At 52.2% G+C, this 115033-nt stretch carries 105 protein-coding genes, 3 tRNA genes and 1 riboswitch (2 of these 109 only partly in view); of the genes, 56 read left to right on the plus strand and 52 right to left on the minus strand.

The genetic code is table 11. The annotated features are described in order from the left end of the window. Window positions 1–1089, plus strand: partial view of a GMC family oxidoreductase gene (locus GS535_RS07480; RefSeq protein WP_237442238.1) — the 3' portion only. 456 nt of this gene lie to the left of the window's left edge; the window shows 1089 of its 1545 coding nt (coding positions 457–1545); its start codon lies off the left edge, out of view; its stop codon occupies window positions 1087–1089. A 269-nt stretch (window positions 1090–1358) separates the two neighbouring features. Continuing rightward, a complete protein-coding gene (gene rho / locus GS535_RS07485; protein ID WP_160791785.1) occupies window positions 1359–2660 on the plus strand; it encodes a transcription termination factor Rho in 1302 nt (433 codons plus the stop codon). Between the two features lie 48 nt (window positions 2661–2708). Here rho and GS535_RS07490 read toward each other — a convergent pair whose 3' ends face one another. Then, window positions 2709–3155, minus strand: a complete 447-nt coding sequence (locus GS535_RS07490) for a methylated-DNA--[protein]-cysteine S-methyltransferase (RefSeq protein ID WP_160791786.1) — start codon at window positions 3153–3155, stop codon at window positions 2709–2711. 88 nt (window positions 3156–3243) lie between these two features. On the opposite strand from GS535_RS07490, the gene mnmE reads away from it, so the two are divergent. The 8 genes from mnmE (at window position 3244) to GS535_RS11035 (ending at window position 10678) form a co-directional block, all read left to right on the plus strand. Continuing rightward, entirely contained in the window at window positions 3244–4527 is a 1284-nt protein-coding gene (gene mnmE, locus GS535_RS07495; protein WP_160799192.1) for a tRNA uridine-5-carboxymethylaminomethyl(34) synthesis GTPase MnmE, read from the plus strand. 6 nt (window positions 4528–4533) lie between these two features. Continuing rightward, window positions 4534–6393: a tRNA uridine-5-carboxymethylaminomethyl(34) synthesis enzyme MnmG gene (gene mnmG / locus GS535_RS07500; protein ID WP_160791787.1), complete on the plus strand. Its 1860-nt coding sequence runs from the start codon at window positions 4534–4536 to the stop codon at window positions 6391–6393. Beyond that, window positions 6390–6968: a 16S rRNA (guanine(527)-N(7))-methyltransferase RsmG gene (rsmG, locus tag GS535_RS07505; RefSeq protein WP_160791788.1), complete on the plus strand. Its 579-nt coding sequence runs from the start codon at window positions 6390–6392 to the stop codon at window positions 6966–6968. The genes mnmG and rsmG overlap by 4 nt, the downstream gene beginning before the upstream one ends. Beyond that, on the plus strand, window positions 6961–7749 hold the full coding sequence (locus GS535_RS07510) for an AAA family ATPase (protein WP_160791789.1): 789 nt from the start codon (window positions 6961–6963) through the stop codon (window positions 7747–7749). Before rsmG ends, GS535_RS07510 begins: the two co-directional genes overlap by 8 nt. A 4-nt stretch (window positions 7750–7753) precedes the next feature. Beyond that, window positions 7754–8650 carry a ParB/RepB/Spo0J family partition protein gene (locus GS535_RS07515; RefSeq protein ID WP_160791790.1) on the plus strand — a complete coding sequence of 299 codons (897 nt, stop codon included), beginning with the start codon at window positions 7754–7756 and terminating at the stop codon, window positions 8648–8650. Window positions 8651–8710: 60 nt separating this feature from the next. Further along, a tRNA-Lys gene (locus GS535_RS07520) sits at window positions 8711–8786 on the plus strand. A 63-nt stretch (window positions 8787–8849) separates the two neighbouring features. Continuing rightward, complete coding sequence (locus GS535_RS07525) at window positions 8850–9194, plus strand: DUF3147 family protein (RefSeq protein WP_160791791.1); 345 nt, start codon at window positions 8850–8852, stop codon at window positions 9192–9194. A gap of 71 nt (window positions 9195–9265) precedes the next feature. Continuing rightward, on the plus strand, window positions 9266–10678 hold the full coding sequence (locus GS535_RS11035; RefSeq protein ID WP_202401577.1) for a hypothetical protein: 1413 nt from the start codon (window positions 9266–9268) through the stop codon (window positions 10676–10678). Here GS535_RS11035 and GS535_RS07535 read toward each other — a convergent pair. The 4 genes from GS535_RS07535 to GS535_RS07550 are packed head-to-tail and all read right to left on the minus strand — an operon-like array spanning window position 10675 to window position 15586. After that, a complete protein-coding gene (locus GS535_RS07535) occupies window positions 10675–11550 on the minus strand; it encodes a hypothetical protein (protein WP_160791792.1) in 876 nt (291 codons plus the stop codon). The two genes, GS535_RS11035 and GS535_RS07535, sit on opposite strands and share 4 nt — an antisense overlap. A gap of 12 nt (window positions 11551–11562) precedes the next feature. After that, the gene (locus GS535_RS07540; protein WP_160791793.1) at window positions 11563–12900 is read right to left on the minus strand and encodes a lipopolysaccharide biosynthesis protein; all 1338 of its coding nucleotides are present in this window, start codon (window positions 12898–12900) and stop codon (window positions 11563–11565) included. Further along, the gene (locus GS535_RS07545) at window positions 12897–13598 is read right to left on the minus strand and encodes a histidine phosphatase family protein (protein ID WP_237442239.1); all 702 of its coding nucleotides are present in this window, start codon (window positions 13596–13598) and stop codon (window positions 12897–12899) included. The genes GS535_RS07540 and GS535_RS07545 overlap by 4 nt, the downstream gene beginning before the upstream one ends. 14 nt (window positions 13599–13612) lie before the next feature. Continuing rightward, window positions 13613–15586 carry a hypothetical protein gene (locus tag GS535_RS07550; protein WP_237442240.1) on the minus strand — a complete coding sequence of 658 codons (1974 nt, stop codon included), beginning with the start codon at window positions 15584–15586 and terminating at the stop codon, window positions 13613–13615. A gap of 287 nt (window positions 15587–15873) precedes the next feature. On the opposite strand from GS535_RS07550, the gene rfbB reads away from it, so the two are divergent. The 4 genes from rfbB to rfbD are packed head-to-tail and all read left to right on the plus strand — an operon-like array spanning window position 15874 to window position 19331. Next, window positions 15874–16929, plus strand: a complete 1056-nt coding sequence (gene rfbB, locus GS535_RS07555) for a dTDP-glucose 4,6-dehydratase (RefSeq protein WP_160791795.1) — start codon at window positions 15874–15876, stop codon at window positions 16927–16929. Beyond that, window positions 16926–17855, plus strand: coding sequence for a glucose-1-phosphate thymidylyltransferase RfbA (gene rfbA, locus GS535_RS07560; RefSeq protein ID WP_160791796.1), 930 nt, complete (start codon window positions 16926–16928; stop codon window positions 17853–17855). The genes rfbB and rfbA overlap by 4 nt, the downstream gene beginning before the upstream one ends. Window positions 17856–17871: 16 nt before the next feature. Then, the gene (gene rfbC, locus GS535_RS07565) at window positions 17872–18435 is read left to right on the plus strand and encodes a dTDP-4-dehydrorhamnose 3,5-epimerase (protein WP_160791797.1); all 564 of its coding nucleotides are present in this window, start codon (window positions 17872–17874) and stop codon (window positions 18433–18435) included. 5 nt (window positions 18436–18440) lie between these two features. Further along, a complete protein-coding gene (gene rfbD, locus GS535_RS07570) occupies window positions 18441–19331 on the plus strand; it encodes a dTDP-4-dehydrorhamnose reductase (RefSeq protein ID WP_160791798.1) in 891 nt (296 codons plus the stop codon). Between the two features lie 147 nt (window positions 19332–19478). On the opposite strand, the gene GS535_RS07575 is transcribed toward rfbD, so the two are convergent. The 5 genes from GS535_RS07575 to GS535_RS07595 all read right to left on the minus strand — a co-directional run bounded on the left by GS535_RS07575 (window position 19479) and on the right by GS535_RS07595 (window position 22732). After that, the gene (locus GS535_RS07575; protein ID WP_160791799.1) at window positions 19479–20303 is read right to left on the minus strand and encodes a metal ABC transporter permease; all 825 of its coding nucleotides are present in this window, start codon (window positions 20301–20303) and stop codon (window positions 19479–19481) included. Beyond that, complete coding sequence (locus GS535_RS07580) at window positions 20296–20955, minus strand: metal ABC transporter ATP-binding protein (protein WP_160791800.1); 660 nt, start codon at window positions 20953–20955, stop codon at window positions 20296–20298. The genes GS535_RS07575 and GS535_RS07580 overlap by 8 nt, the downstream gene beginning before the upstream one ends. Then, a complete protein-coding gene (locus GS535_RS07585) occupies window positions 20952–21839 on the minus strand; it encodes a metal ABC transporter solute-binding protein, Zn/Mn family (protein ID WP_160791801.1) in 888 nt (295 codons plus the stop codon). Before GS535_RS07585 ends, GS535_RS07580 begins: the two co-directional genes overlap by 4 nt. Before the next feature lie 129 nt (window positions 21840–21968). Continuing rightward, window positions 21969–22044 (minus strand) — tRNA-Ala (locus GS535_RS07590). 70 nt (window positions 22045–22114) lie between these two features. Beyond that, window positions 22115–22732 carry a nucleoside triphosphate pyrophosphatase gene (locus GS535_RS07595; RefSeq protein WP_160791802.1) on the minus strand — a complete coding sequence of 206 codons (618 nt, stop codon included), beginning with the start codon at window positions 22730–22732 and terminating at the stop codon, window positions 22115–22117. A 322-nt stretch (window positions 22733–23054) separates the two neighbouring features. Here GS535_RS07595 and hemE point away from each other — a divergent pair, with 322 nt between their 5' ends. From hemE to hemJ, 3 genes are read left to right on the plus strand one after another with little or no spacing between them, the layout of a single operon-like run. After that, the gene (hemE, locus tag GS535_RS07600; protein ID WP_160791803.1) at window positions 23055–24119 is read left to right on the plus strand and encodes a uroporphyrinogen decarboxylase; all 1065 of its coding nucleotides are present in this window, start codon (window positions 23055–23057) and stop codon (window positions 24117–24119) included. Continuing rightward, entirely contained in the window at window positions 24116–24808 is a 693-nt protein-coding gene (locus GS535_RS07605) for an HAD family phosphatase (protein ID WP_160791804.1), read from the plus strand. The genes hemE and GS535_RS07605 overlap by 4 nt, the downstream gene beginning before the upstream one ends. Before the next feature lie 28 nt (window positions 24809–24836). Then, window positions 24837–25283 carry a protoporphyrinogen oxidase HemJ gene (hemJ, locus tag GS535_RS07610; protein WP_018979872.1) on the plus strand — a complete coding sequence of 149 codons (447 nt, stop codon included), beginning with the start codon at window positions 24837–24839 and terminating at the stop codon, window positions 25281–25283. 17 nt (window positions 25284–25300) lie between these two features. Here hemJ and GS535_RS07615 read toward each other — a convergent pair whose 3' ends face one another. Next, entirely contained in the window at window positions 25301–25930 is a 630-nt protein-coding gene (locus tag GS535_RS07615; protein WP_237442241.1) for a DedA family protein, read from the minus strand. A 176-nt stretch (window positions 25931–26106) separates the two neighbouring features. On the opposite strand from GS535_RS07615, the gene GS535_RS07620 reads away from it, so the two are divergent. Next, a complete protein-coding gene (locus tag GS535_RS07620) occupies window positions 26107–28029 on the plus strand; it encodes a prolyl oligopeptidase family serine peptidase (protein WP_237442242.1) in 1923 nt (640 codons plus the stop codon). Here the strand turns inward: GS535_RS07620 and GS535_RS07625 are convergent. Next, window positions 28026–29411, minus strand: a complete 1386-nt coding sequence (locus GS535_RS07625; RefSeq protein ID WP_237442243.1) for an MATE family efflux transporter — start codon at window positions 29409–29411, stop codon at window positions 28026–28028. The genes GS535_RS07620 and GS535_RS07625 overlap by 4 nt on opposite strands. 83 nt (window positions 29412–29494) lie before the next feature. Next, window positions 29495–29716: a heavy-metal-associated domain-containing protein gene (locus tag GS535_RS07630; protein WP_160791805.1), complete on the minus strand. Its 222-nt coding sequence runs from the start codon at window positions 29714–29716 to the stop codon at window positions 29495–29497. Window positions 29717–29812: 96 nt separating this feature from the next. Here GS535_RS07630 and GS535_RS07635 point away from each other — a divergent pair, with 96 nt between their 5' ends. Genes GS535_RS07635 through GS535_RS07645 form a run of 3 tightly spaced genes read left to right on the plus strand, consistent with a single transcriptional unit; the run spans window position 29813 to window position 32878 of the window. Then, window positions 29813–30193, plus strand: coding sequence for a hypothetical protein (locus GS535_RS07635; RefSeq protein WP_160791806.1), 381 nt, complete (start codon window positions 29813–29815; stop codon window positions 30191–30193). Between the two features lie 52 nt (window positions 30194–30245). Next, the gene (locus tag GS535_RS07640; RefSeq protein ID WP_160791807.1) at window positions 30246–31961 is read left to right on the plus strand and encodes a copper resistance system multicopper oxidase; all 1716 of its coding nucleotides are present in this window, start codon (window positions 30246–30248) and stop codon (window positions 31959–31961) included. After that, entirely contained in the window at window positions 31961–32878 is a 918-nt protein-coding gene (locus tag GS535_RS07645) for a copper resistance protein B (protein WP_160799187.1), read from the plus strand. Before GS535_RS07640 ends, GS535_RS07645 begins: the two co-directional genes overlap by 1 nt. Here GS535_RS07645 and GS535_RS07650 read toward each other — a convergent pair. Further along, a complete protein-coding gene (locus GS535_RS07650; protein WP_160791809.1) occupies window positions 32862–34010 on the minus strand; it encodes a Na+/H+ antiporter NhaA in 1149 nt (382 codons plus the stop codon). The genes GS535_RS07645 and GS535_RS07650 overlap by 17 nt on opposite strands. 68 nt (window positions 34011–34078) lie before the next feature. Here GS535_RS07650 and GS535_RS07655 point away from each other — a divergent pair, with 68 nt between their 5' ends. Further along, complete coding sequence (locus GS535_RS07655) at window positions 34079–34879, plus strand: SDR family NAD(P)-dependent oxidoreductase (protein ID WP_160791810.1); 801 nt, start codon at window positions 34079–34081, stop codon at window positions 34877–34879. Window positions 34880–35021: 142 nt separating this feature from the next. Then, window positions 35022–36890, plus strand: a complete 1869-nt coding sequence (gene htpG / locus GS535_RS07660; RefSeq protein WP_160791811.1) for a molecular chaperone HtpG — start codon at window positions 35022–35024, stop codon at window positions 36888–36890. 603 nt (window positions 36891–37493) lie between these two features. Here htpG and GS535_RS07665 read toward each other — a convergent pair. Genes GS535_RS07665 through GS535_RS07680 form a run of 4 tightly spaced genes read right to left on the minus strand, consistent with a single transcriptional unit; the run spans window position 37494 to window position 43633 of the window. Next, window positions 37494–40892, minus strand: coding sequence for an AAA family ATPase (locus tag GS535_RS07665; RefSeq protein WP_160791812.1), 3399 nt, complete (start codon window positions 40890–40892; stop codon window positions 37494–37496). After that, complete coding sequence (locus GS535_RS07670) at window positions 40892–42133, minus strand: DNA repair exonuclease (protein ID WP_160791813.1); 1242 nt, start codon at window positions 42131–42133, stop codon at window positions 40892–40894. The genes GS535_RS07665 and GS535_RS07670 overlap by 1 nt, the downstream gene beginning before the upstream one ends. A gap of 9 nt (window positions 42134–42142) precedes the next feature. Beyond that, complete coding sequence (locus GS535_RS07675) at window positions 42143–42631, minus strand: DUF892 family protein (RefSeq protein WP_160791814.1); 489 nt, start codon at window positions 42629–42631, stop codon at window positions 42143–42145. 36 nt (window positions 42632–42667) lie between these two features. Continuing rightward, complete coding sequence (locus GS535_RS07680) at window positions 42668–43633, minus strand: bile acid:sodium symporter family protein (RefSeq protein WP_160791815.1); 966 nt, start codon at window positions 43631–43633, stop codon at window positions 42668–42670. Window positions 43634–43754: 121 nt separating this feature from the next. Here GS535_RS07680 and GS535_RS07685 point away from each other — a divergent pair, with 121 nt between their 5' ends. Further along, window positions 43755–45623 (plus strand): glycoside hydrolase family 32 protein, encoded by a 1869-nt coding sequence (locus GS535_RS07685; RefSeq protein ID WP_237442244.1) that lies wholly within the window; start codon window positions 43755–43757, stop codon window positions 45621–45623. A 150-nt stretch (window positions 45624–45773) separates the two neighbouring features. Here the strand turns inward: GS535_RS07685 and GS535_RS07690 are convergent, their stop codons facing one another. The 7 genes from GS535_RS07690 to GS535_RS07720 all read right to left on the minus strand — a co-directional run bounded on the left by GS535_RS07690 (window position 45774) and on the right by GS535_RS07720 (window position 49913). Further along, window positions 45774–46634: an aldo/keto reductase gene (locus tag GS535_RS07690; protein WP_160791817.1), complete on the minus strand. Its 861-nt coding sequence runs from the start codon at window positions 46632–46634 to the stop codon at window positions 45774–45776. Between the two features lie 114 nt (window positions 46635–46748). Further along, window positions 46749–46824 (minus strand) — tRNA-Phe (locus tag GS535_RS07695). Between the two features lie 118 nt (window positions 46825–46942). After that, window positions 46943–47146, minus strand: coding sequence for a DNA gyrase inhibitor YacG (locus tag GS535_RS07700; RefSeq protein WP_160791818.1), 204 nt, complete (start codon window positions 47144–47146; stop codon window positions 46943–46945). After that, window positions 47143–48198 (minus strand): ribonuclease E/G, encoded by a 1056-nt coding sequence (locus tag GS535_RS07705; protein WP_160791819.1) that lies wholly within the window; start codon window positions 48196–48198, stop codon window positions 47143–47145. Before GS535_RS07705 ends, GS535_RS07700 begins: the two co-directional genes overlap by 4 nt. Beyond that, window positions 48199–48849, minus strand: a complete 651-nt coding sequence (locus GS535_RS07710) for a nucleoside triphosphate pyrophosphatase (protein ID WP_160791820.1) — start codon at window positions 48847–48849, stop codon at window positions 48199–48201. A 22-nt stretch (window positions 48850–48871) separates the two neighbouring features. Then, entirely contained in the window at window positions 48872–49090 is a 219-nt protein-coding gene (infA, locus tag GS535_RS07715) for a translation initiation factor IF-1 (protein WP_018979849.1), read from the minus strand. Window positions 49091–49268: 178 nt separating this feature from the next. Next, window positions 49269–49913 carry a DNA-3-methyladenine glycosylase gene (locus tag GS535_RS07720; RefSeq protein ID WP_160791821.1) on the minus strand — a complete coding sequence of 215 codons (645 nt, stop codon included), beginning with the start codon at window positions 49911–49913 and terminating at the stop codon, window positions 49269–49271. Window positions 49914–50024: 111 nt separating this feature from the next. Here GS535_RS07720 and GS535_RS07725 point away from each other — a divergent pair, with 111 nt between their 5' ends. From GS535_RS07725 to GS535_RS07740, 4 genes are all read left to right on the plus strand, one after another. Beyond that, the gene (locus GS535_RS07725) at window positions 50025–51047 is read left to right on the plus strand and encodes an energy transducer TonB (protein ID WP_370518147.1); all 1023 of its coding nucleotides are present in this window, start codon (window positions 50025–50027) and stop codon (window positions 51045–51047) included. A 67-nt stretch (window positions 51048–51114) separates the two neighbouring features. After that, window positions 51115–52098: a hypothetical protein gene (locus GS535_RS07730; protein WP_160791954.1), complete on the plus strand. Its 984-nt coding sequence runs from the start codon at window positions 51115–51117 to the stop codon at window positions 52096–52098. Window positions 52099–52190: 92 nt separating this feature from the next. After that, the gene (locus GS535_RS07735) at window positions 52191–53123 is read left to right on the plus strand and encodes a ribose-phosphate pyrophosphokinase (protein ID WP_018979844.1); all 933 of its coding nucleotides are present in this window, start codon (window positions 52191–52193) and stop codon (window positions 53121–53123) included. Window positions 53124–53166: 43 nt separating this feature from the next. Continuing rightward, a complete protein-coding gene (locus GS535_RS07740) occupies window positions 53167–53766 on the plus strand; it encodes a histidine phosphatase family protein (protein WP_160791822.1) in 600 nt (199 codons plus the stop codon). A 75-nt stretch (window positions 53767–53841) separates the two neighbouring features. Here GS535_RS07740 and GS535_RS07745 read toward each other — a convergent pair whose 3' ends face one another. The 9 genes from GS535_RS07745 to GS535_RS07785 form a co-directional block, all read right to left on the minus strand. Next, on the minus strand, window positions 53842–54675 hold the full coding sequence (locus tag GS535_RS07745; protein WP_160791823.1) for an oxidoreductase: 834 nt from the start codon (window positions 54673–54675) through the stop codon (window positions 53842–53844). Window positions 54676–54832: 157 nt separating this feature from the next. Then, on the minus strand, window positions 54833–56404 hold the full coding sequence (locus tag GS535_RS07750) for a TolC family protein (RefSeq protein ID WP_160791824.1): 1572 nt from the start codon (window positions 56402–56404) through the stop codon (window positions 54833–54835). Window positions 56405–56442: 38 nt separating this feature from the next. Continuing rightward, window positions 56443–58257 (minus strand): FUSC family protein, encoded by a 1815-nt coding sequence (locus GS535_RS07755; RefSeq protein ID WP_160791825.1) that lies wholly within the window; start codon window positions 58255–58257, stop codon window positions 56443–56445. Then, on the minus strand, window positions 58238–59290 hold the full coding sequence (gene mdtN, locus GS535_RS07760; protein ID WP_160791826.1) for a multidrug transporter subunit MdtN: 1053 nt from the start codon (window positions 59288–59290) through the stop codon (window positions 58238–58240). Before mdtN ends, GS535_RS07755 begins: the two co-directional genes overlap by 20 nt. A gap of 3 nt (window positions 59291–59293) precedes the next feature. After that, window positions 59294–59602, minus strand: a complete 309-nt coding sequence (locus GS535_RS07765; protein ID WP_370518149.1) for a YtcA family lipoprotein — start codon at window positions 59600–59602, stop codon at window positions 59294–59296. A 203-nt stretch (window positions 59603–59805) separates the two neighbouring features. Beyond that, window positions 59806–61350 (minus strand): efflux transporter outer membrane subunit, encoded by a 1545-nt coding sequence (locus GS535_RS07770; RefSeq protein WP_160799188.1) that lies wholly within the window; start codon window positions 61348–61350, stop codon window positions 59806–59808. A gap of 1 nt (window position 61351) precedes the next feature. After that, complete coding sequence (locus tag GS535_RS07775) at window positions 61352–64453, minus strand: efflux RND transporter permease subunit (protein WP_160791828.1); 3102 nt, start codon at window positions 64451–64453, stop codon at window positions 61352–61354. Between the two features lie 16 nt (window positions 64454–64469). Beyond that, a complete protein-coding gene (locus GS535_RS07780) occupies window positions 64470–65588 on the minus strand; it encodes an efflux RND transporter periplasmic adaptor subunit (RefSeq protein ID WP_160799189.1) in 1119 nt (372 codons plus the stop codon). A gap of 199 nt (window positions 65589–65787) precedes the next feature. Beyond that, window positions 65788–66636 (minus strand): OmpW family protein, encoded by an 849-nt coding sequence (locus tag GS535_RS07785; RefSeq protein ID WP_160791830.1) that lies wholly within the window; start codon window positions 66634–66636, stop codon window positions 65788–65790. Window positions 66637–66836: 200 nt separating this feature from the next. Here GS535_RS07785 and GS535_RS07790 point away from each other — a divergent pair, with 200 nt between their 5' ends. The 8 genes from GS535_RS07790 to GS535_RS07825 all read left to right on the plus strand — a co-directional run bounded on the left by GS535_RS07790 (window position 66837) and on the right by GS535_RS07825 (window position 75770). Beyond that, on the plus strand, window positions 66837–67577 hold the full coding sequence (locus tag GS535_RS07790) for a Crp/Fnr family transcriptional regulator (RefSeq protein WP_237442245.1): 741 nt from the start codon (window positions 66837–66839) through the stop codon (window positions 67575–67577). A 50-nt stretch (window positions 67578–67627) separates the two neighbouring features. Continuing rightward, window positions 67628–68131, plus strand: coding sequence for an apolipoprotein A1/A4/E family protein (locus GS535_RS07795; RefSeq protein WP_160791831.1), 504 nt, complete (start codon window positions 67628–67630; stop codon window positions 68129–68131). 116 nt (window positions 68132–68247) lie between these two features. Further along, window positions 68248–68402: riboswitch (FMN riboswitch) on the plus strand. A gap of 113 nt (window positions 68403–68515) precedes the next feature. After that, the gene (gene ribD / locus GS535_RS07800) at window positions 68516–69559 is read left to right on the plus strand and encodes a bifunctional diaminohydroxyphosphoribosylaminopyrimidine deaminase/5-amino-6-(5-phosphoribosylamino)uracil reductase RibD (RefSeq protein ID WP_160791832.1); all 1044 of its coding nucleotides are present in this window, start codon (window positions 68516–68518) and stop codon (window positions 69557–69559) included. 1 nt (window position 69560) lies between these two features. Then, on the plus strand, window positions 69561–70214 hold the full coding sequence (locus GS535_RS07805; RefSeq protein WP_160791833.1) for a riboflavin synthase: 654 nt from the start codon (window positions 69561–69563) through the stop codon (window positions 70212–70214). Further along, window positions 70211–71470 (plus strand): 3,4-dihydroxy-2-butanone-4-phosphate synthase, encoded by a 1260-nt coding sequence (ribB, locus tag GS535_RS07810; RefSeq protein WP_160791834.1) that lies wholly within the window; start codon window positions 70211–70213, stop codon window positions 71468–71470. The genes GS535_RS07805 and ribB overlap by 4 nt, the downstream gene beginning before the upstream one ends. A gap of 3 nt (window positions 71471–71473) precedes the next feature. Next, window positions 71474–71953 carry a 6,7-dimethyl-8-ribityllumazine synthase gene (gene ribH, locus GS535_RS07815; RefSeq protein ID WP_018979828.1) on the plus strand — a complete coding sequence of 160 codons (480 nt, stop codon included), beginning with the start codon at window positions 71474–71476 and terminating at the stop codon, window positions 71951–71953. Between the two features lie 97 nt (window positions 71954–72050). Further along, window positions 72051–73895: a DUF4422 domain-containing protein gene (locus GS535_RS11295; protein ID WP_160791835.1), complete on the plus strand. Its 1845-nt coding sequence runs from the start codon at window positions 72051–72053 to the stop codon at window positions 73893–73895. Window positions 73896–73952: 57 nt separating this feature from the next. Continuing rightward, entirely contained in the window at window positions 73953–75770 is a 1818-nt protein-coding gene (locus GS535_RS07825) for a glycosyltransferase (RefSeq protein ID WP_160791836.1), read from the plus strand. 20 nt (window positions 75771–75790) lie between these two features. Here the strand turns inward: GS535_RS07825 and pqqE are convergent, their stop codons facing one another. The 5 genes from pqqE to pqqA form a co-directional block, all read right to left on the minus strand. After that, a complete protein-coding gene (gene pqqE, locus GS535_RS07830; RefSeq protein WP_202401595.1) occupies window positions 75791–76843 on the minus strand; it encodes a pyrroloquinoline quinone biosynthesis protein PqqE in 1053 nt (350 codons plus the stop codon). Window positions 76844–76866: 23 nt separating this feature from the next. Continuing rightward, window positions 76867–77145 (minus strand): pyrroloquinoline quinone biosynthesis peptide chaperone PqqD, encoded by a 279-nt coding sequence (pqqD, locus tag GS535_RS07835; protein ID WP_160791838.1) that lies wholly within the window; start codon window positions 77143–77145, stop codon window positions 76867–76869. Next, window positions 77142–77873: a pyrroloquinoline-quinone synthase PqqC gene (gene pqqC / locus GS535_RS07840; protein ID WP_160791839.1), complete on the minus strand. Its 732-nt coding sequence runs from the start codon at window positions 77871–77873 to the stop codon at window positions 77142–77144. The genes pqqD and pqqC overlap by 4 nt, the downstream gene beginning before the upstream one ends. Then, the gene (gene pqqB, locus GS535_RS07845; RefSeq protein ID WP_160791840.1) at window positions 77870–78784 is read right to left on the minus strand and encodes a pyrroloquinoline quinone biosynthesis protein PqqB; all 915 of its coding nucleotides are present in this window, start codon (window positions 78782–78784) and stop codon (window positions 77870–77872) included. Before pqqB ends, pqqC begins: the two co-directional genes overlap by 4 nt. Window positions 78785–78868: 84 nt before the next feature. Then, the gene (gene pqqA, locus GS535_RS07850) at window positions 78869–78949 is read right to left on the minus strand and encodes a pyrroloquinoline quinone precursor peptide PqqA (RefSeq protein WP_010502998.1); all 81 of its coding nucleotides are present in this window, start codon (window positions 78947–78949) and stop codon (window positions 78869–78871) included. Between the two features lie 208 nt (window positions 78950–79157). Here pqqA and gmk point away from each other — a divergent pair, with 208 nt between their 5' ends. The 3 genes from gmk to hisD all read left to right on the plus strand — a co-directional run bounded on the left by gmk (window position 79158) and on the right by hisD (window position 81889). Further along, the gene (gene gmk / locus GS535_RS07855) at window positions 79158–79784 is read left to right on the plus strand and encodes a guanylate kinase (protein WP_160791841.1); all 627 of its coding nucleotides are present in this window, start codon (window positions 79158–79160) and stop codon (window positions 79782–79784) included. A 132-nt stretch (window positions 79785–79916) separates the two neighbouring features. Beyond that, window positions 79917–80606 carry an ATP phosphoribosyltransferase gene (gene hisG, locus GS535_RS07860; RefSeq protein WP_160791842.1) on the plus strand — a complete coding sequence of 230 codons (690 nt, stop codon included), beginning with the start codon at window positions 79917–79919 and terminating at the stop codon, window positions 80604–80606. Further along, window positions 80603–81889 carry a histidinol dehydrogenase gene (hisD, locus tag GS535_RS07865; RefSeq protein ID WP_160791843.1) on the plus strand — a complete coding sequence of 429 codons (1287 nt, stop codon included), beginning with the start codon at window positions 80603–80605 and terminating at the stop codon, window positions 81887–81889. Before hisG ends, hisD begins: the two co-directional genes overlap by 4 nt. 61 nt (window positions 81890–81950) lie before the next feature. Here hisD and GS535_RS07870 read toward each other — a convergent pair whose 3' ends face one another. Continuing rightward, a complete protein-coding gene (locus GS535_RS07870) occupies window positions 81951–82265 on the minus strand; it encodes an antibiotic biosynthesis monooxygenase (protein WP_160791844.1) in 315 nt (104 codons plus the stop codon). A 77-nt stretch (window positions 82266–82342) separates the two neighbouring features. Further along, the gene (locus GS535_RS07875; protein WP_160791845.1) at window positions 82343–83125 is read right to left on the minus strand and encodes an alpha/beta fold hydrolase; all 783 of its coding nucleotides are present in this window, start codon (window positions 83123–83125) and stop codon (window positions 82343–82345) included. A gap of 268 nt (window positions 83126–83393) precedes the next feature. Between GS535_RS07875 and GS535_RS07880 the strand changes: the two genes are divergently transcribed. The 10 genes from GS535_RS07880 to GS535_RS07925 all read left to right on the plus strand — a co-directional run bounded on the left by GS535_RS07880 (window position 83394) and on the right by GS535_RS07925 (window position 94793). Continuing rightward, complete coding sequence (locus tag GS535_RS07880; protein WP_160791846.1) at window positions 83394–84230, plus strand: DUF4422 domain-containing protein; 837 nt, start codon at window positions 83394–83396, stop codon at window positions 84228–84230. A 121-nt stretch (window positions 84231–84351) separates the two neighbouring features. Continuing rightward, the gene (locus GS535_RS07885; RefSeq protein WP_160791847.1) at window positions 84352–85410 is read left to right on the plus strand and encodes an ABC transporter substrate-binding protein; all 1059 of its coding nucleotides are present in this window, start codon (window positions 84352–84354) and stop codon (window positions 85408–85410) included. Further along, a complete protein-coding gene (locus GS535_RS07890; RefSeq protein ID WP_160791848.1) occupies window positions 85407–86369 on the plus strand; it encodes an ABC transporter permease in 963 nt (320 codons plus the stop codon). Before GS535_RS07885 ends, GS535_RS07890 begins: the two co-directional genes overlap by 4 nt. Then, the gene (locus GS535_RS07895; protein ID WP_160791849.1) at window positions 86363–87148 is read left to right on the plus strand and encodes an ABC transporter ATP-binding protein; all 786 of its coding nucleotides are present in this window, start codon (window positions 86363–86365) and stop codon (window positions 87146–87148) included. Before GS535_RS07890 ends, GS535_RS07895 begins: the two co-directional genes overlap by 7 nt. 33 nt (window positions 87149–87181) lie before the next feature. Continuing rightward, a complete protein-coding gene (locus GS535_RS07900) occupies window positions 87182–88480 on the plus strand; it encodes an O-acetylhomoserine aminocarboxypropyltransferase/cysteine synthase family protein (RefSeq protein ID WP_160791850.1) in 1299 nt (432 codons plus the stop codon). Between the two features lie 729 nt (window positions 88481–89209). After that, complete coding sequence (locus GS535_RS07905; protein WP_160791851.1) at window positions 89210–90994, plus strand: chloride channel protein; 1785 nt, start codon at window positions 89210–89212, stop codon at window positions 90992–90994. A gap of 87 nt (window positions 90995–91081) precedes the next feature. Then, window positions 91082–91549 carry a RidA family protein gene (locus GS535_RS07910; RefSeq protein WP_160791852.1) on the plus strand — a complete coding sequence of 156 codons (468 nt, stop codon included), beginning with the start codon at window positions 91082–91084 and terminating at the stop codon, window positions 91547–91549. 84 nt (window positions 91550–91633) lie between these two features. Beyond that, window positions 91634–91885 carry a DUF3297 family protein gene (locus GS535_RS07915; RefSeq protein WP_160791853.1) on the plus strand — a complete coding sequence of 84 codons (252 nt, stop codon included), beginning with the start codon at window positions 91634–91636 and terminating at the stop codon, window positions 91883–91885. A 26-nt stretch (window positions 91886–91911) separates the two neighbouring features. Next, the gene (locus GS535_RS07920; protein WP_160791854.1) at window positions 91912–93147 is read left to right on the plus strand and encodes an FAD/NAD(P)-binding oxidoreductase; all 1236 of its coding nucleotides are present in this window, start codon (window positions 91912–91914) and stop codon (window positions 93145–93147) included. Window positions 93148–93467: 320 nt separating this feature from the next. Beyond that, window positions 93468–94793, plus strand: coding sequence for an Nramp family divalent metal transporter (locus tag GS535_RS07925; RefSeq protein WP_370518153.1), 1326 nt, complete (start codon window positions 93468–93470; stop codon window positions 94791–94793). On the opposite strand, the gene GS535_RS07930 is transcribed toward GS535_RS07925, so the two are convergent. After that, window positions 94790–95404 (minus strand): hypothetical protein, encoded by a 615-nt coding sequence (locus tag GS535_RS07930; protein WP_160791856.1) that lies wholly within the window; start codon window positions 95402–95404, stop codon window positions 94790–94792. The two genes, GS535_RS07925 and GS535_RS07930, sit on opposite strands and share 4 nt — an antisense overlap. A gap of 323 nt (window positions 95405–95727) precedes the next feature. Between GS535_RS07930 and GS535_RS07935 the strand changes: the two genes are divergently transcribed. Next, window positions 95728–96228, plus strand: a complete 501-nt coding sequence (locus GS535_RS07935; protein ID WP_160791857.1) for a hypothetical protein — start codon at window positions 95728–95730, stop codon at window positions 96226–96228. A 142-nt stretch (window positions 96229–96370) separates the two neighbouring features. Here the strand turns inward: GS535_RS07935 and GS535_RS07940 are convergent, their stop codons facing one another. Then, window positions 96371–98965, minus strand: coding sequence for an MMPL family transporter (locus GS535_RS07940; RefSeq protein ID WP_160791858.1), 2595 nt, complete (start codon window positions 98963–98965; stop codon window positions 96371–96373). 102 nt (window positions 98966–99067) lie between these two features. Here GS535_RS07940 and GS535_RS07945 point away from each other — a divergent pair, with 102 nt between their 5' ends. Then, window positions 99068–99670 (plus strand): YigZ family protein, encoded by a 603-nt coding sequence (locus GS535_RS07945; protein ID WP_202401578.1) that lies wholly within the window; start codon window positions 99068–99070, stop codon window positions 99668–99670. 11 nt (window positions 99671–99681) lie between these two features. Here the strand turns inward: GS535_RS07945 and radA are convergent, their stop codons facing one another. The 4 genes from radA to GS535_RS07965 are packed head-to-tail and all read right to left on the minus strand — an operon-like array spanning window position 99682 to window position 103932. Further along, entirely contained in the window at window positions 99682–101088 is a 1407-nt protein-coding gene (gene radA / locus GS535_RS07950) for a DNA repair protein RadA (RefSeq protein ID WP_160791859.1), read from the minus strand. An 11-nt stretch (window positions 101089–101099) separates the two neighbouring features. Further along, a complete protein-coding gene (locus GS535_RS07955) occupies window positions 101100–101888 on the minus strand; it encodes an ABC transporter ATP-binding protein (RefSeq protein ID WP_160791860.1) in 789 nt (262 codons plus the stop codon). Between the two features lie 24 nt (window positions 101889–101912). After that, entirely contained in the window at window positions 101913–102698 is a 786-nt protein-coding gene (locus GS535_RS07960) for an ABC transporter permease (protein ID WP_160791861.1), read from the minus strand. 55 nt (window positions 102699–102753) lie between these two features. Next, window positions 102754–103932, minus strand: coding sequence for a hypothetical protein (locus GS535_RS07965; protein ID WP_160791862.1), 1179 nt, complete (start codon window positions 103930–103932; stop codon window positions 102754–102756). Window positions 103933–104184: 252 nt separating this feature from the next. Between GS535_RS07965 and GS535_RS07970 the strand changes: the two genes are divergently transcribed. The 3 genes from GS535_RS07970 to cysC all read left to right on the plus strand — a co-directional run bounded on the left by GS535_RS07970 (window position 104185) and on the right by cysC (window position 107649). Beyond that, window positions 104185–104901: a phosphoadenylyl-sulfate reductase gene (locus GS535_RS07970; RefSeq protein WP_160791863.1), complete on the plus strand. Its 717-nt coding sequence runs from the start codon at window positions 104185–104187 to the stop codon at window positions 104899–104901. 67 nt (window positions 104902–104968) lie between these two features. Then, complete coding sequence (cysD, locus tag GS535_RS07975) at window positions 104969–105763, plus strand: sulfate adenylyltransferase subunit CysD (protein WP_160791958.1); 795 nt, start codon at window positions 104969–104971, stop codon at window positions 105761–105763. A gap of 17 nt (window positions 105764–105780) precedes the next feature. Then, window positions 105781–107649: an adenylyl-sulfate kinase gene (gene cysC, locus GS535_RS07980; protein ID WP_160791864.1), complete on the plus strand. Its 1869-nt coding sequence runs from the start codon at window positions 105781–105783 to the stop codon at window positions 107647–107649. A 46-nt stretch (window positions 107650–107695) separates the two neighbouring features. Here the strand turns inward: cysC and GS535_RS07985 are convergent, their stop codons facing one another. The 4 genes from GS535_RS07985 to GS535_RS08000 form a co-directional block, all read right to left on the minus strand. Continuing rightward, entirely contained in the window at window positions 107696–109036 is a 1341-nt protein-coding gene (locus GS535_RS07985; protein ID WP_160791865.1) for a UDP-glucose/GDP-mannose dehydrogenase family protein, read from the minus strand. Window positions 109037–109131: 95 nt separating this feature from the next. Beyond that, window positions 109132–109794, minus strand: coding sequence for a hypothetical protein (locus tag GS535_RS07990; RefSeq protein WP_160791866.1), 663 nt, complete (start codon window positions 109792–109794; stop codon window positions 109132–109134). A gap of 38 nt (window positions 109795–109832) precedes the next feature. Further along, on the minus strand, window positions 109833–110474 hold the full coding sequence (locus tag GS535_RS07995) for a hypothetical protein (RefSeq protein WP_160791867.1): 642 nt from the start codon (window positions 110472–110474) through the stop codon (window positions 109833–109835). Between the two features lie 145 nt (window positions 110475–110619). Further along, on the minus strand, window positions 110620–112395 hold the full coding sequence (locus tag GS535_RS08000; RefSeq protein WP_237442246.1) for a hypothetical protein: 1776 nt from the start codon (window positions 112393–112395) through the stop codon (window positions 110620–110622). A gap of 148 nt (window positions 112396–112543) precedes the next feature. Between GS535_RS08000 and pstS the strand changes: the two genes are divergently transcribed. Further along, the gene (gene pstS / locus GS535_RS08005; RefSeq protein ID WP_160791868.1) at window positions 112544–113605 is read left to right on the plus strand and encodes a phosphate ABC transporter substrate-binding protein PstS; all 1062 of its coding nucleotides are present in this window, start codon (window positions 112544–112546) and stop codon (window positions 113603–113605) included. Here pstS and GS535_RS08010 read toward each other — a convergent pair. Then, complete coding sequence (locus GS535_RS08010) at window positions 113562–114095, minus strand: DUF2721 domain-containing protein (protein WP_160791869.1); 534 nt, start codon at window positions 114093–114095, stop codon at window positions 113562–113564. The two genes, pstS and GS535_RS08010, sit on opposite strands and share 44 nt — an antisense overlap. Window positions 114096–114307: 212 nt before the next feature. Between GS535_RS08010 and GS535_RS08015 the strand changes: the two genes are divergently transcribed. After that, a protein-coding gene (locus tag GS535_RS08015) for a creatininase family protein (RefSeq protein ID WP_160799190.1) crosses the window boundary here: on the plus strand, window positions 114308–115033 show its 5' portion. Its footprint extends 183 nt past the window's final position; the window shows 726 of its 909 coding nt (coding positions 1–726); its start codon is at window positions 114308–114310; its stop codon lies off the right edge, out of view.

Raw genomic sequence — 115033 nt, forward strand, 5'->3', positions numbered from 1 at the left:
TATGCGTACCCACCACCGGCTGCTAATGGCGCTGCGTTAAAAATGCGCGATGCGTGTGACCAAGTCGGTTTGCGCCATGCCGATGGCCCCGTTGCTTTGGTAACCCAAGAACGTGACCAGCCTTATTATGGGCGGCGTGATGCGTGCCAAAATTGCGGAGCGTGCCATCAGGGGTGTCGTAATAGTTCAAAGTCGGGAGCTGATAATACCTGGCTACCGATGGCTGTTGCTCATGGTGGGGAAATACGCCCGGGCTGTATGGTCACAGGCTTTGAGCGTGACACTCAAGGGCGAATTACGGCCGTGATTTATCAACGCGCCGGGCGCGAAGAACGCCAAAAATGCCGTTCTGTTGTGCTCTCCGCTGGTGCTGTGGAGACAGCGCGTCTACTGCTTCATACGGGGCTTGCCAATAGCTCCGGCTTGGTGGGCCGCAATTATATGACTCATCTCTCGACCCAAGTATGGGGTGTGTTTGATGACGAAATGCGGCCTAATAAGGGGTATCCATCCCTGACCATCACGGAGGATATGATCCGTCCTAAAGGGGCTGATTTTGCGGGCGGTTATCTTTTGCAGTCTCTGGGTATGATGCCCGTTACGTGGACGGCTGGGCTTGCACGCGGCAGTAACCGACGTGGTGAAGCATTAGCGCGAACACTGGCCCAATATAACCATAGTGCCGGGATTGGGATGCATGGCGAAACGCTCCCGCGTGATGAAAACCGCGTGACGTTATCAGAGGAACGGGACGGTTTCGGTCTGCCTAAACCGCGCATTGATTACAGCTATGGCCCCAATGAAGAGGCTATGCATCGTCATGCAACCGAGGTGATGACAGCTCTATGGCGCTCTGTTGATGCAAAAGATATTCGTGTTTTCAGCCGCGCTGCTCATATGATTGGCACATGCCGTATGGGCAAAGATAGCGCGAAAGCCGTGGTGACGCCGTATGGGCAAAGCTTTGACATTGAGAATCTGTGGATTAGTGACCACTCAACCTTCCCCAGTGCAGGGGCGGCAAACCCAGCCTTAACGATCATGGCGCTTTCCCTGAGAACAGCGGAAGCGATGATGAAAGTCATATAATAAGGAAGAGCGTCTTGACAGAGCGGAGGGTCCTTCTCTAAGGAATAGAGCGATCTTTACAGGGCAGGTTTTCCTGCTTTTGATCGTTCCCTCCGCATCGGATACACCATTTTTCGTCCCGTCCTTGTTACGGGAAATGTTCTGATAGCCTGTTTGTTCAGCTTATCGTTCTTGCTCGGCTCCCTTGGTGGAGCTTCCATGCCGACGGTGTATCTTCTCTTTCTGTCAGATATTGTCCTTTTAAGGGGCACATCAAGGCGCATATTTTCATGCATCTCGCCGAATTGAAGAAGAAAACTCCTGCCGATCTGCTCGACTATGCTGAAGAGTTGGATATTGAGAATGCTTCGTCCATGCGTAAGCAGGACATCATGTTTGCCATTCTCAAAACCTTGGCAGAGCGTGACCAAAGTGTTTACGGGGAAGGAACTCTTGAGATCCTTCCTGATGGATTTGGTTTCCTTCGTAGCCCAGAGGCGAACTTCCTCCCTGGGCCAGATGATATTTATATTTCACCCAACCAAGTCCGCCGTTTTGGTCTTCGTCCAGGGGATACGGTTGAAGGGGAAATCCGCGCTCCGCGTGACGGAGAGCGTTACTTTTCGCTGTTAAAAGTCAATACGATCAACTTTGAAGCGCCGGAAACTGTCCGATCACGCATTAATTTTGATAACCTAACGCCTTTGTTTCCAGAACGTCGTTTGCGGATGGAAACGGAACCAAAGGAAGACGAGAAAACAGCGAAGACGACCAAAAGTAAAGGCCGCCGTGACCAGCGCGATCATACCTCGCGTGTTATTGATCTGGTTGCCCCTATCGGGATGGGCCAGCGTGCTTTGATCGTCGCTCCTCCGCGGACGGGTAAAACCGTGATGTTGCAGAGCATTGCGGCGTCTATTACCGCGAACCATCCTGACGTTTTCCTGATCGTTCTTCTCATTGATGAACGTCCTGAAGAAGTGACTGACATGGCGCGCTCTGTGCGCGGTGAAGTCGTGGCGTCCACCTTTGATGAGCCGGCGAACCGCCACGTTCAGGTGACGGAAATGGTGTTGGAAAAAGCGAAACGTCTCGTTGAGCATAAACGGGATGTGGTCATCTTGCTTGATTCCATCACTCGCTTAGCGCGTGCCTATAATACGGTTGTTCCGTCTTCTGGTAAGGTGCTGACCGGTGGTGTGGATGCCAATGCGCTGCAACGTCCAAAGCGTTTCTTCGGTGCGGCTCGTAACATTGAAGAAGGTGGCTCGCTCACGATTATTGCGACGGCGTTGATCGACACGGGCTCTCGCATGGATGAAGTGATCTTTGAAGAGTTCAAAGGCACAGGGAACTCTGAGCTCATCCTTGATCGTAAGCTTTCCGATAAACGCACCTTCCCTGCGATTGACATCACGAAGTCTGGTACGCGGAAAGAAGAATTGTTGGTGGATCGTGCTGCCTTGTCGAAAATGTGGGTGCTTCGTCGTATCTTGGCCCCGATGGGCACCATGGATGCGATGGACTTCCTCCTCGACAAACTTCGCTACAGCAAGTCTAATCAAGACTTCTTTGATGCGATGAATAACTAATCATGAAGGGGCCTCAGGGCCCCTTTTTGGTGAGATGTGATTGAAGCGTTAAAATCCGCTTTCAAGGTCGAGTAAACGGACTTTGTCTTCAGCGCCGCCAAAGGCGGAATACTCACCAGGCCCACGGGCACTGACAACTCGATGACATGGGATAAGCAGCGGGATCATATTTGCGCCCAAGGCTGTCCCGACGGATTGGGCACTTCCACCGACAGCGTGCGCGATATCGCCATAGCGTCGTGTCTGTCCAAAAGGAATGTGACGCACCTCTTCCCAGACGCGTTTCTGATAATTCGTTCCATAAGGGCGTACTGGAAGGGATGAGAGATCAACGCTGACACCGTCGAAATAATCCTGCAACAAGGTGCGTGCTTTGACCAAAAGCGGGGTTTCGGTTTGGTCACGGCCCCATCCTTCATCCAGAGAGACAATGTGGCCATCGTCTTCACTGAGCGTGATGGTACCAAGAGGGGTGTGAAAAGAAAGCTGAGCCATAGCGTTAAGCTGCCTTTTTGAGCTGAGAACGTCAATAAAGCTGATTTTCCTTCAAGAGTGCTGTATGGAAGCACCCATGACTGCCTCCATGTCCTCACAAACCCCCACTATTTTTGCACTCGCGACCGGGCTTGGCCGTGCGGCGATTGCCGTTATGCGGCTCAGTGGGCCTCAAAGTGCGTTCATTCTCGAGAGCCTTGCAGGCTCGTTACCCTCTCCACGTTATGCAAGTTTACGCTCTTTGCGTCATGATGGAGAGGTGTTGGATCACGCTTTGATCCTTTGGCTCCCAGGCCCACGGTCCTATACGGGAGAAGATAGCGCGGAGCTGCATCTTCATGCCGGCCCAGCGATTATTGAATCGGTCGCACAAGCCCTTGTTTCTCTTGGTGCACGGCCTGCCGAGCCGGGTGAGTTTACGCGCCGCGCTGTTCAAGCAGGGCGGCTAGACTTGCTTCAGGCAGAAGCGATTGCCGACCTTGTGGATGCGGAAACACAAGCCCAGCGAAAGCAAGCGCTTGCCCAAGCTGATGGTGTCCTCAGTGCGTTGTATCAGGGATGGGGCCAGCGTTTACGGCAGGGGCTTGCGCAGCAAGAGGCCTTGATTGACTTCCCCGATGAGGAGCTGCCAGCTGAGGTGGAAGAAGCGCTGCTTGGGGAGTGTCGGGCGTTAGGCCACGAGATGAGCGAGCATTTAAAGGATGAACGTGGGGAGATTACGCGTGAAGGCCTGACGATTGTCATCGCAGGGGCACCTAATGTTGGGAAGTCGAGCTTGTTGAATGCGCTGTGCGGGCATGATGCGGCGATCGTCACGCAAAAAGCCGGGACGACGCGTGATGCGATCAGTGTGGACTGGATGTTAGATGGTATTAAGCTGCGCTTGATTGATACCGCCGGGCTGCGTGAGACGGATGATGAGATTGAGGCGGAAGGGATCCGTCGTGCCATGCGTCATGTAGAAAAGGCGGATCGGGTGTTGCATCTTGTTGGCCCTGGTGATGACGCTGAGACACTGGCGCCTGATGCGATCCGTGTCCGCACAAAGATTGACATTGCGCCGGCGTTAGAGGGAGAGATTGGCATTCATACGCAAAGCCCAGAGGGGATTGTGCCGCTGCGGGCGGTCCTCAGTGATGTGGTGAAGACGTTGATGAGCCAACGTGCGGCCCCTCCTCTAACGCGGGCCCGTCATCGTGCAGGGCTGGAGGAAGCGCGCGATCATTTAGAGCGTGCGATGAGCGCCCCATGGCCGGAAATTCGTGGGGAAGAGCTGCGCTTAGCCATGCGCGCTTTGGGGCGTTTAACCGGGCATGTGGATGTTGAAGCCTTGCTCGACACGATTTTTGGCCAGTTTTGTATCGGGAAATAAGAGATCATGACCCCAGATTATGATGTGATCGTCATCGGTGGTGGCCATGCGGGCACCGAGGCCGCGGCGGCGTCCGCTCGTACGGGGGCGGCGACGTTATTACTGACACAGAACCCCGACACCATTGGGGCTATGTCGTGCAATCCTGCTATTGGTGGGATCGGCAAAGGTCACCTTGTGCGTGAGATTGATGCCCTTGATGGGATTATGGGCAAAGCGGCTGATCGGGCTGGTATTCATTTTAAGCTGCTTAATCGCTCCAAAGGGCCTGCTGTTCATGGCCCGCGTGCGCAAGCGGATCGCTCTCTCTATCGTGCAGCGGTGCAGGAGCTGTTGCGCGCGACACCCAATCTTGTGATTGAGGCGGGGGCTGTGGGGGATCTGATCGTTGACGATCAGCGCGTGAGCGGTGTGGTGTGTGAAGATGGCCGTCGCTATCATGCGGGCGCTGTGGTGATTACCAGTGGGACGTTCCTGCGCGGGGTGATCCATACCGGTGATGTCAAAGAAAAAGCGGGGCGTATTGGGGAAGCCCCCGCCACGCAGCTTGGGGAGCGACTTGAGGCGCTTGGCCTTGCTATGGGGCGGTTAAAAACAGGCACCCCTCCTCGTCTTGCGCGCGATAGCATTGATTGGGAGAGCTTGCCTGCTGATGTGGGGGATGAGGAGCCAGAGGCTTTTAGTGCGCTCACGTCTGAGCTGCCTCATCGTCAGCTGACCTGTCGAATTACCCACACAACGGCAGAGACCCATCAGATTATTCGTGACAATTTGCATCTCTCCGCCATGTACGGGGGAGAAATTGTTGGGCGTGGGCCGCGCTATTGCCCATCTATTGAAGATAAAATCATTCGTTTTGCAGGGCGTGATAGCCATCAGGTTTTTCTGGAGCCGGAGGGACTGCCTGAAAATCCCGGCGGTGACTTGGTGTATCCGAACGGAATCAGCACGTCCCTGCCCGCTTCCGTTCAAGAGAAAATGATTGCCAGCATGCCGGGGTTGGAAAATGCCCGGATCGTGACACCGGGCTATGCGGTTGAATATGACTATGTCGATCCACGCGAGTTGCGTCCTTCTCTTGAGCTGAGAAAATTGCCGGGGCTGTATCTGGCTGGGCAAATCAACGGCACGACAGGCTATGAAGAAGCTGGGGCGCAAGGCTTGCTGGCTGGCGTCAATGCGGCGCGTGCTGTGGCGGGCAAAGAACCGCTGACGTTAGGTCGCCATGAGTCTTACTTGGGTGTGTTGGTTGATGATCTGACCTTGCATGGCATTAGCGAGCCGTACCGCATGTTTACCTCGCGGGCAGAATATCGTCTTCTTCTTCGAGCCGATAATGCGGATTTGCGTTTAACGCCTAAGGGAATTGAAGCGGGCTGTGTTAGTGATAAACGACGTCAGATTTTTGAAGAAACGGTGCGCCAGATTGATGTGGCGATAGAACGCGCGTCGGAGAAAATCTTTCTTCCACAGGATCTCAAAAAACAGGGGATCGAGGTGTCTCAAGATGGACGGCGGCGGAGCTTGCTTGATGTTCTTGCGACCCAAGCGCAGGACGAACAGGTGAAGGCCCTCGCCCCTTGGTATGCGCAGCTTCCTGAGCGTGTCCGCCGTCATGTGCAGACAGAAGCACGGTATGGGGGGTATCTCCGCCGGCAAGAGCGCGATATTGCTCAGCTACAAAGTGAAACGGGGCTGCAACTTCCCGATGATCTGGACTACAGTGCGATTGGTGGGTTAAGCCGTGAAATGCAAGAGCGCCTTTCAGAAGCACGCCCACCTAACTTTGCAGCAGCGCAGCGTGTGCGTGGCCTAACGCCGGCTGCGTTGGTTGCTCTGCTTGCGCATGTCAGGAGTCGATCATGACAGGTGTTTCACGTGAAACGCATGAGAAACTAGAGCGATTTGCCGCCCTGTTAGAGCAATGGAATAGCCGCATTAACCTCATTAGCCCCCGCGATATGGCCCATCTTTGGTCGCGCCATATTGAGGATAGTGTGCAGCTGACGGCGCATATTCCTGCGGGGGCACGCATGATTGACCTAGGCTCAGGGGGTGGTTTTCCCGGTCTTATTCTTGCGATGGCGACGGGCAATCCGGTGACATTGATCGAATCCGACCAACGTAAATGTGCTTTTCTGCGTGAAGCAAGCCGACTATGCGGGGTAAAGACAACGGTCATTGCAAAACGAATTGAGGCTGCTGAGGTCGAGCCAGCGGATATTATCACCGCGCGTGCCCTCGCTCCATTGTCGCGATTGCTCGGTTGGGCAGAGCCGCTTTTGAAAAAAGACGGGTTTTGTTTGTTTTTAAAAGGGCGAAAAGCCTCAGATGAGTTGACCGACGCTGCCCGTGACTGGCACATGACAACAGAAAGCTTCCCCAGCCAGTCCAGTGAGGACGGCGTTCTTCTTAAAATTAGTGAACTTAAACGTGTCTAAAGAGCCTTCACACAACACTCGAATTATCGCCATTGCGAACCAAAAAGGCGGGGTGGGAAAAACCACAACCAGCCTTAACCTTGCGGCAGCTCTTGCTCAGCATCAGCGTGTTTTGTTGGTGGATCTTGACCCGCAAGGGAATGCCTCAACGGGGCTTGGCGTTGAGTATGACCAGCGAAGCCGGGGGAGCTATAGTGCCCTTGTGGGCGATGAAGAGCCTTCCACCCTTCCCCAACCCAGTGCGATTGAACAGCTTGACGTGATCCCTGCGAATGGAGACCTCGCTGGTGCGGAATTGGAAATTATGGATGGGGAGCGCCGCGAATATCGCCTGCACGATGCGTTGCAGCAGGTGAAAGACCGGTATGATACGATCCTCATTGATTGCCCGCCGAGCTTAGGGCTGTTGACACTCAATGCCCTCATAATCGCTCAAAGTGTTTTGGTGCCACTGCAATGTGAGTTTTTCGCTCTTGAGGGGATTAGCCAGCTTGTGCGCACGATCGATCGGGTGCGGCATGCCTTTAATGCAGACCTCCATCTCGAGGGGATCGTGCTGACGATGTATGACCGGCGGAATAATCTTTCCGCTTTGGTGGCGGAAGATGCGCGCGGTTTCTTCGGGGATCAAGTGTTTCAAACGCTGATTCCGCGCAACGTTCGTATTCCTGAAGCGCAAAGTCATGGACAGTCGGTGTTGACCTATGCGCGGCGTTCTTCAGGGGCGGAAGCCTATATGGCGCTCGCAGAAGAATTGATAGCGCGTCAGAAGAAGGGATAAGGCGATGGCCAAAAAGGGACCCCCACAACGACTAGGCCGTGGGTTGGCTGCTTTGTTGGGCGATCAAGCGCCAGTTCTCGCACGGGCGGGTCATAAAACAGCGAAGGAGACGGACATCGTGAACCAGCCCGGCACTCTTGCTGTTGACTTGCTCGCGCCGAGCCCTTTCCAGCCGCGTGTGCATATGGATTCTGATAAGCTTAATGAGCTTGCGGATTCCATTCGGTCACGTGGGGTGATTCAGCCTCTTCTTGTAAGACCAAATCCCGATAAAGAAGGTCACTATCAAATCATCGCTGGGGAGCGTCGCTGGCGGGCCTCGCAACGTGCGGGGCTGCATGAAGTCCCGGTGCATATTCGTATGCTTGATGATACGGACGCGATGGCAGCTGCAATGGTGGAAAACCTTCAGCGTTCTGATCTTAATCCGATCGAAGAAGCCGTTGGGTTGCAGCGTTTGCTGCAGGAATATCATCTCACGCAAGAAGAGTTGGCGGGCGCTGTTGGGAAATCACGTTCTCATATAACCAACACGATTAGGCTGCTTAACCTGCCTCAAAAATTGTTGCAGCATGTGCGTGATGGGCTGCTTAGCGCTGGGCATGCGCGTGCTCTCCTCGGCCATCCAGACCCTGTTGCGGCGATGGCGGTTGTATTGGACAAAGGGCTCAATGTTCGCCAGACAGAAGCGCTCGTAGCGCAAGCTAATCGTGCAGTGGAGGGCGGCTCCTCTACTCAAGAGCGCGCCCCTGAAATTACACGGCTGGAAGAAGATCTTTCTTTGAAGCTGGGGCTTAAAACACAGATTAAATTTAACGGGAAAAGCGGTTCGCTTAAAATTAGCTATCGCTCTTTAGAGCAATTTGAAGAACTTATGCGTGTTTTACAGGCAGAACGTTAAAAAAAGCTCTTGCGGTCTTTCGCAGAGGCTGCTAGAAAATCGCCAACGACTACCGGTTATGGGCACATAGCTCAGTTGGTAGAGCAGCTGACTCTTAATCAGCGGGTCCTAGGTTCGAGCCCTAGTGTGCCCACCATAACCGGGTCGTTCCTTCCCTAAAAATCAGGATGCGAGCTAAAGCGACGCAGTAAGATAGACCATGTTTCTTGTTAAGGTACTGATTTCAGGTCTTCTGATTGCGGTTGTTTCGAGTGTTGCGCGACGTCATCCTGGGTTTGGTGCGCTTATTGCAGCCCTCCCCCTTATATCTGTCTTGGGAATGGTGTGGCTATGGCTTGAAAAGCCAGACCCATCCCTGATGGCAAACCACACAGAGGCGACCTTTTGGTATGTCTTGCCGTCGTTACCGATGTTTTTAGTGATGCCCTTTTTATTACGGCATGGCATGGATTTTTGGCTCGTACTAGCCATTGGCTGTAGCCTGACCTGCGTGCTGTATTTGTTGGTCACATGGGTCGGTTCACAATGTGGTTTGAAGCTCTAATGAAGCCCTCTATCTCTTTAGGGTAAAAAGCCATATCATCGCGCCTTTCACTAGGTATGAGGCCCCGTTTTATGTGTGCAGACCTCCCTCCCCTAACGCCTATTTCAGGACGTAAACAGCCCGTTATTGCTCTTATTGGGTGTGATGGGAGTGGGAAATCGACGGTTGGCTCTGTGTTGTTGGAAGAAATGTCCAAACAGCGCCCGACGGCCTTTTGTCATTTAGGCAAGCAAGCGGGAAATTTGGAGCGTGCCCTTGGTCCTGTTCCATTCATCGGTTCGTTGGTCAGTAAAAAAGCGAAGAGTGAAAATAAGCGGATACAAACGGGGAAGAAAGCAACCTCTGTTGCCATTATCACAGGCTTTATTTTGTCCATGCGTCGCGTTGTGCGTTTCTCCAAAATGCGTTGGTGGCATCGGCGAGGCTATGCGATTTTAACGGATCGTTATCCCCAAAATAGCCTTCCCGGCCCTATGGATGGCCCGACCGTTGCTAATCTGAACTTTACCCAGCATTGGGCGGGGCTATTAAGTCGTTTTGAGCGTGTGTTTTATGCACGTATGGCTCGTTTTAAGCCTGACTTAGTGATCCGATTGCATGTAGATATTGAAACAGCATTGCAGCGTAAGCCGGATCATGTGCGTTTTAAGCTTGAGCGTAAAATTAGTGATCTGCCGAAGCTTAGTTTTAATGGCGCTCCTATCTTAGAGCTTGATTCCACACAACCACTGGAAACAGTGCTGACGCACGCCAAAGAGGCTGTGGATCAGGTCTTGTCTCTCTATCCAGCACCAGAATCTCAGCGCGAAGGGGTTCTTGTTTCTCTTGTCGGGTGTGATGGGAGTGGCAAATCGAGCTTAAGCGCGGATCTCGTAAAGTGCTTGGGGCGGATGCGCCCCACACTGTACGGCTATTTAGGGCTTGGTTCTGGTGACCTTGGCCGTCGTATCGGAACATGGCCGCTTATTGGGCCGTGGCTCGAAGGAAAGCTGACAAAGAAGGCAAAAAAGACACGAACAAAGGGAGAGAAAATTCCCGGTTTAATCACGGCCTTGGTTGTCTTCGGGTTTTCGTTGCTACGCTATAAGCGGTTTCTTCACGTTAAAAAGGCCGTTGAGCATGGTCATTTTGTCATTACGGATCGCTATCCCCAAGATGAGATCCCTGGGCAATGTGATGGGCCTGGTTTGTCCGCCGCGCAGACGAATAATCCGATTATCCGTCTATTAGCGCGGATAGAGCGACGCTTGTATCAGAAGATCGCGGCTTATCGTCCTGATCTTGTGGTTGTTTTAGATGTTGACGTGGATACAGCGCTCAGCCGTAAGCCCGATCATGACCGGGACGCACTCCAGACCAAAATCGAGCTTATGCCTCAGCTTACTTTTGGAGGAGCAGAGTGCGTTCATGTGGATGCGCGGCAGGCGTATTTGGCTGTGAAAGAGGATATTGTTGCGCAGCTACGCAAAAAGCGCCTGATTTAATCAGGCGTTAACGCTTTAGAACGGGTGAGGAAAACCGTAATACGTTTGACAATCTCACGGGGGGCTTCAAAGCGGTCACGACGGTAATGTTGTGTGCCGTTGAGTTTCTTTTCGATCAAATCATCATGCATATCGCCCATCATGCCGTTAATGGTGGCGAGATATTCTGAGAGTTGGTTGAGAGCGTCGCTTGGGCGAATGGTTCGTAGTGAATCATTATAAGCGACGCGCCGACTAATGATCTTGCGCATGATATGAAACTCATGGCCTGTTGTTGCATCCAGTGTTTCCATAAGCTGTGCGAGCTTAGCGTTCTGTTTGTGCTGATAAGCGAGCACGCCTTCTGGGCTATCTAGACGTAACGTAAGAAGCGATAGCTGGATGAGCCAATAAAAGGCTGGGGTTAAGGCAACCCAAAGGAAGCAGCCATTGATGAATGTGCTGAGACGTTGGTTGTTTTTAAAAGCGTCCTGCATATTGCCCATAATAATGGTGACGATATGCAAAATGAGTGGATAACGATGTGCTTTACTGAGGTTCGCGCAGGCAAAGCGCATATGTTTGAACTTGGCCCGTGCGTATTTAAAGGCTCGTTGTTCATCAACAGATGCATGGCCTGTGCATGCGATGCGTTTTGTGAGCGCTCGAAATTGCGGACGATGAACGCCAAACTCGAGCAGTTGCCAGCAGAGACGATAATTCTCCATAATTTCTTCAGAAGTTGAGCGAGGCAGGACGTCTGAAGGAAGGGGCGTGTTGGGATGGGGAACGTCGTCAAGCAAGACATAGTTGAAGACAGTCTCAAGGGATTCTTGAGAACAGCGAGGGTTCTGTAAGCGTTTAAGGCGGGCAGGAAGGGAAAAAGGCAACATACTCACGAACACCTAAAGAGCTTCTTCTCGTTCATGGGGAGGAATAATATGGCGACGACGGATGAAGGTGGCCATCGTTAGGATAAAGGTCAGGAAGGTGAGCCATACCATGCCTAACGCATAAGCGAGGCCCGCTCCGTTAAGGCCGTAATGACGGCTCATAAAGATCAGGAACGGAATATAGCAGGTTACGCTGATCAGTTGCACGACCATGATATATTTCGCCCGTCCTGCCGTATAGAGCACCCCTTCCATCGACAAGCCCGCCATAAAGAAAATAAGCGCTGGGGACATCCAGGCCATCAGGGGAGCGGCGCTGGCATAGCGATGGCCAAAAAGACTAATCACAGGAGCGCCGCCGATATAGACGAGAGCCGTTGCGGCAACCCCAACGAGAGCGGAAAGAAGAGATGTGCGTAGAGCTAGTTTCCATGGCCGTATGGTGCGAGGGTCGAGGCGCACAACTTCTGGATAATAGCTTTTTTCAAGAAGTTTTGCTGGGCGTTGTACGGCATCAAGAAAGGTTAACGCCAGCGTATACATACCAGAAGAGGCCGTCCCTAAAAGGCGACCAATGATGAGGTTACTGACAGGTTCCCAAGCTGTTTCGAGTAAGGTGGTGAGACTGGCTGTCCAGACAAACCCCCACATGCCTTTAGGCATGTGGCGAGCGGCTTCGAAAAGACTTGGTTTGAGAGCATCAAGCATCTTTCGACGTCGGAGTTCTACGACGGCGCCTGCCCACATATAAAGCTGTCCTGCTAGGATTCCGGCATACCAAGCGAGGACAAAACCAGCTAATCCACCATGGAAGATCCACACAAAAACACAGATGAGGGATCGGACAAAAGGAGTTGAGACCTGTTGGCGTGCGACGATATCAATACGGTCGAAAAGACGTAAGATCCCGTAAACACTAGAGGCGCCTATACCGGGGATGAGTGTGCAATAGAGCACGACAAGATGCTTATAACGGGCATGGATGCCAAGCTGATGACCAAAGAGAACCACGGCAATGATTCCGCCAATCATCCCAACAAGCCCGGCGCTGACATCGAGTCCGACGGCGAGGCGAATAGCATTTTTAACGCGGTTCTTTTCCCCTTTCTGCCACGGTACCGATCCGTAATGCAGAACAACCTGCCACGATTGGAATTGCACAATGGCAGAGACGGATTCGATATAGGCCCCAATCATGGTGAGGGCCCCAAAGTCATGAGCGCTCATGCCACGGCTGGCACAGGTAAGGGCGAGCAAGCCGAGCAAGGCCCCGATGAGTTTTCCTGACCCGAGCTTCCCCGTATTTTTCAGAATGGACGCAAAAAGATCATCATGGAACCATTTTTTCATACAGTTTTTTCCCCGAAATCGGGAAGAGCATTTACGCTGATCACGCGCCAATAGCCAGCAATATGCTCAATGATGGATACAGAAAGATTTTGGATGGTCAAATGTAGGGCCATATCGGGTGAACATTGTAAAGCATGTGCGAGAGCCATACGAATGGCTCCGCCATGGCTGAGGACAACCATGTCACGTCCTGTATGGGTGTGCGCTAGACGCTCTAAACATGAACCAATGCGCTGTTTGACCTGATCCATACTTTCTCCTTCTGGAGGCGTTTCATCTGCCGCAATAGACCAGAAAGGGTGCGAGGGTTTACTAAGGAGTGTTGGAAAGGTTGTGTGAGGCTCCCCACTCCATTGCCCCATTGATTGCTCGGTAAAGTCCGCATCTGTCACGATTGGCGTGGAGAAATGGCCTTCTTTTTGGATTGTCAGGCCTGTTTGATAGGCGCGTTGGAGAGGTGAGCTAAACCATAAGGCATCATGTGGCAGGCGACGCGCAAGAGACGCGTAGGCTGGTTGATGGTCTTGTAAAGCGCGGGGGCAGAGCGGGACATCCAGTGTGCCATACATTGTGCGTCGCGCATCTTCCTCGACCACGCCATGACGGACAAGCCAAAAGCGCGTTGTTCCCGAAGGGAGAGTAGGCCCATCAATGAAATGAGCTTGCGGGTCTAAAGCTGGGCGGGTGTTCTGTGTCAAACGTGATGCCTTCATCATGGCTGTGATAGAGGCGCATAGCGAGGAATGGGGTCAGCTTCAAGAAGAGTAGTCCAATGACGGAGAATAAGCTGCAATTTTTTCAACACACGCTGAACATCACGGCATTCACGCGCCATGCGTTGCGTGCTGTTGAGATGGCTATGAGAGGGCTCGCCTGAAACAAGACGCGCACCGGCACAGAAACGCAAAGCCCCCGCTGGGCTTCTAAGAGCGCTATGGGCTACAGGCACGGGTTGGCCGAGGACGCAAAACAGGGAGGGTTCCTCATCAGGTTCGGAAATCCATGGGCTGAGATCGGCATTGAGCCAGCGATGGAGGCGGCGTGCGTCTTCGAGGGACAGCGGGTGGTTGGGTGTTGTCGGGTCACGGACGAGGAAGGATAGAATGGTTGGAATACCATCCCATAGAGGGTCATTGCCGAGGGATGGTGGGGGGATTAAGTCTATCTGCGGGATATGGTCTAAGGCTTGTTTGACATAATCCATAAAATGGTCAAGCCGCGCGCGGATGGTTTCATTGGAATGGGCGAAGAGCGCGTCCATTTCTGCCAAAGCGGCTTCCCACCGGAATGCGAGGCCAAGATTATACCCTTCGCTGAGGGCGCTTTCATCGGCATGATCGGGCCATTCTGAACGATGGCTGTAATGGCGCAGTCCGGTGGGAAGTGATGTATGGCGAAGCTGGTCAACAAGGAAGCTGGGGACAAGGAGCGCCCCGCAGAATGGAGGGCCGGTAAAGAATTTGGAGCCGGTCAGCATCACCATCATGCCGCGTTGAACCCATTGCGTCATGCGGCTAGGGCTGACACGGGCCTGACACGCATCAACGACGACGGTGATATGCTCGCCGAGCTGTTCCATAAGTTCGTCGACGATATGAATGGAGGGGGCGACCATGCCCGTTTTCGATTGATCTAAGCGATGAAGAAGAACATGTCGTCCCTTCTCTGCTTCTTGGAGAGCAATCTGGCGGCATTCTTGGTCAATCTCTTCACGTGTGCGGCTTTTTCCGTCTTCAGTGCGGATAGCAATGGGAATAAGCGTGATGTCTTGAGGGAAACCGTTAATCGGTTCGCCTTTATGCACATGGTCTGTGCAGGCACTGTCGGAGGCAAAATGTCGCCCCTGTGCGGCGAGTGGTACGCCACTGCCTGTTTCATCTGGGGCAATGAGTAAGGTGCTTATGGGGCGGGAGGTGCGTATTGCAACCAGACTTAAGGCGGCAAGCTCGCAATCCGTTCCAGAGGCGTTGACAATAACTTGGTCAACAGGGAGGCCGATATGGCGGCCAATGCGTTCTCTGACGGATACAAGGCAGTGATGTTGGACATCGTGAGCGTTATGATTGGACAGAAGCGCTATCATCATGGCCCGGCGTGCTTTTTCGGCACCGCCAAAGCCTCTTTCAGATAAGGAGGAAGCGGTTGATGAGCCAAAAGAGACCGCCCAAGGGCGAGGGCGATGCGAGCATGCGTAACGGTTAAGCCCCGTTTTTGTATCGACAGCGAGGCGGGAATCCCCTCCTCCACCCATCAATGTTTCCGTTGGCGCGAGAAGAGACCAGAGAGCCATAACGGTCTGAACAGCGTCGTGGCGTTCAGCTGCGCTGGGCAGTGCCTTATCAGGAAGAAAGGCGCAGAGATCGGCGATCCGATGCAAAAGAGCGTCTTTATCAGGATGAGCTGAAGCAAAAGGAGAGAGAAAGAGCGGAAGTGGACAGGCGTCAGCAACATCAAGCAAATGGAACTGTGCGGCAATGCGTGCGCTGGCAAAGCTGGCGACCATCGGGGGGATACCAGCCTCAATGAGATAAAAAAGCTCAATCCCGTAGCGGATCAAGGTTGGAGATAATGTGTCAAAGCGTGGACTAGAGCCGCCAAGATGCAGGATGGCACCATGGTCTGTGTAGCGTAAGGAAAGGCCCATTTTTAGGTGGAGGTCACAGTCAATCTGAAGGCCTTCTGACATGACGAGAAGATCCGGTCTTTGAAGAACCTTTCTCAGCCTGGCTTCCAGATCGTCACGCTGCATGTTCTGTCCTTTCCATCAATACTGGAGGCCCTTTTACCACTATCTCTCTAATCTCAAAGGGTGTTCTGGTCTGTGGTTCAAACTGTATAAGGTATGAGCGGCTTGAATTCGTTATCAGGGTTGCTTTTCTTATAGAGGGGATGGCGTTAATATAGTGCCATACGAACACAGTATTGATGCTAGTAACCAGTAAGGGGGAAACCCCTGCAAGGCGGGGGATAGGTATGCGAATTCTATTGACGGGTGGGTGTGGTTTTATTGGCTCGGCCGTGGTGCGTCATCTGATTGAGTATACGGCCCACCATGTTCTCAATGTTGACTGCATGACCTATGCAGCATCAGCTGAAAACCTGTCAGATCTTGCGTCTAACGCACGTTATACGCACTCATTGACCGATATTAGGGACGGTGCTGCTCTTCGGCGGGTTTTTGCTGAGTATCAGCCTGAGGCGGTGATGCATTTGGCGGCGGAAAGCCATGTTGACCGCTCTATTGATGGGCCGGATGCTTTTGTACAAACAAATGTAATGGGCACTTATACGCTTTTAGAAGCAGCGCGTGGCTACTGGCATGCCCTCCCTGTGGAGAAGAAAGAGGCGTTTCGTTTCCTGCATATTTCGACTGATGAGGTCTTTGGACATCTCAGCAAAGAAGATCCTCCCTTCACTGAAGAAACGCCTTATGATCCACGAAGTCCTTATTCTGCGACAAAGGCAGCATCAGATCATCTTGTGAGGGCGTGGCATAGCACCTACGGGATGCCAACTTTTGTGACGAATACGACCAATAATTATGGCCCGCGACATTTCCCGGAAAAGCTTGTCCCCCTTATGATCATCAAAGCGCTCAAGAGGGAGCGTTTGCCCGTTTATGGTCAGGGACAAAACATTCGGGATTGGTTATATGTGGAAGATCACGCTGAGGCGCTTGTCCGTGCGGTGGAGCGTGGTGTTCCCGGTCAGACTTATGCGATTGGCGCACGTCAACCTCATACAAATCTAGACGTCGTGCGTAAAATTTGTGCTATTGTTGACGAGTTGCGGCCTGACCATTTAGAGCCGCGTGAGCGTTTGATAGACTTTGTTTCGGATCGTCCTGGTCATGATTTTCGTTATGAGATTGACCCCTCTCATGCAAAGCGGAGCCTGGATTGGACGGCAACGCATTCACTTGACGCTGGGCTGAGAAAAACGGTTCAGTGGTATATTGATCATCAGTCCTGGTGGCAGATGATTATGGATCAGCGCTATAATGGCCAACGTCTGGGAAAGGGATCATGACAGAACTTGCTCCGCATGCAGCCCCGCATACAAAGGGTATTCTTCTCTCCGGCGGGTCTGGGACACGTCTTTATCCCATGACGCAGGCTGCCTCTAAGCAGCTTTTGCCTGTTTATGATAAACCGATGATCTTTTACCCGTTATCAACGCTGATTTTGGCGGGAATACGGGAGATTATGGTGATTACCACCCCGGCGGATATGCCTCAATTTCAGCGGCTTCTAGGGGATGGGTCGGCTTTTGGTGTTGAGTTTACCTACCGGGTTCAGCAACGCCCAGAAGGGATTGCGCAGGCTTTTCTTATTGCCGAGGATTGGCTCAAGGGTTCCCATTGTGCGTTGGCCTTGGGTGATAACCTGATCTTTGCCGACCGGTTGGAGTTTATGTTGCTTAATGCAACACGGCGTCAGCGTGGCGCTACGGTCTTCTCTTATCAAGTACGTGACCCCGAACGGTATGGGGTGGTGACATTTGATGAGCAGGGTAAAGCGCTTGATATTGTTGAAAAACCTGAAGAGCCGGAGTCAAACTGGGCGGTAACAGGGCTCTATTTCTACGATGATCGCGTGTGTGAGATGGCCCATAAAGTGACACCGAGCCCACGTGGTGAGCTTGAAATTACCGACCTGAACCGTATGTACCTTGCAGAGGGTACGTTGCACGTGGATCATCTGGATCGCGGTTGTGCGTGGCTTGATGCGGGAACGCCGGATAGCTTGATGCAAGCTGGGACGTTTGTGCAGGCTATTCAATCGCGACAAGGCTTATTGGTGGGATCACCGACGGAGGCTGCTTTCCGTATGGGCTTTCTCTCTGCAGAGAAGCTGCGTGAACGTGGGCAAAGTATGGCTAAAACAGAACTTGGGCGGATGTTGCTGAATGTCGCTGAGGGGAATAAACGCCCCCTAAAACGTAAAAAATCATAATCAGGAGGCCATCATTATGGATGTTACCCCTCTTTCTCTTCCAGATGTCTTATTGATTACACCACGACGTTTTGAAGATAATCGTGGTTTCTTCTCTGAAACGTATAATCAAAATACCCTTAAAGAGATTGGTATTACCGCACCTTTTGTGCAGGATAATCAGAGCTTGTCGCGTCAAAAAGGCGTCGTGCGTGGTCTGCATTGCCAGCTTGAGCCTTACGCACAAGGGAAGCTCATCCGGGCAACACGAGGGGCTATATGGGATGTCGCGGTGGATGCACGGACGGGTTCCCCAACCTACGGGAAATGGGCTGGTGCTGAGCTTTCTGCTGAAAACTGGTCTCAGCTCTGGGTGCCGCCGGGCTTTTTGCATGGCTTTGTGACATTAGAAGAAAATACGGAAGTGCAGTACAAGTGCACGTCGTTCTACAATAAAGACTCTGAGCGCGGCGTTAAGTGGGACTGCGCTGAGATCGGCATTGAATGGCCGATCTCAGCTGATGAGGCGGTTCTATCAGAAAAAGACCTCGCCTCTCCGTCCTTCTCTGCCGCTCAAGGGTGGTTTTCCTATAAAGGGTGAGTGTCATGACCGTTTCTTCCCCTCTTCTGGTGGTCGGTAAAAACGGCCAGCTTGCGACATCGCTGCGTCATTTTGGCGGAGAGGCCGTTACCTGCGTTGGGCGGCCTGAGATTGATCTAGACCATCCGGAAAAATTTGCGGCCCTACTTGATCGTCTCAAGCCTTCCTTTGTGGTGAATGCAGCGGCGTGGACGGCTGTGGATGCCGCAGAAGAGGAGGAAGACGCGGCAGATCGTGCTAACCATACGGGGCCAGCCCGTTTGGCGGAGGAATGTGCACGTCGTGATATTCCTTTCCTTCATGTGTCGACGGACTATGTGTTCAATGGCAAAAAGGGCCAGCCTTACACGGAGGAAGACCCTATCTGCCCAGAGAGTGCCTATGGTCGGACGAAAGCGGCTGGTGAACGAGCTATTTTAGCGACTGAGGGGAAAAATATCATCCTGCGGACTGCTTGGGTTTATTCCCCCTATGGGAAGAATTTTGTGAAGACGATGTTGGCGCTGGGCACAAAGCACCCTGAGCTTCGTGTTGTTGGAGACCAACAAGGCAATCCGACCAGTTCGGACGATCTCGCCCAAGCGATTTTGGCGATTGTTGGGACTGTCAAACGCACCGGGTGGAAGCCTTCTTATGGAGGGATCTTCCATGCGACAGGCGGAGGGGATGCGGCGACATGGTTTGAGCTGGCACAGGCGACGCTTGAATGTGCCGAAGTTTACGGTCAGAAAATGCCCAAGATGACCGCTATCGGCACGAAGGATTGGCCAACCCCCGCCCCTCGCCCCGCAGATTCACGGCTCGATAACAGCAAATTGGCACACACATTTGGTGTGACATTGCCAGATTGGCGGGCAACATTGGCCCAGACGGTCAAGCAGCTAAAGCAGCATTAAGGCGATGAATCTTCGTTTTTGGAAGCGGCCGAAAAAAGACCCAAGCGCCGTGCCAGTTGTGGACATGAAGTTTTTGATTATCCTTCATGTCCTAATGCTCAGCTTTATTGCCTTTATCCATTGGAAGGTATCGACCATGCATGACTTCTAGAGAAGTCTGCGTGTCTGGCGTAAGTGCTGGATGATGCTGGCGCTGATATAAAGCGCTACAGCTCCGATCCCGATCCAGAAAGCCACTGGGGCATCCGTATACCAAGAGAGGATAAGCCCACCCCAGGAAAGGCAGAGGGCGCTGACGAGAGAGAAAAGAAGGCCCTTTGTTGGGGAGAGCTCAAGGCGAAGGGCGGCAGATGCCGGGCCGATCATTAAACTAAAAGAGAGTAACGCGCCTGCGACTTCTGAGCATGCTGCAGTAGCAAAAGCGGCGAGCATCATAAAAAGCCGCGACAACAAAGTGATGGGGACGCCGCGTGCTTGAGCAAGGTCAGGCGCAATGCTGCTAAAGAGCAGAGGGCGGCCAATGATTCCGAGCACGCTTATACAGAAGATGAGAATGCCCCCCAAAGAGAAAAGGGTGTGGGCGCTTAAGCCGAGCACGTCGCCAAAGAGTAATGTAGAGGCCTGATTAGAGGCGCTATTTGCCATATGAAGGCACCAAACACCAATACCTAAGCTGGCGGCCAAAACGAGCCCTGTCATGCTTTCGCGACGAATAGGCGCGAAGGTGCCCCCCTCTCCCTTGCTTTCTTGGGCCATAAGCAGTCCAGCGATGAGGCTGGAGCCCATCATCCCCCATAAAGGAGCGATCCCTAGCCAGATAGCAGCGGCCGCTCCGCTAAAGCCAATATGAGGCAGGGCATGGGCAGCGAATGCTTGCCGGCGGAGTAACATAAACCAGCCGATGGGGCCTGCAAGAAGGGAGACGAGCAAACAGCCAACAAAGGCATGTTGCATAAAGGGGAAGTCAAACATGGAGCTGCCCCTCTTCAAGCCAAATTTCGTGAGCGGGGCATGAAAAATCATCTGCTTCAAGCGCGCTATGCGCCGTCATGAGCAAGGCAATACCGTAACGGTTATAGAGCTCAGAAAAGAGGATTCTATTGGCGTTACGAGCTTGTGGGTCAAGGGCTGCGAGCGGTTCATCAAGAATGAGCAGACGTGGCTGATGGGCTAAAGCTTGAGCCAGAGCCACCCGTTGCCGCTCTCCACCTGAGAGCACGCCTAATGGGCGGTCTGCTAGATGGGCCGCTCCTGTGATGGTCAAGAGACGTAAGGCTTCGCGGCGTGGTGCACGTGACCATGAAAGCCCCCAATTTTTTCCGGAAATACAGGCGATGACGTGGCTGATGACGGGTAACATCGGAGCGTGTTGTCCGGCTTTCTGAGGCATGTAGCCAATAAGGTGTCGGGCTTGCTTGGGAGGTTTATGGTCAAGCAAGAGGGTACCAGTCTGGAGGGGGATAAGCCCAAGAATGGCGCGGAGAAAGCTGGTTTTCCCAACGCCATTAGCCCCACGTAAAATGGTAATCCCGTTTAGGGGGAGGTCAAAATCGGCATTATTGAGAACGGTACACGGCCCCACTTGGAGTAAAAGCTTACGGCCAACGAGACAGGGTGTGATCATGGTGTGGACTGTGATAAGGCGCGATCAATGGGATCCAGAATCGTGCTCATCCATTCAGCCCATGACAAGCCGGAAGGAAGCGTTTCGCCCAGACGTAGAACCGGCACAGAATGCGTTTGCGCTAGAGAAACCAGCCTGTCTATTTGTGGTGAGGTAACCGTTGGATTGACGAGCAAAAACCGTACTGTTTTTTGGGTGATCGCGCCCTCAAGTGCAGCGGTTTCGCGTGGGGAGACGCCAGAATCGTTCATAATGGCGTGTGCCCAGCTTTGGTCAACGACGTGTAGTCCAGCACGGTGGAGAAGACGCTCCCCTGCGGGCTCTGTTACAGCGATGGCCTGGCCATGAAAGCGGGCGTTAAGAGACGCTAAATGCTGTGTAATTGCGTCATAATGGCGCTGGAACGTGTTTAACCGTGCTTCAATGGCGGCCTTATGGTCAGGCGCTTGTGAGATGAGCCAGTGAGCAAAATGCTCTCCAAAGTGATAAACTGTGTCTGGGTCGAAGAAGAGATGCGGGTCATCACCTTCTTTCCAAGAAGGCGCATAATCCGTTGCGACCATACGTAGCGGTGTGTTTTCTGAAAGAGGAAGCGCCCAATCATCATAGGTTGCGCCATTGATCAGTGCAGCGTCAGCTTGTGCCAGTTGACGGGCCATAGAGGGTGTAGGGTGCAGATGGTGAGGGTCTAAATCTTGGCTGGTAATGAGGGCCTGCGTGGTGACACTCTCCCCGCCAATGTCTTGGGCAATACGGCACCAAACGCTTTCAACACAGACAATATGACGCGGAGCTGCATGAGCGACTGAAGAGGAGAAGCTCATGAAGGCCCATACGCTCAGTGCGAAAATGGTCTGTAAGCCGCCATGGCGCAAAGAACGCATGAAAACCCCTTCAGTTCCGGTTATAGGTCAATGTTATATGGTAACATTGATCAACACAGAAAAGCTACTGCTTCAAGAAAGGAAGCGGTGAGAAAGAATTTTCTGGAGGGTAATTTCCTTAAAAGGAAATGGTGGAGCCAATCGGGATCGAACCGACGACCTCCTGAATGCCATTCAGGCGCTCTCCCAACTGAGCTATGGCCCCACGATAGCGCGACTAAAATCGCGCGTGTGCAGCCTCTATATCGAGTCTGCACAATGCTGGCAAGAGCAAATTATGTTTTTAACCCGCCATGGCAGCGTAAGGCCTCAAGGAGTGGGAGGAGCGGAAGCCCAAGGATCGCGTCATAGGTTCCTTCATACTGCTCAAAAAGCTGTATCCCGATCCCTTCAAGGCGGTAACCCCCGACACAATAAAGGATTTCTTCACCATCAAGGGCTAGGTACTGGTCAAGGAAGCTATCAGAAAAGTTCCGCATGGTGAGGTGTGGAGAGCTGACATGCTCCCATAAGCAGCGGTCTCCTTGCCATAGTACAACCGCACTATGGAGACTATGGGAGCGGCCTCGTAGTTGTTGAAGCTGTTGTTTGGCATGGTGGCGTGAGGAGGGTTTGGAAAAGATCGTGCCGTGGCAGTCAAGAATTTGGTCGGCAGCTATAATAAGTGCTTGAGAGGGGGAATCTTGCGCTGCTTTTTCTGCTTTAGCCCGTGCGAGCGACAGAGCCGTTTGTGCTGGGGAAAGCGCATTTTTTTCAGTTTCTTGTCGGAGGGAGGCTTCATCCACATCAACAGAGCGTGATGTTGCGTCAATCCCTGCCTGGCGTAAAAGGGTGCGCCGAATAGAAGACCCGCTGGCGAGAATGAGCGGAAATTGGGTTGGAAAGTAGGACATGGTGCGCTTTTCTTTTAGAAGAGAAACAGAGCTGTCATAATTGACGAGACTTGCAGAAAAAATAGGCCTGTACTGTTAGGAGGAGGTCTGGGCTATGGTGCATGATCGGAGATGTTGAACAAGAGTGATGTAAGAGTTTGTGTATAAAAGTCTGTGGAAAAAATGGGAAAACTCTTTAATCCCTTGGAAAATCAAGTGATGTAGGGCTTTTGCTCTGTGGGTAAGTTGTGGTGTGTCGTAAGAAAGAGCTTTGCCGCAAAGCGCACAAACTCTGTTTCTATCATCATCGTATCGTTGTCTTTATGAATATTAAGTAGGTTGTATGACATTGGAAAACACGTCTTCCCCGTCCGTTAAAACAGGTCAAAAACCCCTCCTGCGGGCTTTGCGTGGTGAGGCCGTATGGCCCCCGCCAATGTGGCTGATGCGTCAGGCGGGGCGTTTCCTTCCCGAATTTCGCGCCATGCGTGAGAAAGCGGATTTTCTAACGCGCTGCATGACGCCTGACATCGCTGTGGAACTAACGTTGCAGCCTATTCGCCGGTATCAGATGGATGGGGCGATCTTGTTCTCCGATATTCTGATCCTCCCTTGGGCGTTGGGACAGTCTCTGCGTTTTGAAGAAGGGCGCGGGCCGATTTTAACGCCTATTCGGACGAAAGAAGACCTCGACGCCTTGGATGAAAATCGCGTGATGGAGGCCACAGCTCCTGTGCGTGAAGCGCTGCGTCGTTTGACGACTGAGCTTCCTGAGCACACGACGTTGCTAGGCTTTGCGGGCAGTCCCTTTACGGTATCGTGCTACATGGTGGAAGGCGGCGGATCGCGCGACTTCATGCATACGCGTCAGCTGATGCAAAAAGACCCTGCTTTGTATGATCGCTTAATAGAGCTGCTGGTGACCAATACAGCGAAAATGCTGTGCGGTCAGATTGAAGCGGGTGCGGAAGCAGTCATGCTTTTTGATTCATGGAGTGGGCTGCTGCCTCCTGAAGAATTCCGCCGCTATGTCATTGAGCCGACACGCCGGATTGTGGAAGAAATCCATCGGCATCACCCAGATACTCCTGTGATTGGCTTCCCGCGTTTGGGCGGTGTGATGGTTGCAGAATATGCTGAGAAAACAGGGGTGCAGACATTGGCGCTGGATACAAGTGCCGACATGACCAAAGTAGCGGGCATGGTGCCCGATACCCTCCCCTTACAAGGCAATCTTGACCCTATGACGGTGCTTAATGGTGGCGATAAGTTGGTCAAAGAAGCCCGACGTATTCGTGATAGTATGAAAGGGCGGCCTCATGTGTTTAATTTAGGGCATGGTGTGATGAAGCAAACGCCGCCTGAGCATGTGGCGCTCCTTGTGGATACGATCCGGGATGTTTCATGAGCATGACAGAGCTAAGAAATAACCTGAAACTGGTTGTCTTTGATTGCGATGGTGTGTTGATCGACAGTGAACGTCCCTCTTGCCACGCAACAGCACGTTTTGCGCGCTCGCAAGGGCTGGAGATGTCTGATCAAGAAGCGCTGGAACGCTTTGCAGGCAAGGCATTACCTCAAGTCACGCAGGAGCTTGAACGCTTATTAGGCCACTCTCTTCCACCCAATACAGCGGATATTCTTCGCCAAGGCTTGGTTGATTTGATGGAAAAAGGGGCAGAGCCTGTTGAGGGGGCGATGGCGCTGCTTAAAGCTCTGACGGCGCAGCATGTGCCGATGCGGGTTGGGTCGAACTCCTCAGAGGCGGAAATGGAAGCAAAGTTCCGTCGCACGGGGATGGATCGGTATTTCACACCTGATCGTATTCATTCCGCGACAGACCGTAACCACCCAAAACCGGATCCTGACGTTTACCTTTATGCTGCCCAGCAAGAAGGGGTGACGCCGGCGGAAACGGTGGTGATTGAGGATAGTGACACGGGAGCTGATGCAGCGCGTCAGGCTGGGATGTCATGTATTTTATTACGTGATGACGGGTTGCCTCTGCCTCCTTATTGGCCGGTGGCGGGCTTTGTGCGTGTGCGCCATCTACGTGAGGTATTTCCACTTTTGCAGGGTAAACTAACTTTGCTCTGAACTCGTAACTGATAAGGGTGATCACGCTATGACCATGTTTCTTATGATGCATTTAAGTTGGATTATCGCGTTGCATGTCATGGCGGTGATCGCGTGGATGGCGGGGATTTTCTACCTTCCTCGTCTTTTTGTGTACCATACTCAAGTGCAGCACGGTACAACGGAGAGTGATCGCTTTACGCTGATGGAGCGGCGCTTACTCAAGCAGATCATGGCGCCGGCCATGGTCGTGACCTTTCTGACAGGGAGCGCGATGGCCTCCTTGCCGGGCGTGGTTGATTGGCACGCGGGTTGGTGGTGGGCCAAGCTTGTGAGCGTTATTGGGATGTTTGCTTTTCACGGAACATGCGCGCGTTGGTGGCGTGGTTTTTCACAGGGGCGCAATGCCCATAGTGAGCGTTATTATCGTGTAGCCAACGAGGTTCCTACGATCTTAATGATGATCATTGTGGTGATGATTATTGTACGCCCTTAAATGAGGAGGCGCCCCGTTTATTGGGGCGTCTGTTTACCACGTTCCTCGTCCCGTTTGGCTTTTTCAACAAGCGTATGTTCGTGGCGATGGAGGAAGAAGAGGCCGCTTAGCATACTTACGATGAGTAGGCCGCCAATGATTGGGCCGATAGGGCCAGAGAAATGGGTCATTTGGTCGCCAATTGTATAGGCGACGAACACATAGCCTGCTCCCCAAATGATCCCGCCAAGAGCATTGTAAAACATAAAATGCTTCCAAGGCATGCGCGTCGCTCCGGCAAGGAGTGCGATAAAAATGCGCAAAATAGCGAGGAAGCGACCAAACAGAATCCCTAATCCACCAAAACGGCGGAAAAGGTAACGGCCCAGCAGCAAGCGGTCTTCGTTAATGCCGACTTTACTGCCATGACGTTCCAGCAGGCGGTAGCCAAAATAATGACCAATAAGATAGCCGATATTGTCGCCTAAAATAGCCCCGATGATGGCCGCACTCATAATTCCTTCCATGGAAAGATGATGGGTGCGCGCGGCATAAACGGAGAGCAAAATTAGCAAGCTTTCAGCAGGAAGAGGAATGCCCGTGCTTTCAAACGTGATGATGAGCCCGAGGACAATATAGGCATGCATCGGTGGGAGATGGGCAAGCATGTCGAAAAGAGTATGCCCAATTGAGTCGAAGAAATGCCCAATAAGATCAAAAAAATGCGACAGGGTTCGTACTCCTGCAAGAAAACGTGACTGCTATGACCGTGCCAGAACAGACAGTGTAGCCGGTTCATGCTACTGTAAGAGAGGCGCTGATCATAGAGAAAAGGCTCATTTTCATGTCCTCATCACAGTCATTATCCGATCGTACCTCTTGGGTCAGTCCTGCCCTCATGGTGCAAAAAAACCGTGCCCTCTCAGAAGTACGCGCACAGAAAGGGTGGGTTTTTTGGTTAGAGCGCCGACCAGACGAGGCCGGGCGGAGTGTGGTGGTGGGGCGTGCACCTGATGGGCACTGCCAAGATCTGACACCGCAAGGCAGTGATGTTGGTACTTCTGTGCATGTCTATGGTGGTGGTGCATGGGACGTGCGGGTGACAGAGCATGGCGTGGAGGTTGTTTATAGCGATCGACGTCAGGGTGGTGTCTGGTTTAGCCGTCATGGGCAGCCTTCGGTGGCGTGGTGTGCAGAAGCCCATCGTGATGGGCGCGTGTGCCATTATGCGGATCTCTGCTTTGCACCGTCAGCGATGACGGTGTTTTGTGTGCGAGAAACCCATCACGAGGGGCAAGAAACGGCTCAGATTGTGTCGATTACCGAGCAAGGAGATGAGCATGTTTGGGCAGAGGGAGCGGACTTTTACGCAGCCCCTCGTCCATCGCCAAATGGACGTTTCTTGGCATGGATGATGTGGGATAATCCCCATATGCCTTGGACGGAAACACGTCTTGCCGTGACTGCTCTGACACGCGGTGCTTCTCCTACGGTTCTTGAGGGAGAGGCCGAATCCTGCAGTGTGATGGAGCCTTTCTGGGATGGCACGCGTCTTTACGCGCTTTCTGATCGCACGGTTGAGGGGCAAGAGCGGCTCTGGACACCGATTGCTTTTGACGAGGCACAAGGACGATGGGAGCCTGCGTTGCTTCCGCCAGCTGGCGCTGAAATTGGCCTTCCTGCGTGGGTCTTTGGGCAGCGCTCGTGCGTGCCGCTTGAAGGGGGCGGGTTGTTGGCTCGTGGCCTGTATCATGGTGTTGCACGGCTTTTGCGCTATGAGCCTGAGAGCGGTTGGCACATTTTGGCGTTTGAGGGAGCGCCGGAGACTGTGCCTTTCCCGTTGGAGGATGGCAGCGGTCGCGTGGCATGGCTGGATGCCCCGGCTGATTTGCCGCCTGCTGTAGCGCTGGGCGGACTTGAAGGGCCGATTGAGCGCTTCCGCCTAGCATGGCAGGTGCCAGAAGGCGTGACGAAAGAGGATATTGCCACACCAGAAACCTTGCAGATTGATGTGGACGATGACGGCCCAAGCCCCCTTTATGCGTTGTTCTATCCCCCAGCTCACGGAGCGCACTGTCTTCCAGCGGAGGAGACGCCGCCTTTGGTGGTGATCGTTCATGGGGGGCCAACAGGGCAAGCGCGGACGGATTTGTCCTTTAAAGTGCAATGGTGGACATCACGCGGCTTTGCGGTGCTGGATGTTAATTACCGTGGTTCCACAGGTTTTGGCCGTGCGTATCGAGAAGCGCTAGATGGGCAATGGGGCGTGCGGGATGTGCGTGATTGCTGTGCGGCGGTGCGTTATCTGATCGCACAAGGGCGCGTTGATCCGGCCCGTTGCGTGATCCGTGGCAGTAGCGCTGGTGGGCTGACGGTGCTTTCGGCTTTGGCGCAGTCGGATCTGTTTGTTGCAGGCACGTCCCTTTATGGCGTGACGGATTTACGGGGGTTGGTCGCTGATACGCACCGTTTTGAAGCCCGCTATACAGACCGGTTGATTGCCCCATGGCCTGAGGGAGAAGCGGTGTATCGTGCACGCTCTCCCCTCAGTTGGCCGGAGAAGATCACAGCGCCTGTACTGTTCCTTCATGGAGGGGCCGATAAGGTCGTGCCGCTTTCACAAGCAGAAGCGCTGGTGGCACAGCTTGACGGTGAGCCGCAGCTCCATATTTATCCGCATGAAGGGCACGGTTTCCGGGCACCTGATGTGATTGTGGACTCGCTGCAACGTGAGCTGGCTTTTTATCAGCAGGTTTTTGAGGGTTAAGAACCGTATTTCTTCTCAAGATTGCCGATGACAGACAAAGCAGTCATCATGGCCAGAGAACCAAAGACCACCACCCCCAAGGCTTGGCCGATCATCACGCCTTGGGGGCCGTAATGGGCTCCAATGGCGACAAAAGGAATGGTCCCCAAGGTGGCGCGGCCCCAGTTGAAGCCGGTGGAATAGAGCGGATGGCCGAGATTGTTAAAGGCGGTGTTGCTGACAAAAAGCAGGCCGATAAACATATAACTTGCCACCACCCAGCAGCAGAATAGTTTAACGAGCGCAATGCCGGCCCCCTGCACATGGAAAGCTTGGAGAATAACATTATGGGCTGCGGCAAAGAGGGCCCAAGCGAGCCCAACGCAGAGGGCGGTCAGCTTAAGGGCGGAGAGGAACGTTTCGCGCACGCGTGCTGGCTGCCGGGCCCCGAGATTTTGCGCCATAATGGGGCCGACTGAACCGGTAAGGGCAAAGACAAAAGCAAAAGCGACAGGCACCATACGGTCCACCACTGCCTGTCCTGAAACGGCCTCAAGGCCAAAGCGAGACATAGAACGTGTGACAAAGAGATTACCGATGGGTGTCGCCATGTTGGTGGCGATGGCTGGCAGGGCAATTTTGCCAATGTCCTGACAGGAGATGGGGATCATGCGGCGGCGTGGCCATTCCAACATATTATAGCCACGTAGGTTCAGAAAACCGCTGAGCGAAATCATGCAGCGCGATAAAACGGTGCTAATGGCCGCCCCTTCAAGGCCCATATGCAGGCCGAAAATAAGGAGCGGGTCGAGAATAGCGGTGCAGACCGCCCCCGTTAGCGTGACACGCATGGCGCGTTTCGCATCACCGACCGCGCGAAGAAGCGAGGAAAGGGCCATGCCTAGGCAAATGAGCGGAAGTGCTGGCGAAACGATGTGCAGAAAAGACGTGCCATGCTCTAAAGCGCCGCCATGAGCCCCAAGGAGCGCTAAAAGCGGGTGAGCAAAAAGGGCGGTTGTGCAGCCGAGAAGCAGGGTGACACCAACCATCACCACCAAAAAAGCCGAGGCCTGACGTCGGGCTCGATGGGAGCGGCAGGCCCCAATAAGCCGCCCTGTGCTGGCCCCTAAACCGATCGACATTCCCAGAGAGACCGCACTTTGAACAAAGCTTAGGGATGTTGCAAAGGCGATAGCGGCCGTCAGTGTTGGGTCGTGGAGATGTGAAATATAAAGGAAATTGAGCAGATCGACGAGAAAGACCGCCATCAATCCGATCGCCCCCGTTCCGGCCATGATGACGACATGACGCATAATGTTACCCTGCACGAAACGTGCACGAGTGGGAGCGCATGGTCCCTTAGGGCCGATACTGGCGGAGAGAGGATGAGGGCGGTTCGCCATAATAGTGGGGTGTGCCTTGTGAGAGAGACATGAGGTCTGCTCCCCTTGCTGAGGCTGAGCCTTTGCGTGAGGGAGTGGCTTAGTTACGATTCACTGACAGTACCTTCAAAGCCAGCATCATCGACAAGAGAGCAGAGCGCTTCAGCTGTTGTTTCTGCTGGATTATACGTGACGGTAGCTTGGGACGGGTCGCGGGTGACGGTGACGCTCTCTACGGCAGGATTGGTCATAAAAGCCGTGGTGAGGGAGCTTACGCACCCATCGCAGGTTAGGCCCTCAAGGGCGATGCGAACTGTTTTGGTCATGATCAAATGACTCCTTGCGCTAAAAGATCACTTGCCAAAGGGAGTGGGTCTTTCTTATGTGATTCTATCAGCAGCTATACCATAAGGACACTCATCGTGGTCAGAAAGCTGACATATTTGGCACTGACAATGCTGGCCCTGCTGTCATTGCAGATAGGGCCGGTTACGATGACGCATGCCTCTACGTCATCTAACATGGTTTCGTCGATGCATTCTATGCATCATTCCATGGATCAGGCACATGGAGGATCTGACCTCCCGACCATGATGCAGGCTGCAGCTGGCCAGCATCACGCTATGATCGGTAAATGTTGCGTGACCCATAGTGGAGTATGTGACCTTGTGCTGCTGTCTGATCATAAAGCGCTTTTTGCTTTGAGGGATGGTAAGCGTGCTCGTTTGTATGAGGCCTTCCACCATCAACCGACAGCCTACGTCCCTGCTTTATTAAGGCCGCCGATCTCTTTTCTTGCGTGAGTTGTTTTAACGCCCGGTTTTGGGCAAGCGTTCAGCAAGGAAAAAGAAGCGTATGTCTTCGTTCTCTCTGTCTCGCCGTCACATGTTGGCGGGTTTGGGGGCGGTTGGTCTCGTGCCTTCTGCTCTCGCTCATACGGCCTCTTCAGCAGAAGCGGTTTTTGAGCTTCATATCACGCGTCGTTCCGCTCAATTTGGAGCGGTAACGGGGCCTATCTATTGCATCAATGGCAGCTTCCCTGGCCCGACATTGCGTTGGAAAGAAGGCCAAGAGGTCACGATTCATGTCGTGAATCATTTAGATGAACCCACCTCTCTGCATTGGCATGGCATCCGCCTCCCTGCAGACCAAGACGGTGTGCCCGGGTTGAGCTTTGCGGGCATTCCCGCTGGGGGGCGCTTTACCTATCATTTCCCTGTCCAACAGAGTGGCACCTATTGGTATCATAGCCATTCTGGCGGGCAGGAGCCTAATGGTCTGTCAGGGGCTCTTATTATTGAACCGGCTGGTGAAGACCCGCTGCCGCCGTCTGAGCGTGATTATGTCATTTTCCTCAGTGATTGGAGTGACGTTCCGCCAGCGGATATTATCAGCAACCTCAAAATGCAGAGCGATTATTATACGTTTCGCCAGCGGAGTGTGCAGAGCTTACCGCATGAGAGCCGTGTTGAAGGGGGCTTGGGACGCGCATTAGGAGACCGTTTGCGCTGGTCTCAGATGCGCATGGCCGCGACAGATATTTCAGATGTGAGTGGGGTTGTTTACCAGTATTTGCTCAACGGTAAGCGCCATCAAGAGCGCTGGGAAGGGCTATTTCACCCCGGCGAGCGGGTGAAGCTGCGTGTGATTAATGGCTCGGCTATGACCTTGTTTGATGTGCGCGTTCCCGGCCTTGAGATGGTCGTGGTGGAAGCTGACGGGAACCCCATTGAGCCCGTGACGGTGGATGAGTTTCGGATTGGTAATGGGGAAACCTATACGGTGTTGGTGCATCCTAAAGAGGACAAAGCCTATACCGTCTTTGCTCAAAGTGAAGACCGCACCGGTTTTGCGGCTGGTAACCTTGCCCCGCGGCCCTCACTGCAGGGCCCCATCCCTGAGATGGATCCGCGACCTGTGCGCGGTATGGCCGATATGGGAATGGGCTCTATGGGGGCTATGTCCGCTAAAGGAAAAATGGCCGGAATGATGATGGGGATGGATGGGATGGAACGTCCCTCTTCTACTCTTCCTGCTGGTGAGGCTGAGGAAATTGATGACCCCGGCCCTCTGTCATTGACGGTGGAAAATCAGAACATCGCAAAGCACCCGTTGGATCGCACCATGAGCCCCGGCGATGGTCTGGAGAAAACGGGTCGGCGCGTGTTGTCCTATAGTCAGCTGCGTGCATGCAGACCGTCGCATGATCCACGCCCGCCATCACGAGAGCTTATTCTCCACCTTACTGGGAATATGGAACGCTATATCTGGGGCTTTAATGGGCGCAAATTCTCAGAATCAGGCCCGATCCGTTTAAGGCGGAACGAGCGCGTACGCTTTACGATTATCAATGATACGATGATGGAACATCCCTTGCATTTGCACGGTCTATGGGGGGAGCTTGAAAATGGCCAAGGGGAGTATCGCCCCTTCAAACATACGATTATCACCCAGCCGGGCTCCATCACGCGGTCGCTCATTACGGCTGATGCCCCGGGGCGCTGGGCCTATCATTGTCATCTGATGTATCACATGGATACAGGCATGTTTCGTATTGTGGAGGTGGTGTGATGACCCAGCTCCTTAAAATGCTCCCCCTTTTCACGATCCTTATGGCAACAGCGGCTCAGGCTGAAGAGCCAATGGGGGATAGAGGCTCAATGGAAGGGATGGATATGGGCGATATGTCTCCAAAGCCACCTTCTAAGCCTGCGTCAAAACGTCCTAAGTCGGAGAAGACAGTACCGGGCGCTGTTCAGGCACGGAGGCAACACCCAGCGCGTATTGTGCATAAGGCAGTTGATGCGCCAATGGCGGCCCCGATGGTGACACTGGGTGGTGTTATGCCCGTGATGGATCAAGCGCGGTGGTTCCACGGTATTCTGAACGAGTTTGAAGGCCGGTATCAGGCTGGAGGTAAGAGTTCTCTTCGGTGGGATGGAGACCTCTGGTATGGCTCGGATTATAACCGGCTATGGGTTAAGAGCGAAGGCACGATGACTAAGGGAAAGGTGCATGATGGCAGTCATGAACTTCTCTATAGCCGGGCTATCTCATCGTACTTTAATCTCCAAACGGGTGTTCGGCTTGATATTGATTCAGGGCCAACGCGTCCGTGGGGTACCCTCGCGATTGAAGGGCTCGCGCTCTATCAATTTGATGTTCGTTTGGCAGGCTTTGTCAGTGGACGCGGTGTTGCGGCTCGGTTGGGAGGATCCTACGATATTCTTCTGACGAACCGGCTGATTTTACAACCTCAGGTCGAGCTTAATGCCTATAGCCAGTCTGACTGGCGGCGCGGCGTGGGGTCAGGACTGTCGGATATCGATACGGGGCTGCGGTTACGGTACGAAATTTGGCGTAAAGTCGCGCCTTACGTGGCGGTTACGTATGACAGCCCGCTTTATAAAGCGCGGCGCATTGCCCGGCAGCAAGGTGAAGGGGCTGCCCAAGCGCGCTTTACCTTTGGGATCAGGAGCTGGTTTTAGCCGCAGGAGGGAAAGCGTTGCGGAGGACGGCCCATCCCGTGAGTGCGGAAAGACAGGAGCCGACCAGCACGCCGCAACGCCCTTCCATCAAGGCGGTTGGGTTATGATAGGCTAAGGATGTGATCAAGAGGCTCATGGTAAAGCCAATTCCGCAAATCATGCTCAGCCCGATAAGCGCGCGCCCTCGCAAGGTGGGGCGAGCGGCTTTGTTGCGTGTGGCGAGCCAGACAGCCCCGCTAATCCCTAATGGTTTGCCCAGCCAAAGCCCAAGAGCGGCCCCCAGAAACGGCGCGGAGAGTAGAACAGAGGCGGTGCAGAGGCGGAGGTCAATCCCTGTGCTGCTCAGCGCAAAAAGAGGGAGGACGACAAGTCCAACGGGTATGGCAAGCATGTGTGCAAGGCGGAGCCCTGTTTGGGGAGGGCAGCACAGGCCAAAGACAACGCCAGCGAGAGTGGGCTCCACACCAGCATGAAAGAGGGTGAACCAAAGGAAGAGTGTGAGGGGCAGAGAAAGCCAAAGAGCACTTTTCCCGATCCAGCTCAACGTGAAAAGGCCCAGAAATGGGGCTGCACTGAGGCCGAGCCATAGCATATGAGGCGTATGCCCATAAAAGAGCGCGAGGATGAGGATCGCGCCAAGGTCATCAAAAATGGCGAGTGCCAGAATAAAGGATCGTAAAGAGGCGGGAAGTCCCGGGATAAGAGCAAGCATGGGCACGGTAAAAGCGGCGTCCGTCGCGGTGGGTACAGCCCAGCCGCTAAGGAGTGGCCTAGAGGGGATAAGGGAGCCGCATAAGAACGCTATTAAAGCGGGGGCCAGCATGCCGCCTAAGGCCCCGATAAGGGGGAGGGTCGCTTCGCGCCGTCGGCTTAATGGCCCTCCGGGGCGCATATCTTGTCGGATATCTAACGCGAGCGCGGTAAAGAAGAGCGTCATGACGCCTTGGCTGATCCATCCTTCAAGCGAAAGCGGCAAGGATGGGATGGGAACGGCTATTAAACAGGCGTGATAAAATGTGCTGAACGATGAAGAGGCACAGAAAATACCAGCAAGAGCGCTGATGATAAGAAGACTTCCTGTGAGAGCTGGACGCGTTAAAGTTTTATAAAGTCGCGGGAGAAGGACTGACATAGACGGAGCTGATCACTTACATAGAAACGAGGCTATAATGACGCGCCATCATAAGAAAGGATAGAGTCATGACACACCCGAAGAAAGTTCTTGTCACAGGCGGTACGTCTGGCATTGGCTTGGCGATTGCACAGCGCTTTGCCCGAGATGGGCATGATCTCGTCTTGATTGGGAGCAACCCAACGCGTGATTATGGTTCTGCTGTGCGAGAGGTTCGTGTTGCGGCAGAAGAGGTCGGGTGTCAGCCGAATGTTATGGCGCATGGCGTCGATATTACAGACTTTGCTGCGGTTAAAAAATTACTCGCCCATGTTCATGATGAAGTGGGCACGTTCGATGTTCTCGTCCATAGTGCGGGTGTTTTCTTTGATACCCCTATTACTGATGAAACTCCCGATGCTTTTGTGCGTATGATGAATGTCAATGTAAATGGCATGTGGCATATCGTCCAAGCAGCGCTGCCTTATATGCGTCGGAAAATGGGGCAGACTAGTGGCGGTAAAATCGTCGCCATTTCGTCTATTTCCGGTTTTTATGGCTTTGCCAATTACTCTGGCTATAGCGCGAGTAAAGCAGCCGTGACATCTCTAACACGTTCTTTAGCGTTGGAGCTGGGGCCTCTGGGGATCAACATCAATGCAGTGGAGCCGGGTCGCGTCAAAACATCCATGCATGATGCGTTACTAAGCGACCCCGCGCAGGAGAATGTTTTGCGCGAGATTGCGGCATCAAACCCCAGCGGGCGTGCTTTCACGACCCCAGAGGATATTGCCAATGTCGTGGCCTTTTTAGCCAGTGAAGGAGCTATCGCGATGCATGGGGCTTCGTTAGTGGTGGATGAAGGGACGACGCTGGGCATTGTCTCGTAAGCTTGCCGTCATTGTCCTGCTATAATAGTTGAAAATAGGAAAAGAATTCCCATATATTATGTGTTTTCTAGGACAATAATGCACAGATGAGGTTGCCTAACATTGGGACCTCTCTCGTGCGATTAAAGGAACACATAACGCGATGAGCGATACACAGAACACGATGGAACAGCATCAATTTAGCGCTGAAGTTGGACAGCTTCTCGACCTAGTGGTGCATTCTCTTTACTCAGATCGTGAAATCTTCCTGCGCGAGTTGGTCGCTAATGCGGCTGATGCCATGGATAAAAGACGCTTTGAAGCGCAGACGGAGTCAGCTGTTGCGCTTCCAGAAGGGCCAACCATTCGCTTAGTGCCGAATAAGGAAGCGAAGACTCTGATCATCTCAGATGATGGTCTGGGGATGACGCGTGAGGAGTTGGTTCAAAATCTAGGCACCATTGCGCGCTCTGGCACAAAAGCCTTTGGTGAAAAGCTGAGTGCAGCGAAGCCGGAAGATCGCCCAAGCCTGATCGGTCAGTTCGGTGTCGGGTTCTACTCGGCCTTTATGGTGGCGGATCGTGTTGAGGTGATTTCCCGCAAGGCTGGCACCAATGACGCTTTTTCATGGCAGTCTGAGGGTAAAGGGGCGTATGCGTTAGGAGCAGCGCAGCGCGACCAAGCTGGAACGGATATTATTCTGCACATGAAAGAGGATGCTGAAGAGTTCCTCGATCCATGGCGCGTGCAGAGCATTATCCGCAAATGGGCTGATCATATTTCATGGCCGGTTGTTCTGCACGAAACAAAAGAAGACGGCACCAGCGAAGATAAAACCGTCAATGAGGGGACAGCTCTTTGGCGTCGTCCGAAGTCTGAGATCACGCCGGAACAATACACGGAATTTTACCGCCACGTCGCTCGGGCTTTTGATGAGCCTTATGCGACCTTGCATTGGCATGCGGAAGGGATGACAGAGTTTACGTCTCTGCTGTACCTCCCCGGGGCGCGTCCGATGGACTTCATGGAGCAAAGCAGCCGTGAGAGCCGCATTCACCTGCATGTAAAGCGGATGTTCATCACAGATGAGGCGAACCTTGTGCCGAACTGGCTGCGCTTCGTTCAAGGGGTGGTGGATACAGAAGATCTACCGTTAAATGTGTCCCGTGAGATGCTGCAGGCGACACCTGTCTTGGCGCGTATTCGCAAGGCGGTAACCCGTCGTGTGCTCAATGAAATCAAGAACCGTGCGAAAGAGGCGGATCAGGCATTCACAACCTTCTGGGATAATTTCGGTCTCGTTATTAAAGAAGGGCTGTGGGAAGATTCTGAGTATCGTCAGGAAATTGCAGGGTTTGCGCGTTTCCATTCTACCCATAGTGATGAGCTCACCACGCTGGATGATTATATCAGCCGCATGAAGCCAGAGCAGGATGCGGTCTATTATCTGGTGGGTGAGAGCCTAGACGCGCTGAAAGCTTCGGCTCAACTGGAAGGCTTCCGGGCACGCGGGCTGGAAGTGTTGCTGCTCTCTGATGCGGTGGATAGCTTCTGGCCAGAACGTCTCTATTCTTACCAAGACAAGACGTTCCGCTCTGTTGCGCAGGCGCATGGAGACCTTGAGAAGTTCGCTCCAGAAGGGGAGCTTCAGGGTGAGCCAGCTGAGATGGATAAGTTGGTTCCTGCATTGAAGGATGCTCTGGGTGAGGCAGTGAAGGACGTGCGCAGCACGGTTCGTCTGACAGGTAGTGCCGTGGTAATGACCACTGAAGGTGGGCCAGATTTGGCAATGCAGCGTCTGATGCGCCGTTCTGGGCAAGCTATGCCACCTGTGCCGCCTGTGCTGGAGTTGAACCCGCGCCATCCGCTCATTCGTGCGTTGGCTGATCGTGTTGCGAAGGGTGAAAGCGTGACAGAACATGCACGTATTTTGCTCGACCTTGCCCGCGTTCAGGAAGGGGAATCCTTACCAGACCCAAGCGGTTTTGCTCGCAGTCTTGCCTCTTTGCTGGCTGGAAAAGTGGAAAGCTAAAGAAAGCTTATTTTGTAGAGCATTATGGATGACGAAAGGGAGAGGGTCTGCAGGCCTTCTCCCTTTTTTGTTTCTACAGTGGCAGGATATGGTTGAGCTGATTGGCCGTTTTTAATGGTGAGGTAAAGGGTTATGAGATAGCGGCGATGTTTTGCGTGAGCAGAATAAACGCGATAAAGAGATGGAAACATTTTGAAGGGAATACGCAAAAACAATAACCTATCGAAATCAAATCAAGGCATAGGGTTACGTGTTCATTTTTGGGCACCAAAAGAGCAGAGGGGAACGATGATGCGTTTTTTTTCATATCGTGGTGCGACCGTCTGTCATCAAGAAAGATTAGGCTCGGTTCTGGGCCTTGCGACTGATTATCTCAAAGAGACGCTGCCATATACCAAGAGCTAAACCTAGAGGCGTAAGGGAGCGGCATGTCGCACCGCTTGGGAGCCGTTACAAAATCACGGAGGTCGTCTGTTAATGGTTCACGGATTTTCCTGATTAACAGCTCTTAGCAAGACCTGCTTTGATGAGAAAATCGGACGATACCATTGCTTATGACAAACCGTTATGTAGGGCGTTTGGTCATTTAATACCTCATAAACCCTAGCTCTCGACTGATAGGGTCAGCCGTTGTGCTTTTTCTGGTGGAAGATGGTCTAACGTGGCAAGCTGATGGGTGAAGAAGAAAACCTGCGTGCGCTGTGACAGTTCGGCAAGTAGTTCCATCCCTGCCTTTGTGCGTTTGTCATCAAAGGTGATGAAAAGATCATCGGCAAAGAAGGGAAGAGAAATGCCTGCATCCAGTTTCTGATGAATGTCAGCAAGACGGAGGGCAAGATAAAGCTGATCGCATGTGCCTTCACTCATCTGTGGTAGGGGCACAGCTTCTTGTTTATCAGGGCGTAACCCAACGAAGGTGAGCGTCCCTTTATTGTCGCTTTCTAGGGCAAGTTCTGCGTATTCGCCTAAGGTGAGGCGAGAGAAGCAGGTGCTCGCTAATGTTAGGAAGGGGCCGTGCAGTTTCTCTTTTTGCTGGTACAACATATGTTGGAGAAGCTGATACTGCGCATGAAGAGAGACATACTGCTTTGCTTCTTCTTCAATGCGCGCTTTGAGGTGTTGTAATTCTTCAGCGAGTGCTGAAGCCTCGTCTTTCTTTTCAAGCTGTTCAAGTTCTTGTTGAGCGTGGAAGAGCTGCTTACTGACGATGCTTTTCTCGTTTTCTAGGCGAGCGCTTTCTTTATTGATGAGAGCCTTTTTTTCGTCCAGTTGCTCATAATCGAGCGTGCCAAGTGCTGCAGTAATGTCATCAAGGGAGCGCCCTCGTCCGGCATTGAGCAGAGCGCGTTTGGCTGCGTGATAGGAGGTTGCAAGCTGGGCTGTCTCGCTATCACGTTGGGCGGTTTTTAGGAGGTCATCTAGGGTGCTGCCTTCCGGAAGGCGGAGAAGGAAGCGTGAGAGACGATCGTCGAGTATCTTGGCGTCTTCTTCCAGCTCAATAAGCGCCTCTTCCCTATCTTTCTTTTGTTTTAAGAGAATGTCTCGTTGTTTATCATCGCGCTTTGCGGCTTCTAATGTTTTCTCTAAAGCATCAAGAGAGACTGCTTGGTGGCGTTCTAAGAGTTGGGTGCGTTGTTGGTGACGCTTGCGGCGTTCTGATTCTTTATTTTGTTTCTCTTCAGAAATATATTGGAAGTCTTGTTGTGTTTTAATGAGTTCTTGATACGCAGGAAGAGCATCAGGGGAGAGGGTTAAAGGATAACCACTGTGTTGAGCTGCTTGAGTCCATTCTTCGTGCCATTCTTTGCGCTCGCGCTCAGCATCTGCAAGATTAGCTTTGAGGGTGATAAGGTTTTTTTGTGCACTATGATGCTCTCTTACAGCATGATCATAATGCTTTTGTTGTGAAGAAAGCTCTTCTATATTTCGTTTTGATATAGATATGATATGTGAAAGATCGCACTCTTTATGATGTGGGATGATCGCCTTAAATTGCTCTATGAGCTGATGGCGTTTGCGAGCAAGCTGCAGCATTTTTTCTTGCGTGTCATAGTACGCGTCATAACGCGCTAAAATAGCCGTGCGCTGCTGTCGCCATGTGGAAAATTGATGCGGAGTCAAAATGGGAAGGCCCGCTTCATTAAGGCGTTTGTTCCATTTTTCTTGTTCTTCTTGAAGGGCAGACAGAGCCGTTTTTTCTTCTTGCTGGGCATGACGGATGTCCAACGTTAGAAGTTCTTGTTGGCGGCGAATATCGCGCAAACGTGCGTCGATTTGGGCCGAGAGAAAACGCTGATCGGCAAGACGGTCGGTGTGATGAATTTGATTTTGAAGATTTTCCCAAGACGATAAGAATGTGTCTTTACTGATTTTATTTAAAAGATAATCACGTTTTTGGCGAGCCTCTTTAAGTGTGGCTTCAGAAACCCATTCAGGAGCATGGCTGAATTGGTGATAATGTTGTTCATGACGATCATAGGCGTGTTGCGCTGTCATGGCCTTTTGGGAGGCTTCACGCGCCTGTTGTGTATAGGCGTTAAAGATTGAGAGAATGTTCTGACATTCTTCTTCACTTGGCGGTGTGAGACGTTGCAGTTGAGTATCCGCCTCCTCAAATGTTCCTGTCCAAGGAGCTAAGGCTTCAAGGGATGTGATGATGGAGCGTTTTTGTGTTGCAAGCGTGCTCATCAAGGTGTCATGCTCTGTATCAAGCTGAGCATATGGGATAGCGGTATTAAGCCAGTCCTTGAGGGCGTTTAGTTGCTCTATGTTAGGGGCTTGTGGCAGCTCTTCTGGGGGAGAGGCATAGGCAAGAGCGCGCTGACGTTCTTTAAGACGTGCGGTAATCTCAGCATACCTTTCTAATAAATCCGATAGTGGCTTTAATTGAGCAAGTGTTGGAAAGCTGCTTTCTTCTGAGAGGGAAAGATGAGCGAAAAGCTCCGTCCTTTTTTGGTCAAGTTTAGTATAGGTTCTTTCTCTCTCTTGGAACTCTCTTTGATGTTGGGCGTCCTTAAGCGCTTCTTGGGAAAGAAGCATGAGAGTCTTTTCATCGTCAAGCAGGGATGGACGTGCACCAAGGGTGGCGAGTTCTTCCTTATTATTTTCAAGAAGAGCATTGTTTTTTGCAATCTGCTGATGAGAGCTATCACGAGCATCAAAAAGAGAAATGATTGTTTCTGATTCGTTTTTATCAAAAGCGGGTTGTGGTCGTTCATCAACGAGACGCTTTGCTTCTTGATAGCTGGCATAGGGGCCAATAAGTGCTTGGAGATGGGCGTATTCATTGCTTTGTTGAATGAGATTACTATTTTGTATGTGTAATGATTTGTAGTGCTCATTGTGATTTTGAACGGTCGCTTGTGCTTCCTTGAGTTTTTGCGGAGATGTTGTGGCGTCTCTTAGCGCTTTTTTCGTGTCATGATAATTCTTAATCAGTTCCTTTATGCGGGGATTCCGTCGTTTTTTGTCCCAAGAGTCACTTTTCTCCTTTTCTAGGGAGGCGATAATGTCGGAAAGGTTGTCAATATTCCCCAACTCTCTTGCAAGGTTGGTTGTTTCGGCATTTTGACGCTCATGAGCGACTTCTTTTCCGCCCTCAGCAAGGCGCGTATGGTCAAGGGCCCACGAGAGGAAGAATTCTTCGCGCGTTAATTGGCCATAGGCTTGTATAAGTAATGCTGGGTTGAGAGGTGTTGTGTCGTCTTTGTCAAAAAAATCGCCTCTTTTGGTGGCAGGGCGGCGGCGCCACGCTGTTTGTGTATGACCATCATGACTAAAGGTCGCGCCAAGGCGAATAAGGCTCGTGCTGTATTTCCAATTTTCGCCTTGCGTATGTTGATGAAAGCCGAACAGAAAGTCACGAAATGCGCGTAAGAGAGTAGATTTCCCTGCTTCATTAAGGCCGTAGATAATATGGAAGTCATGAGTTCCTGTAGGGAAGGAAAATGTTTTGTGCTCAAAACCGCCGTAATATTTGAGAGAAAAATCATGGAAACGCATTAGAGAGCTCCTCCCTTTAAGCGATAAGTGAGCGCAGAGCGGGCATCGTCAAGAGTGTCTTCATCGTATGGTGACGGAAGAGCGCTTTTAATGTCATCGGGAAGTTGTGCGAGAAAAGCAGCGAATTCCTGATCCTTTTCTTTTGCGTTAATGAGGTCTGCCATAGCCTCTGTAAAACTTTGGTTGAGTGCTTCGTGGTGGAGAGTGGTTTCTGCCCGAGGTTCTGACGTGTTGATGATGATTTTTTCAATACCGAGAGAGCGCGTGTCTTCTTTGATGAGCTCTGGCAAAGCATGAAGCGTGTCTTTCCAGTCCGTTCTGCCACATAGGAAGCCGTGAAGGGACGTTCGTCCGGTGAGGGTGATCCGTACGACAAGAGAACGGTCAGGGTGCGCTGTAAAGACCTCTTTGAGGGCGTGTTGGACGCGTTCTTCAAGCTCGAAAGGGGCGTCTGCACCTGTGAGGTCGACCGTGATAGGGTTCCAGCGAAGCACATCGCAGGCAACGGGACGGACGTCGGTGATCTGTCCATTGTCAACGTCTGCAAGCATGACACCGCACATCCCTGTTTCTTGAATATGGCGTCCTTGCAGCACACCGGGATAGACAACCCATGAAGGCGTTTGTTGGACGATCTGAGCGCGGTGCACATGGCCAAGTGCCCAATAATCATAGCCCTTGCTGTTGAGCTCATCGAGCGTACAGGGGGCGTAACTGTCATGACCGTCCGAGACGCCTTCTAGGGAGGTATGAAGCACGCCGATGTTCAGGAAACCTTCGTGAGCTGCGGGGTAGTGTAGAGCGAAATCGTCTGGGACGTGACGTTTAGGAAAGCTGCGCCCATGCAGAGCGACATTCCATTTGTCGAGAAGAATGGTTTCTGCCTTTTGGGAGGAGAAATGATGCACGCCCTCGGGCATATGGAATTGTTGCTGAACAATGGAAACAGCGTCATGATTACCTGAGAGGGAGAAGACCTCAATCCCTGCTCTGGTTAATTGAGTGAGCATCTTCACCATAAAGAGGCCCGTATGGGAATCCTTCCACGGGCCATCATATAGATCCCCTGCGAGAAGGACGAAGGCGACCTTTTCCGTAATGGCGAGTTCAACGAGATTTTCGAGTGCACGGCGGGTTGCATGGCGGATCTCGTCTTTGGGCAAGCTGTCATACCGGTCAAGGCCTCGGAGTGGGCTATCAAGGTGGATGTCAGCGGCGTGAAGAAAGCGGAAGGACGACATAAGGCTGTGTTAGCTTTCCAGCTCATCAAGAAGGGAAGGAAGGACTTCTTTTAGGTCGCGCGAAGCATTTTTACTCATTTGTCGGAGCTCAGAAAGGGTCTGTGTTTCGCGGTCAAGGCCCTGTTTGTCAGCTAAGAGGCGTAGCAGCGCGAGAGAGGTGCGCTGGCGTGCAATGGCGCCTGCGAGGTTGAGCACGACACCGAGAAGATGGTGCGGTGTTTGGCCGGGTGGCAAGCAGGAAACCATTGTATCCAGCATAGAAGAGACGGTGTCATGATCATCACGAGGCTTTTCCCCATGCTGGCGCAACATCCGGTTGATGTGTCGCGCTTGCTGGCGATTTTGCTCCAAAATGGTGGTGATCCATTGCTGCAGCGTTTTAGGAGCCTCGGGTCGGCTGAGGGCCTCAAGGAGATTTTCGCGTAGGCTTTCGGTTAAGAGCGTGTGGGCGTGAAGGTGTTCAATATAAGTTTCAGTCAGAGCATGACGGTTAGGCATAGAAAGATAGATCCGAGCGAAAGGGATGGCTATACGTTATGAGCTGCGTCGCTGCGCGTAATGGCGCGCGAGAACGGTGCAGACAAAAAGCTGAATTTGATGAAATAGCATAAGCGGCAACACGACAATCCCTGCGCCGGAAGGGAAAATGACGCTTGCCATAGGAACCCCGGTTGCCAATGACTTTTTAGAACCGCAAAATTGGAGCGAAATATCATTTTCAATCGTCTGTCCCATCAAGCGGCCCAGAGCAGCCGTGAGGCCTAAGATAATGGCGAGCAAGAGGCTATCTAATACAGCAACTTCTCCAAGTTGAATGAGCGGGATACGATGCCAGAGCCCTTGCAGCACAGCGGCACTGAAGGCGGCATAGACCATAACGATAATTGAGCCACGATCGGTAAAAGACAGCAGCACTTTATGTTTTTTGACGATTGGCCCAACCCATCGTTGCACGAGTTGCCCGATAATGAAGGGCAGGAGAAGTTCACGACTGACATCAATGATCGTGCCAAGGCCAGACCCACTATCACTGCGATGGAGCAGTAAGCCTGCGAGGAGCGGTGTAAAGAGGATTCCCAGAATATTAGACACCGTGGCGGCACAGATAGAGGCTGGAACATTGCCGCGTGCAATGGATGTCAGAGCGATGGATGATTGCACGGTGGAGGGCAGGCAGCACAGGAAAAGCACACCTGTCCATAAATCAGGTTTAAGGAGCCCATTGGGGAAAATGACATGGCAGAGCGCGAAGAGGCCGAGTCCGATAAGGGGGAAAACGCCAAAGCTCATGATCAGCGTTGCCCCTTGTAAACGCCAATCTTGGAGACTCTCAACAATGGCATGGCGTTGTAATTTAGCCCCTTGGAAAAAGAACATCAGTGTGACCAACAAAGAGGTTAGACGTGAGAGCCAAGGTTGCAAAGAAGGCGGGCATGGGAGGAAAGACGCCAAGAGGACGGCACAGATCAAGGAAGTAAGAAATGGATCGAGGCGCTTCATGGCATTTTCCCGTGAGAATAAGGGGCCGTCAAAGAGAGAGCTTGCAAAAGCAGAGCAACTATAGTGACATCATCGCATTATGTGCAAAAGACGTGAAGGTCGTGTGATGATGAATCGGCGTATGGCTCTGGGATCGTTTCTTGCGACAGGGGCACTCTTTGGGCGGGCATACGCGGGCTCTGCGACGAAGGGAGATGACGCACCGGCGCAGCCTAATAACGCGCATGGCGAGCCGGGTAATAACCCCAATATTGCCTCTGCCCCTGTTGCGACGACACCGCAAGATGTCCTCTACCGGCCGACTATTCACTTTACGCCGCCAACAGGCTTTATGAATGACCCGAACGGGCTCATTTTTGATGGTCATTATTATCATCTTTATTATCAGTATAATCCGTATGCGCCTTATGCAGGGCATGTGCATTGGGGTCATGCGGTCAGTACAGATCTTTATCATTGGCAAGATCTGCCTACGGCTATTCAAGAAACAGAAGCCGGAGAGGCGTATAGCGGATGTGCGGTGTTAGACCGTGATAATAGATCTGGCTTGTTTCCTCCTCGGACATCACAAAACCCCCAGCCAGGGGCTGCGACGACGGCTGCGCAGGAAGCCGCGCAAGACCTCACGCCAGAATTGCAGAAAGGACGGCCTGTTGATCTCACTGCCAGTGAGCGTGAGGTTTTGGGGATAGAGCCATCCAAAGACGGGCTTTTTCATGAGCTATCGCATCCCGTTGCTGAAGACATCTCTCCTGCTCCGATGGATACGGGTTTCCCTCCGATGGCCGGCGGGCTCGTCGCTCTCTATACGCGAGCAACGCCGCAACGTCAGACACAATATGTGGCGTGGAGTCCCGATGGGGGCCAAAGCTTTATTGATTACACCAAGAATCCCATTCTGGATATTGGGCATAACTCGTTCCGTGACCCTAAAGTGCTGTGGCATAGTGATAGTGGAAAATGGGTGATGGTCGTGGTGCGTGCGCGCGACCATAAAGTGTCCTTTTATGGGTCGTTTGATTTATTGCATTGGATGCATCTCAGTGATTTCGGCCCTGCCGGTGTTATTGGGGTGGATTATGAATGCCCTTCCCTTATTGAAGTTCCCGTTGAAGGAGAAGGGAAGAATGACACGCGCTGGGTGTTGTTTGTGTCCGTTAATCCCGGCGGCCCTCAGGGGGGCAGTATTACGCAATATTTTGTTGGGCATTTTGACGGGGAGCGGTTTGAGCCTGAAGATACGGTTGTCGGTCTTACAGATTTTGCAAAAGATAGTTACGCTTTGCAAACATATGAAAATATGCCCGGTGGTGTGAAAACCTATTTCGCTTGGCTCAATAATTGGCAGTATTGCGAGGAAGTTCCTAACAAAAAATGGCGTGGGACGATGACGCTTCCTCGTCAAATTGTGTTGAGACGCGATGAGGCTGGGTGGTTGCGTTTGGTGCAAAATCCGTACCGGTTAGAAGCGCTCCGTTTGAAAGCCTTGCCTTTTAATAAAAAACGTCTTCCACAGCAAAGTAGCACGCAGGTGGCGATTCCGGTGATGCAAGCCGTAGAAGTGCTGTTGGATGTGACGATTGAAGACCGCGGCACAGTGGATCCAGATGGGGATCAGGGGCGTTCTGGACGTTTTGCGGCGATCTTCTCGAACCGTCAGGGCGAGAGCTTGAGCATCGGTTTTGATGCGTTTTCAAGCCAAATGTGGCTCGATCGCAGTAATCTTCATGGCTTTAACCATCCCTTCTTTACAGGAAGCTTTTCGTCTCCTCTCGTGCCGGGCAGCAAGCGCTTTAAATGGCGGATCATTCTCGATGCCAGCACGTTGGAAGTGTTTGCCAATGATGGGATGTCGGTTGGCAGTGCCCTCGTATTCCCGACGAACCCATTGGAGGTTTTAACGCTTCAAGTCACCAACGCAGCGGCGACGTTGCATCATGTCGAGATTTTTCCGCTTCGTGCGACGATGAATCGTTCCGTTGATGGGTGAAGGAGAGCCTGTTTCATTGCTGATGCTCTCTTTGGAGCGATGTGTATTATTATCGTAACAAAGGAACAGCTGGTACTAGGGCGCCGTTTTCCATACGGCTCTCGCAACAGGTGTGTTCATCAGAGCTGTATGGAAAAAGACCGTTGTTGATCAGATAACGGCTAAAGGTTCTTTGTGACGAGGTGGCGGGAACGCGCGGTCAAGTGCTGCGAGGTCGGCTTCTGTCAGCTGAATCTCGGTCGCGGCGCGATTATAATGTTGGTGATGTGGCGTTGCAGCTTTGGGAATGGGGATAACATTAGGGCGGCGCAGTACCCACGCGAGAGCAATCTGCGCGGGAGTCGCGGGGCCAAGAGATGTTTCATGCTGCTGAGCAATCTGTACCAACGTGGCGCTCTTGAGAAACGCACCGCCCTGCCCAAGGGGGCAATAGGCCATGCTGGCGACATGATGGCGGGCATCGCGTTCTTGCAGGTCATATTCTGTGCCACGATAAATCAGACTGTAAAGAATCTGGTTCACCATCGCCTGAGGGTTAATGCGATCCAGAGTATTCATGTCGTCTGTATCAAAGTTTGAGACACCCCAGCGTTTAATGAGGCCCTCTTTTTGCAGTGTTTCAAAGGCTCCAATCGTTTCTTCTAGCGGTGTGCTGCTGCGCCAATGAAGGAGGTAGAGATCAAGGCTATCTGTTTGAAGATAGCTCAGTGAACGCTTACAGGCTTTAATCGTGCTGTTATAATCTGCATTAGAGGGTAGGACTTTGCTGACGAGATACACATCATCACGCCGTCCACGAATAGCCTCACCGACGACGGATTCAGAGCGACCAGAGCCGTACATTTCAGCCGTATCAATGAGGCGAAGCCCGCTATCAAGCCCTTCTTGGAGGCTGCGCACTTCGTCTTTACGGCGTGCGGGGTCATCGCCCATACGCCATGTGCCCATACCGAGCCGTGGAATGGAGGTGCCATCGCGAAGTGTTATGGTGGGAAGGGTCGAGGCTGCCATAGCGGAAGCTCCTTATGTCGAGACTGTCATAGAAAGACTCTAGAACATGATCAGGACAGGAGAACGCTTTTACTCTTTTTCTTCAAGCAAAGAATAATTTGTAGGGAAATTAAATGGTGCCCGAGGGCGGGATCGAACCACCGACACTGCGATTTTCAGTCGCATGCTCTACCAACTGAGCTACTCGGGCACCGGGCAAGGCTACGAATAAGAAGCACCTGCTGTGATGAGGGGTTTACCTCATGATGGGGAGGGGATCAACCCTCTATCTGATGTTTTCTGCTCAGGAGGGAAAAGAACGTAGCGTGTTACCGGTCATTTTGTTGGTGAGCGGCAGCTTTGTGCGCTTGGGCGAGCTCTTCTCGGTCGGCAGGGTCGTCATTATCTTGGCGGAAAGAGGGTACGCGATAATCGCCTTTAAACCAGCGACCAAGATCAATTTGAGCGCAGTGGTCTGAGCAAAAAGGACGATAATTTTGAGCAGTTGGTTTTTTGCAGATGGGGCAGCTCATGACAGGTTCCAACAGCAAGAGGAAGAGGGTGGGGCAACATGCAAAGCCAGAGGCTGGCAGCGAGTGCGTACACATTCTGACAGCGCATCTGGGTCTTCTTCAAGGGCGTGTACGATCTCAGGCGGAGCGTGGAGCGTCTGGCCGGGGAGGTTGTCACGTATAATTTGGCGCAAAATGGCCAAACCCTGCCCATGAGGAGAGCGCATGAGTTCGTGAAGCGGAGGGCGACGGCGCGGGCGGGTGAGTTCGAGGAGCCCCGATGGGGTGACGCCCGTGACCCGGGGTTGTAAGGGGTCTTTTTCCTGCTCAACCGCTTTTTTGAGGAAGGGCACAAGGGCAGGGCGTTTGCGACTGCGGACACCAGCGGGATCAATTAAAAGTGTGCCGGAGAGATTGCGCAAGCGAATGTGTCGCAACAGCTCAGGAAAGCAGGCCACATTTGTCGCGAAGTCGGGATGCGATGCGGAATCAAGGTCAATCGCTGTGAGAGCGGGTGTGGGAGAAAAATGTGCGATGAAAGGCCCAAGGGAAGCGGAAGGCTGCATGAGGGCATCCCACTCTCCTTCAAGGACAGTATCGAAACTTTTGGGAACCCGTTGAACGCGGGATTTGAGAGCAGCAGGGAGGGCTGCCGCGACGGTCATATCATCGACGATAATAGGAGCGTGAGGAGCGCGTTCTACCAGTTCTTCAAGAGCAGAGGGGCCGCATTGTAGAAGGCGTGGTTCCGTGGCCGGAGGAAGGGAGGCTGGGCGAGCAATGGGTTTAAAGCGAGCACCCTTGCCATTTTGTGCACAACGGATGAGCTGCGCGCAGAGCAACGAGCCTTCTGTTATCTTCTTCCGTGAGGTCAGGAAGCCATCGGCCCCCTGATCTGTTTGGATAAAGGCTCCATCAAGGGACGGGACGACAGTTTTGACGCGGACGTCATAAATATTGCCCCAGCCATCGGGGGCGCCTGGGCGCCAGAGGGCGACATCAACAAGCGTGTCGTCCTCGAGCAAAGCAATGCGAACTTCTCCCGGGGAGCCAGAAAGCCGCAGCTCTATCATTTAAGGTAGCCAACGTGCGTGAGCGGGACGTGGTTGCCCGCGAAGGAGTTGGGCTGTTTCAAAGAGCGGAAGTCCCACAACCCCAGATGCGCTACCACTGATCTGGCGGATATAGGCCGCGGCTGCTCCTTGGAGGGCATACCCACCTGCTTTGCCGCGCCAGTCTCCTTGGGCGATGAGCGCGTCAATCTGCTGGGAGGTCAGGCGGTTGAAAATAACAGATGTTTCCACCAGCCGTGCATTATGATGCCCCTCAGGCCAAGCAGCACTTGGGCAGCATACGACCGAGGTAAGCACTTTATGACGCCGCCCCGAGAGCAGAGAGAGACAGTGCCGTGCCGTGTCTTCATCAAGCGCTTTAGGGAGAATGCGACGCCCGACCGCGATGACCGTATCGCTCCCGAGAATGAGGGCTGGTTTAGTCGTCTCACGAGCAATTTTTTCTGCCTTTTCGCGCGCCATACGAGCCGCGTAAGGACGGGGGAGCTCCCCAGCCTGTGGCGTTTCGTCAATGTCAGCAGGGCGAATCTCATCAGGAGGCAGGCCGATTTGCTCAAGTAAAGCCAGTCGCCGGGGGGAGGCGGATGCTAAAATGAGAGCCGGGCGCTCCCTTGTGGGGACGGCAGAAGATGCGGTCGAAGAAGCCACCATAGAAGGCGAAGCCCTCTCGTGCTTATTTAAAGCGGAAGGTGATGCGACCTTTGCTGAGGTCATAAGGGGTCATTTCCACATTCACGCGGTCACCAGCGAGGACGCGAATACGGTTTTTGCGCATTTTGCCGCTTGTATGGGCCAAAATAGTATGTTCGTTATCGAGAGTAACGCGGAACATGGCATTAGGCAGAAGTTCAGAAACTGTGCCGGTGAATTCGATAAGATCTTCTTTAGGCATGGGTATCCTTGGCCAGAAGGAGGGTGGAATAATGTTCATGCAACAACGAAGACATAATTGAGACAGCCTTCATCACAGCATAATTTGTCGCATTATGTGCGACGCTCATCGCCTGACGTCAAGAGAAATAGGCTTAAGCGCGTTGCTTTACCTGATTTTAGCGCCTGACTGTTGCTTCTTAACGAGGGGAAGCAGAGAGCGGTAGGCGAGCTTTTGCTTCCCAGCAATACCATGTGAGGGTAGAGCGGTGAGGGGCAAAAAGGGTCGTTTTTTGAAGAAGCTCTGTAGGGGTAGGGCGGTGAGCGAGCTGTTTGAGGCGGCGCCAGCCCTCGCGCACGCCGAGGTCATGAGCTGGGAAAATATCGGGTCGGTGAAAGGTGAACAAAAGCAACATTTCGGCTGTCCAACGGCCAATGCCCTTAAATTGTGTAAGTGTATTGATTAAGGCGTCATCACTCCACGTGATGGCTTCTTGCAAAGAGGGAAGTGAGCCATTGTGTTGAGCGGTGGCGACCCGTTGGATGGTGTCGATTTTTGCTCGGGAAAGGCCGCAGCCTCGTAACGTTTCATAAGAGAGCTGCGCGAACTGTTCTGGGGATGGAGGGCGCGATGGGTCGTGAGGGTTGAGAGCACAGAGACGGCTAAAGATAGCACGCGCTGCGGCATTATGGAGTTGCTGGCCCGTAATGGCTTTGAGCAGGGATGTATAAAGGGAGGCTTCAGGGGAGGGTGTTGAATCAACACGAAGGGGGCATGGGCCGATAATGTTGATAAAGCGAGCAAGGTCTGGGTCTGTCTGAAAAGCAGTGGGGAGAGAAGACATTGCGTTAAATTAATCCATTAAAACGTGGAGAAGTCCGGATATTTCAAAAGGGACTAATGACAATACGGTCTTTTCTAGGGCACAAGGAAGTGTCATAACTATGATCCTGTTGTGCCCCTCTTTTTATCGGTGGAAAAACGCCTTGTGACGTTATCGGATGTTGCCCCAAAGCGCTACCGTGAGCGTTTGAGTGAATATGTGGCTGTCCCATCAGGGCTCGAGATGGCGCGTACCCCTATGGTGCGTCCTCAGTTGGTGGTGGACACACCATTGGTGGGCACAGCTTTTCTCTCACTTTTGGTGCATATCTTTTTGTTTTGGCTGTTTTCAGCAGTACCATCTCAACCGCATGGCTCACCTCAAGGTATGGATCAGCCGCAGGTGGATATGGTGTTCGATACGCCACCGGTAAAGCATAGTGAGCAAGGGCCGCGATCACGTGAGGATGGCGGTGGGTCATCGTCTCCTGCTGCATCCTCAACAGAATCATCGCCAACAGCTGTTGCTCCGACGACGCAGCAACCTTCTTCGGCACCGAGTGTGCCGTCTCCATCGGGCGAGCTCGCGGATGCCCCTGAGACTTCTCATGCGATTACACCTGCAACGCCCAAACATACGCATAAAGCACGTCCCTCTCCGACAAAGCATCGCACGCAGGCGCATCAGGACAATAATCCTTTTGCTCATCCGATGGATCTCTCCTTTAGTGGTGAGCCGTCTCCCCATCCACGTCATCGCGGACGCCGTGGTGGCTCTGGTGGGCCGATTGACCTGTCAACGGGGCCTCTCAGCCTGAATGGCCAGGTGAATGCCCCCTATAAAACGCAAAATAGCGTGAAAGGGGTGAGCTCGGATTATGGTGAGGAGATTGATCGTTGGGTGCGTACGCATATGTTTTATCCCGATGAAGCCCGTAATGCTGGAGAGGATGGCCCGTCTTCTGTTCATGTTGTTATTAACCGCAGCGGGCGGGTGACAGCTGTGCGTCTTTCGGGGCAATCAGGGTCATATTCGCTTGATGCAGCAACGGTTGGTATGTTCCAAGGGGCGCAGTTGCCTCCAGTGCCGCCAGATATGGCAGGGGATCATTTTGATCTTGATGTAACGATTAACTACATCCTGCTTCATCGTTAATCAGAGTAGAACCCTTTTGAGGGTATGATGGATGCCCGCATTGATAGTATCGGATCATAGAGTGGCTATGCGTTTTTGTCGTACCCTGTGCGTTTTGATGCCTTTGCTTGGATTGCCGGGCTGTTTGAGTGTGTCGCATCCTTTTGCCAATCCCGGGCAAGAGGCGCGCCGCTTAACGCAGGATAATCTTCCACCATCGCGGCTTTCTGTGCCGGTTCCCGTGCCGGTTAATGCTCCGTGGCGCCCGGCCACTGCGCGCTGGGCGAAAGATGTTGTTGTTGCGCTGCTCGGGCAGTCAGTTCCGGCAGTGTCTCAGAACCCTAAGCCAGGTGATTGGTGGGTGCGTCTTGGGGCAAAACATGCGCCTGATGGTGGTGTGATCCCACGCTATGCCATTGTGGGGCCGGACGGGCGCGTGCGGGCGCGCGGTGAAGGCGCGGAGATTGATCGTGCTGGTTGGCTGGCGGCAGACCCTGATGCGCTCAATACGGTAGCTTTACAGATGGCGCCTGATATTGCGCAGAATCTGACAGGGATCCAAGCTGATTTGATGCATAGCGACCCTCATAGCTTGATGAATAGAGCAGCGCGGGTCTATTTTGCTGGCGTGCAAGGTGCGCCGGGGGATGGCAATGTGGCGCTAGGGCGTGCGTTCTATACGCTCTTCCCTGATACGCGTAATACCGTGCAAACATCGGCTAAAGGTGCGGATTATACGGTTAAGACGACGGTCAAGATTGCGCCACTTCCTACCGCACCTAAAGCCAAAAATGCTGAGCAGCTCGTGACGATTATCTGGCATGTTTTAACTCCCAAAGGGCAGGAAGCGGGTGCTGCAACGCAGGTGCATGGGGTGCCGGCTCATTCGCTCGATGGGGCATGGGGTGATGTCGCTGAAGCCGCAGCTCAGGAGGCCGCGGGTGCTGTGCATACGATCATCACGAATTATTCAGGGCGTGACCATAAGTCACTTCCACCGCAAACGGGGGTGGATAAAGACGATGATGATATGCCGCTTATGCATACGTCGCCTACGAGCCCTGCACGTTAATAAAGACCGATCTGTCGAGAAAGCCATGACAGAGAGAGGGTAGGCTGGTAGAAGGAAGGCGCTCTTTTGCCAGTCTGTGAGAATGCCTGATTATGAAAATCGTCGCCTGTAACAGTAACATCCCGTTAGCCACGGCGGTGGCTAAAGAACTCGGCCTCCCTCTGTGTAAGACCATGATCCGGCGCTTCTCTGATGGTGAAGTGTTTGTTGAGATTCAAGAAAATGTGCGTGGAGAGGATATGTTTGTCCTCCAAAGCACATGCACACCGACCAATGATAATTTGATGGAATTATTGATCGTTCTTGATGCTCTACGTCGTGGCTCTGCACGCCGTATTACGGCTGTGATGCCGTATTTTGGCTATGCTCGGCAGGATCGTAAGTCCGGCCCGCGCACGCCTATTAGCGCCAAATTGGTCGCGAACTTGCTGACAGAAGCCGGTGCGAGTCGGATTCTGACCATGGACTTGCACGCGATGCAGATCCAAGGCTTTTTTGATATCCCAACCGATAACCTCTACGCGGCTCCTTTGTTCGTGCGCGATATTATGGCGCGTCATGCTGATCGTGACTTGATGGTGGTTTCGCCAGATGTGGGCGGGGTGGTGCGCGCTCGTCAGCTTGCTCGTCGTCTCAATGTCGATTTGGCCATTATTGATAAACGGCGTGAGCGCGCTGGTGTCTCTGAGGTGATGAACGTTATTGGAGACGTGCGCGGGCGCTATTGCGTGTTGGTGGATGATATTATTGATAGTGGTGGATCACTCTGTAATGCTGCAGAGGCACTCATGCGTTATGGGGCTGCCGGAGTGGAGGCTTATGTGACGCATGGTGTGTTGACCGGCAATGCATGTGAACGTGTGACAGAAAGCCCGATCAACATGTTGACCCTGACAGATAGTATTCCGCCAACAGAAGCCTTGACGCAATCACCAAATATCCGTCAGATCACAACAGCTGATCTGTTAGGACGTGCTATCCGTGCGGTGTCGGATGAAAGTTCCGTCTCGACATTATTTGATTGAGGCAGGTCGTTTGACCTGATCGATGAGGGAGTAAATCACGGCCATGTCTCAACTGCTTGCGCGCCCCTATTGGTTTTTGCGCCATGGGGAAACAGAGTGGAATGCTCGCCATTTGTCACAAGGGCGGACGGATATTCCTCTTAATGATACGGGCATTGCTCAGGCGAAGCGTGCAGGAGAGGCGCTAGCTGCTCTTTTTGCTCAGGGAGAGCGTCCTTTTTCTTATATTGTGGCCTCTCCTTTGATGCGGGCTTATGTCACGGCTGAATATGTGCAGCAGGCCATTAAAGAGAAGGCTGGCGTTGAGCTCCCTCTTACACATGATAGAGACCTCCAAGAGGTGTGCTTTGGTGTGCAGGAAGGCAAGCCTATGGGGGACTGGTATAATCCTTGGATTGAAGGACATTTTGTTCCTGAAGGAGGAGAATGCTTTGAGGAGCTGACCGCGCGTGCTGTTCAAGGCGTTAATCGTGCTCAAGAGCAGGCTGAAGGGGTTCCTCTTATTGTGGCTCATGGTGCTCTTTTTCGGGCGCTTCGTTATGCGATGGGGCTTGAGGTGAATGTCCGTTTAGCCAATGCGGTTCCTGTGAAGGCCTACCTTGATGGTCAGCAATGGGTGTTGGAGCAGAGCCTTTCTGTGTAACGGCGTGATCGTTGGTTTCTCTCCTATTGTCAGGGAAAAGGGGAGAGAAACACGGATACGGGGTTAGGGCGTTTGCTACTTTTGAGCTCTCTTTGCTGTGAGGCGAATAAGACGGTCGAACAGACGATCTGAGAGAAGACGTCGGAAGAGAAGTAAGGGTTTAGCGCCTAAGCCTGCGACATACCGTGTTTTTGGCCGATCTGTCGTTACGGCCTTGACGATGGTGTTGGCGATGAGTTCAGGAGCTGATTGATAGCGGCGGCTGAGTGTGCCGGTTATTGTTTGGGCCATCGCGTGTGCCTGGGCAGCGTAGGGCCCGTGACCAGAGGTCTTGAGGAGTTTTGCTGCGGCAATGTCGGCCCATTCTGTTTTGATACCTCCGGGTTCAATAATGACGACATGAATGCCGAAGGGCGCCACCTCTAGGCGTAAGCAGTCGCTGAGCCCTTCAAGGGCGAATTTACTGCCATGATACCATCCACCAAGTGGTGTATAAATTTTCCCACCGATAGACGAGACGTTGATGATGGTGCCAGATTTTTGCGCGCGCATATGGGGCAGGGCAAGTTGTATGAGGCGCATAGCGCCAAAAACGTTAACGTCGAACTGGGCCCGTGCTTCCTCTAGAGAAATATCCTCAAGGGCGCCGTAAGCGCCATAGCCTGCATTGTTGACCAGAACGTCAAGACGACCGGATTGTGTCATAATATGGGTGATCGCCGCGTGTCGGGAGGTTTCGTCCGTTACATCTAACGAGAGTATATGAATCCCTAAACGGCTCATGGGCTCCATACGTTCAACACGCCGCGCAGCTGCGTAAACGATGTATCCTTGTTGGAGAAGCTTTTTGGCGGTGACTTCACCAATACCGGAGGATGCGCCAGTGACGAAGGCAACTTTATAGGACATGAAATAAGGTCTTCCTCAGACGGTTAACCTCTTTTGTGCGAGAGGATGATGTCCCGTCACGAGAGAGTCTCCCATAAGGTGGATGTTTTCAATTGTCGATCAAGAAAATGATGGTGGTGTATCCATAACGTTGCTGTGATGCGTGATGGAGAGAGGCTTAGGGAGTGGCTTCATAGGGGTCGGTGATACTGTTTTGAACGGCGTTAGCATCACCGAGAGAGCCTGTGGCAAAGGCAAGGGAGGCGGCGGCGATGAGGGTTGTGTAATAGCTATCTGAGCGCATGATCGTGGCGTTAAAGAGGGATGTTTGTAGATCGAGAAGGCGCGTGACGGACCCTTCCCCCGTGTTATAGCTTGCTAAAGCGGCATCAAATGCTGTTTGGGCTGTGTGTTCAATTTTTTGGGCAGCTTGGTACGCGCTCACGCCTGTATGAAGCGTATTCTCTGCTGAGACAATGGATTGGACAGAATGGTAGCGTGTATCACGCAATTGGGCATCAGCACTATCGGCTTGGTCTTTACTCCGTTTGAGCTGTGCTTGCCGCATACCGCCATCAAAAATAGGCATTGTAATTTGCCCTAAAATAAGGCCGCCAAAGCCATTGCCATTTACGCTCAACGGGGAGCTTCCAAGGCCGGAAAGGCCAAGATGGCCAACGCCGTAAGCTGCATTACCAGAAAGGGAGACTTTGGGAAGAAATTCAGCTCGAGCCGCTTGGATTTGACTGCGAGAGGCGCGAGCTTTGGCGTAGGCGGCAAGAACATCAGGGCGACGGGCAACGGACTCTTGCACCATTTTTTCACTCAATGTGACGTCATGAACAGTTAAAGCGCGGTCGGCTTCCTTTTGAAGAGAGAGACGAGTTGTTGGAGAGATACCCATGGCTGTCATCAAGGCGAGGTAGTGGTTTTCTAGATCGCCACGTGTCTGGACTAAGTTAAGTTCCGCTTGTGCTGTGGCTTGTTCAGCGCGTGCTGTATCAATAACGGTGGCTTGCCCGTTTAGGAGGCGGGCTTTTACAGCACGTTCAATCGCGCGCGTGTTATGGAGTGCTTGTTCGATCAGGTGAATATGCGCCTCAATAGCGATGGTGAGATAGTATGCTGAGGTTACCTCATAAACAACTTTTTGATGGGCTCCTGTAAAAAGAATATTGCTCGCTAATGAATTTTGTTGAGCCGCGCTTATACTGGCAGAGCGTTTTCCGAAATCAAACAGAAGCCAGCTGAGCGAGAGTGCTTGGACTTCCCCTTCTCCTGAAAGGCGTGGGCTGCCATGCATGGTGGAGTTGCTGATATGCGTGTTGAGATGGCCGTACCCGCCTATAACGCTGGCGGTGAGTTGAGGGAGATAGGCTGCCCGGGTGAGACCTGTCGCTAATGCACTGTCACGGGCTGCATTCCACGCAACACGCGTTGTCGGACTGCTAGATTGAGCAATATCAACCAACTCAGGGAGGGAGTAACTGTGGTCGGGGGGTAAATGGAGCGGCGTGTCTTGGTGTGGCAGGGTGTAGTCTGTCGGAAGACGGTATCCCGGTGGTAAAGCCAGCCCTTTATGGTGGTGAAGATGCTGGGATTGAGGGGGCGTGATCATGCCATGCTCATCACTCGTAGCGGCCCATGGCTGATCTGGTGCGGGGGGAGCATCATGGAGTGACGTTGTCGCGCAACCGCAAAGGAGGCAGAAAAAAGCGCTTGGGAAGAGAGTAGAAAGAGCGTGTTTCATGAGATGTGTAATCTTTGAGAGCATCGGCTGGAAAGGGTTTATTTGGTCTGCGGCTGTTTGTTTAAGAAATGATGGAGCGCAGGTGGGGCTTGATCCTTGGGGTAAGGGAAGCTGAGTAAATCTTCCATAAGTGTGGTCGCCTGAAGAAGTTGCGTGCGGTAGAATGCGCGCTTCTGTTGCGAGGGATTGAAGGGCTGAGGTTCAAGGGTAGCATGAAATAAAGATTGCTCTGTCGCACCGATGAGTTCTTGTGCGCGTGAGGCGAGGACAATTTTTTCAAGTTCTGTAGAGGCAGTGTGTTCGCCATGGAGCAGCTTTTTGATTTTCTTTAGTTTGTCATCAAGCGTATGAGCAGCACTTTTGGGCCAAAAATGTGTATAGACAACGTAGCTAATCAACAGCCCTATAAGAATACCGATAACCCGATCACGGGGAACTGTAATATCAGTCGCGGGTGTAAAATGGGTAAGGTCGGAGAGGAAAAAGGCCAACATAATTTGTAGCCCTGCATAACTAATGCGCGGATCGCCATATTTAATCCATCCCCCAAAGATGAGCACACAGCCAATCATCAGAAGAAGCTGGGCGATATTGGTCAGGTGTTGCAAAATAAGAATGATTCCCAAAATAGCTAACGAGCAGCCAATAAGGGAACCAATAATACGCAAATTTTGTTTCACACGAACTTCCCCGATGGTGGGAAGGGAGACCACAAAGCACGTAACGATACAGGTGTGAATTCCTGGCCAGTTGAGGGCTTTGTAGGTCACAATACTGAGTAACACCGCAAGAGTACCCTTGAGGGCAAAATGAATATGGTCAATGTTTGTAAATGCATCGGGCAGGAAGAATTTAGGCGGTGGGGGAGAGGGGGGCAATGTTTCTTCTGATGGGTCACTAAAGCGAGCCATCATAGCGCACATTTTGCCTAAAATTGGGTGTTCAATGGAGGGGGGCGTTATATGACGAGGATAGGCATCTTCATCAAAACAGTGCGCCATATCGTCTAATAACTGGGCGAGCTTTTCCTTTTCTTCTTGATGCGTGGTGGTGTGATGGCGGGCCATATTGTCGGCGAGTGTTAAAAGGCCAAAACTGTGAATAGCCGATTGGCGAAGGCAGTTGAGATCATGAGGAGACCAAAGCTTTTCTTTGGTCGCTAAAGCAATATTTGTGAGCATGCCTGATGTTCCTTGGTGGAGGACATCATGCACTTCTTCATTGAGGGTATGATCTGTTGGAGAACGCATCAGTCGGGCGGCCAACTGAAGGCGATAAGAAATGCGCTCCATCAGAAGTGTGCGTGGTGAGGGGGAAACAAGGAGGCCAAAGACGATAATAATGAGGGCCGAAATCATAATGTCCCACCAAGAATAAAGGACAAAGCGGGCAATCTTATCGCCGTTAGAGACGCTATCCAGTGTGATCAGTAAGTATGAAAGAATAATCCCACAAACAATGCCGATCATTTTCAATTTACTAGCGGAGCCTAAGAATAGAAATAAGAAGCTAAGCGCCAAATTAATAAAAAGGGTCATGAAGTCATTATTAACCCTTAATATAGCGCCAAGAAGCGTCAGGAAAGATGAGAAGGTGAAGAAGATAATAATGGTTTTGCCGATCGCAAGATTTGTCATACGATCTTCTTGCCAGACCCCAGCGACGATAATGGGAATCAGATCCATCGCTGGAAGTTGCCATGTTTCGCCAATGAGAATCCCAAATAGGGCTGCAACAGTCATGCGTAGCGTAAAGCCCAACCGTCCCGGCGTTGGACGGGTGATGAGCCGTCTGGCCCGCCCCCATGAAAGGTGAGCGGGTTGAATGATGGGTTTAATGACAGGCTGCGCCATAGAGTATTTCAACATCAGCTGTAGCGCCCACACGTAGAAGGTCTGGTGCTGTTGATGGATCGAGACGAACACGGACAGGGAAACGCTGGGAAACGTGCACCCAATCCATCTGGCGCTCTACATAAGGAAGATTTTGGGGCTGGGAAGCCATTTGGTCGGTTTTAACCCCCCACCCAATGCTTTCGACGTGTCCCTTAATGGGGGTTTGCCGGTCAATCATCGAATAAACGGTTGCACAGGCTCCAGGTTTAACGGGGCGTAAATTAATTTCACGAATATTTGCAATGGCGTACCAATCATCACTGCTGACGATCGTGAAGAGGATTTGATTGGCTGCGAGGACTTCCCCTTCTTTGACATCTAAACTCGTGATGTAGCCATTAACGGGCGAACGAACGGTTGTTTGCCTAATATTATAGTGTGCGCGTTCTACTGCCGCTTGTGCTTCATCACGAGAGGCGAGAGAACGTTTTAAGTCACCAATAGCGGTGTGAGAGGCTTCATCTGCATGGCGAGCTTCTGAAAGGGCGTCATTGGCACCGTTGAGCTTTGTGAGGGCTTGGTCATACTCTTGCCATGAGATGTAATGTTTTTCCGCAAGAGGTTTAAGACGTGTGACGGTGCGGCTGAGGAGATCTCGCTCATCCTCGGCATTATGCAACCGCTTTAGGCTAGACGCTGCATTGTTGACGCGTACCTTGAGTTGACGTTCAGCTTCTTCAAGGTTGGCTTGAGCAAGGCCGAGATTGGCTTCAGCTTGGTGTAAGGCAATCTCATAAGGTTCTGGATCAATTTGGTAGAGAAGATCGCCTTTATGGACGAACTGATTGATCCGGATGGGGAGTGTCTTGAGGCGTCCGCCGACGAGCGCACCGGCATGGACGGTGTCGGCATATAATGTGCCGCTATCGGTCTCTGGATGATGATAGGAATCATACTCGACATAGAAAGCAGCTCCGAGGGCTGCTGCGATGCAAAGAGCTGCAATAATAAGCCCAAAAGGCTTTTTGCCAGAGAGGTGGACACGTTCCATAAATTAGGCTCCGAAAAGACAAACCCATAGGATAAGCCCGACAAGACTCCCGAGGGATACGTAGGTAAAAAGTCGGAGACTTAAGAAGGAATCAATATTGAGAGCGAGAAATAGCGCACGAAAGAGAATCGCACTAATCACCCCAACAAATAGGCAGGTGAGCCAGCCGGGAAAGTAAGCACCTGCTATGGGAAAGCTGGTCGCACCCTGTAAAAAACATCCTCCTAGGACAAGAGGAAGGCCAAGTGGGAAGGCGGTACGAACGATCGGCCAGACGGTTGGCATGTTCTGTGGAGAGCGGTCGTGAGGCATTCAGGCTTTCAAGGAACAAAGGACACGGCCTCTTTATTGCCACCCCGGAGAGAAGGAGAGCGGTGAAAGGTAGAGGCGCGTCAGCAATGACGATATTCCTGTCTCTCAAAACATGACCAATTGGTCAAGAAAAAAATATCACCCCCTCATGATAGGAAGGTTTCCTTGTAGGAGGTGCTGGAATGACGGAGCTGAATAATATGTTACCAAGGGAGAAGAGATTTTGAGAGCTCTTTGGCATCTTTGGGAGACATGCCGAGATCGTTACGATGCCACCATCCACCGCCAAGGGATTGGAATAATCCGACCGTATCGGAAAAACGAGCGACTTTATCTTGAGCAACAGAAAGCTCGTCTTGAGCAACGGCGAGCTGGGATTGGAGGAGGTCAATTTCGCTATTATCGCCAAGGCGGTGTTGGGCCTGGGCGATTTTATAAGACTCTTGCGCGGCTTCGAGCCCTTTTTGGTCGGCAAGTAAGGTGTCGCTGTCAAATTCTACGGCATGCAGGCTATTGGCGACATCACCGATCGCACTGATAACCGTTGATTTATAATATTCGTTGGCTTGTAGGAGGTTATCGCGTGCTTCACGTTGGGCATGCAGGAGTGATCCCCCTTGGAAGATCGGCTGTGTAACAGTGGCGGCGATATCCCAGTTGCCATATCCAGGTTTAAAGAATTGGCTCATATGGCCGACCGCTTGGCCCGGTAAAGCACTCAGCTGCACATTGGGCAGACGGTTGGCAATGGCGATTCCCACCTGTGCGGCGGCTGCTTGAATTTGAGCGCGGGCGGCTTCGACATCAGGGCGGTGTGAAAGCAGAGTGGCAGGAAGTGTGACGGGGAGCTTTTCTGGGAGTGTAAAGTCATCTAGCTCAAAAACGGGTAGATCCACATTGGGGGTGCTGCCAATCAGCGTTGCGATTTGGTCACGTGTCTGAGCAAGCTGGTTTTTGAGAGGTGGAAGATCCGCTTGAATTTGTGCTAAAGCGTCGCGCTGGACGAGGAGGCTTTGGCGAGAGACATCGCCCGCGCCAAATTGATGCCCGCCAATAGCGAGCATTTTTGTTTGCTCTGAAATTTGAGCTTCTTTCGCACGGATTTGTGCGCGTAATCCAGCTTCTGTAATTGTGGCTGTGACGAGGTCGGACACCATCGTGAGGGCCGTCGCTTCAAGCTGGGCATGTTGGATGTCTGCTTGTGCTCCGCCTGCTTTAATGGCTTGGCGTGTCCCTCCCCAAAGGTCAGGCACATAGCCGATATTGAGCTGAGCTGTATGGAGGTTATACAGCCAGCTATTATTGTTTGGGACAGGGGAGAGCGTTTTAGAGGTTTTATTGCGTGAGGGAATAAATTGGGCTGAAATGCTTGGATAAAGGGCAGCCCCTTCCACGCGTCGTTGTTCCCAAGCCGCCTTAAGAGAATTTTGCATAGCCTTTAACGATTGGTTATTGGCCAAGGCTTGCTCAACAAGCTGGTTAAGCTTGGGGTTTTTGAAGATTTCCCACCATTTCCCGGGAATATCCATCCCTGTCACAAAGTCCTGACGCCGAAGGATAGAGCTTCCTGCCGTACGGCCAGCCGTATGGGCCATAGGTTGGGCTGTATAGCCGGCCTTATCAGGCAATGGCGGGGGATCGCCTTTAGGCCCCACCATACATCCGCTGAGAGCGCAGAGCAGAAGAGGAATTCCCCAACGTGCCTTGTGGGTGGAAAGAGGGGAGGTGTGAACCAAAGGATGGGACATCTTATTCTTCTCCCTCGCTTTGAGCAGCGGTTTTGGTGCGACGAGCAACATATTCTTCTAAATGGCAGAAGCTGACGGGAAGAATGAAAAGAGTCAGCAAGGTTGCAATGCCCAGCCCACCGACCACAACAGTGGCGAGGCCGCGTTGAACGTCAGTGCCAACCCCCGTTGCGACGGCGGCGGGAAGCATCCCGACGCTTGCCACTGTAGCTGTCATCAGCACAGGGCGGAAACGCTCGGTTGCTCCTATGCGTGTTGCGGTGCGAATATCGTGCCCTTCCTCGCGGTGGCGGTTAATGCTGGAGACCATGATAATCCCATTTTGGATCGCCACACCAAAGAGGGCGATAAATCCAACGGCTGTTGCGATATTGAGCGTTTCTTGGCGCAGATGCAGGGCAATCAGCCCGCCTAAGGTCGCTAGCGGCACAATGCTGAGAATAAGCACAGCTTGGCGGATTTTCTTAAACTCTGCATAGAGGAGGCCGAGCATGACGGTGAACATAATGCTCAAGGCGATAATGAGGCGCTTTTGTGCTTCTTGCGCTTGTTGGAAAGAGCCGGCCCATTCCAAACGATAATGTTGATGGTCAAAAGAGACATCCCGGTCAATCCGCGCTTGGGCGTCCGCGAGATATTGGGACATGGGGCGGCTGCCATTATCAACCTGGAGGGTAATTTCTCGTTCGTTCATTTCATGAGCGATGTTGCTCTCTCCCATATGAAGCTTGATGGAAGCAACATCACCAAGGGTAACCACCGCGCCGTCTGATGTGGCGAGTGGAAGCTGCTTAATCATCTCGAGGTTTGAGCGATGAGGCGTATCGACATGAAGGGTCGCATTGTAAAAACGATCGCCTTCAATCACCGTCGTTAACGGCCCATCTCCAATAGCGTTATTAATAACATCGGAGACGTCAGACACATTAAGGCCGTACCGTGCAGCCTGACGGCGGTTAGCTGTAATAGCGATTTGCGGAATGGGCGGTTCTTGGAAGATGGCGGCTTGAACTGTCCCCGGCACTTGCCAGAGTGTTTTAACGACATGCTGCCCAATACGGCGCAACTCGTTAAAATCATCACCGTAAATACGCATGACCAGAGGGCTATGAGCGCCGCCCATGAGGTCACTGATATTATCTTCCATCGGCTGGCTGATCGAAAAGCTGATACCGGGAATCTTGGACAAACGCGCACGAAGACGCGTGACCAGCTCTGCCTTACTTTCTCGGTCAGGCCATTTGTCATAAGGGATAAGCCCGACAGGCACTTCCATATGGGACGGCGTCCATGGATCAGTCCCATCATCAGAGCGTCCAAGCTGGGTAATAGCGTACGATGTTTCAGGGAATTCGCGGACAGCATGGCGCACTTCGGCTGCAATTTCCTGCCCTTTTTCAAGAGAAATACCGGTTGGCATTTGCACTTGAAGCCATAACGCTCCTTCATCCAGAGGAGGCAAAAATTCTCGTCCCGTGCTTACACCAAGAATAATGACGAGTACTAAGGCGACACCAGCGACGGAGAAAACGGCGTAGGAATGACGCAGGGCTGTTTGTAGAGCTGCGTCATAACGGTGATGGAGCCATTCAAGGGGACGATTATGCCATGTCTTATGGGGCTTACGAAGCGCGAGGAAGGTGAGCGTTGGAGTGAGGGAGAGCGCGCACAGTAAGGCGCCTAGGAGAGCAAAGCTCACCGTATAGGCCATGGGGCGGAAGATTTTTCCTTCACTGCCTGAAAAAGCAAAAAGTGGGCTGTAGGCAACAATAATGATGAGGGTAGATGCGAAAATGGCCCGTCCTGCACGGCGGGTCACATCAAGCACCGTCTTAGAATCAAGGGGCGCTGAGGCGTGTTCTTCACGAATACGAAGAATAACCTCTGTTACCACAATAGCCCCATCAACGATCACGCCAAAATCTACGGCGCCGAGGGAGAAAAGATTGGCCGCCATGCCGCAAGAGCGCATGAGGATAAACGCGAAAGCGAGCGCAAAGGGAATGGTGACAGCGGTAATAGCGGCGCTTCGGAGGGAACCGAGAAAAAAAGAAAGGATGACGAGGACAAGAATAATCCCTTCCGTAATCGTTTCCCCAACTTTAGCGGTGGTGTTCTGAACCAGATTATCGCGGTCAATATAAGGGACGATGCGCATATGCATCGGGGCGAGCTTTTTTTGGAGTTTGTCGATTGTTTTGTGCAGATTGTCCAAAACGAGGGAGGGATTCTCCCCGCGTAGCATGGTGACAACGCCTTCAATCGTATCGGGGTTGCCGTTCTTGCCGAGCATCCCTTCACGGACTTGATGGCCAAACTCAACATGGCCGAGATCACGCACAAAAACGGGGATACCATCATGATGAGCAACAACAATGTCGCTAAGATCGGCAAGAGAATGGATCTGGCCAATTCCACGAACAATGTACGATTGTTCTCCTCGGGTGACGCGCCCCCCACCTGCATTCACATTGCTGTTGCGGATCGCATTCATAATGTCGCTTAAAGCGATGCTGTAGCGAATAAGAGCATTGGGGTCGAGAATGAGCTGATATTCGCGTGTGAAACCACCGAAATTATCAATATTCACAATGCCAGGGATCCGCTGAAGCGTTGGGATAACTGTCCAGCGTTGAACATCTGACAGTGCCATGAGATTTTGGTCGTCAGATTCAAGCGTATAGCGATAGATCTCGCCACTGGGGCCAGAAATGGGGCCAAGAGAAGGTTGTGCACCATTGGTGAGCTGGAGGCTGGCAAGCTGTGTTTGCACTTGCTCACGAGCCAGGTAGATGTCCGTCCCTTCACGGAAAATAAGCGTGACGAGGGAGAGGCCAAATGTGCTGCTTGACCGGCTTTCTTCTACACCGGGGACGCTTGCAAGGCCGCGTTCAACGGGTGTTGTAACCTGTTTTTCCATCTCTTCGGCGGCAAGGCCGGGCATTTGCGTGGTGACCAGCACGCTGGTTGGGCCAATGTCAGGATAGGCCTCAACAGGAATTTGCTTCCACGCGATAGCACCGGCGATCGCGAGGAAGAGGGAGAAGAAGAAAACAGCTTTCCGACGTTCAAAACACCAGGAGATAAAGCGTTCAATATGCATGGGCCGTTCTCCCGGCTTAGTTGTCGTTTAGTAAGATAGCACCATGGGTGATAATGCGGTCATGGTCGCTTAAACCAGAGAGAACACTGACATTATCCCCTTCATCGTACCGGATACCAATCGTACGACGTCGATAGACATTGGAGGCGGTTTCAACAAAGACAGAAACTTCATCATTATTCATGAGAAGTGCTGTTTTAGGGATTTGCAGATACGGTTGGCTTGGGACACTGAGAGACGCTGTTGTGAATTGACCAGGACGCAAAATAGCCTGTGCGTTTGAACAGCGCAGGTACAGGTTCAAACGCCGTGTGTCTGTGCGTAAGGTCGGGTCACGCGTTGTGATAGGGCCTGAGCATGTTTGTCCGTCAAAAGGTGCGCTCAATGTCATGGTTGGGCGAAGCTCTGACAGCATGCTTTCAGGCACGCTGGCAGAAATCCACACATCTTGTGTATCAACAAGGGTCATCAGTGCTGATGTTGGGTCAGTCACATTTTGCCCAACACCAATGGAAACGGTACCGATCGTGCCTGTAAAGGGGGCAATAATGGGTTGGTACCCTTCTGCACTGCTGGCCCCAAGAGCCTGAAGGCGTTCTTGAGCGCGGTGTGCTTCTGCTTGTGCTTGCTCGAGGTCATTTTGGGCAGACTGCATGTCTTTTACCGCATTGCCTCCAGCTGACAGAACTGCTGTTGCACGACGGTAAGCCTTGCGGGTGAGGGCTAGGGTTGCTTGGGCTTTGCGTTGGTCTGACCATGCTTGGGCAAGGTCTCCAGAATACAATATCGCGAGGACGTCGCCTTTTTGGACAGTTTGTCCCGGTTGCACATGGATATCGGCAATGCGGCCAGAGACAGGTGTATAAATATTAATACTTCGTCCGGGGACAGCAATGACTTGGGCAGGCAGCTCAATGTGATGCGGTGAGGAGGAAAGCGTAACAGGTTCGATGATTAAGCGTTGATGGAGAGGGCTGTTGGCTCTCACACGAAGCGTGTCACCATCTTGCATGACCATAGGGGCTTCAGGCGAGGCCTCATGTGGGTGATGAGTGAAACGCCAGAATTGCAAACCGCCGAGAACGATCAGCAGAAACAGCACGATCAGAGTGATAAGTGAACGCGATGCGCGCATGTCATGGTTCCTGCTTCTGTGATCAGAAAGACGCACTCTTCTGCCATGATATGGATATTATGTCACGGTTCTATAACTGAAACATTTGTCATGTTTGGTGGAGATAATCGGTAGTAACATGACAGTTTGTTTAAATAACAAAAAGGCAGACTCTTATCAGAGAGTCTGCCTTTCATGGTTTGCGGGTATTCTCAAGACCTTAGAAGCGGTAGCCGATACCAGCTGCAACAACTGTTGGGTTGATGCTGTCATGTGCATGTACGCGACCAACAGCACCAGAGTTGTGATGGTTGATGTGGATGGGCGTATCAAGCAGGACAATCTGTTTGATATCGAAGTTGAAGAACCAGTTGCCAACCACTTGATAGTCAAACCCAAGGTTGAAGCTTGGCCCAACGGTTGGGTTAAGCTTCAGCTTGTTAAATGTGTTATTGCCCAAGCCAAGATTGTTGTGGGCAGCACTGGTATTGTGGAAGAAGGCCACCGTGATCCCGATACCGGCATAAGGGTTAAAACGTTTATGCGGGCGGAAATGCCAAGCCAATGTTAGGGTTGGTGGAAGCACCCAGAAGCTACCAACATCGACATTGCCTGCTTTGGTTCCGACAGCCTTGGCTTCATGACGTGTGGAAGCAGCGATGGCGTCAAGGGAGATATGGTCAGTGAAGAAATATTCAAAGGTGAATTCAGGAGCCGCTTGGTTCGTTGCATTTAAGTGCCCTTGGCGCCCATTGAGGGGGGCTGGGGCATTACGAAGGTTCACAGATGAATGGGTATTGTTGGTAATCAGACCCATTGCCGAAAGACGAACAATGAAGTCCCCCTTACCGAGGCCAACCTTCGTGCCCGGGCAATTCGCGAAGAGGCAGTTTGCAGGGTAGCGCGTCTTAGGAGCTTGGACATGAAGGTTCACATCCGGAGCGGCTTGCATAGGGCTGGTTGTGGCAGCTGTGGCACTTGTCGTTTGAGGGGCGTCAGCCAAAGCAAGAGAGGAAGAGGCAAGCAGTCCGAAAGCGGCGCAAGCCGTTCTAAAAAGTGAGCGTTTCATAGCGCGGTGATGTCCTGACCCTAAGTACGGTAATATCTTGATGAAACCAGACGATGTTGATGCAAAGAGCATTAAGCTTTTTTAAGTTCCTTGATCTAGATCAAAAATTATATAAAAACCGATAACTGTTATCGGTTGTGTTATTTTTGCACCAGCGACTACTCCCGGTAGAAGGGGATAAATGATTATAGGGAACAGGCATGGTGACATCCATTACCAGCGATGCAGTACGTGAGCGATGCGCCCACTGCCCTGGCCGGTCGCACAGTATTTGTAATGTGATTGACGATGATGATCTACCAATATTGGTAGCGGAGTCTGCGCGGGTACAGGTCGCAAAGGGACGCGCTTTTATTGAAGAAGGCGCACCAGCACATGAGTTTTATGTTCTCACAGAAGGGCGCGTAAAACTTTTTAATCTCCTTCCTGATGGTCGGCGTCAAATTGCAGGCTTTGCAGACTGTGGTGACTTTCTAGGGCTTGCAGCGGTAGATCACTACGCTTTTAGTGCTGAAGCGATCTGTGACGTAACACTTTGTCGTTTTTCGCATTCGGGGATTGAGCGTCTTACGCAGCGTTTTCCCCATTTAGAGCATCGGTTGCGAGATGAAGCGTCGCGTGAATTAACTATTATGCAACGTCGGTTGGTTTTATTAGGGCGTAAGACAGCACGTGAACGTCTTGCAACTTTCTTGATTGAGCAAAGTCTTCCCCCTTGTTGTACGGCATCTGACTTATTGGAAAAGGAAGAAAAACCGATTAAAATCAAGTTGTTAATGTCCAGAACAGATATTGCTGATTATCTTGGCATGACGATTGAGACGGTGAGTCGCACCTTGGGGGTTTTCAAGAAAGAAAAACTGATTACGGTACAGGGGGTAACGGCAGTAACGTTATTAGCGCCGCAGCGTCTTCGTGCTATCGCTGAAGGTAACGGCTAAGCTCTGGTCTCATTGCTGCCGTTTTGTATTTTTTTAACGAGGAGAATGTCATGAACATTCGTGCTCTTTTTTCTGCGTCAATTCTTGCGTCATCTTTGGCTGTGCTTCCACAGGCCCATGCTGATGATAACGGCATTTTTTCATCAATTGCTTCTGCAAGCAACAAGCTTCAAAATCAGTATAATAATCTGACCAACCTTGAGCAGAACCATGAAAAGACGTTGGATGCTCTCAAAGCGAAGTATGAAAATGCTTCTGAGAAACAGCGCGCTAAACTCAAAAAGCGTATCAATTCTGTGCAATCCAAGATTGATGCAGAGAAAGAGAAGCTGAACGCTAAGAAAGAGAAGCTGAACCAGCTGAAGGACAAGATTCAGAACGCACCAGATGATGTGCGCCAGAAAGCGCAGAGCCAGCTGAACAACTGGAAGTCTCAGGGGAAGAATCAGGTTGATTCTCTGAAGAACCAGGCACAGGGCCAGGTTGACCAAGCCCAGCAGAAAGCACGCAATGCGGCTACCGGTGCGGTTGGAAAGGCTTTGGGCGGCCTATAAGAAAGCCTCAGAGAGTTTTCTCTCGTTAAAAGTTTTCTCGGACAAGGGCGTCTTCCAGAGGGAGGCGCCCTTGCTCTTTTGGAGGCTTTTAACCATATAGAGGGAAGACGAAACTTAGACGTTCTCGGGGCAGGGTGAAAATCCCTACCGGCGGTGAGAGCAGTATATATTGCTTAAGCCCGCGAGCGCTCTTCAGTTTGACTGGAGAGGACAAGCAGATCTGGTGTGATTCCAGAGCCGACGGTGATAGTCCGGATGAGAGAGAACGCTCTCCGACCTATGAAGGTTGGTCGTGTTGGGGTGTGTCCTCAGCTCGTGCTGACATTTATGGGGGAGGAAGGCGTACCGTCGCCGCGGACGTCCCTAAAGGTAGGGACAGAGATCATGACCGTGTCTCAGCAGACACAGTGCCAGGATCAGACTGAAGCCATACGAGCAGGCTTTGAGTTGGCACTTAAAAAGACGATTCCCACATTAGGTGCGACTGCGCCTAACCCATCTGTTGGCTGTGTGTTGCTTGACCAAGAGGGTCGTGTGCTCAGCGTTGGTGTGCATGAAGCCGCTGGACAGCCGCATGCGGAAGTCATGGCGTTAGAGCAAGCGTATCAAGAAGGCACGCTAGAGCGTGCGCATACGGCTCTCGTGACGTTAGAGCCCTGTGCCCATCATGGGCGCACCCCCCCGTGTAGTGAGCGTTTGCGGCAGAGCCCTGTGCAGGCTGTGTGGATTGGCGCGCGAGACCCCAACCCTGTTGCTGCCGGTGGTGGTGCGTCGTTAGCGCAAGGGGAAGGGGCAAAGAGGGTCGTTTTTCTGGACGATAAGCCTGCCTACCGAGAGATTGCGCAACAATGTCGCGCTCTACTCGCTCCTTTTGCCTGTCGAGTGACCAAGGATCGACCATGGTTGACCGTTAAGCAGGCGCTGGATCGTTCGGGTAGTATGATCCCTCCTAAAGGGACAAAAACGTTCACATCTCCTCAATCTCTGCTTTTTGCACATCACATACGCCGTGCAACTGATGCGGTTATTACGGGCATTGGCACCGTTTTAGCGGATGATCCGTCTTTTACGGTGCGTCATCTGCCTGATCATGCGCATCGTCAAAAACGGTTGTTGATTGTGCTGGGCGGGCAAGGGCGTCTGCCAGAAGAATGGCGCAAGGCGCGGGAGCATGATGGCTTTGATGTGCGAGTTTGTTCATCGCTTGAGGCTATGTTGGTAGCCTTACGCGATTATGGGGCGAATTGGGCGCTTATTGAGGCAGGGCCAAGCGCGTTGCGTTCTATCGAAGAGGCGAATTTGTGGGACGACTGGCTGACGATTCGTCAGCAGGCAGAGGATCACGACGACCAAATATCATGGCAGATGCGTGATGGGTCTGAGCAGGGCGCGAGCCCACTCTCTTTGTTGCGTATTAGGGGAAAGTAAGATGTTTTCAGGAATTATTGAACATGTCGGTCAGGTCTGTGCGGTAACAGTCCGTGACCAAGCAATGGATTTGCAGATTGAGAGCCATTTCACAGATTTAACAGAGGGTGAGAGCATTGCCGTTAATGGGGTGTGCCTGACAGCGACACAGTTTAACGATGAGGGTCGTGTGAGTTTCCACCTCAGTGGTGAAACGCTTGCACGGACAGCGCTAGGGCGCCTCAAAAAAGGAGCGTCCGTTAATTTGGAACGGGCTGTATCGCTTAATACGCGTCTATCGGGTCATATTGTGCAAGGCCATGTGGATACGATCGCCGTGTTAACGTCGGTGGACAAAGCAGGTGATTCCTACAAGCTTCATATGTTCATTCCTCAAGAGCTACGGCGTTATGTGGTGGAAAAAGGATCCATCACGTTAGATGGGATTAGCCTTACGGTGAATCACCTTCATGATGGGCAGTCGCATGAGGGTGTGCAGGGTTTTGAGATCGGTCTGATGATTATTCCGCATACATGGACGCATACAGATCTTTCGACGTTGTCAGTGGGGGATGCTCTTAATGTTGAGGTCGATATGATGGCTAAATATGTGGAGAATCTGCTGCGGTTCTCTCCAGAGGATGCCGTGCGTCGCCTTGGGGGAGAGGGATCATGAAACAGCTTTCTTCTTCTCTAAAAGCAGCTATTGCCGCCGTGCGTGCGGGGCGTATGGTGGTGATGGTTGATGATGAAGACCGGGAAAATGAAGGTGATTTGATCCTTCCTGCGCAGTTTGCGACGGCTGAAGCGATGACGTTTATGGCCCGTCAGGCGTGCGGGCTTATCTGCTTGTCATTGGAAGGTGAGCAAATTGACCGTCTCGGATTGCCGCCAATGGTTGAGCATAATAAAGACCCGCGCGGGACGGCCTTTACAGCGTCTATTGAGGCCGCAACGGGTGTTACGACTGGGATTTCAGCTGCAGATCGAGCGCGGACGGTGCGGGTTGCCGCAAACCCTGATGTGCAACCGGGCGAGATTGTCTCACCAGGGCATATGTTCCCTCTCCGTGCCAATCCTCATGGGGTGATGGCGCGGGAAGGTCACACAGAAGGTGCGGTAGATTTGATGCGCCTTGCTGGGTTGGTGCCCGCGGGCGTTATCTGCGAAATTATGGCTGAAGATGGCACGATGATGCGCCTGACAGCCTTGCGCCAGTATGCCAAGCGTCATGGGCTGCCGTTGATCAGTATTGCAGAGATGCGGTCATGGATTGCCCTGCATGGTCGTGGTGATGTGGGAGAGGTTGAGGCAGTGCTGCCTCAGGAAGAACTTTCTGAGCATGCTGCACTGGCTGTCGCGAATCTACCAAGTGTCTGTGGTGGGGCTGATCTCAAAGTTCATGCTTTTCGTTCTGCTGATGGTGTAGAGCATCTAGCTCTTGTCAAAGGAGATCCAACGCAGGGAACGCCTGTCGTGCGGTTGCACTCTGAATGTGTGACGGGTGATGCACTTGGCTCTCTGCGCTGTGATTGTGGGCCGCAATTGCGTGAAGCGTTGCGCCGTGTGTCTCAAGCGCAAAGTGGTGTGGTGGTTTATTTGCGTGGCCATGAAGGGCGTGGCATCGGATTGGTGAATAAAATCCGCGCTTATGAACTGCAAGATCAGGGCATGGACACGGTGGACGCGAATGAAGCGCTTGGTCTTCCTGTTGATGCACGACAATGGGACGTTGGTACGGGCATTTTACGTGCTCTAGGGGTGACATCGCTGCGTTTGTTGACCAACAATCCTCGGAAAGAACAAGGATTGCGTGACGCTGGGTTTGATGTTGAGGCGGTGGAACGCTTGGACGTGCCATCTAATCCGTTTAATCGCCATTATTTAGAAACAAAAAGAACCCGTATGGGTCATTTTTTGCAGGAGAGCTGAACAATGAGTAAGCATATTGCGACGGCACCAGAAGGGCTTATTTTGTCCCCGTCCCCTAAGATCGCGCTTGTGGTCAGTCGTTTTAATACTGATGTGACGGGCGGCCTCAAAAAAGGGGCGCTCGCTTGGTTGTCTGAACATCACATCGACTCTGTTGATTGTTACGATGCACCAGGCGCATTTGAACTCCCTATCATGGCGCAGCGTTTAGCGCAGACGGGTCGTTATGAAGGGGTTATTTGTCTTGGTTGTGTGATTAAGGGCGATACAGCTCATTTTGAGTTTATCTCGCTAGGGGCAACGGTAGGTTTGATGCAGGCCCAGTTGGCAGCGGAAACTCCGATTTCATTTGGTATTTTAACGACGTATTCGGAAGAGCAAGCGGTACTGCGTTCACGCGATGATGCCCATAATAAGGGGCGGGAGGCCGCGGCTGCTTGCGTGGAGACAGTGTCATTCCTACGGGAAACACCGAAATCCTAACAATAATTTAGGTATTAATCCGAGGGATTCTATTGAGAATTCTCCCTCATTTGCTAGGTTTTGCGCGTTCTTAACCCGAAAGTGAGGAAAATCGCCTGTGATTGATGCTCGTATCTATGTCAGTCACACGAAGGCGTGCCCGGTATTGGACAATGATCTGTTTGTGCCGCTCCAGGCAGGGCGGCAGCAGGCTGATGAGGCCCTGCCGGATATGGTGGGAGATGATACGGGCGACCATATATCCGATCGTTACACTCAGTGGGGGGAGCTAACCTCTCTCTACTGGGTGTGGAAAAATACCCAGCATGATTATGTTGGTTGGATGCAGGCAGCACGGTTGTTGTCTCTTGCCAAAGGTGGAGAAGATGGCGCCTTAGCAGGGTTTTCGCGGCGCTCTATTCGTCATCATGGATGGACGTTAGTGGGGGCACGCTCCCTCTTAAAGCACTACGATATTGTCGTGCCGCGGGCTTATGATGTGCAAGAGATTACCGTGTCACAAGAGGTCGAAACGCCGTATGCCCTTTATGTGCGTGAGGGCGGGACAGCGCAAGAAATCGCTCTTTTATTAAGGATCATTGAGGAGCTTTATCCAGAAAAATACATTCATGCGCTAGAGTTTTTCTATGGGCACTCTATGAGGCCTTGGAATCTATTCGTGATGAAACAGGAGCTCTTTCAGTCTTATGGAGCATTTCTTTTTTCTGTCTTAGAAGCGTTTAAGAACCGTCATGATATGAAAGGGCATATTGGGTGCCAACGTCATAATTGGACTTTTCTGGCGGAATGTCTTTTAAATATCGACATTATTTATCGTTTAGCGGTAGAGCCGGCTTTAAAATTGCGAGAGCAGCCTATCCTGTTTGTGGATGGGAATGATCTCTCTTTTGATCGTCGGAAGGTTCTTTCGCAGCAAGCTGCGCATGCACGGGCGATCAAGACAGCATCCCCTAAAGAGGTGCAACATGGTGGGCACGTTCACATTGTTCTGTCGTTTAATGACCGGTATTTAAAGCCTGCCTGTGCGACAATAAATTCTATCCTCACGCATACGGCAAATAAGAATGACATTACCTTTTATGTGCTTCATGATGAGGGGCTTTCTCAATCAACGATAAATAGAATAGAGGACACCTATGAAGGTGACGCTCATTTTTGTTTTGTGAGAGTAGGGGAGAGTTTTGTTAATAGGTTTCCACTTAATCGAAAAGAAATTAATGTAAATACTTATTATAGACTTTTGTTGCAAAATACTATGCCTTCTTGTGTTGAGAGAATTATATATTTAGATACAGATATTATTGTGTGTGATGATATTGTCGATTTATGGAATTTCCATTTGGATAATCACCTTATGGCGGGTGCACGTGATGAAAGTGGAGCTGTCTGTTCGTGGCGTCTTTTTGGCTCACATATGAATGAGACCTATGTGAATGCGGGAGTTCTTCTTCTTGATCTTAAAAAGGCACGCGAAAAATATGGGAATCTTGATTTCCTGTATGCGCGGTCTTTCTATGAGAATGATGTAAATATTACGATGCAGGATCAAGATATTCTCAATATTGCTTATAAAGATGATATCGCTCTGCTCCCTCTTAGTTGGAACGTGCCTTCGTCTGCTTATTATAGAAAAAGTGCCCATTCCGATGGAGATTACGAGGGGCGGGAGAACTTTTTTTCAGACAAAGAGCGTCAGGAAGCGGTCAACCACCCAAAGATTATTCATTTTACGGGGAAGCAAAAACCGTGGAAGTTTAATAGCATGCACCCGCTGAAGGCGCTTTTTTGGTCATATTTAAGGAAGACCTCTCGTCTTTCTTGGAGAGAATATATTCTCTCTCTTAACAACGCTATAACCATAAAAAAAGGAGCAGTGATACTGCGGCAGAATAGGGATTTTAGGACGTTGTTTTCAATAGAAAATCTTAAGAGAAGCTCATAAGAGCAAAGCCAAAAGGTATTTATGATGATGTATAACAGTGCGGGAGAGGGTTAGGTCATGTCACTTATTGATGCTCGGGTCTATGTGCGGTACTCAGGAGACCATCCTGTCCTCAGCAATGATCTTTTCGTTCCCATTCAGGTGGATGAGGCCCATTATGAGAGAGGGTATGAGCAGTGGGGAGAGCTCGCTAACCTCTATTGGATGTGGAAAAATGTGCGTCACGATTATGTGGGGCTGATGCAAAATAGGCGTTATCTGTCACTTTCGTCGAAATGGAATGAAGACGGTGCTGTTGCACGATTAGAAGGGGGGTTAGTGCACCGTCATGCGTGGACTCGGCGTGGTGCGACGACCCTTTTGCAATCATGTGATGTGCTTATCCCTCATCGTTATTCACTAGAAGATATTAGTCTTTCTGAAGGAGTTTATTCCCCTTACGATTTCTTTATCGAAGAAGGAGGGAGTGCCCGTGATATTGAACTCTTTTTATGTCTTATAAAGGAAAAGCATCCTGAATATTATATTAATGCATTAGAATTTATTTACGGAACATCAATGGTTCCGTGGAATATTTTTGTCATGAAGAGTCATATTTTTCATGGTTATTGCTCTTTTGTATTTTCTGTCATATGTGACATAGAATATTTGTCAGAAAGCGGCTCTTTCCAGAGGAATTTATGGTGTTTGCTTGCTGAGTTCCTAGGGAATATTTACCTAAAAAATCTGTCCGAAAAAGATAGTCGCCTTATTATACGAGAAGCATCGATTATTTATACAGACGATGATGATATTGGCCTCGATTTTAAGAACGTTTCCCAAGAAATTATGTTGCATGAAAAGAGGGTGCATCATGATAAACCGATGGACGTTCTTTATGGAGGCCATATCAATCTCGTTGTCTCTTTTGATGCAAATTATTACAGACCGGCTTGTGCGACGATTAGCTCTATCATTAGACATACGAGAAACACGGATAAAATAACGCTTTATGTTATTCATGATGCTAGACTTTCTGATGATGTGATTAGAAAAGTTATGGCTCGTTATGGACGATTGCTGGAGATTAAGTTTGTTCGTATTGGGGATACCTTTGTTAAATACTTCCCTATGAATAGGAAGCATATTAACGTGAATGCGTATTATAGGCTTCTTATTAGTAGTGTTTTGCCGGAAACGGTTGAACGTGTCATTTATTTTGATACAGATGTTGTTATTTGCGATGATGTAACAAAGCTTTGGAATACAGATCTTCATGGTAAGGTTTTGGGTGGGGCACGTGACGAAGATGGTTTGATTGAATCGCGCCGTCTTTTTGGAGAGAGTTTTAACAATAATTACATTAATTCTGGTGTGCTGCTCTTTGATGTGGCGCGTGCGAAGAAGCGCTATGGCAATCTCGAATTTTTATATGCGGAAGCTTTTTATAAGAATACTCATAATATCACGATGCAAGATCAGGATATTCTCAATTTAGCGTATAAAGAGGATATTTTCATTCTTCCTCTTCGTTGGAATGTCGCCAGTTCCGCCTATCTTTATCAGAGAACGAGCCATGTGTGTGGGCGTGCTGAGGGGGAAGAATACGCTTATACTAAGAAAGAGCATGACGAGGCGCGTCGTAATCCTGCTGTGTTGCATTTCACAGGGCGTCGTAAGCCTTGGCGGGTGAGCTGTATGCATCCCCTGAAGAGCTTATATTGGCGCTATTACCGTGGAGCAGCAGGGTATAGAGCGCTGTTGAAGCGTTATTTATGTCTCAATAATTATTATGTCACTATCAGCAGGGGGCGGCTGTCTGTGCATCTTCCATTTGTGAAGACGTCTTTCTCGGTAAGGCGTTATGCGAACTTTTTAAGGAAGAAGACAGTGTAATATCTTCTTCCGGTATAATGTTAGCGTCGGTACTGAAAATCATACTGCGTAGAAGCATGCGCTTCGTTAATTGCTGTATCGACGAGATGCCGAAGAGAAGAGAGGCTACAGATAGGGTCAGTGGTTTCGGCACGTCCAGTAAGAGCGAGCGCTTGGCAGCGGCATCCGCCCCAATCGGTTTTCTTATGGTCACATGATGCGCATGGCTCTGGCATCCAGTCGGTTCCACGAAAGCGGTTAAAGCTCTCACCATGGAACCAGATATCGTGCAAAGAGCGCTCTCGAACTGTGTCGAACGTCATGTCTGGAATGGTCTCAGCGGCATGACAGGGGAGGACGCGCCCGGAAGGGGCGATATTGACGAAACGTTGTCCCCATCCTCCCATGCAAGGTTTCGGGCGATCAGCGTAATAATCGGGTGTGACGTAATCAATGGTGAGGCCGCCTTTGTCGCTCTCTGTTGCAACATACGCATTGGCACGTTCTAGCTGTTGCGGGGTGGGGAGAAGCGCAAGGCGATTTTTGAGAGCCCAACCGTAATATTGCGTATGGGCCATTTCAATGCGTTGTGCGCCTAAATGGCGGGCAAGCGCGAACATCTCGGGCATGCGGTCAATATTGTTCTTTTGTAAGACAAAATTGAGCGTCAATGGAATTTCGGCGTTTTTAATGAGATGCGCAGCTTTGAGCTTGCGTGGCTGAACATTTTTATACCCGCTGAGACGGTCAGCTTCATCCACGTCAACATCTTGGAAAGAAAGCTGAATATGATCAAGACCAGACACATCAAGAGCCTTCATGGTCTTGTCATTGATCATCACGCCTGAGGTGATGAGGTTGGTATAGAGGTTCAGCTGACGCGCATAGGCGATGAGTTCCATCAGGTCAGGACGCGCCATGGGTTCGCCGCCTGAAAAGTGAACTTGCAAGACCCCCATCTCAGCCGCTTGGTCAAAAACGCGCTTCCATTCTTGTGTGGTCAGCTCTTGGTCTTTGCGCTCTAGCTCGACAGGGTTGGAGCAGTATGGGCAGGCGAGCGGGCAGCGATGGGTGAGCTCAGCGAGGAGGCTCATTGGTGGCGGTGTAATGGGCGTGGTCACAGACGAAGGATCCCTTTCTCTACGAGCTCAGAGAGGAGGGTGAGGACATCATGTGTAATTGTTTCACGTGAAGCATCAAAACTCTGACAGAGTTCGTCCACAATGACGTCAACGGAACGAGTATTATCAACATGGCGTAAGATCGCCGCCGCAATGGGGTCTGCAATGAGGGCACGCTCAGGGGCTTGGATGATCCATTGCTGACGGACTGTGTCATGTTGCAGGCGATACCCCCGTGTGAAACGGGGGACGGAGGACAGGGTGACAGAACTCATGGTGTTGTTGGAATAAAGGCGCCAGGTGGGGTGTGGCCCTCAACATAGGCATAATCGAGAGCATCTAGAAGTGTCCACAAGACGGAGCATTTAAATTCGAGAGCGTCAATAACCTCCTGCTGCTGCTCGACTGTGCGTGCGTGTTCTTTCACGTAGTTCAGCGCAAAGGTCGAATCCCGCGGGGCTTGGGTGAGACGCGGTGCAAAATAGGCCATCGTATCCTCAGAGATGAACGAATAATTGCGCAGCATCCCTTCCATACGCTCCCCAATAATGGTGGGGGAAAAGAGCTCTGTTAAAGACGAGGCAATGGCGGCCAGAATGGAGCGATCCCGCACATAAGCCACATAAGCATCCACGGTAAAGCGTGTGGCCGGGAGAAGGCCGCGTAGGCTTTCTACGTAGGGGGTGTCTAGCCCTAATCCTTCCGTCAGTTTAAGCCAGCGCGCAATGCCGCCTGTTCCGGGTTCTGTGCCGTCATGGTCTTCAATACGGCGGCGCCATTCACGGCGGAGTTCGGTTGTCGGCAGGCGGGCGAGGAGGGTCGCGTCCTTAATGGGGATCTGTGCTTGATAGTAATAGCGGTTCAGCGCCCATGCTTGGAGCTGGCCTTTGGTAAGCTCGCCGGCGTACATGGCTTTATGGAGCGGATGGTTACGATGATAGCGCTCAGCGCCAATCTCGCGTAAGCGGGCTTCTAGGGCGTCGGGAGAAAGTAGGGTGCTCATAAGGCCTCCAGCTGAAATGTCATGCCATCTTCGGCAACAGTCCAGCCCGCTTTTTCAACGGCATGGCGTTCGGGGCTGTCTTCGAGCAAGATGGGATTCGAGTTGTTGATATGGATGAACATTTTGCGGGGCTTTGAGCATGCGGCAAAATGCTTCAATGGCCCGTCATCTCCATTGACAGAGACATGGCCCATGCGATGGCCCGTTTTGGGGCTTAGTCCTGCGCGGATCATTTCATCATCGTCCCAGAGTGTGCCGTCGAAAAAGAGAAGATCTGCGGCTTGAGCGCGTTCCAACAGCTCAGGCGTGATTGACGCGCATCCGGGGATGTAAAGGAGGGTGCGCTGCCCGTCGCTGATGGAAAGACCAAGGCTATCATCTTCCTTCGTGCCGTCCTTTTCCGCGTAGAGCGGCGCTTTGCCGGGAACGGGGAATGCTTCCAGCGTTAAGCCTGATGGTTGGCCATCTTTAAGCGGGAGGGAAAAGACGTGATGGAGAGGAAGGGGGGAGCGTGTGACAATCTCGCGGTCTAACGCCTCAAACATCGGGTTAGCGTCAAGCTGGGCGAGAGAGGAGCGGCTTGCATAGAGAGTGAAGGGTTCACGCTCACGCATCGTGAACAAGCCTACGGTCGTATCAATCTCTGCCCCTGTGAGGATCACGCCTTGGATGGGCGTTCCACGTGGGGAGCCGTGATGCTGGAGGGCGGGGGTTGTCAAAATCTGCTGGCGGAGATCAGGCGAGGCATTGAGGAGAAACCAATGCGTGTTGTCGCCACTAATAGCCAACGAGGCTTGCGTGCGCGGCTTGGCACCGTGGCCTGAGCGCGCTTTAAGACAGGCAGGGGCTGCTGAATTCCATTGGGGGAAACCGCCCCCCGCTCCAGCACCAAGGACAATGACATCCAGCATGAGGGCCCTTTCTGGCGTTGATCATGGCATAAGAAAACAGGGAAGAGGATAAGACCGCTTCCCTGTTTTTAGGTGATGGAAGAGTTACTTCTTTTCACCGCACACATAAGAGTTGATTTCAGCGCCCAATGGGATCTCTGTCACTTTTGGTGTGTTCCAAGCCATGAGATGTCTCCTTTATGACAGGGTTAGACCAACTTTTGGAGGAAGCAGAGGAACCTCCTCGCTGTAAAGCCGATATTACAAAATTATGGGGGCGCAGAGCGTAAAAGTCACGCGATAAACACAGCATTGTGAAGATGTTTTCTGGCCAGAAAAAGAGTCATCCTTTAGGAAGGGCGCATCATAAGGCCATTGGGAAGGAAGAGAGGTCATGCAACAACAAGCGCGCCGTGGGGTTTGTTTGGTCATTTCAGCGCCATCGGGAGCAGGGAAATCGACCATTGCTCAGGCGTTGCGCCAGCGTGACCCGCATCTTTTTACATCTGTGTCTGTCACGACCCGTGCGCCTCGTCCCGGTGAAATAGAGGGGCAGCATTATTACTTCCGCACGATGGAACAATTCCGCGAGATGGCCCAACAAGGGGAGCTTCTCGAATGGGCGGAAGTGTTCGGTCGGGGGTATGGAACCCCACGCGCCCCGGTGGAAGCGGCCCTCGCAGAAGGGCGCAATATTGTGTTGGATATTGACTGGCAGGGCTATCGTTTGATGAAGAAAGCTCTGCCTGACGATGTGGTGGGGCTTTTTGTGTTGCCTCCGTCTCTTGAAGAGCTGGAACGTCGGTTACGGGGCCGGGCCTCTGATAGTGATGATGAAATTGCCAAACGGATGAAGGCGTCTCTCAGCGAAATGTCGCATTGGGAGGAGTTTGAGTATGCGCTGGTGAATGAGACGTTAGAGACGGCCGTTGATGAGGCTGAGGCTGTGTTAAAGGCGGCGCGTCTTGCTAGCCCGAGGCGTATGGATATTGCTGCGTCTTTAAAACCACTACTGTCTTAAAAGCAGCGTTTGTTAAAAGATTAAACGCGCTTTAATGGTGATGCTGTGTTTGTGGGGCTTTCCAGCCTGCTGGGACGTGGTAGAGATAGAGACAATGAGATTCTTACCGTGCGTGCCGATCAGGAGCCTTTCATGACAGACCCGCAGAGCTCACCGCTCATTCTTGCCCTCCCTAAAGGGCGTATTCTCAAAGCGCTGCGCCCTGTTTTAGAGCATACAGGCTTTGAGCCCGCCCCGGATTGTTTGGACGAAAGCAGCCGCCGCTTGCGCTTCCCGACGTCGCAACCGTCTCTCGATGTGGTGCGGGTGCGTTCGTTCGATGTCGCGACATTTGTGGCCTATGGTGGGGCGGATATCGGCGTGTGCGGGGCGGATGTCCTGATGGAGTTCGATTATCCAGACCTCTATGCACCGCTTGATCTGGGGATTGGCGGGTGCCGCATTTCTGTCGCCCGGCTTAAAGGGGGCGGCGAGGTGATGCCAGAGGGGCGGTCGCGTTTGCGCGTGGCGACCAAATATCCTGCCATTGCCCGACGCTATTTTGCGTCTCGTGCGGTGAATGCCGAGATCGTTCATCTTCATGGAGCGATGGAACTGGCTCCGGCGCTGGATATGGCGGATGTTATCGTGGACTTGGTTGATACTGGGTCAACATTGCGGGCTAATGGGCTTGAAGAGGTGGATGTTATCGCCCAAGTCACAAGCCGCTTAATTGTCAATCGCGTTGCTCTCAAAACGCGCCCAGAAGAGATTAATGGTTTGATTGAGCAATTCCGTCTGGCGTTGCCGCAGCTTGCTCAGTCGGGAGGGACAGCTTCATGAGACGTTTGGACACACAATCCCCTGATTTTTCGGAAAGTCTTAAAGCGGTTTTAGCTGAACGTGGCCAACAAAGCGGGTCTGTTGTGGAGCCGGTGCGGGCTATTTTGGCCGATATTCGCGAGCGTGGAGATGAGGCTCTTTGTGAGTATACAGAGCGTTTTGACCGTCTTGCCCTTCCCGCTGATAAGCTGCGGTTAAGCGCAGCAGAGGTGGATGAAGCCGCGGCGAAAGTCTCGCCTGAAACGCATGAGGCGCTCGCCCTGGCTGCCAAGCGTATCCGTTCTTTTCACGAAGCACAGCTACCCAAAGATATTGATTATACGGATGAAGATGGCCTGCGTTTGGGGATGCGCTGGACATCGTTGGATGCTGTAGGGCTTTATGTGCCCGGTGGTAAAGCGGCCTATCCGTCCTCTGTGTTGATGAACGCGCTTCCGGCACGGGTGGCAGGAGTGAGTCGTTTGGCGATGTGTGTGCCAACGCCTGATGGTGTTATTAATCCGCTTGTGATGGCAGCGGCTAAACTGTGCGGGGTTGATGAGATTTACCGTGTTGGTGGGGCACAGGCTGTTGGCGCTTTCGCCTTTGGGACGCAGCGCATTGCACCAGTGGATCGTATCGTTGGGCCGGGTAATGCGTTTGTGGCGGAAGCGAAGCGGCAGGTCTTTGGTCATGTTGGCATTGATAGCATCGCTGGCCCTTCAGAAGTCGTGGTCGTGGCTGATGGTGCGAATGACCCACGTCTGGTGGCGATTGATCTGCTGGCACAAGCGGAGCATGACGAGCAAGCGCAGTCTGTGTTGATTACCCAAGATCCAGCCTTTGCTGAGGCTGTCAGCGTTGCGGTTGAACGTGAGCTAGAGACGCTCCCGCGTGCGGAGATTGCACGAAAGAGCTGGCGTGATTGTGGGGCTATTATCACGGTTCAGAATGATGATGAGGCAGCGGAGATCGTGAATCTCTTTGCCCCGGAGCATCTTGAAGTGATGGTTGAAAACCCACGTGCGTTTAGTGCCAAGGTGCGTCACGCAGGGGCGATCTTCATGGGCCGTTTCTGTCCAGAAGCGGTGGGGGATTATGTCGGTGGGCCGAACCATGTTCTGCCAACGAGCCGCACAGCGCGTTTTGCGTCAGGCCTCTCGGTGTATGACTTTCTGAAACGGACCACGACGATTGAGACAGACCTTGAAGGGTTGAAAAAAGTAGGCCCGGCTGGTGCTCGCCTCGCTCGGGAGGAAGGGTTAGATGCTCACGCGATGAGCTTGTCTGAACGGTTAAAATAATGGTGTGTTCTGAGAGAGGAGGCATCCGTGTGCCCCTCTCTCAAACGGTGCTGTATGACGGTTAAGCGCGGAGCTCTTGCAGCACGTTAAATCCCTCAAAAACGGGGCGGCCTAAGGTCAGGGCCGGGCCCTCACCGGCATGACGGTGCGCTTGGCGAAATTGTTCTGACTGTGTCCACGCAATGAACGCATCATGCGATTCCCATATGGTATGGGATGCGTAGAGCGTATGGTCGTCATGCTCGGGGCCACGAAGCAGTTGAAAGCTAACGAAACCCGGAACCGTGTTGAGGAATACCTCACGGTCTTGCCAACGCTGCTCAAAAGCGTCGGAGCAGTCAGGTTTAACGCGGAAACGATTCATCGCAATATACATAACAGAGCCTCAATGTGTCTCAGGACAGAATAGACGGTATGTGGTGGATTGGTGGGGTTTTTTATGGGGCAAGTGCTTCAGTCTGTGTGACGTAAAAAATCCAGCATAATGGCGTTAAAGCTTTCTGGATCTTCAGCATGAAGCCAGTGGTGTGTATTGGGAATGGTGCGGATATGCGCCCGTGGGAAGAGGTGATGGATAAGCCCATGATGCTCGGGCTGAATGTAAGGGGATTTTCCACCACGGATAAAGAGGGTGGGGCCGCTCCAGCGCGCATTGGGCAGGGTATTGGGCCAGTTTTCAATCGTGGGGAAGCTTTGGGCAATTTCATGCAGGCCGATGAGCCAACGGGCAGGAGAGCCGGGCTTAATATTCTGTCCAATCAGCTCCGTCACAGCGGGGTTTTCGGTAATCGGGTCTAAAAAGGAGCGGATGGCTGCCCGATTTTCAAGGGCGGGCAGCGTGAGCGCATCCAGTTTTTGGACGAGCGCATTTTGCCCATGATGCATCGGAGCTGGTGCAATATCGGCTACGAGAAGTTGTTGCACGCGATGAGGGGCGTGGAGCGCGATGGTCATAGCGACTTTGCCACCCATTGAGTGCCCAACAAAATCTGCTGATGAAATATTGAGATGATCCAATGTTTCGAGCACATCATGAGCCATATCTGGATAGGTCAATCGTCCGTGCTCGCTGTTGCCGTGTGAGCGGAGATCAAGTGCAACGGTATTGAAATAAGGGCTGAGAGCGCGTTGGAGCATCCCTAAATTACGGGCCCGCCCGAAAACACCATGGAGCAACACCACGGTTGGTGCGTGATCATTGCCAGTATCGTTGCGAATGATGGACGCGAGCTTCATAGAAAACCTTATGGTAAGAAAATTGTGGGCCCAAAATGTTCGTGGAGCTTCTTATCTAGGAAGTAGGTGACTGCTTTCCCATAGTGCGAGGGCATCATATGTGAAGAAATTTGAAAAGATTTTTGTCAACAGGGCCTAGGACTGTGAAGAATGTGGAATGTTAACAACATGACATCTCTTCTTACTTTAGGAGAAGAGGAAATCTGTTAAAATATTTTGAGATAAGATAGATTCTGCAATGATGAGAAGCTTTCAAAAGGATAGTATAATGGATATTAAAATTTATGTATGTCATCATAAAGACGGTACGATTTATAGAAATAAATATTTTGAACCTATTCAGGTCGGTCGTGCTCTTTCTCATAAAGTCATTAATGGTATTATTGGTGATGATACGGGAGATAATATTTCTTCTAAAAATAGAGAGTGGTGTGAGCTTACAGGTTTATATTGGATATGGAAAAATACGAATCATGATTATGTAGGTATAAATCATTATAGAAGGTACATTATTTTCGAAAGAGATTATTTTAATAAAATAAGTTTCTTTGATAAAAAAATAGATAAAATTTCTTGTTTTTCCAAAGGGATTGAAGAGATTTGTTATGATCATTCTATTGTTCTTCCTCCTTTGTTGGATGTAGAGGATTTTTCATCAGATAATGTATATAACCATTACTGTGAACACCATTACAAAAAAGATATTGATGTTGTTATTTCTATTGTAAAGAATAAACATAAAGATTATTATGATTATGTTATTATGGCTATGAAAAGTAAAGAGTGTGTTTTTGGCAATTTGTTTGTTATGAGAAGAGATGTTTTAGATGAATATTGTTCATTCTTGTTTTCTGTTCTTTTTTCAGCAGAAAGTATTATTGACACAACCGAATATGATTCTTACCAAAAACGTGTGTATGGCTTTTTATCAGAGCGTTTACTTTATGCTTTTTTACTTAAGAAAAAATTCTATGATAAAAATGTAAATATTATACATGTTGGTCAAGTTGTTTATCTCGATGCAGGTTTTGTGGCGAGAGTGGTGCGTATGGTGAAACCTAAATGGCGAAAAAGAAAGAAATTAGGACTTTACCGGAATAAATAACAACACACTTACAACGATCAAGAAAAGTATAATTGAATAAATATCACAATGTGGTAGGTGTTTATGAATTGAGATCACTGCGGCAATGGTTTGTCTTGGTGATGAGATTTTAAGGTGATGTATGTCTGACCGTGCTTCTGTATCCCGTCGCGCTCTGTTGTTGTCCTCACTAGGAGGAATGGCCTTCTTTAGTGGGGGGCGTGCGCTTCATGCTGCTGCGATGGGTGAGGATGGAATGCAGTGTCAGGCGGTCGGGAGCGGCAAGGTGCCCCCTATCCCCGGTGCGCCGCGTAAGCTGACGATCGCATGGAATGAGGATTCCATTTGCACGTCTGCTGTTCCGGTGGCGAAGGAAAAAGGCTTTTTCAAAAAATATAACCTTGATGTTGATTACGTAAATTTTGCGGGATCAACTGATCAGTTGCTTGAGACGTTATCGACTGGGAAGGCGGACGGTGCGCCGGGGATGGCGTTGCGTTGGCTCAAACCCTTGCAACAGGGCTTTGCGGTAAAGCTGGTTGCAGGGCTTCATGCGGGGTGCATTTACCTCATGACATCGCAGAAGTCTGGTGTGAAAAACCTAGCAGACCTCAGGGGAAAGACCGTAGGTGTGGCTGATATTGGTGGGCCGGATCGAAATTTCTTTGCTATTCGCTTGAAAGAGGCGGGTGTTGACCCTGAAGAGGATGTGCAATGGCGTCAGTTCCCATCTGATTTGCTGCCTATCGCGTTGCAGCGAGGGGATGTGCAGGCCATCGCCAATGATGATCCGGTGGCTTATTTGCAGCGTCGCCAGTTCAATCTCTTCGATCTTGATAGCAATATGGCGGGTGAGTGGGCTAACCATGCATGCTGTGTGATTGGGCTGCGTGAAAAGCTGGTGAAAGAAGAGCCCCATGTTGCCGCAGCGGTGGCGAGCGCGATTTTAGAAGCGGGGGCTTGGATCCCGTGCCACCCAGAGGAAGCGGCTGCTGTCTTCCAACCTTTTGCTCCGAAGGTCAGTCAAGCGGATCTCGCACAGATGCTGCGGATGCAAGGCCATCATCATCAGGTCATTGATGGGCCGTTCCGTGATGAGGTGATCCGCTATGCTGAAGCCCTTAAGGGGATTGGGGTTTTCCGTCCGTCCTTTAATACAAGCCGTTATGCAGATCGTGTGACGCAGGATTTGCTGGGATGAGTCGCGTGACGTCAGCACAAAAAGCGGAACAACCGTCTTTTAAAGCGCTGCTATGGCGTTGGGGGGCAGGCCCTTGTTGGGCTTTGGCAGCCTTGCTGACATGGTGGCTTCCTGATGGCGATGACTTTCCCGATACGACGTTACTAGCTGGACTTTTTCTGGCCTGTGGCGTGGTGTTGCTCGTCCTCGCAGCGTTGAAGCGCCTTCGTTATTGGGCGCCGTGGAGTGCGGTTCTTGGGCTTGGCCTTGGTGCATGGGAGGTGGTTCAGGCCAAATTCCTCCTTCTGCCACGCCCCTTCTTTGGCACGCCGCAAGATTTGCTCGATGTCTTCCTGACAGACTGGAAGCGCCTTGGCGATAGCCTGCTGCACTCTCTGCTCTTGCTCCTGATTGGTTATGGCATAGGGGCCTGTGTGGGGATCGCTGTGGGAATGGCGCTTGGGCGGTCATTACGGTTTCGCTATTGGGTGCGGCCCATTATGCGGGTCATTGGGCCTTTGCCGCCTGTTGCGCTGTTGCCGCTGGCGTTTGTTATTATGCCGTCCACGCGTTTAGCAGGCGAGGCCCTGATGGCGCTATCGGCTGGTTTTCCGGTCGCCGTGTTGACATGGTCGGGTGTCGCGGCGGTGGATCCGGCCTATTATGATGTGGCCCGCACAATGGGCGCGAAAGATCGCTTTCTTGTGCTGCGTGTCGCCTTGCCAGCTGCGACGCCGCAAATTTTTGTTGGGCTCTTTATGGGGCTGGGCGCTTCTTTTTCCATGCTTGTTGTGGCGGAAATGCTGGGTGTGAAATCTGGCTTGGGCTTTTACATGCAATGGGCGCAAGGATGGGCCGCTTATCCGAACATGTATGCCGCGTTGCTGGTGATGGCACTCATGTGCACAAGTTTGATGACCTTGCTCTTTAAGCTGCGTGATTATGTATTGAGATGGCAGAAGGATGGGCTGAAATGGTAAAGACAGCAGCGACACAGCCCGCTCTAAAACCGCTGAGCCTGCATATTGATCATCTCAATCATGGGTATGAGGCCCAAGGGGCGATGCGCCCCGTGTTGGATGATGTCAGCTTTGATGTGGCACCGGGGGAGTTTGTCGCTCTTCTCGGCCCTTCAGGCTGTGGGAAATCAACCTTGTTACGTCTGATCGCCGGGCTGGAGGTGCCCTTATCAGGCACGATTGAAGCAGATGGCCGAGAGATTACCGGCCCCGGCCCTGATCGGATCGTGATGTTCCAAGACCCCACGCTTTATCCGTGGCGCACGGTGGAAGAGAATGTGACGTTAGGGTTGGATATTCATAAAAAGCGCGACCCGAAGATTGTGCGTGATGCGCTCCAGCTGGTGGGATTGGAGAAAGACGCGTCATCATGGCCGCATCAGCTCTCTGGTGGCATGGCGCAGCGTGTAGCTTTGGCGCGGGCCTTAGTGAATAACCCGCGTATGCTGATCCTTGATGAGCCGCTGGGTAAGCTCGACAGTCTAACGCGTTTGACGATGCAAGGGGAGATCAGGCGTTTTTGGCAAAAGCGAGGTTTCAGCGCGCTCATGGTCACCCATGATGTGGAAGAGGCATTGTTGCTCGCGACCCGTGTTCTGGTGTTTAGCCCTCGTCCTGCACGCATTGTGAGTGACCGACCTATTGATCTCTCTGCCGAACAGCGTCATCGTGATGATCCGCATGTGATTGCGTTACGGCGCGATATTTTAGAACAGCTTGGCCATAGTAACGATTGGTAAGGCACGCTTTCGCCCCTTAGAGGAGTATGGATTATGACAGAACCGTCGCTTCATCCGGAAACCCTGGCCCTTCATGGTGGGTGGCGTGCGGATCCGACAACGGGTTCTGTCGTGCCTCCCATCCATCAAACCACGTCGTATCAATTCGCCAATGCAGAGCAAGCAGCTAATCGCTTTGCGCTGAAAGAACTGGGCACAATCTATACGCGGCTGGGCAATCCCACCACCGATGTGCTGGAGCAGCGTCTTGCAGCGCTTGAGGGCGGTGTTGCGGCCGTGGCTGTTGCCTCTGGGCAGGCTGCCTCGGCCACGGCGGTGCAGAATATTGCGCGAGCTGGCGATAATATCGTCAGTGGGACAGATCTGTATGGCGGGACATGGAATCTCTTTGCCAATACGCTCAAAAATCTGGGTATTGAAGTGCGGTTTGTCGATCCTTCTGACCCTGACGCGTTTTTAAAAGCTAGCGATGAGCGGACGCGGGGCTGGTATATTGAAACATTGCCGAACCCTAAGCTGATTGTGTGCCCCATTGAGGAGATTGCAACGCTTGGGCGGGGTCATGGGATTCCTCTGATTGTTGATAATACAGCGGCACCTCTCTTAGCGCGCCCGCTTGATTATGGCGCAGCGATTGTTGTGTATTCCACCACGAAATATATTGGCGGACATGGCACCTCTATTGGTGGCATGATCATTGATGGTGGGAATTTCGACTGGGAAAAAGCTGGAGAGCGCCAGCCGTTGCTGAATACGCCTGACCCCAGCTATCATGGCGCTATCTGGACGGAAGCCGCGAAACCGCTGGGCCCGATTGCGTATGCATTGCGGGCGCGGGCGGTGATCTTGCGCGATATGGGGCCAGCATTGTCGCCCTTTAATGCGTTTCAAATTCTGCAAGGGGTGGAAACGCTTCCCTTGCGTATGGCGCGCCATAGCGAGAATGCCCAAGTCATCGCCGCGTTCTTGCAGAGCCAAAAAGATGTAGAGCGGGTGATTTACCCCACTTTCCAAGAAGGGGATGCGCTTAAACGTGCTCAGAAATATCTCCCGCGTGGTTTTAGCGGTCTTGTCGGGATTGAGCTTCGTGGTGGGTATGAAGCAGGGCAGCGCTTTATTGATGCGCTGCGGCTCTTTTACCATGTCGCTAATATTGGCGATGCACGAAGCTTGGCCATTCACCCGGCCTCAACAACGCATTCGCAATTGTCGGAAGAAGAACAGCGTGCGACAGGTGTTTCTCCCGGTTATGTAAGGCTCTCTATTGGGTTAGAACATCCCGATGATCTGAAAGCTGATCTCACACAGGCTCTACAGGCGGCTGCTCGCTAGGGGTGATTGGATTGTGCCTTGTTGTTTGATGGGTGTTGAGGCCCATTAAGGCGACTTAGGAGATTAGGATTGGGATGCGCGTTGGTGCGTAGTGTTGCGCCGTCAGCATGTGACGCATAACGTCCTCGCGTACCCGGCCATTGGCGATAGAGAAACAGTAATACTCACATGGTTGTCATCCACTCTTATTGTATCCGGGCCTTTGGGATCGGTTAGAGGCGTTGTGACAGCCGATAGCTCGTGTTTGTGATGAACGAGAGGCTTGGGCACTTCTATGTAGGGTGAGGGAATGGCATTCAGTGGGCCTTCCTTTGCTTGGGTGCGGTAGAAGCCATCGAATAAAGGCCCTGCATTATAGCCTGTCGTCCTAATGGTGCAGGCACATATGTGCCAACGCACCCGACATATTTATGGCACTAGTGCAATGAACATGTTGTGCGGAGATAACAGCGACAGGTGCTGACCCGTGCACGGCGGAAGAGGGTGTTGTTCTACTCAAGCGGAGGAAGTGCACAGAAGGGCAATGACGCATCATGGCTCGTATATGTTGGGTATTTTGGGTTAGAGACGTTGTATAGTTGGTAAGGCGGCGGGGAATGCCCTCCTGAACTCTGAGGGCGGTGGTAATGCGACGACAAAACGCTGTTTTTGCTCTGTCTTAGAATAGCCCCTCTTTCTATGATAGAACTGGCGCCCAGCCCATGTGGGCCAATAAACCGGAGGGGAGAGATGGGGCGCTTGTCTGAAGGCTGGGGACGTCGTGTCGCGTTGCATGTGCCGCCTGCTTTGCGTGTTTTGGTGCGCAAAAGTGAGGTCTGGCTGACGATCCTTGCCGGATGTGTCGGGGCGCTGGGCGGCCTTTGCGTCCTGATCGTGACAAACATCACTCTTCTTGCTCATAGTGTTCTTTATGGTCTGCATAATGGCGGTCGGCTTTCGGGATTGCCTTCTCTTCCATTATGGCGATGTGTGTTGGCTCTCGGTGGTGGGGGCCTTGTGGTAGGGTTGTTTGGTCTTTTGGTGAGCCGTTTGCTTAACCGGCGGCCTGTGGATCCGGTGGAGGCGAATGCCCTGCATGGTGGGCGTATGTCTGTGCGTGAAAGCTTACTGTTGGTCATGCAAACTATTCTGTCCAATGGGGCAGGGGCGTCGATCGGTCTTGAAGCAGGTTATACGCAGATTTCTGCTGCTTTAGGGTCGCGTATTGGGCAGGCTTTTCGTGTGCGGCGTGAAGATTTGCGTATGTTGGTTGGTGCGGGTGCGGCAGGAGCCATTGGGGCGGCGTTTGATGCCCCAATCGCTGGCGCTTTTTACGCCTTTGAGTTGATTATTGGCACATATTCTATTGCAGCTTTGTGCCCTGTTGCGGTGGCGTCTGTGGTGGGTGTGGGGGTCATTCACTTAGTCCACGGTCATCATGCGACGAATGCCCTGCATGAGAATTGGCATATGGGGTGGCATGATTGCACGGGTGTGGCAGTGCTGAGTATTTCGTGCGCCCTCAGTGCTATTGCGATGATGTATTGTGTGACGCAGACAGAAGCCTTTTTTCGTCGCTTTCCATTGCCAGCATGGGGGCGCCCTGTTTTGGGGGGCGCTCTTGTCGCGTTGATTGCCGCTCCTTATCCATCCGTGCTGTCGGCTGGCCATGCGGGGATGGGGCGTGTGTTGGCCGGGGAGGTCGTGCCTCAGGTTGCGCTCTTGCTGTTCGTGATGAAAGCATTGGCTTCATGCTTGTCGATTGGGGCGGGTTTCCGTGGAGGATTGTTTTTTGCGTCGCTTTATCTTGGAGCCCTTGCTGGAGAAGGCTATGGGGCTCTTTTAGCCCCTTATGGGTTGGCCCCGGATAGTTTGGCCATTTGCGCTGTTTTGGGGATGAGCGCGATGGCGGTGGCTATCATTGGCGGCCCCATGACGATTATCTGCATGATGCTCGAAATTACCGATAATGCGTCCATTGGGGGTGGTGTTGTGCTGGCTTCTGTTCTGTCTTTGCTGACGGTTCGGCGGCTCTTTGGGTATAATTTTGCAACATGGCGCTTCCATTTGCGTGGGGAGACGATTCGTTCAGCCGTGGATGTGGGCTGGATGCGCTCGCTGACAGTTCAACGTCTGATGCGTGACCGGGTGCGGAGTCTCCCTGTCTCTGCAACTGTTGCGCAGGCACAAGCACTTTACCCGCTTGAGACGGGGCAGCGTATTATCGTGATGGATTCGGAGGGGCGGTATGAGGGTATGGTTTCGATTGCCGAGCTGCATTTAGCCCCACCGTCAGACAAGCCGATTGGGCAGCTTGCTCATTTTAAGGACGCCGTGCTGCTCCCGACGATGAGCGCACGCGATGCCGTTGAAGCTTTTGCTGACGCGGAGGCGGATGTACTGGTGGTGGTGGAAGACCACCAGTCACGCCAAGTGGTTGGGCAGCTTAGTGAGCAATACACTCTCCGTCGTTATACGGCCGAGCTTGAGCGCTGTCGTCGGGAGCTCGCGGGTGAGGATCATTTTTCTGTTTAATAAGAAATTAGAATGTCAGGCTTGGCAAAGGCCGTCCGTGAAGAGCAGGGTAGGGGGACGTGATTTTGAAACAAAGGAGCCTCGTCGATGAGTGCAACGGTTGAACAACGTCTTGCTGAACTTGGCATCACTCTTCCCAAGGCAGCAGCGCCGGTAGCGAATTATCGCCCAACGATGCAGACAGGGCAGATTTTGGTTGTTTCTGGGCAGTTGCCGCTTGTGGCTGGAAAGCTTCTCTATACCGGGAAATTGGGGAAAGAGCTTTCTAATGAACAGGGGATTGAGGCTGCGCGCGCCTGTTTAGTGAATGTTGTTGCGCAGATTAAAGGGGCGCTGGACGGTGACCTTTCCCGCGTGCGTCGTGTTGTGCGGTTAGGCGGGTTTATGGCGTGCACACCAGATTTTACCGATCATGCTGCGGTGATGAACGGGGCCTCTGACTTGTCTGTTGCTATTTTTGGGGAGGCGGGTGCGCACGCACGGTCTACCGTTGGGGTGCCAAGTTTGCCGCTTAATGCTCCTGTAGAAGTTGAAGCAATGGTTGAGGTCGCGTAACAGCGTTTTGCAGGTAGGAATTATGACCATATAATGTCTGCCAGCATGAAGACATATTTAACCATTAGAGGATGACATAAAATTATGAGCGATACGGTTCCTGATCGTCTCTCGATTTATCCCGATAGCCCTCATTTTAACGAAGAGGTGCTTCGTCGCGGGATTGGTGTGCGCTTTAAAGGAGAAGAGCGCACCAATGTTGAGGAATACTGCCTCAGTGAAGGGTGGATTCGTGTGGCCGTGGGGCGTACGTTGGATCGTAAAGGACGCCCCATGACCCTGAAACTGTCAGGGCCGGTCGAAGTCTGGTTTAAGGAAGAAGAAGCTGCTTCCTAAATAAAGACATATGAGGAGAAGCCGGTATGGTAGAGGCACATTCCGTAGAACGTTTTACGGTTGTGATTGTTGGTGGTGGTGCAGGAGGAATTTCTGTTGCCGCCCGATTGCGACGCCGAGACCCGCATATTACCATTGCGGTGATTGATCCGTCAGCAACGCATGCCTATCAGCCGGGTTGGACTCTTGTCGGGGCGGGTGTGATGACATCCGCCCAGACGTTACGCCAAGAAGGCGGACTGATCCCTCAGGGTGTGACATGGCTGCGTGAGGCGGTGCAGTCCTTCCAACCAGATGAGCAGTCTGTCATGCTGGAGAATGGCCAAGTCGTTGAGTATCAACGTTTGATTGTCTGCCCAGGTATCCAGCTTGATTGGGACAGCGTAAAAGGCCTGAAAGAGACATTAGGCCGCCATGGTGTCACCTCGAATTATGACCGCGATAGTGCTGCCTATACATGGGAGTGCGTCCGGCATTTAGGCCAGGGAAAAGCGATCTTTACGCAACCACCGATGCCGATTAAATGTGCGGGTGCACCACAGAAGGCCGTCTATCTATCGTCAGACTATTGGCGACGTGAGGGGGTGCTTCATCATATTAATGTGCAGTTTTGCCTAGCGGGTGGGGCGTTGTTTGGCGTTCCTTATTTTGTGCCATCTCTCCAAAAAACGATGGATTATTACGGGGTAGATATCCACTATAAGGAAAATCTTATCGCCGTTGATGGAGAGAAGAAGGAAGCGACTTTCCAGAAAGTAGGCACTGATGAAACGGTGGTGCGGTCTTTTGACATGTTACATGTTGTTCCACCACAAAGTGCGCCGGCGTTCGTTAAAAATAGTCCGTTAGCGAATGACAATGGCTGGTTGGATGTCGATCCTCATACATTGCAGCATAAACGTTATGCGACGGTTTTTGGTCTTGGTGATGTGTTGGGGACGAGTAACGCAAAAACAGCCGCAGCAGCGCGCGATCAGGCTCCGATTGTGGCGGGGAATGTGCTGAATTCTCTTTCCGGTAGTCCGTTAACAGAACAGTATGATGGATATGGGGCGTGCCCTTTGACCGTGTCCTACGGGCGTGTTGTGCTGGCCGAGTTCCTTTATGATGGGAAGGTTGCCCCAACATTCCCATATGATCAGCGTAAACCCAGTCGTTTTGCGTGGCTGCTAAAAACGCAGATTTTCCCGCGTCTATACTGGAATGGTATGCTTCGTGGGGTGGATCCACGCGTGACCCATAAAGTGTTAAAAGACACGTAGTAGGGGGCTGGTTCATCCCTTTTGTTCCATACAGGGGGCGCTCAGTAAATATGGTGGTGACGTGTGGCACGATCGTTCGTTTCTGTTTAGCGCGTCACATGTCGCTACCATCATAAAGAGTAAAAAAGGGTGGAGTAGGCTGTCGTCATCAAAGGTGAAAAATGGCCTCTTCACTCTTTTGTTCGTATGAAGAGTGTTTTCTTAAAGAGCGGGATAAAGGGGCACTTGTCTCAGGTTTGCTGTCGCTTAAGCGTTTATTGTCGTCTATAGGCAATAACTTCTTGGGCAATAAAAAGAATTACGCCTATAGTTGTTGGTCTATGAAGCAAAATTCGCCACCGTTTCTTGACGCTCAGCCGTCTTCTTCCATGCATCCGGCAGGATTAGTGTCTGTGCCGGGGCGAGCCGCTTTTTGGCTGCGGCGTTTTCTGGCCTTTGTTGGGCCGGGTTATATGGTGGCGGTGGGGTATATGGACCCCGGCAATTGGGCGACAGACCTTCAAGGTGGGTCTGAGTTTGGCTATACGCTGCTCTTTGCTATTTTGTTGTCCAATATCATGGCCGTGATATTGCAGGCGCTGTCCGCTCGACTGGGTGTCGTGACGGATCATGACTTGGCTCAAGCATGTCGGGCTTGGTTACCGGGATGGATGCGCCTCCCCTTGTGGCTGACCTGTGAAGTTGCGATTATTGCTTGTGATCTTGCTGAGGTTATCGGCACGGCTGTGGCTTTGCAGCTTCTATTTGGCTTCCCCATTTTGGTGGGAACGGCGATCTCCGTTCTTGATGTGTTTTTAGTGCTGCTTCTTATGCGGCATGGCTTCCGATGGTTAGAAGCATTTGTGATGACCCTTCTGGGGATCATTGCCGTGTGCTTCGGGATACAGATGGTCGCCTCATCACCAGATATTGGCGAGGTTTTTCAAGGTTTTCTGCCCTCTTCCACGCTTCTGACGCAGCCTGATATGTTGTATATCGCCATCGGCATCGTGGGTGCGACGGTGATGCCGCATAATTTATATTTGCACTCTTCTCTCGTGCAGAGCCGCAATTATGATCGTACGCTTGAGGGGCGGAAAGACGCGCTACGCTGGGCAACATGGGATAGCACGATTGCGCTCACCTTAGCCTTGTTTGTGAATGCGGCTATCCTCATTGTTGCGGCGGCGGCCTTTTACCGAACGGGGCATCATGACGTTGCAGAGATTAGCGATGCATGGCGGCTTCTTTCCCCTATTCTGGGCTTTGGTCTGGCCTCTACTCTTTTTGCGGTGGCACTGCTGGCAGCTGGTACGAATTCGACGGTGACGGGTACGCTAGCCGGACAAATTGTGATGGAAGGCTTTTTAAAGCTGCGCCTTCCCTATTGGGCACGGCGTATGGTGACGCGTGGCCTTGCCGTGTTGCCTGTGGTGGTGATTGTTGGGCTTTATGGACAGAGCAAAGTCGGAGCTTTGCTGGTTTTCAGTCAGATTGTCCTTTCCATGCAGCTGCCTTTTGCGGTGATTCCGTTGGTCTATTTTGTGTCTCATAAACGTATCATGGGGGCGTTACGTCTCTCACATCCTCTTATGGTTGTGTCGTGGGTGATTGTTGGCATTGTCGTGGTGCTCAATGGAAAGCTTCTGTGGGACGCTGTTTTTTAAGACAGGGTGTTCGCTTGATCATGACGAAATTCTTTCCCTAAAAGGATAAAGCCTAGATTATTGATGGGCTGATGATGGCGTGTATCCGTTGCGCTGAGAATATCGCGGTACGTAAAAGTATCGGTGTCATTCTCAGTTTCGTTGAAGGCATTAATTTCAGTGATAATCAGGTTATTTTCACGCACGATATAGATGACTTCAATAGGGTGGATCACAAAGGTGATCCGCCTAGTCGGGGCGTCATCGTCTTTGTAGGTGATCGCTAGGCGGCTTGGTTGTGCATGCGTTGCATATAATTTTTCTGGTTCGGGAAGAAAAAGGCTTGGTGGTTGGATAACGAGACCGTTTTCTAGAATAACCTTATTGTCATTGGATTCTTTGGCCAAGTTTAACATGCCATTTTGAAGAGGAATGGTTGGGGAAGAAATGGCGTCTTGTTGCGCTTTCTTTTTCTTCTTATGAGCTGCGAGTATGACGCAAAGCAGAACCATGACGAATGAAATAGCTGCAGCATAGAAGAGATTGCTGGGAAATGGGATTAGGCCAGTGAGGGTATAAAAAAGTGATATAAGACAGGTGACGATACCCCAGACCATGATCCATTTTGTCATTCCTTGGCCCCTTCCATTATTCCCGCGTGCATCTGTGACCCTTCTTGGCGGAGATAGGGTAAAAACGCATCCTTTTTCTGTATTATTGGGGCATTTTGAAGATCATCATGATGGTTCAAACAAGCGGTGAGGGGATGCCTTGAAGAGCGGCGTTGCCTTGGCTGTTTGGTTGTCCACATGGAGACTATATTTAAGCCAGACGTTTGTTACGCCTTGTTTTCCTTCACACATTTCATCCCTGATGATGGGAGGAAAATCCTATTGTTGACAAGATACATCTCTATCCCACGCACAGGTATTTTTAGACGTCAGGAAGGACGACAATGTTTTTGGATGCATTCCAGAACGACGATATTCATACAATGAGAGAAAAGTTATTTGCTCGGTTTTATACGGCTGGTGGAGATGGTCATGTCCCTAACATGTGGCAAGAACAGGCCATGAGGTTTTTGGAAGCTCTTTTTACGCCTTTGTCGTATTTGGTGGAATTTGGCATTTTATCCCCTAAATTTACGACGCTTCGTGATTATCTTGAGCTCCCTCACATAGAAAATCTTGCATGGTCTGGCGTGGTTTCAGGAGGGGTGGCGGTCTCTATTGATCTCAAAGAGGGAGATGGTAGGTGCCAGCGTCTTTATCGTGTGATGATCGAGAAATGTCGGTCTTTAAGGCGCTATCTTGAGCGTCTTTCAGGCCGTTGGACGGCTGGGGCAGAAGAAAGCGTTCCTCAAAGGAAAAGAGATGTGGAAGACCGTCTTCGTGTGCTGAAACATCACCGTTATATTACTGAAGAGATCAAGATGGAAATGGCTCGACTACTTTGAGGGAACGTGCCTCATACATGTGTTCCCATGCATTGAGCGATGTTTAGCTGGAAGAGCTTGGGAAAAGGCCTCTGCCTCGCTGAACGGTTTATCGGCAGAACGGGATAGTAAATGAGCGGGCTTGTTGCCCGCTCATGAGGGGTTACTCGCTGTCTTGCTGTGACGATGTTGGCAGCAAAACCGGGATGAAGAACAACGAGCATAGCAATGTGCAGCCGAGTGATAATAGGAGAAGCCGCCCCATGCTGGCTGTTCCCGGATGGGCTGACAAAGCAAGCGACCCAAAGGCGGAACCTGTTGTCAGGGCTGAAAAGAGCACGGCTCGTGCGGTTGGGGAGGCCAATGGATGGCGGATCCCTGCACGCCAATTCATGACAAAATAAATATTAAACGACACGCCGACGCCAAGGAGGAGCGGCAGAGCGATAATATTCGCGTAATTCAGCGGTTCTGGTATCGCCACAATTAAGATGACGGTGAGTAAGGACGAGAGAATTAAGGGGATGAGGACGAGGAGACTATCGACCAACCGGCGGAGTGTTACCAATAAAATAAGTGCAATACCGATGATGGCGCATAATGCTGCAATCAGGAAGGCATGCGTAATGGTGTGCGCACTCTCCGTAATCTCCAAAGCAGGGCCCGCAATGGTAGGGTTTACGGTGCGAAGCTCTGTAATAAAGCGATGGAGTGTTTCGGGGTTAGACATTTGCCCTTTTGGGTGGATGACCAAGCGATAATGCCCATCAGGGGAGAGATAATTGGCGCGAATATCGTCAGGAATATCGTTTAGCCCAACGGGTGATGGGGTCAGCACTGTGCGAAGCTGTGAAAGCTCGTCTGGCAGAAAGCGTGTTAAAGCGGCATTTGCTGCCATAACCGTTGCATCTGGTGCCTGTGAAAGACGCTCAAGAGCCTCGCGCAACGTGCGTAATGGTGGGGTAAGCGCTTTGTCGCTTAGGGCACCTAAACGCTGGCTTGTTGCATGTGCGGCATCACGAAGTTCTTGCGCAGAAGGCGGGGCAGCAGGATGGGGAACGGTGAGGGTGGGGAGCAAAATATCAGCCGCATCATGCAAGAGCTGAAACTTCGTGTTTTGGTCTTCAGGGACGAGCGCACCAAGCCATAGGACATCATGCACACTTGGAAGGGCACTAAAGGCTTTCGCTTGTTTCTCAGCTGTTTCTTTGTCTGCCACCAATACCTGTGCATTATAAGGGGTGGTGAGAGGATTAGCCTCTAACAGCGTGAGCGCCTTCATCCCTTCTGTATTGGGGTTTTTGGTATGCAACGGGTCTGAGTCGAACGACAAGAAAGGCGTAAGCCCTAAGCCTGTGAGGCCCAAGAGTGCAAAGACGCCTAATAATGGACGACGATGCCGCCGTAAGAACAGATCAACGGGCAGCAGACGGGATGTGGCACGTTTACGGGCAACAGGTTGCGCACCCAATAAGGTCAGGAGCGCAGGCAACAGGCTCAACGTGCAGAAGAAGGCGATGATCATCCCAGCCCCGGCAATCAGGCCAAGCTGCGCGACGCCAACAAAGCTGGTGGGGGTGAAGCCCATAAAGCCCGTAGCGGTGGCGAGTGCTGCGATAAAGATCTGCCCACCACTTTCTTTTCCGGTTCGCTCAATGGCGTCATGAGCAGAAAGAGGGCGGCCATCGTGGTTTTCTTGGCTGCGGAAACGGACGCCATATTGAATGGCAAAGTCCACCGCAATTCCGACAAAGAGAATGGCAAACGCGACGGAAATCAGATTAAGCGTGCCGACCGCAACAGCTGCGAAGCCCGTGGTGAGAAGCAATCCTGAGATAAGGGTCAGCAAGATCGGCACAATCATCCGCCAAGAGCGCACAGCGAGAACGAGCCAAAGGGTGACGAGGGCGAGAGAGAGGATGAGACCCAAAACCATGCCGCTCGCAACGGTTGAGAACTCCTCATCATTCAGTTTGGCTTCTCCCGTAATCAGAGCAGAGGCGCGTTTTGCTTTCACCGTTGGGAGCTGGTTAAAAGCAGCGCGCATGGCCTCTGTAGAAGCAGCGGATGGTTCAAATGAGGAAAAATCAACACGCGGTTTAGTGACCACAAACTGATAATGCCCGCCCATTTCTTGAAGCTTACCAGCCAGCATGGTCTGCCATGAGAGCGGTTGTGCGTCCCCGCGTGACGCATGGTCTAATGTGGTGGCCATGGTGCCAAGAGCGCTTGCAAAGCTTGCGGGCAGTTCTTGGCCATGTTGAAGGCCCATAGCCATGAGCCCGAACGTACTAAAAAGGCCACGAGCCGAAGGATCAGCGGCTAAGGAGCCGAGAAATGGCTGTGCAGCAATGGTGGAATCCAAGACAGGCTCAAGCGTGTCAGTGTCTAAAAAGAGGAGACCATTGCGGGTATAGTACGGATTTGCGTCTGGTTCGGTAACAGAGACAAAATGCGCTTTATCGGCCTGCAGAGAGAGGGCGAGCTGATGGGCTGTCTCACGGCCTTCCTCTGGGGTAGCGGCATCAATAATGGCGACTAAGGTGCCCTTTTCCCCCGGGAATTGGTGCTCAAGGGCTGTGTTGCGCTGCTTCCAAGGCAGTGAATCAGCAAAAAGCTTGTCTGTCTCGGTGGTGATACCGAGCTGGTTCATGCTGAGCCATCCCGCTCCTGTGCAGAGGAGGACGAACAGAACCACGACGAGGAAAGCGTGGCGGGCGCAGAAGGCATTGAGCCTGTTTGTCAGATCCGAGAGCATAGTTATGACCCATACTCTTCTAGGATGTTTTTTTCTATCCCTGTTTTAATGATGAGCGATGTTTACTGAGAGCTGACAGAATCCTTTTTTTTCGGCACAATAATGACCATGACTTGGACACTTGATGGCATTGCAGAACATGAAAGCGTTATCCGCCACAGCGTCTTCCGCACGCGGGCGGCGCCGGTGGCTGATGAGGCCGGAGCGCTTGCTTTCCTCAGTGAGGTTGCCGTGCCGGATGCAACGCATAATTGCTGGGCGTTTAAAGCCGGAGGGCGCTTTCGTGCGAGTGATGACGGGGAGCCGTCTGGCACAGCAGGACGGCCCATTTTATCGGCCATTGAGGGGCAGGATTTTGATGGTGTGATGGTGGTCGTCACGCGTTGGTTTGGCGGTGTGAAGCTCGGAGCGGGTGGGCTTGTCCGTGCCTATGGCGGCGCTGCAGCGGCGTGTTTGCGGGAGGCGAGTAAGAGCGAACATATTGAACGCACAAGGCTTGGCTTTCATTGCCCGTTCCATATTTACAGTGAGGTAGAAGCCAAACTGCCCGGTTGGCAGGTCGAAACGCTTTCCTGTGAGTTTGACGCAGAAGGGGCGGAGATGGTGTTGGGTGTCCCCGTTGCTGAGTGCGAGGCCGTCACAACGTGGTTGCGTGACCTGACACGCGGGCAAAGGCCGATCCGCTTCCTTGATGACCCTGCGTGACTATGTGCGCCTTAGGAGTCTTTCTCTGGAGCGGCGAAACGCTCAACCAAGTCACTGAGATGGCCTGTTTCTTGTAAGGCGAGTCCCTTGGGGGGCTTGGGCCGGGCATTGGCATTGCCGACATGGCGCGGCACGACGGCTTGTTGAAAGCCCAGCTTGCCAATCTCTTTCAGGCGGAGTTCGGCTTGGGGCACTTGCCGCACTTCACCAGAGAGGCCAATTTCCCCAAAATAAGCGGAATTTGCGGCCGTGGGTTGCCCAGTCGCGGCGGAGATGAGGGCCGCGGCGACGGCGAGGTCGGCTGCCGGTTCAGAGATCTTGAGCCCCCCCGTGACATTCAGATGCACATCCATAGAGCCGAGTTTGAGCCCGCATCGTGCTTCTAACACGGCCAAGATCATGCTGAGACGTGAACTATCCCACCCTAAAACAGCACGGCGAGCCGCGCCATCGCCTGATTTAGCAGAGAGCAGCACTTGGACTTCCAGCAGGACGGGCCGTGTGCCCTCAAGGCCCGCAAACACGGCGGAGCCTGCAATATTGCCGCGTCGTTCTGCTAAGAAGAGGGCTGAAGGGTTGGGCACTTCACGCAGGCCTGTATCGGTCATGGCAAACACACCGATTTCATCCGTTGCGCCAAAGCGGTTCTTAGCCCCCCGAAGGATACGGAATTGATGGCCACGATCGCCTTCAAAATAGAGCACGGCATCCACCATATGCTCTAACACGCGTGGGCCTGCTAACGCGCCCTCTTTGGTGACATGACCAATGAGAACGAGTGAGAAGCCCACTGTCTTGGCCAAGCGGATCAGCTCAAAAGCGCAATGACGTACTTGTGAGACAGAACCGGGGGCGCTGGCGACATCTTCAAGCCACATGGTTTGGATTGAATCGATGACCACGACTTTATGAGCGCGTCGTTCTTCCAATGTGGCGGCAATATCAGCCACATTGATGGATGCTGCGAGGTCGAGACTATCAAGAGCGTGCGGGTTCTGGTCGAGCTCAAGGCGTTGGGCCCGTAGGCGGATTTGGTCAATCGCCTCCTCTCCCGATACGTAGAGTACAGGGTGCTGAGAGCGCGCTAAGGCACAGGTCATTTGCAGCATGAGGGTGGATTTCCCAATCCCGGGGTCTCCACCAACCAGCACGGCAGAACCGGGGACAATACCCCCGCCCAGCACACGGTTCAGTTCAGTGATGCTGGTATCAATGCGCTCCGGGGGTTGAACCTTGCCGTCCAGCCGCGTTGTGACGAGGCGTCCTGCTTTTTTGGAGGAGGTGCGGTTAGGTGTGGCGCTGACGGTCTCTTCTTCCAGCGTGTTCCACTCTCCACATTGTTCACAACGTCCGGCCCATTTACTGGTACGGGCGTGGCAGGATTGGCAGATGAACGTGGTTGTGGGTTTTTTGGCCATAGCTTTAACCCTTAAAGGGGATGTTCAGTCTTGATGGGCCCTTCACGCCGCCCATGAGTGAATTGGTCAACAATCGGGTTGCCTGAATGCATGAGCTCAGAGGCTTGGCCCTGCCAAATGAGCTTGCCTTGATAGAGCATGGCGGCTCGATTGCCGATCCGCTGGGCGGAAGCCATATCATGGGTAATGGCAATGGCTGTAGACCCAAGGTGACTGACACAGTCTGCGATAAGCCCGTCAATCACGGCTCCCATGATAGGATCAAGGCCAGTGGTGGGCTCGTCGAAGAAGAGAATATCGGGATGGCTAGCAATCGCTCGCGCGAGGCCGACGCGTTTTTGCATCCCACCAGACAGCTCTGATGGGCTGAGAGCGCCGACGGCTTCATCAAGCCCAACTTGGGAGAGAAGTGTGAGGGCTTCGGGCTGCATTTCGGAACGCAGGAGAGGCTTGGATTGAGCGCGGCGTTTAGCACGTAGGCCGAACATCACATTATCAAGCACACTCATACTGTCGAACAGAGCGGCATTTTGGAACAGCATCCCGATATTTTGACGGATTTGATGTTGATGGTGTGGCTTGGCACGCAAAACATCGACACCATCAATCTCGATTGTGCCGGCGTCAGGCTCAATAAGGCCGAGAATGCACCGCAAGAGGACGGACTTTCCCGTGCCAGAGCCCCCAATGATGACCATGGATGTGCCCGTTTCGACGTCCAGATCAACCCCATCAAGGACGACCTTAGAGCCAAACGATTTTTTAAGGCCACGAATGCGGATGCGGGGCTGTTGGGTCATAAAAGCGCTCAGAGACAGGGAGGATTAGGTAGTAAAGAAAAGATCAGTGAGGAGATAATCAAAGGTCAGAAGAAGGATAGAAGCGGCCACCACAGTGGCTGTTGCCGCCGCGCCCACACCTTCAGCCCCACCTTTGCTGTGGTAGCCATGATAGCAGCCTAGCAGAGCAATGAGAAAGCCAAAGACAGCCGCTTTAATAAGCCCAACGCTCACATCCATCGCGTTAAGAGAGGCTAGCGTGCCGTTCATATAGCTTTCTGGTGTAAAGCCCAGCTTTCCGATCGCTACGGTAAAGCCGCCAAAAACACCGAGAATATCCGCGATGAGTACCAAGAAAGGCAACGCAACAATCGCTGCAAGAAGGCGTGGTGTGACCAGATATTTCATCGGGTCAGTGGATAGAGTGCGCAGCGCATCAATCTGGTCTGTCACCCGCATCGTGCCAATTTGGGCTGATAACGCCGCCCCGACACGGCCTGCAACCATGAGACCGGCTAAAACGGGGCCAAGCTCTCGCGTGATGGAAAGAACCACAATATTCGCCACGGCATTTTCTGCGTGATAATGGCGAAAACCACTATAAGATTGCAGCGCAATGACCCCGCCGGAGAAGATTGCCGTTAAGGCGACAACAGGGAGTGAGAGAAACCCAATTTCGACCAATGTTCGCCCAAAGATAGCGGCGTAAAAAGGCGGGCGGACAATCCCAGAGAGTCCTTTCAGACCAAAAAGCGTGATGCTGCCGACCCGTTGTAGGATGGAAAGAGTGCTGCGTCCAAGATGGACGAAGGGAGATAGAAAGATGTTCACACGCTAGCCCTCTCTTACGGTTTGTTACGCGCGGTCGCCATGTAAGAGAGCTGCCTCATGGCGTTATATGTGGGTGGGAAGTGACAGACGGACTTTTATGTTCTGTGGATAGAGAAGGAGCCGTCTGCGTCTTTGGGGGTGACGGTGCGTTAGAGAGTGGTGGTGCATTGTTTAGCCCCTGAGCGGCACCGTCAGTCTGGGAGACGGGCGGGGCAGAGGATGGTGCTTTCTGAGGGGGTGTCAGTGATGGCGCAGCCACAGGCGGTGTTGGAGCTTTTGGTGATGGATGAGAGGATGGCACCGGGTGCAGATGGGGAGCTTCTTGTGTAGAAACCTGCGGGCTAGGGATAGGTTGGGCTGTACCTAACCCCTGAGCTGAACCATCTGGTTTATTGGGTGTAGGCGCATCGGGGCTTGCTGGAGCTGGTGCGGCGGCTGCAGCTTGTTCAGCGTTCGTTGTTTGGTGGATATGGCCATTCCCCGATTGATTGAGGCTATTGGTAATATGACCAAGCGTGAGGGAAGAATTGTCGCGTGTGGAGGTGTTCGCAGTGCCAAGCTGGGCCATGATAGAGGCGTTCGACTGGTCTGCCATCATAAGGGACAATGTGTCGATTTGCCCTTGTGCAATAGAGAGTTGGCTTGACCCACTCATTTGTGCCGATAAAGCGGTGAGGAAAGCTTGATCAACATGCAAACGGGCTTGTTCTGCGATGAGAATTTCAGCAGCGCGATCGAGCTGATGAATATACACAGATGATGTGCCACGAAGAGAGAGATCCAGCGATTGCACATGGTCAATCTCTAAAGTGGCATCTGTGAGGTTGCTTTCTAATGTGGAGAGCGTCCCCGTGATCTTAATGGTCGCAAGGGGGCTATCATGCAGGGTGAGTGTGGTACCGGGGGCTAGGCGCAGGAAGAGCGGAAGATGTTGCCGGCAGCTGGGCAAAGCGACATGCACGCTCTGTTCGGCACCGTCTTTTGTTGTATGGACGACTGTTGCTCTGTTGGTTGCCTCATCGAGAGACAGTCCTGTTTTCAGTGCGGGATCTACTTTTAAATGAACAGAGGCACAGGGTGCGCTGAGGTCAAGCTCGTCGCCAGAAAAGACGGAGGAGCGGGTGGCAGACGCTGCGTGAACCTGAGGGGCACTCACCGTGAGTGCGCTCAGTAAGCTAAGAGCGAATATATGCCCATAAAGAGGGAGGGCGGACAGGATAGGACGCTTCTTCACGCATGAACTCCCAATGTTGGACGCTTGAGCATAATACTTGCTAGAGGCGCTATACTCTCTGCGATCACAATTCCCGAAATGACAAGACAGTATAGGGGCTCTTGTTCTGTGATGATAGGCCCATCTTGAGGAGAGAGGAAGGAAAGGATGAAAATTAAACGATAATACATCGTTATTTTATAAAAGAACATTGATAAATAGAGAATAAGGGTCTAGGCCTAAGGAAGCGTAGAAGCGAAAGGACAGGAGTCTATGGCGCTTTCAACACAGGAGTTAGCCGCTCTTAGAGAAGTGGAAGCAAGCGGTAATGCCGCACAAACAACACAGCATGTGTTGCGTTATGTGGCAGATACATTGCGAGGACGTGTGGCTGTTGTGTCGTCTTTTGGAGCGGAGTCTGCCGTTCTATTAGCGCAGGTCGCTCAGTATGATGCGACAATTCCTGTCTTCTTCCTTGATACGTTACGTCATTTTCCCGAGACATTGGCTTATCGTGAGACATTAACCCAGGCGCTGGGGTTGCGTGATGTCCGCATTTTATCACCTCAGCGGCCAGCGTTAGAGGCGCGTGATCCTCACGATCAGCTCGCTGATTTTGACCCCGATGCATGTTGCGCGCTGCGTAAGGTAGAACCCTTGGATGTCGTGCTGCCAGAGTTTGATGTGTGGATCACTGGGCGGAAGCGTAATCAAGCATCGACGCGCACCGCTCTACCTGTGGTGGAACCGCAGGACGATGGCCGCGTAAAGCTCAACCCGTTGGCGGGATGGAGCCGACAGGAGGTTCTCGCTTTTATGGAGTCTCATCATCTTCCTGCGCACCCCCTCGTTGCACAGGGTTACCCTTCTATTGGCTGCGCGCCATGCACGAGGGCGGTAGGCGCGGGTGAAGACAGCCGTTCTGGACGTTGGGCCGGGCAGGCGAAAACCGAGTGTGGCATTCATCGCCCCGTTTCTTCTCCTTCATAAAACACGCATCGCCGGACAGGATTTTACGAAAGGCATAAGCATGACGACCCTTGAACAACCGCAAGCGATGGACGCTTTGGACCAGTTGGAGGCCCAGAGCATTTTCATCCTGCGTGAGGCTTACCGCACGCTCAAACCGATGGCCTTGCTATGGTCTCTTGGTAAAGACAGCAACGTGATGGTCTGGCTCGCGCGTAAGGCGTTTATGGGGCATGTGCCGTTTCCCGTGATGCATGTGGATACTGGGAAGAAATTTCCAGAAATGTATGCGTTTCGGGATGAGTACGTTAAAAAATGGAACCTTGATCTTTTGTTAGGGGACTGTCCCCCTGTTGAAGAGATGGATCCGTCCCTTCCCCCCGCTGCACGCTCTGCTGCGCGGAAGACAGCAGGGTTGGCTTCCTTGATTGAAAAAGAAAAGCTGCGTGGTGTTGTGGCGGGAATCCGCCGTGATGAGCAGGCAACCCGGGCGAAAGAGCGCGTTTTCAGCCCGCGTGGGGCGGGCCATCGTTGGGATGTGCGCAATCAACCACCTGAATTTTGGGATCAATACGCCAAACCTTATGAAGAGGGGATGCATGTGCGTGTTCATCCGCTTCTGTCATGGCGTGAAATTGATATTTGGCGGTACATTGAGCGAGAGAATATTCCGCTGGTGGATCTGTATTTCGCCAAGAATGGTAAACGCTACCGGTCATTGGGGGACCAAGACATTACAAGCCCGATTGAGAGCCATGCCTCAACCGTCGCAGAGGTGATTGAAGAGCTTGAACATAGTCGCACGTCAGAACGTGCTGGGCGTGCGATGGATCATGAATCTGAGGATGCTTTTGAGCGTCTTCGTGTGGCTGGTTATCTCTAAGGGTTGAGGCGTATTTTATGACAGATTTATCATCATCACCGCGGCGTCATGCGGTGAGCACACCGATTGTGATCGTTGGTCATGTGGATCACGGGAAATCAACCCTCATTGGCCGCCTTCTTTATGATACAGACAGTCTGCCAGATGGGCAGGTTGCACAGATCATTGAGGTAAGCCGGAAACGTGGTCTTGCTGTGGAATGGAGCTTTTTGCTCGATTCTCTTCAGATTGAGCGTGACCAAGGGGTAACGGTTGATTCAACACGTATTCCTTTTCAACTGAATAACCGAGATTATGTGATCGTGGATGCGCCCGGCCATCGCCAGTTTTTGCGCAATATGATTACCGGTGCGGCCGATGCAGAAGCCGCTGTCTTGGTGGTGGATGCAGGTGAAGGGGTGCGGGAGCAAACGCGTCGTCATGCTATGCTGTTGCGCTTGATCGGCATTCGTCATGTCATCGTTTTGATGAACAAAGCGGACGCGGTTGATTTCGATCAGGAAAAACTGGCTCAGACCGAACGTGAGGTGCGTGCGTTCCTTGGGCAGCTCGAGATTCCAGTGACAGAGGTCATCCCCGCGTCAGCACGCGATGGGGATAATATCGCGAACCGCTCAGAGCGGGCGGCGTGGTATCAGGGCCCCACCTTGTTGGAAGCATTGGCCGCTATTCCTGCTCCGCCGTCACGCTGGGCGTTGCCATTCCGTATGCCTGTGCAGGACGTGTATCGCTTTGAAGGCGTGCGCTATGTCGCCGGTCGTATTGAACGCGGAACGGTGCGTGAAGGCGATCGGCTGGTGATTGGCAGCCAAGGCCAAGAAGCAACGGTTGCGGAGGTCTGTCGTTGGCATGCGCCTCATCGTGGTGTGGCAGGTTCTGGTGAATCTATCGCGTTGCGGTTAGAGCCGGATTTAGTGCCAGACCGTGGTGATCTGCTCTATCCTGCCCATGATGAGGCCGCGAAGCCGCTTTGTGCGCCTCGTTTAAAAACGCGTCTCTTCTGGCTGCGTGGTGAACCGCTACAAGTTGGTGAGAGCTTCCGTCTGCGTCTTGCAACAGCCGAGCATGATGTGACGGTTGCCTCTATTGATGCGGTCGTGGATTTGGATGATCTCAGCCTTCGTCCCGGTGAGGAAGTGCCCCCTGACGGATTTGCCGAAATCACGTTAGCGGCTTCTCACAATGTGTTGTTTGATGCGTTTGCTCCGGGGATGCCTGACGGGCGCGGTGTGCTGGTGGATCGTCATCAGCGTATTGTGGGGGGCGCCCCCTTGTTAGGCCCTGCTGAAACGGCTGAGGGACAGCATGCGATTCACCCTACGGCCAGCCGCGTGAGCCCACAAGAACGTTCAGCGCTGAAGGGCCATAAGAGCGGTGTGTTCTGGATGACAGGCCTGCCAGGGTCGGGCAAAAGCACACTCGCCCGTGGTGCAGAAGAACGCCTCGCTGCGGCCGGACGTGCGGTGACCGTCCTTGATGGCGATACGCTGCGCTCTGGTCTATGCTCTGACCTTGGCTTTTCACCAGAAGATCGGCATGAAAATATTCGCCGTGCGGCTCATGTCGCGAAAATTTTGGCGGATGCCGGGCAGATTGTGTTGGTCGCCCTTGTCTCTCCTTTAGCGGAGGATCGTGCGCTTGCGCGGCGCATTATTGGGGAAGGCTGGCACGAAGTCTTCGTGAACGCTCCGCAAGCTTTGTGTGAAAAGCGTGATCCGAAAGGCTTATACGCACAAGCGCGCGATGGTCGTATTGCAGACTTCACAGGCGTTTCTGCCCCTTATGAAGCCCCGCAAAAACCCGACATCGTGCTGCCTGCCGATGGTGACGAGAAGGCGTGTATTGCTGAGTTCGTCACGGTGATGAACCGCGCTGTTGGTTTGTAAAAGAGAATAGGCGGAGGGGCTTTATAATAGTCTCTCCGCCATCTCCTTACGAAGCCGTTTCGTTCTTGCAGCCTAGACGGTGATAGGTAAAACCAGCGTCTCGCCAGGCTCTGGGCTCCCAAATGCCGCGATAATCCAGAACGAGGCGTCCCTTCATCGTGCGGCTTAACTGATGAGGGGTGAGCTCTTTAAAGAGCGGCCATTCTGTTAAAATAAGCACAACATCAGCTCCCTTTGTCGCGTTCAGAGCGCTGTCCGCGTACGGGATGTCTTGGGGGAGCAGCGGGCGGGCTTGGTCCATTCCTTGTGGGTCGAACAGTTGGAGGCGTGCTCCGGCTTCGTGTAGTGCGGGCAAAATGCTTAAAGCTGGGGCGTCACGCATATCATCGGTATGGGCTTTGAAGGTGAGGCCCAGCACAGCGATGATTTTCGTATGAATGGGATGGTCGAGCAAGCTTAAAATACGGTCAGCAAGCCGTTGTTTACGCGCTTCATTGGCGGCGATCGTGATGTCAATCAGCTGCGTTGGTGTGCCTGCCTTGCGGGCTGAGGTGGCAAGCGCGCGTGTATCTTTAGGAAAGCAGGAGCCACCATAGCCGGGGCCGGGCGTGAGGAAGTCGGGGCCAATGCGAGGGTCTTGCCCCATGCCGTGGGTGACTTCACGAATGTCGGCCCCTGTTGCTTCGCACAGATCAGCCATTTCATTGGCGAAAGTCACCTTCATCGCTAAGAAGGCGTTGGCGGCATATTTGGTCAGCTCGGCACTTTCCAACCCCATAAAGGTCAGGCGGTTATGGGGAGTGGTCAGTGGATGATAGAGCTTTGTCAGGAACGCACGGGCATGGGCTCCTTTGTCGGGGCTTTGCTGGTCGAGCCCAATAATAACGCGATCAGGGCGAATAAAATCATCAATCGCGTTGCCTTCACGCAAGAACTCGGGATTAGAAGCAATATGGAAGCTGAGATCAGGCCGATTTTCGCGTAAAATACGGCTGACTTCGCGGCCTGTTCCTACAGGGACGGTGGATTTGGTGACGACGAGTAAAGAATGCGAGGCCATTTTGGCGATGTCATGGGCGACGGCATAAACATAGCTCAAGTCGGCATGGCCGCTGCCGCGTCGTGTCGGGGTGCCGACGGCAATAAAGACGGCTTTACATTCTGCTAACGCGGTTTCCATATCCGCACTAAAGCGTAGCGTACCACGTCTGGCTTCTTGCGAGAAAAGAGCATCAAGCCCGGGTTCATAAATGGGCACATGCCCGCTTTGCAGCTGTGCAAAACGGGCGGGGTCGCGGTCAACAATCGTGACAGACGCCCCAAAGGTTGCCAGGCAGGCTCCAGAGACGAGGCCGACATAGCCTCCGCCAATGATGGCAATCTTCATGACGTCCCTCCACGGTGATGCATGATCCTCTCTAACGGGTAAAACGGAGATGCTCAAACGGTTCTTTGGGTGTGGCTGTGAGGAAGGAAGGTCTCTTACGGGATACCAAGGAGCATGAGTGTTTGATGATCAAGATGTTTCTTCACAACAGCATCTAAGGCTGCTTCAGCGCTTGTGAAATTGCCAATGTTGATGTCATTACGCTCATCGCTTTGGAAGTAATCTGGCGTGAAACCAACGAAACCTTCTGGAGTATTGTGTGTGAGAGCGTAAAGATCGACCGTTGTTGGAAGGGGAGAGGTAATGGATCTGCCTTTTTGGGGATGGCGCGTCGCTTTGAGGAGGTAGACTGTGCTATGGGTGTTGTTGTGCTCGTTTCGACGTGCAACGATAATGGTTGAGAGAGAGTTCTCCCCTACATGCTGTGGGTCCGTTGTGAGTGTATCTTGGCCATCAATTTGGACGAGGTTGGATGGCCCCATATCCTCGGTATAGTCTGCCGGGTCCATCGTGGCCATATACACGTAATATCCTTGGTTTTTTCCCGTTCTGCGCCACGTGCGTGTGACGGTTCCATAACGTTCATCTTCCGTCATCTTGGGGATATATGCGCTGTTGTCATCGAAAGAAATGGGTTCAAATGTGACGCTTTGTGGAGGAGCAGTGTCGCTTTCGGCCCATGCGCAGGGTGCCCCAAGGTTGAGAGTGGTGAGGATGGCTATAGCGAGCTGGGTAAGGGATGGCAGAGTATGCTTCATGGCGTGTATCCTTCTGTAAATTCTGCGTAGTATGAGGGTCATGGATGATGAAGCCGATAGGCATATGGAAAGATATCTTCGTAAGGGGTTAGTCCTACAATGTCCTTGAGAACTGCTTGTGTGTTTGAGCTGTTTCCAGCATTGATGCTCTCTTGAAGGACGAAACGATCCAGCGTCGCGTGCCCAGCTTTCTTGGGAGAGCTATGGATGAGCCGATAAATACGGACAGTGGTTGGGCTAGGATCGGGAACGGAATCCAGCATAGGGCGTCTGACGGTGATGAGATAGAGATGAGAGGTTGTTTCTCCTTGCTTTGTTCCTCTGGCAAAGACTGCTGTAGAGAGGGCATCGTCTCCTGTGTGGGGGCTGGCTGTGAGCTTATCCTTGCCGTCAATCTCGACAAGAGAGATGGGGCTTATATGTGCTTCTGTTTTGTCGGAAGTCGCTGTCACCATATAGACATGGTACCCCCACGCATTACCGTTTTCGCGCCATGTATGGATAATGGTTCCTGCACGACCATCATCGGTCATGTGAGGGATAGATGTAGCTTCATCGTTTAGAAAAATTTCATCGAAAAGAGTGGAATGGAAATAAGCTGTTGCTGTTTGTGCCTGTGCTTGAGGGGTGAGGCCTATGAAGAGCACATAAAGGAAGAGAAGAGGAGAAAGACGTTTCATCAAGCTTTATCCGAATGAGAGAGTTATAACGATATAATAATGTTTCACTTTGTTACATCCTACGGAAGTCCATTTGAAGCATATACTGACGAAAAGGGCCATAGCGTACCCCGCTATGGCCCTCTCAGAGTGAATGTCAAAACGTTTAGTTAAACGGCATATAACGGAGCGACATCAGCACCATATCAGCATCGGTATGGGGTTTGCCGCCAATCCCAGAGAACGCTTGTATGTAGGTATGTGCATATTGCCCGCCAACGCGGAGCGTGCCGTAATCGCCTTTGGCGGCGGTGTACCAAAAGCCACCTGTGGCTTGAGCAACCGTGCGGACATTACCCGATGCCCCGCAGGCGGATGATGTTTCCGTATAACATCCGCTCATAACGGTGTTGCGACTGCCATAGCCGTAGGGGGAGCCACCTTCGTCGAAGCCCCGACGGCTCATGACGGTTTCAGCGCCGCCATAGGCATAAAGGCGTAGCGAGGCTATGGGGTCTCCATAGAAGCCAACCAGCACATTGGCTTCGGGTAGCGGGGTCACGGCTGCATTTCGGTTATAGGTATAGTCAGGCAGGTTTGAGGTGCCATAACGGCCAAGCCCCGTGCCCACTAAGCCGGATGCTTGGAAGTAGAACTTTTTGTCGATAAGAGGCAGCACCATACCGCCACCACCCCCACCGGCGATCGTGGTGTGGTTATGGCCCTCTCCGGTTGTGCTGGTGCGGTTGCGGAAGAAGCGCATAATCCCGGTGAGCTCATAATGTCCCCAGCCCGGATCCGCCGCAATTTTGGCAACGAGATCGGGGGCGGGGTCGGTCGCGTAATAAGTGTCAGGATTGTTCACATTCGTGCCAGAAACACGGTCAGTATTGGTCTGCCCGGGGCGCAGATAGGCTTTCCCCCCAGGCACACCGCTGGGGTTTTCGATGGAAAGGCCGACGGCGTAACGCTCTTGCGCGCCAAAGGTTTTTACTAAGCGGATTTGGCTGTTGCGCGTCCAGTTAAAGCCGGGAATATATTGGGCTTCAATGACCAGAGGCACTTGCTCATCACGGGCGAACATACCTTTGTTGAACATGGTCAAGAGTGACCAGTTTTGTCCGCCTAAGAGATACAACCCATCGGCTTTGTCTTTGAGTTCACCATAGACATTGCGGGTGCGCAAAACATAGGAGTTCGACTGGCGTGAGTTGGATGCAGAGCCAGCCCCTTGGAAGTCGGTCTCTACGTATGCATCGGCTTCAATATTTTTGGTGAGCATACCTTCCACCAAAGCGGATAAGCGGCTTTGGCGCTCTGTTTGGCGGAACTCGCTCATATGATGAAGCGCACTATTACCCCAAGGAATGGCATTATAGCCTGTGGAAATATCCGAGCCCGTATAGCGGGAGCGCCAAATGGTTGCCGCTTCGAGATAGCCGCCTAAGGTAATGCGAATACCACCGATTTGGAGCTGCCCCCGGCGGAGCGGGCTAAAGAGGTCGGGATGGGCAGGGGGTGTGGCTGTGAGTTCCCCGTAAGGCGTGCTTGCTGTGCGTGGTGGAGAGAGAAGAGCGCTATCAATGCCGAAACTATCAACCGAGCTTGATGATCCCGACGTTGGGCTTGCCAGTATGGACGGTGTTGAGAGAGAGCTGCGTGTCAGGCGAGCGCGAGGGGCGTAAGGATCGGCTTCAATGAGCTCACGCTGGGCGCGGAGTTCAGCACGAATACGTTTATTTTCTGCGGCTTGGTGTTTTTTCATGGTGGCCAGCTGCGCCTGCATGGCATGGATTTGCTTTTCCATGGCGCTGATGGCATCAGCGGAGCCCGCCGCATGGGCGTGATGGGATATGAGAGGGGGGATAAGAGCTGCAAGTGCTGTGCTCGCAGCAAGCAGAGAGGGGGAACGAGCGGTCCTGAAGTGGGGCAAAGGTGTCATCTTGGGCGCCTGCCGTTAAGTGAAAGGACATGATTTTTCTATTTCAACATCGTAAAAAATACAGCATCGAATTGTTTGTTGTGATTGTTTTAGAGCAGTAGTGAGACTATAAAGCCACACAGGACTACTCCAAAAAGAGGAGCTCTTTATGGGCTGCAATCACGCCGTCTTGCCCAACTGTTTTCGTGGCGCTTGGGCGCTTATGTCTGTGGCTCTCGTGGCGCCGCTTTCTGCGCATGCAGCGTCGCAGGCTGTGACGATTACAGGGGCAGGTTCTAGCTTTGCTGCTCCTGTGTATCAAAGTTGGAGTATGCCTGTTGCGACACAAATGGGTGTGAGTGTGAATTATCAAAGTGTCGGTTCAAGCGCTGGGCAAGACCAAGTGTCCGCCCGGACGATTGATTTTGGCGCTTCTGATAAGCCGATGGCGGCTGAGAAGCTTGCGAAGAACCATCTGTACCAGTTCCCGTCTGTGATGAGCGGGGTTGTGGTGGTTGTTAACCTGCCAGGTGTTCCTGAAGGAAAGCTGCGCCTTGATGGGCCCACATTGGCCATGCTTTATGATGGCACGATCACGGAATGGAATGATCCTCGTATTCAAGCATTGAATCCTGGGGTCACGTTGCCTGATGATGATGTTGCGGCCATTCATCGTGCTGATGGATCTGGCACGAGTTATGTCTTTACGTCTTATCTATCGTGCGTTTCTTCATCATGGAACGATCAGATCGGGGCTGGCACGCTGGTGGATTGGAAAGGCGGTGCAGGGGGCCGTGGCAATGATGGCGTTGCCGCTCTTGTGAAGCAGACACCCGGTAGTTTGGGATATGTTGAATATTCCTATGCGTCGCAGAACCATCTGAATATTGCCCAACTTAAAAATCATGATGGCAACTTTGTCTCTCCATCCTTGGAAGGCTTTGCTGAAGCATCCAAGGCAGCCGACTGGCAGGAGAAAAACCATTATGCTGTTAGTTTGCTGGATCAAGCAGGGGCAGGAAGCTGGCCCATTGTGTCCCCAACCTACGTCTTAATTCCCGAAGAGGCTGTGTTGCGCCCTGAGGGGAAGGGCGTGCATGATTTCTTTGCATGGGGGTTTGAGCATGGTGAGGAGGTCAATCACACGCTTGGTTATGTTGGCCTGCCTCGCACTGTGCAAGAAAGCATTATGAAGAGCTGGCCTTCGTCGGAGACGTCGTCTTCTCATTAAGCAGTGAGGCTTTGCCCTCCCGCCTCATGCCGTGCCAGCTTAGCAGTGTATCGGCAAAGAAGGCGGTGAGGGCGGCTACTGTGCAGGCTAATGCAATGCCAAATAGGCTGAGAAGCCATGTGGATGTGGCGCTATTACGTAATGAGCCAATAAAGAGCACAAGAGCGGCTCCGCATGTCGCTGCTCCTCCCATGGCGTTTAAGATAATGGCGAGGTCTAAGACAAAGATCCGCCGTCTTAGACGGACTTGGTGCACACGGAGGCGATGGGGGGATTCGTAGGAGCTGCTGTGATCTTCTTGGTCACCAGATGATGTGTTTAGGCGTTTTGTAACGTCTTCCAGATGGTCGGACACTCGGGCGAGACGTGTGTTGAACACATTAATGAGTGATCCAATCCCAGAAAGCATGAAGACTGGCGTTAGGGCGATCTGAATCAGATGCGCAGCGCTATCAATCGTTTCAGTCTCTGGTGTGAAGGGTAAACTCATAGACACGCGCCTCGTTCATGGTGAGAAAGTCTCTTTCTGAGGGAGGATCGCAGCTTCTTCAAGGGGAGGAGTATGACATGGCAGAATGTGAGATGTGTATAGTGGGAGGATTAAGACTATTCTAAGAAACATTTAGAAAATGGGGGAAGACTTTCACACCATTTCTAGAATACCATGCGCGCGTAACGATAGAGACGGACATAAGACGCGTTATGAAGGCCAGCGATACAGGACGGGAAGCAAAGACCGCGCAGGCAGATAGTATTATTCTGCTGAGTGCTTTTCTGGTCATGATCATGGTCATTGGTGGGGGGGCGCGTAGTCTGGCGGCAGAACGTTCTTTTGTTCCACTGTCCCCACAACCGACATGCTCCGCATTGGCGCGTGAGGTAGAGCTTGCGTGCCACAGTTGGACGGAGATCGCAGCCGCACAAAAAGCAGGGACGCGTACGGCTATCATCCCTATAGGAGGGACAGAGCAAAGCGGGCCTTATATCGCTGTTGGAAAACATAATGTGCGTGCTCAACTGTTGGCTGATCTCATCGCACGTCAGTTAGGCCATACTATTGTTGCGCCCGTGATGGCGTATGTGCCGGAGGGGAGCACGACGCCGCGCCGCTCTCATATGCGCTTTCCCGGCACGTTGTCACTCCCGCCCGATATTTTTGAAGCTGTGGTGCGTGGTGCGGCGGAGAGCTTGCGTGTGCAGGGGTTCCAGACGATTGTTTTATTGGGCGATCATGGCGGGGATCAGCGCACTCTCGCTCATGTGGCGACAACGCTCAATGCGGCGTGGAAGCACCAAGGGGCACAGGTTTTATTTGTGCATAACTATTATCAGGTTATTCCCACCCACTATGCAGAGCTTTTGCGTAAGCGCGGTTATGGGAATGCTGTTGGGCAACATGCAGAGCTGAGCGATACGTCGCTCATGCTC

The organism is Saccharibacter sp. EH611, assembly GCF_009834765.1.
Lineage (GTDB): Bacteria > Pseudomonadota > Alphaproteobacteria > Acetobacterales > Acetobacteraceae > Saccharibacter.

Bases quoted from the DNA above. Each gene is read 5' to 3' on its own strand.
- rho (WP_160791785.1), top strand. From the start codon at position 1,359: ATGCATCTCGCCGAATTGAAGAAGAAAACTCCTGCCGATCTGCTCGAC.
- GS535_RS07490 (WP_160791786.1), bottom strand. From the start codon at position 3,155: ATGGCTCAGCTTTCTTTTCACACCCCTCTTGGTACCATCACGCTCAGT.
- mnmE (WP_160799192.1), top strand. From the start codon at position 3,244: ATGTCCTCACAAACCCCCACTATTTTTGCACTCGCGACCGGGCTTGGC.
- mnmG (WP_160791787.1), top strand. From the start codon at position 4,534: ATGACCCCAGATTATGATGTGATCGTCATCGGTGGTGGCCATGCGGGC.
- rsmG (WP_160791788.1), top strand. From the start codon at position 6,390: ATGACAGGTGTTTCACGTGAAACGCATGAGAAACTAGAGCGATTTGCC.
- GS535_RS07515 (WP_160791790.1), top strand. From the start codon at position 7,754: ATGGCCAAAAAGGGACCCCCACAACGACTAGGCCGTGGGTTGGCTGCT.
- GS535_RS07525 (WP_160791791.1), top strand. From the start codon at position 8,850: ATGTTTCTTGTTAAGGTACTGATTTCAGGTCTTCTGATTGCGGTTGTT.
- GS535_RS11035 (WP_202401577.1), top strand. From the start codon at position 9,266: ATGTGTGCAGACCTCCCTCCCCTAACGCCTATTTCAGGACGTAAACAG.
- GS535_RS07535 (WP_160791792.1), bottom strand. From the start codon at position 11,550: ATGTTGCCTTTTTCCCTTCCTGCCCGCCTTAAACGCTTACAGAACCCT.
- GS535_RS07540 (WP_160791793.1), bottom strand. From the start codon at position 12,900: ATGAAAAAATGGTTCCATGATGATCTTTTTGCGTCCATTCTGAAAAAT.
- GS535_RS07550 (WP_237442240.1), bottom strand. From the start codon at position 15,586: ATGTCAGAAGGCCTTCAGATTGACTGTGACCTCCACCTAAAAATGGGC.
- rfbB (WP_160791795.1), top strand. From the start codon at position 15,874: ATGCGAATTCTATTGACGGGTGGGTGTGGTTTTATTGGCTCGGCCGTG.
- rfbA (WP_160791796.1), top strand. From the start codon at position 16,926: ATGACAGAACTTGCTCCGCATGCAGCCCCGCATACAAAGGGTATTCTT.
- rfbC (WP_160791797.1), top strand. From the start codon at position 17,872: ATGGATGTTACCCCTCTTTCTCTTCCAGATGTCTTATTGATTACACCA.
- rfbD (WP_160791798.1), top strand. From the start codon at position 18,441: ATGACCGTTTCTTCCCCTCTTCTGGTGGTCGGTAAAAACGGCCAGCTT.
- GS535_RS07575 (WP_160791799.1), bottom strand. From the start codon at position 20,303: ATGTTTGACTTCCCCTTTATGCAACATGCCTTTGTTGGCTGTTTGCTC.
- GS535_RS07580 (WP_160791800.1), bottom strand. From the start codon at position 20,955: ATGATCACACCCTGTCTCGTTGGCCGTAAGCTTTTACTCCAAGTGGGG.
- GS535_RS07585 (WP_160791801.1), bottom strand. From the start codon at position 21,839: ATGCGTTCTTTGCGCCATGGCGGCTTACAGACCATTTTCGCACTGAGC.
- GS535_RS07595 (WP_160791802.1), bottom strand. From the start codon at position 22,732: ATGTCCTACTTTCCAACCCAATTTCCGCTCATTCTCGCCAGCGGGTCT.
- hemE (WP_160791803.1), top strand. From the start codon at position 23,055: ATGACATTGGAAAACACGTCTTCCCCGTCCGTTAAAACAGGTCAAAAA.
- GS535_RS07605 (WP_160791804.1), top strand. From the start codon at position 24,116: ATGAGCATGACAGAGCTAAGAAATAACCTGAAACTGGTTGTCTTTGAT.
- hemJ (WP_018979872.1), top strand. From the start codon at position 24,837: ATGACCATGTTTCTTATGATGCATTTAAGTTGGATTATCGCGTTGCAT.
- GS535_RS07615 (WP_237442241.1), bottom strand. From the start codon at position 25,930: ATGCTTGCCCATCTCCCACCGATGCATGCCTATATTGTCCTCGGGCTC.
- GS535_RS07620 (WP_237442242.1), top strand. From the start codon at position 26,107: ATGTCCTCATCACAGTCATTATCCGATCGTACCTCTTGGGTCAGTCCT.
- GS535_RS07625 (WP_237442243.1), bottom strand. From the start codon at position 29,411: ATGGCGAACCGCCCTCATCCTCTCTCCGCCAGTATCGGCCCTAAGGGA.
- GS535_RS07630 (WP_160791805.1), bottom strand. From the start codon at position 29,716: ATGACCAAAACAGTTCGCATCGCCCTTGAGGGCCTAACCTGCGATGGG.
- GS535_RS07640 (WP_160791807.1), top strand. From the start codon at position 30,246: ATGTCTTCGTTCTCTCTGTCTCGCCGTCACATGTTGGCGGGTTTGGGG.
- GS535_RS07645 (WP_160799187.1), top strand. From the start codon at position 31,961: ATGACCCAGCTCCTTAAAATGCTCCCCCTTTTCACGATCCTTATGGCA.
- GS535_RS07650 (WP_160791809.1), bottom strand. From the start codon at position 34,010: ATGTCAGTCCTTCTCCCGCGACTTTATAAAACTTTAACGCGTCCAGCT.
- GS535_RS07655 (WP_160791810.1), top strand. From the start codon at position 34,079: ATGACACACCCGAAGAAAGTTCTTGTCACAGGCGGTACGTCTGGCATT.
- htpG (WP_160791811.1), top strand. From the start codon at position 35,022: ATGAGCGATACACAGAACACGATGGAACAGCATCAATTTAGCGCTGAA.
- GS535_RS07665 (WP_160791812.1), bottom strand. From the start codon at position 40,892: ATGCGTTTCCATGATTTTTCTCTCAAATATTACGGCGGTTTTGAGCAC.
- GS535_RS07670 (WP_160791813.1), bottom strand. From the start codon at position 42,133: ATGTCGTCCTTCCGCTTTCTTCACGCCGCTGACATCCACCTTGATAGC.
- GS535_RS07675 (WP_160791814.1), bottom strand. From the start codon at position 42,631: ATGCCTAACCGTCATGCTCTGACTGAAACTTATATTGAACACCTTCAC.
- GS535_RS07680 (WP_160791815.1), bottom strand. From the start codon at position 43,633: ATGAAGCGCCTCGATCCATTTCTTACTTCCTTGATCTGTGCCGTCCTC.
- GS535_RS07685 (WP_237442244.1), top strand. From the start codon at position 43,755: ATGGCTCTGGGATCGTTTCTTGCGACAGGGGCACTCTTTGGGCGGGCA.
- GS535_RS07690 (WP_160791817.1), bottom strand. From the start codon at position 46,634: ATGGCAGCCTCGACCCTTCCCACCATAACACTTCGCGATGGCACCTCC.
- GS535_RS07700 (WP_160791818.1), bottom strand. From the start codon at position 47,146: ATGAGCTGCCCCATCTGCAAAAAACCAACTGCTCAAAATTATCGTCCT.
- GS535_RS07705 (WP_160791819.1), bottom strand. From the start codon at position 48,198: ATGATAGAGCTGCGGCTTTCTGGCTCCCCGGGAGAAGTTCGCATTGCT.
- GS535_RS07710 (WP_160791820.1), bottom strand. From the start codon at position 48,849: ATGGTGGCTTCTTCGACCGCATCTTCTGCCGTCCCCACAAGGGAGCGC.
- infA (WP_018979849.1), bottom strand. From the start codon at position 49,090: ATGCCTAAAGAAGATCTTATCGAATTCACCGGCACAGTTTCTGAACTT.
- GS535_RS07720 (WP_160791821.1), bottom strand. From the start codon at position 49,913: ATGTCTTCTCTCCCCACTGCTTTTCAGACAGACCCAGACCTTGCTCGC.
- GS535_RS07730 (WP_160791954.1), top strand. From the start codon at position 51,115: ATGCGTTTTTGTCGTACCCTGTGCGTTTTGATGCCTTTGCTTGGATTG.
- GS535_RS07735 (WP_018979844.1), top strand. From the start codon at position 52,191: ATGAAAATCGTCGCCTGTAACAGTAACATCCCGTTAGCCACGGCGGTG.
- GS535_RS07740 (WP_160791822.1), top strand. From the start codon at position 53,167: ATGTCTCAACTGCTTGCGCGCCCCTATTGGTTTTTGCGCCATGGGGAA.
- GS535_RS07745 (WP_160791823.1), bottom strand. From the start codon at position 54,675: ATGTCCTATAAAGTTGCCTTCGTCACTGGCGCATCCTCCGGTATTGGT.
- GS535_RS07750 (WP_160791824.1), bottom strand. From the start codon at position 56,404: ATGAAACACGCTCTTTCTACTCTCTTCCCAAGCGCTTTTTTCTGCCTC.
- GS535_RS07755 (WP_160791825.1), bottom strand. From the start codon at position 58,257: ATGGCGCAGCCTGTCATTAAACCCATCATTCAACCCGCTCACCTTTCA.
- mdtN (WP_160791826.1), bottom strand. From the start codon at position 59,290: ATGGAACGTGTCCACCTCTCTGGCAAAAAGCCTTTTGGGCTTATTATT.
- GS535_RS07765 (WP_370518149.1), bottom strand. From the start codon at position 59,602: ATGCCTCACGACCGCTCTCCACAGAACATGCCAACCGTCTGGCCGATC.
- GS535_RS07770 (WP_160799188.1), bottom strand. From the start codon at position 61,350: ATGTCCCATCCTTTGGTTCACACCTCCCCTCTTTCCACCCACAAGGCA.
- GS535_RS07775 (WP_160791828.1), bottom strand. From the start codon at position 64,453: ATGCATATTGAACGCTTTATCTCCTGGTGTTTTGAACGTCGGAAAGCT.
- GS535_RS07780 (WP_160799189.1), bottom strand. From the start codon at position 65,588: ATGCGCGCATCGCGTTCACTTATCACTCTGATCGTGCTGTTTCTGCTG.
- GS535_RS07785 (WP_160791830.1), bottom strand. From the start codon at position 66,636: ATGAAACGCTCACTTTTTAGAACGGCTTGCGCCGCTTTCGGACTGCTT.
- GS535_RS07790 (WP_237442245.1), top strand. From the start codon at position 66,837: ATGGTGACATCCATTACCAGCGATGCAGTACGTGAGCGATGCGCCCAC.
- GS535_RS07795 (WP_160791831.1), top strand. From the start codon at position 67,628: ATGAACATTCGTGCTCTTTTTTCTGCGTCAATTCTTGCGTCATCTTTG.
- ribD (WP_160791832.1), top strand. From the start codon at position 68,516: ATGACCGTGTCTCAGCAGACACAGTGCCAGGATCAGACTGAAGCCATA.
- GS535_RS07805 (WP_160791833.1), top strand. From the start codon at position 69,561: ATGTTTTCAGGAATTATTGAACATGTCGGTCAGGTCTGTGCGGTAACA.
- ribB (WP_160791834.1), top strand. From the start codon at position 70,211: ATGAAACAGCTTTCTTCTTCTCTAAAAGCAGCTATTGCCGCCGTGCGT.
- ribH (WP_018979828.1), top strand. From the start codon at position 71,474: ATGAGTAAGCATATTGCGACGGCACCAGAAGGGCTTATTTTGTCCCCG.
- GS535_RS07825 (WP_160791836.1), top strand. From the start codon at position 73,953: ATGTCACTTATTGATGCTCGGGTCTATGTGCGGTACTCAGGAGACCAT.
- pqqE (WP_202401595.1), bottom strand. From the start codon at position 76,843: ATGAGCCTCCTCGCTGAGCTCACCCATCGCTGCCCGCTCGCCTGCCCA.
- pqqD (WP_160791838.1), bottom strand. From the start codon at position 77,145: ATGAGTTCTGTCACCCTGTCCTCCGTCCCCCGTTTCACACGGGGGTAT.
- pqqC (WP_160791839.1), bottom strand. From the start codon at position 77,873: ATGAGCACCCTACTTTCTCCCGACGCCCTAGAAGCCCGCTTACGCGAG.
- pqqB (WP_160791840.1), bottom strand. From the start codon at position 78,784: ATGCTGGATGTCATTGTCCTTGGTGCTGGAGCGGGGGGCGGTTTCCCC.
- pqqA (WP_010502998.1), bottom strand. From the start codon at position 78,949: ATGGCTTGGAACACACCAAAAGTGACAGAGATCCCATTGGGCGCTGAA.
- gmk (WP_160791841.1), top strand. From the start codon at position 79,158: ATGCAACAACAAGCGCGCCGTGGGGTTTGTTTGGTCATTTCAGCGCCA.
- hisG (WP_160791842.1), top strand. From the start codon at position 79,917: ATGACAGACCCGCAGAGCTCACCGCTCATTCTTGCCCTCCCTAAAGGG.
- hisD (WP_160791843.1), top strand. From the start codon at position 80,603: ATGAGACGTTTGGACACACAATCCCCTGATTTTTCGGAAAGTCTTAAA.
- GS535_RS07870 (WP_160791844.1), bottom strand. From the start codon at position 82,265: ATGTATATTGCGATGAATCGTTTCCGCGTTAAACCTGACTGCTCCGAC.
- GS535_RS07875 (WP_160791845.1), bottom strand. From the start codon at position 83,125: ATGAAGCTCGCGTCCATCATTCGCAACGATACTGGCAATGATCACGCA.
- GS535_RS07880 (WP_160791846.1), top strand. From the start codon at position 83,394: ATGGATATTAAAATTTATGTATGTCATCATAAAGACGGTACGATTTAT.
- GS535_RS07885 (WP_160791847.1), top strand. From the start codon at position 84,352: ATGTCTGACCGTGCTTCTGTATCCCGTCGCGCTCTGTTGTTGTCCTCA.
- GS535_RS07890 (WP_160791848.1), top strand. From the start codon at position 85,407: ATGAGTCGCGTGACGTCAGCACAAAAAGCGGAACAACCGTCTTTTAAA.
- GS535_RS07895 (WP_160791849.1), top strand. From the start codon at position 86,363: ATGGTAAAGACAGCAGCGACACAGCCCGCTCTAAAACCGCTGAGCCTG.
- GS535_RS07900 (WP_160791850.1), top strand. From the start codon at position 87,182: ATGACAGAACCGTCGCTTCATCCGGAAACCCTGGCCCTTCATGGTGGG.
- GS535_RS07905 (WP_160791851.1), top strand. From the start codon at position 89,210: ATGGGGCGCTTGTCTGAAGGCTGGGGACGTCGTGTCGCGTTGCATGTG.
- GS535_RS07910 (WP_160791852.1), top strand. From the start codon at position 91,082: ATGAGTGCAACGGTTGAACAACGTCTTGCTGAACTTGGCATCACTCTT.
- GS535_RS07915 (WP_160791853.1), top strand. From the start codon at position 91,634: ATGAGCGATACGGTTCCTGATCGTCTCTCGATTTATCCCGATAGCCCT.
- GS535_RS07920 (WP_160791854.1), top strand. From the start codon at position 91,912: ATGGTAGAGGCACATTCCGTAGAACGTTTTACGGTTGTGATTGTTGGT.
- GS535_RS07925 (WP_370518153.1), top strand. From the start codon at position 93,468: ATGAAGCAAAATTCGCCACCGTTTCTTGACGCTCAGCCGTCTTCTTCC.
- GS535_RS07930 (WP_160791856.1), bottom strand. From the start codon at position 95,404: ATGACAAAATGGATCATGGTCTGGGGTATCGTCACCTGTCTTATATCA.
- GS535_RS07935 (WP_160791857.1), top strand. From the start codon at position 95,728: ATGTTTTTGGATGCATTCCAGAACGACGATATTCATACAATGAGAGAA.
- GS535_RS07940 (WP_160791858.1), bottom strand. From the start codon at position 98,965: ATGCTCTCGGATCTGACAAACAGGCTCAATGCCTTCTGCGCCCGCCAC.
- GS535_RS07945 (WP_202401578.1), top strand. From the start codon at position 99,068: ATGACCATGACTTGGACACTTGATGGCATTGCAGAACATGAAAGCGTT.
- radA (WP_160791859.1), bottom strand. From the start codon at position 101,088: ATGGCCAAAAAACCCACAACCACGTTCATCTGCCAATCCTGCCACGCC.
- GS535_RS07955 (WP_160791860.1), bottom strand. From the start codon at position 101,888: ATGACCCAACAGCCCCGCATCCGCATTCGTGGCCTTAAAAAATCGTTT.
- GS535_RS07970 (WP_160791863.1), top strand. From the start codon at position 104,185: ATGGCGCTTTCAACACAGGAGTTAGCCGCTCTTAGAGAAGTGGAAGCA.
- cysD (WP_160791958.1), top strand. From the start codon at position 104,969: ATGGACGCTTTGGACCAGTTGGAGGCCCAGAGCATTTTCATCCTGCGT.
- cysC (WP_160791864.1), top strand. From the start codon at position 105,781: ATGACAGATTTATCATCATCACCGCGGCGTCATGCGGTGAGCACACCG.
- GS535_RS07985 (WP_160791865.1), bottom strand. From the start codon at position 109,036: ATGAAGATTGCCATCATTGGCGGAGGCTATGTCGGCCTCGTCTCTGGA.
- GS535_RS07990 (WP_160791866.1), bottom strand. From the start codon at position 109,794: ATGAAGCATACTCTGCCATCCCTTACCCAGCTCGCTATAGCCATCCTC.
- GS535_RS07995 (WP_160791867.1), bottom strand. From the start codon at position 110,474: ATGAAACGTCTTTCTCCTCTTCTCTTCCTTTATGTGCTCTTCATAGGC.
- GS535_RS08000 (WP_237442246.1), bottom strand. From the start codon at position 112,395: ATGACACCTTTGCCCCACTTCAGGACCGCTCGTTCCCCCTCTCTGCTT.
- pstS (WP_160791868.1), top strand. From the start codon at position 112,544: ATGGGCTGCAATCACGCCGTCTTGCCCAACTGTTTTCGTGGCGCTTGG.
- GS535_RS08010 (WP_160791869.1), bottom strand. From the start codon at position 114,095: ATGAGTTTACCCTTCACACCAGAGACTGAAACGATTGATAGCGCTGCG.